The organism is Asticcacaulis sp. (assembly GCF_051956075.1).
Taxonomy (GTDB): Bacteria; Pseudomonadota; Alphaproteobacteria; order Caulobacterales; family Caulobacteraceae; genus Asticcacaulis.
The window spans coordinates 1-104,019 of sequence record NZ_JBQCGA010000056.1 but is presented as its reverse complement, the minus strand read 5'-3'; the positions used below and the strand labels follow the sequence as shown (position 1 = coordinate 104,019).

Annotated in this window: 100 protein-coding genes, 5 tRNA genes and 1 pseudogene; 70 read left to right on the top strand and 36 right to left on the bottom strand. The window is 63.0% G+C overall.

What is annotated here, in order from left to right:
• Positions 1–72: 72 nt before the first annotated feature.
• The 4 genes from ACTHLA_RS14910 to ACTHLA_RS14895 all read left to right on the top strand — a co-directional run bounded on the left by ACTHLA_RS14910 (position 73) and on the right by ACTHLA_RS14895 (position 3,051).
• Entirely contained in the window at positions 73–366 is a 294-nt protein-coding gene (locus ACTHLA_RS14910) for a DUF805 domain-containing protein (protein ID WP_440191029.1), read from the top strand.
• Positions 367–431: 65 nt separating this feature from the next.
• The gene (locus tag ACTHLA_RS14905) at positions 432–1,256 is read left to right on the top strand and encodes an RluA family pseudouridine synthase (RefSeq protein WP_440191017.1); all 825 of its coding nucleotides are present in this window, start codon (positions 432–434) and stop codon (positions 1,254–1,256) included.
• 91 nt (positions 1,257–1,347) lie between these two features.
• Positions 1,348–2,553, top strand: coding sequence for a VWA domain-containing protein (locus ACTHLA_RS14900; protein ID WP_440191014.1), 1,206 nt, complete (start codon positions 1,348–1,350; stop codon positions 2,551–2,553).
• Positions 2,554–2,637: 84 nt separating this feature from the next.
• A complete protein-coding gene (locus tag ACTHLA_RS14895; protein ID WP_440191011.1) occupies positions 2,638–3,051 on the top strand; it encodes a DUF805 domain-containing protein in 414 nt (137 codons plus the stop codon).
• A gap of 132 nt (positions 3,052–3,183) precedes the next feature.
• Here the strand turns inward: ACTHLA_RS14895 and lipB are convergent, their stop codons facing one another.
• On the bottom strand, positions 3,184–3,990 hold the full coding sequence (gene lipB / locus ACTHLA_RS14890) for a lipoyl(octanoyl) transferase LipB (RefSeq protein ID WP_440191008.1): 807 nt from the start codon (positions 3,988–3,990) through the stop codon (positions 3,184–3,186).
• A 113-nt stretch (positions 3,991–4,103) separates the two neighbouring features.
• Here lipB and ACTHLA_RS14885 point away from each other — a divergent pair, with 113 nt between their 5' ends.
• The 4 genes from ACTHLA_RS14885 (at position 4,104) to ACTHLA_RS14870 (ending at position 8,309) form a co-directional block, all read left to right on the top strand.
• Positions 4,104–4,361 (top strand): FliM/FliN family flagellar motor switch protein, encoded by a 258-nt coding sequence (locus tag ACTHLA_RS14885; protein ID WP_440191005.1) that lies wholly within the window; start codon positions 4,104–4,106, stop codon positions 4,359–4,361.
• Positions 4,362–4,460: 99 nt separating this feature from the next.
• Positions 4,461–4,545: transfer RNA gene (locus ACTHLA_RS14880), tRNA-Leu, on the top strand.
• A 43-nt stretch (positions 4,546–4,588) separates the two neighbouring features.
• A complete protein-coding gene (mgtE, locus tag ACTHLA_RS14875; protein ID WP_440191002.1) occupies positions 4,589–6,058 on the top strand; it encodes a magnesium transporter in 1,470 nt (489 codons plus the stop codon).
• Positions 6,059–6,194: 136 nt separating this feature from the next.
• Positions 6,195–8,309 carry a glycoside hydrolase family protein gene (locus tag ACTHLA_RS14870; RefSeq protein ID WP_440190999.1) on the top strand — a complete coding sequence of 705 codons (2,115 nt, stop codon included), beginning with the start codon at positions 6,195–6,197 and terminating at the stop codon, positions 8,307–8,309.
• A 9-nt stretch (positions 8,310–8,318) separates the two neighbouring features.
• Here the strand turns inward: ACTHLA_RS14870 and ACTHLA_RS14865 are convergent, their stop codons facing one another.
• The gene (locus tag ACTHLA_RS14865) at positions 8,319–10,151 is read right to left on the bottom strand and encodes a patatin-like phospholipase family protein (protein ID WP_440190996.1); all 1,833 of its coding nucleotides are present in this window, start codon (positions 10,149–10,151) and stop codon (positions 8,319–8,321) included.
• Positions 10,152–10,230: 79 nt separating this feature from the next.
• On the opposite strand from ACTHLA_RS14865, the gene ACTHLA_RS14860 reads away from it, so the two are divergent.
• Positions 10,231–10,626 carry a DUF1489 family protein gene (locus ACTHLA_RS14860; RefSeq protein WP_440190993.1) on the top strand — a complete coding sequence of 132 codons (396 nt, stop codon included), beginning with the start codon at positions 10,231–10,233 and terminating at the stop codon, positions 10,624–10,626.
• A gap of 4 nt (positions 10,627–10,630) precedes the next feature.
• Here the strand turns inward: ACTHLA_RS14860 and panC are convergent, their stop codons facing one another.
• Positions 10,631–11,491 (bottom strand): pantoate--beta-alanine ligase, encoded by an 861-nt coding sequence (panC, locus tag ACTHLA_RS14855; protein ID WP_440190990.1) that lies wholly within the window; start codon positions 11,489–11,491, stop codon positions 10,631–10,633.
• Positions 11,492–11,603: 112 nt separating this feature from the next.
• On the opposite strand from panC, the gene ACTHLA_RS14850 reads away from it, so the two are divergent.
• Positions 11,604–12,347 carry an SPOR domain-containing protein gene (locus ACTHLA_RS14850; RefSeq protein ID WP_440190987.1) on the top strand — a complete coding sequence of 248 codons (744 nt, stop codon included), beginning with the start codon at positions 11,604–11,606 and terminating at the stop codon, positions 12,345–12,347.
• Between the two features lie 120 nt (positions 12,348–12,467).
• Positions 12,468–14,138, top strand: coding sequence for a phosphatidylglycerol lysyltransferase domain-containing protein (locus ACTHLA_RS14845; protein ID WP_440190982.1), 1,671 nt, complete (start codon positions 12,468–12,470; stop codon positions 14,136–14,138).
• Here ACTHLA_RS14845 and sfsA read toward each other — a convergent pair.
• Positions 14,087–14,809, bottom strand: a complete 723-nt coding sequence (sfsA, locus tag ACTHLA_RS14840) for a DNA/RNA nuclease SfsA (protein WP_440190979.1) — start codon at positions 14,807–14,809, stop codon at positions 14,087–14,089. The two genes, ACTHLA_RS14845 and sfsA, sit on opposite strands and share 52 nt — an antisense overlap.
• A 20-nt stretch (positions 14,810–14,829) precedes the next feature.
• Here sfsA and ACTHLA_RS14835 point away from each other — a divergent pair, with 20 nt between their 5' ends.
• The 4 genes from ACTHLA_RS14835 to ACTHLA_RS14820 all read left to right on the top strand — a co-directional run bounded on the left by ACTHLA_RS14835 (position 14,830) and on the right by ACTHLA_RS14820 (position 16,635).
• On the top strand, positions 14,830–15,618 hold the full coding sequence (locus tag ACTHLA_RS14835) for a competence/damage-inducible protein A (RefSeq protein WP_440190976.1): 789 nt from the start codon (positions 14,830–14,832) through the stop codon (positions 15,616–15,618).
• Positions 15,619–15,681: 63 nt separating this feature from the next.
• Positions 15,682–15,766, top strand: a tRNA-Leu gene (locus ACTHLA_RS14830).
• Positions 15,767–15,878: 112 nt separating this feature from the next.
• On the top strand, positions 15,879–16,232 hold the full coding sequence (locus tag ACTHLA_RS14825) for a hypothetical protein (RefSeq protein WP_440190973.1): 354 nt from the start codon (positions 15,879–15,881) through the stop codon (positions 16,230–16,232).
• Positions 16,233–16,263: 31 nt separating this feature from the next.
• A complete protein-coding gene (locus ACTHLA_RS14820; protein ID WP_440190970.1) occupies positions 16,264–16,635 on the top strand; it encodes a hypothetical protein in 372 nt (123 codons plus the stop codon).
• Here the strand turns inward: ACTHLA_RS14820 and ACTHLA_RS14815 are convergent.
• Entirely contained in the window at positions 16,622–17,188 is a 567-nt protein-coding gene (locus ACTHLA_RS14815) for a hydrolase (protein WP_440190967.1), read from the bottom strand. The genes ACTHLA_RS14820 and ACTHLA_RS14815 overlap by 14 nt on opposite strands.
• Before the next feature lie 94 nt (positions 17,189–17,282).
• Here ACTHLA_RS14815 and ACTHLA_RS14810 point away from each other — a divergent pair, with 94 nt between their 5' ends.
• Complete coding sequence (locus ACTHLA_RS14810; RefSeq protein WP_440190964.1) at positions 17,283–17,900, top strand: TetR/AcrR family transcriptional regulator; 618 nt, start codon at positions 17,283–17,285, stop codon at positions 17,898–17,900.
• Here ACTHLA_RS14810 and ACTHLA_RS14805 read toward each other — a convergent pair.
• From ACTHLA_RS14805 to ACTHLA_RS14795, 3 genes are all read right to left on the bottom strand, one after another.
• On the bottom strand, positions 17,897–18,442 hold the full coding sequence (locus ACTHLA_RS14805; protein ID WP_440190961.1) for a superoxide dismutase family protein: 546 nt from the start codon (positions 18,440–18,442) through the stop codon (positions 17,897–17,899). The genes ACTHLA_RS14810 and ACTHLA_RS14805 overlap by 4 nt on opposite strands.
• Before the next feature lie 97 nt (positions 18,443–18,539).
• Entirely contained in the window at positions 18,540–20,723 is a 2,184-nt protein-coding gene (locus ACTHLA_RS14800; RefSeq protein ID WP_440190958.1) for a glycoside hydrolase family 3 C-terminal domain-containing protein, read from the bottom strand.
• Positions 20,724–20,802: 79 nt separating this feature from the next.
• Positions 20,803–21,132 (bottom strand): metalloregulator ArsR/SmtB family transcription factor, encoded by a 330-nt coding sequence (locus ACTHLA_RS14795; protein ID WP_440190955.1) that lies wholly within the window; start codon positions 21,130–21,132, stop codon positions 20,803–20,805.
• 139 nt (positions 21,133–21,271) lie between these two features.
• Here ACTHLA_RS14795 and ACTHLA_RS14790 point away from each other — a divergent pair, with 139 nt between their 5' ends.
• On the top strand, positions 21,272–22,246 hold the full coding sequence (locus ACTHLA_RS14790) for an acyl-CoA desaturase (protein ID WP_440190952.1): 975 nt from the start codon (positions 21,272–21,274) through the stop codon (positions 22,244–22,246).
• Here the strand turns inward: ACTHLA_RS14790 and ACTHLA_RS14785 are convergent.
• Positions 22,243–23,835 (bottom strand): FMN-binding glutamate synthase family protein, encoded by a 1,593-nt coding sequence (locus tag ACTHLA_RS14785; RefSeq protein WP_440190949.1) that lies wholly within the window; start codon positions 23,833–23,835, stop codon positions 22,243–22,245. The two genes, ACTHLA_RS14790 and ACTHLA_RS14785, sit on opposite strands and share 4 nt — an antisense overlap.
• 141 nt (positions 23,836–23,976) lie before the next feature.
• Here ACTHLA_RS14785 and ACTHLA_RS14780 point away from each other — a divergent pair, with 141 nt between their 5' ends.
• The 4 genes from ACTHLA_RS14780 (at position 23,977) to ACTHLA_RS14765 (ending at position 30,784) form a co-directional block, all read left to right on the top strand.
• Positions 23,977–25,929: a DUF885 domain-containing protein gene (locus ACTHLA_RS14780; RefSeq protein ID WP_440190946.1), complete on the top strand. Its 1,953-nt coding sequence runs from the start codon at positions 23,977–23,979 to the stop codon at positions 25,927–25,929.
• Between the two features lie 156 nt (positions 25,930–26,085).
• Positions 26,086–27,168: a recombinase RecA gene (recA, locus tag ACTHLA_RS14775; protein WP_440190943.1), complete on the top strand. Its 1,083-nt coding sequence runs from the start codon at positions 26,086–26,088 to the stop codon at positions 27,166–27,168.
• Positions 27,169–27,359: 191 nt separating this feature from the next.
• Positions 27,360–30,005 (top strand): alanine--tRNA ligase, encoded by a 2,646-nt coding sequence (gene alaS / locus ACTHLA_RS14770; protein WP_440190940.1) that lies wholly within the window; start codon positions 27,360–27,362, stop codon positions 30,003–30,005.
• Complete coding sequence (locus tag ACTHLA_RS14765; protein ID WP_440190937.1) at positions 30,005–30,784, top strand: glucose 1-dehydrogenase; 780 nt, start codon at positions 30,005–30,007, stop codon at positions 30,782–30,784. Before alaS ends, ACTHLA_RS14765 begins: the two co-directional genes overlap by 1 nt.
• Here ACTHLA_RS14765 and ACTHLA_RS14760 read toward each other — a convergent pair whose 3' ends face one another.
• The gene (locus tag ACTHLA_RS14760) at positions 30,785–31,705 is read right to left on the bottom strand and encodes an AEC family transporter (RefSeq protein ID WP_440190934.1); all 921 of its coding nucleotides are present in this window, start codon (positions 31,703–31,705) and stop codon (positions 30,785–30,787) included. It lies immediately after the preceding gene.
• 159 nt (positions 31,706–31,864) lie between these two features.
• Here ACTHLA_RS14760 and ACTHLA_RS14755 point away from each other — a divergent pair, with 159 nt between their 5' ends.
• Together ACTHLA_RS14755 and ACTHLA_RS14750 are read left to right on the top strand one after the other, a co-directional pair.
• Positions 31,865–33,202: a hypothetical protein gene (locus ACTHLA_RS14755; protein WP_440190931.1), complete on the top strand. Its 1,338-nt coding sequence runs from the start codon at positions 31,865–31,867 to the stop codon at positions 33,200–33,202.
• A gap of 88 nt (positions 33,203–33,290) precedes the next feature.
• A complete protein-coding gene (locus tag ACTHLA_RS14750; RefSeq protein WP_440190928.1) occupies positions 33,291–34,973 on the top strand; it encodes a carboxylesterase/lipase family protein in 1,683 nt (560 codons plus the stop codon).
• A gap of 361 nt (positions 34,974–35,334) precedes the next feature.
• On the opposite strand, the pseudogene ACTHLA_RS14745 reads toward ACTHLA_RS14750, so the two are convergent.
• Positions 35,335–35,601, bottom strand: a pseudogene (locus tag ACTHLA_RS14745) (DUF2939 domain-containing protein); the annotation flags it as partial.
• Positions 35,602–35,756: 155 nt separating this feature from the next.
• Between ACTHLA_RS14745 and ACTHLA_RS14740 the strand changes: the two are divergent.
• The 3 genes from ACTHLA_RS14740 (at position 35,757) to ACTHLA_RS14730 (ending at position 41,115) form a co-directional block, all read left to right on the top strand.
• Positions 35,757–36,182 carry an Lrp/AsnC family transcriptional regulator gene (locus tag ACTHLA_RS14740; protein WP_440190925.1) on the top strand — a complete coding sequence of 142 codons (426 nt, stop codon included), beginning with the start codon at positions 35,757–35,759 and terminating at the stop codon, positions 36,180–36,182.
• A gap of 165 nt (positions 36,183–36,347) precedes the next feature.
• Positions 36,348–38,621 carry a TonB-dependent receptor domain-containing protein gene (locus tag ACTHLA_RS14735; protein ID WP_440190922.1) on the top strand — a complete coding sequence of 758 codons (2,274 nt, stop codon included), beginning with the start codon at positions 36,348–36,350 and terminating at the stop codon, positions 38,619–38,621.
• 109 nt (positions 38,622–38,730) lie between these two features.
• Entirely contained in the window at positions 38,731–41,115 is a 2,385-nt protein-coding gene (locus ACTHLA_RS14730) for a membrane-bound PQQ-dependent dehydrogenase, glucose/quinate/shikimate family (protein ID WP_440190919.1), read from the top strand.
• Here ACTHLA_RS14730 and ACTHLA_RS14725 read toward each other — a convergent pair.
• Both ACTHLA_RS14725 and ACTHLA_RS14720 read right to left on the bottom strand, forming a co-directional pair.
• On the bottom strand, positions 41,106–42,254 hold the full coding sequence (locus ACTHLA_RS14725; RefSeq protein ID WP_440190916.1) for a pyridoxal phosphate-dependent aminotransferase: 1,149 nt from the start codon (positions 42,252–42,254) through the stop codon (positions 41,106–41,108). The genes ACTHLA_RS14730 and ACTHLA_RS14725 overlap by 10 nt on opposite strands.
• Positions 42,255–42,262: 8 nt before the next feature.
• Positions 42,263–43,168: a DMT family transporter gene (locus tag ACTHLA_RS14720; RefSeq protein WP_440190913.1), complete on the bottom strand. Its 906-nt coding sequence runs from the start codon at positions 43,166–43,168 to the stop codon at positions 42,263–42,265.
• Between the two features lie 198 nt (positions 43,169–43,366).
• Here ACTHLA_RS14720 and ACTHLA_RS14715 point away from each other — a divergent pair, with 198 nt between their 5' ends.
• The 5 genes from ACTHLA_RS14715 to ACTHLA_RS14695 all read left to right on the top strand — a co-directional run bounded on the left by ACTHLA_RS14715 (position 43,367) and on the right by ACTHLA_RS14695 (position 47,905).
• A complete protein-coding gene (locus ACTHLA_RS14715) occupies positions 43,367–45,037 on the top strand; it encodes an amino acid kinase family protein (RefSeq protein ID WP_440190910.1) in 1,671 nt (556 codons plus the stop codon).
• Positions 45,034–45,399 (top strand): MmcQ/YjbR family DNA-binding protein, encoded by a 366-nt coding sequence (locus tag ACTHLA_RS14710; RefSeq protein ID WP_440190907.1) that lies wholly within the window; start codon positions 45,034–45,036, stop codon positions 45,397–45,399. Before ACTHLA_RS14715 ends, ACTHLA_RS14710 begins: the two co-directional genes overlap by 4 nt.
• 37 nt (positions 45,400–45,436) lie before the next feature.
• Positions 45,437–46,351, top strand: a complete 915-nt coding sequence (locus tag ACTHLA_RS14705; RefSeq protein ID WP_440190904.1) for a class I SAM-dependent methyltransferase — start codon at positions 45,437–45,439, stop codon at positions 46,349–46,351.
• A 10-nt stretch (positions 46,352–46,361) separates the two neighbouring features.
• Entirely contained in the window at positions 46,362–47,198 is an 837-nt protein-coding gene (rlmJ, locus tag ACTHLA_RS14700) for a 23S rRNA (adenine(2030)-N(6))-methyltransferase RlmJ (RefSeq protein ID WP_440190901.1), read from the top strand.
• Between the two features lie 116 nt (positions 47,199–47,314).
• Positions 47,315–47,905: a hypothetical protein gene (locus tag ACTHLA_RS14695; protein WP_440190898.1), complete on the top strand. Its 591-nt coding sequence runs from the start codon at positions 47,315–47,317 to the stop codon at positions 47,903–47,905.
• On the opposite strand, the gene ACTHLA_RS14690 is transcribed toward ACTHLA_RS14695, so the two are convergent.
• Complete coding sequence (locus ACTHLA_RS14690) at positions 47,902–48,801, bottom strand: endonuclease/exonuclease/phosphatase family protein (protein WP_440190895.1); 900 nt, start codon at positions 48,799–48,801, stop codon at positions 47,902–47,904. The two genes, ACTHLA_RS14695 and ACTHLA_RS14690, sit on opposite strands and share 4 nt — an antisense overlap.
• A gap of 97 nt (positions 48,802–48,898) precedes the next feature.
• Here ACTHLA_RS14690 and ACTHLA_RS14685 point away from each other — a divergent pair, with 97 nt between their 5' ends.
• The 4 genes from ACTHLA_RS14685 (at position 48,899) to ACTHLA_RS14670 (ending at position 51,512) form a co-directional block, all read left to right on the top strand.
• Positions 48,899–49,378 (top strand): DUF4112 domain-containing protein, encoded by a 480-nt coding sequence (locus ACTHLA_RS14685; RefSeq protein ID WP_440190892.1) that lies wholly within the window; start codon positions 48,899–48,901, stop codon positions 49,376–49,378.
• 66 nt (positions 49,379–49,444) lie between these two features.
• The gene (locus tag ACTHLA_RS14680; protein WP_440190889.1) at positions 49,445–50,320 is read left to right on the top strand and encodes a DUF2793 domain-containing protein; all 876 of its coding nucleotides are present in this window, start codon (positions 49,445–49,447) and stop codon (positions 50,318–50,320) included.
• 2 nt (positions 50,321–50,322) lie between these two features.
• Complete coding sequence (locus tag ACTHLA_RS14675) at positions 50,323–51,051, top strand: lysozyme (protein WP_440190886.1); 729 nt, start codon at positions 50,323–50,325, stop codon at positions 51,049–51,051.
• Positions 51,051–51,512, top strand: a complete 462-nt coding sequence (locus ACTHLA_RS14670) for a hypothetical protein (RefSeq protein WP_440190883.1) — start codon at positions 51,051–51,053, stop codon at positions 51,510–51,512. The genes ACTHLA_RS14675 and ACTHLA_RS14670 overlap by 1 nt, the downstream gene beginning before the upstream one ends.
• Before the next feature lie 48 nt (positions 51,513–51,560).
• Here the strand turns inward: ACTHLA_RS14670 and ACTHLA_RS14665 are convergent.
• Positions 51,561–51,635: transfer RNA gene (locus tag ACTHLA_RS14665), tRNA-Thr, on the bottom strand.
• 106 nt (positions 51,636–51,741) lie between these two features.
• Between ACTHLA_RS14665 and ACTHLA_RS14660 the strand changes: the two genes are divergently transcribed.
• The 18 genes from ACTHLA_RS14660 (at position 51,742) to ACTHLA_RS14575 (ending at position 63,659) form a co-directional block, all read left to right on the top strand.
• Entirely contained in the window at positions 51,742–51,885 is a 144-nt protein-coding gene (locus tag ACTHLA_RS14660; RefSeq protein ID WP_440190880.1) for a hypothetical protein, read from the top strand.
• A 112-nt stretch (positions 51,886–51,997) separates the two neighbouring features.
• Complete coding sequence (gene murA / locus ACTHLA_RS14655) at positions 51,998–53,296, top strand: UDP-N-acetylglucosamine 1-carboxyvinyltransferase (protein ID WP_440190877.1); 1,299 nt, start codon at positions 51,998–52,000, stop codon at positions 53,294–53,296.
• Positions 53,297–53,749, top strand: coding sequence for a DUF2948 family protein (locus tag ACTHLA_RS14650; protein ID WP_440190874.1), 453 nt, complete (start codon positions 53,297–53,299; stop codon positions 53,747–53,749).
• Between the two features lie 3 nt (positions 53,750–53,752).
• On the top strand, positions 53,753–54,217 hold the full coding sequence (locus tag ACTHLA_RS14645; protein WP_440190871.1) for a UPF0262 family protein: 465 nt from the start codon (positions 53,753–53,755) through the stop codon (positions 54,215–54,217).
• A 258-nt stretch (positions 54,218–54,475) separates the two neighbouring features.
• Positions 54,476–55,000 carry a porin family protein gene (locus ACTHLA_RS14640; protein WP_440190868.1) on the top strand — a complete coding sequence of 175 codons (525 nt, stop codon included), beginning with the start codon at positions 54,476–54,478 and terminating at the stop codon, positions 54,998–55,000.
• A 178-nt stretch (positions 55,001–55,178) separates the two neighbouring features.
• Positions 55,179–55,400: a translation initiation factor IF-1 gene (gene infA, locus ACTHLA_RS14635; RefSeq protein WP_440190865.1), complete on the top strand. Its 222-nt coding sequence runs from the start codon at positions 55,179–55,181 to the stop codon at positions 55,398–55,400.
• A 4-nt stretch (positions 55,401–55,404) separates the two neighbouring features.
• Positions 55,405–55,995, top strand: coding sequence for a Maf family protein (locus tag ACTHLA_RS14630; protein ID WP_440190862.1), 591 nt, complete (start codon positions 55,405–55,407; stop codon positions 55,993–55,995).
• On the top strand, positions 55,992–56,978 hold the full coding sequence (locus ACTHLA_RS14625; protein WP_440190859.1) for a ribonuclease E/G: 987 nt from the start codon (positions 55,992–55,994) through the stop codon (positions 56,976–56,978). Before ACTHLA_RS14630 ends, ACTHLA_RS14625 begins: the two co-directional genes overlap by 4 nt.
• The gene (locus tag ACTHLA_RS14620) at positions 56,975–57,208 is read left to right on the top strand and encodes a DNA gyrase inhibitor YacG (protein WP_440190856.1); all 234 of its coding nucleotides are present in this window, start codon (positions 56,975–56,977) and stop codon (positions 57,206–57,208) included. Before ACTHLA_RS14625 ends, ACTHLA_RS14620 begins: the two co-directional genes overlap by 4 nt.
• A 103-nt stretch (positions 57,209–57,311) precedes the next feature.
• Positions 57,312–57,387: transfer RNA gene (locus ACTHLA_RS14615), tRNA-Phe, on the top strand.
• A 648-nt stretch (positions 57,388–58,035) separates the two neighbouring features.
• On the top strand, positions 58,036–58,926 hold the full coding sequence (locus ACTHLA_RS14610; protein ID WP_440190853.1) for a MotA/TolQ/ExbB proton channel family protein: 891 nt from the start codon (positions 58,036–58,038) through the stop codon (positions 58,924–58,926).
• Positions 58,927–58,931: 5 nt separating this feature from the next.
• Positions 58,932–59,375, top strand: coding sequence for a biopolymer transporter ExbD (locus ACTHLA_RS14605; RefSeq protein WP_440190850.1), 444 nt, complete (start codon positions 58,932–58,934; stop codon positions 59,373–59,375).
• Positions 59,376–59,449: 74 nt separating this feature from the next.
• Positions 59,450–60,091, top strand: a complete 642-nt coding sequence (locus tag ACTHLA_RS14600) for a TonB family protein (RefSeq protein ID WP_440190847.1) — start codon at positions 59,450–59,452, stop codon at positions 60,089–60,091.
• 251 nt (positions 60,092–60,342) lie between these two features.
• Positions 60,343–61,044 carry a hypothetical protein gene (locus tag ACTHLA_RS14595; protein WP_440190844.1) on the top strand — a complete coding sequence of 234 codons (702 nt, stop codon included), beginning with the start codon at positions 60,343–60,345 and terminating at the stop codon, positions 61,042–61,044.
• Between the two features lie 72 nt (positions 61,045–61,116).
• Entirely contained in the window at positions 61,117–61,428 is a 312-nt protein-coding gene (locus ACTHLA_RS14590) for a hypothetical protein (protein WP_440190842.1), read from the top strand.
• A 75-nt stretch (positions 61,429–61,503) separates the two neighbouring features.
• A tRNA-His gene (locus tag ACTHLA_RS14585) sits at positions 61,504–61,579 on the top strand.
• An 86-nt stretch (positions 61,580–61,665) separates the two neighbouring features.
• A complete protein-coding gene (locus ACTHLA_RS14580; protein ID WP_440190839.1) occupies positions 61,666–62,691 on the top strand; it encodes an NAD(P)/FAD-dependent oxidoreductase in 1,026 nt (341 codons plus the stop codon).
• 38 nt (positions 62,692–62,729) lie between these two features.
• A complete protein-coding gene (locus tag ACTHLA_RS14575; protein WP_440190836.1) occupies positions 62,730–63,659 on the top strand; it encodes a transglycosylase SLT domain-containing protein in 930 nt (309 codons plus the stop codon).
• On the opposite strand, the gene ACTHLA_RS14570 is transcribed toward ACTHLA_RS14575, so the two are convergent.
• The gene (locus ACTHLA_RS14570) at positions 63,633–65,441 is read right to left on the bottom strand and encodes an ATP-binding protein (protein ID WP_440190833.1); all 1,809 of its coding nucleotides are present in this window, start codon (positions 65,439–65,441) and stop codon (positions 63,633–63,635) included. The two genes, ACTHLA_RS14575 and ACTHLA_RS14570, sit on opposite strands and share 27 nt — an antisense overlap.
• A gap of 196 nt (positions 65,442–65,637) precedes the next feature.
• On the opposite strand from ACTHLA_RS14570, the gene ACTHLA_RS14565 reads away from it, so the two are divergent.
• The gene (locus ACTHLA_RS14565) at positions 65,638–66,789 is read left to right on the top strand and encodes a DUF2336 domain-containing protein (RefSeq protein WP_440190830.1); all 1,152 of its coding nucleotides are present in this window, start codon (positions 65,638–65,640) and stop codon (positions 66,787–66,789) included.
• A gap of 80 nt (positions 66,790–66,869) precedes the next feature.
• On the opposite strand, the gene ACTHLA_RS14560 is transcribed toward ACTHLA_RS14565, so the two are convergent.
• The 3 genes from ACTHLA_RS14560 to ACTHLA_RS14550 form a co-directional block, all read right to left on the bottom strand.
• Entirely contained in the window at positions 66,870–67,364 is a 495-nt protein-coding gene (locus ACTHLA_RS14560) for an Hpt domain-containing protein (protein WP_440190827.1), read from the bottom strand.
• A gap of 113 nt (positions 67,365–67,477) precedes the next feature.
• Positions 67,478–68,236, bottom strand: coding sequence for an NAD kinase (locus ACTHLA_RS14555; RefSeq protein WP_440190824.1), 759 nt, complete (start codon positions 68,234–68,236; stop codon positions 67,478–67,480).
• A gap of 86 nt (positions 68,237–68,322) precedes the next feature.
• Positions 68,323–69,114 (bottom strand): DUF2336 domain-containing protein, encoded by a 792-nt coding sequence (locus tag ACTHLA_RS14550; RefSeq protein ID WP_440190821.1) that lies wholly within the window; start codon positions 69,112–69,114, stop codon positions 68,323–68,325.
• A gap of 210 nt (positions 69,115–69,324) precedes the next feature.
• Here ACTHLA_RS14550 and ACTHLA_RS14545 point away from each other — a divergent pair, with 210 nt between their 5' ends.
• A complete protein-coding gene (locus tag ACTHLA_RS14545) occupies positions 69,325–70,674 on the top strand; it encodes a hypothetical protein (RefSeq protein WP_440190818.1) in 1,350 nt (449 codons plus the stop codon).
• A gap of 28 nt (positions 70,675–70,702) precedes the next feature.
• On the opposite strand, the gene ypfJ is transcribed toward ACTHLA_RS14545, so the two are convergent.
• A complete protein-coding gene (gene ypfJ, locus ACTHLA_RS14540; protein WP_440190815.1) occupies positions 70,703–71,569 on the bottom strand; it encodes a KPN_02809 family neutral zinc metallopeptidase in 867 nt (288 codons plus the stop codon).
• Between the two features lie 273 nt (positions 71,570–71,842).
• On the opposite strand from ypfJ, the gene ACTHLA_RS14535 reads away from it, so the two are divergent.
• Entirely contained in the window at positions 71,843–72,910 is a 1,068-nt protein-coding gene (locus tag ACTHLA_RS14535) for an efflux RND transporter periplasmic adaptor subunit (RefSeq protein ID WP_440190812.1), read from the top strand.
• Between the two features lie 4 nt (positions 72,911–72,914).
• Positions 72,915–76,475, top strand: a complete 3,561-nt coding sequence (locus tag ACTHLA_RS14530; RefSeq protein ID WP_440190809.1) for an efflux RND transporter permease subunit — start codon at positions 72,915–72,917, stop codon at positions 76,473–76,475.
• Between the two features lie 296 nt (positions 76,476–76,771).
• On the opposite strand, the gene ACTHLA_RS14525 is transcribed toward ACTHLA_RS14530, so the two are convergent.
• From ACTHLA_RS14525 to ACTHLA_RS14515, 3 genes are read right to left on the bottom strand one after another with little or no spacing between them, the layout of a single operon-like run.
• Positions 76,772–78,061: an HlyC/CorC family transporter gene (locus tag ACTHLA_RS14525; protein WP_440190807.1), complete on the bottom strand. Its 1,290-nt coding sequence runs from the start codon at positions 78,059–78,061 to the stop codon at positions 76,772–76,774.
• Positions 78,055–79,209 (bottom strand): 3-dehydroquinate synthase, encoded by a 1,155-nt coding sequence (gene aroB / locus ACTHLA_RS14520; protein WP_440190804.1) that lies wholly within the window; start codon positions 79,207–79,209, stop codon positions 78,055–78,057. Before aroB ends, ACTHLA_RS14525 begins: the two co-directional genes overlap by 7 nt.
• Positions 79,206–79,805: a shikimate kinase gene (locus tag ACTHLA_RS14515; RefSeq protein ID WP_440190801.1), complete on the bottom strand. Its 600-nt coding sequence runs from the start codon at positions 79,803–79,805 to the stop codon at positions 79,206–79,208. Before ACTHLA_RS14515 ends, aroB begins: the two co-directional genes overlap by 4 nt.
• 90 nt (positions 79,806–79,895) lie before the next feature.
• Between ACTHLA_RS14515 and ACTHLA_RS14510 the strand changes: the two genes are divergently transcribed.
• The 5 genes from ACTHLA_RS14510 (at position 79,896) to ACTHLA_RS14490 (ending at position 83,258) form a co-directional block, all read left to right on the top strand.
• The gene (locus tag ACTHLA_RS14510) at positions 79,896–80,852 is read left to right on the top strand and encodes a site-specific tyrosine recombinase XerD (RefSeq protein ID WP_440191026.1); all 957 of its coding nucleotides are present in this window, start codon (positions 79,896–79,898) and stop codon (positions 80,850–80,852) included.
• Positions 80,853–80,895: 43 nt separating this feature from the next.
• The gene (locus ACTHLA_RS14505) at positions 80,896–81,087 is read left to right on the top strand and encodes a type II toxin-antitoxin system VapB family antitoxin (protein WP_440190798.1); all 192 of its coding nucleotides are present in this window, start codon (positions 80,896–80,898) and stop codon (positions 81,085–81,087) included.
• A gap of 9 nt (positions 81,088–81,096) precedes the next feature.
• Positions 81,097–81,456 (top strand): type II toxin-antitoxin system VapC family toxin, encoded by a 360-nt coding sequence (locus ACTHLA_RS14500; RefSeq protein WP_440190795.1) that lies wholly within the window; start codon positions 81,097–81,099, stop codon positions 81,454–81,456.
• 90 nt (positions 81,457–81,546) lie between these two features.
• Complete coding sequence (locus ACTHLA_RS14495) at positions 81,547–82,500, top strand: acetyl-CoA carboxylase carboxyltransferase subunit alpha (RefSeq protein WP_440190793.1); 954 nt, start codon at positions 81,547–81,549, stop codon at positions 82,498–82,500.
• A 101-nt stretch (positions 82,501–82,601) separates the two neighbouring features.
• A complete protein-coding gene (locus ACTHLA_RS14490) occupies positions 82,602–83,258 on the top strand; it encodes a hypothetical protein (protein WP_440190790.1) in 657 nt (218 codons plus the stop codon).
• Here the strand turns inward: ACTHLA_RS14490 and ACTHLA_RS14485 are convergent.
• Both ACTHLA_RS14485 and tadA read right to left on the bottom strand, forming a co-directional pair.
• A complete protein-coding gene (locus ACTHLA_RS14485; protein ID WP_440190787.1) occupies positions 83,255–84,148 on the bottom strand; it encodes a mechanosensitive ion channel family protein in 894 nt (297 codons plus the stop codon). The two genes, ACTHLA_RS14490 and ACTHLA_RS14485, sit on opposite strands and share 4 nt — an antisense overlap.
• An 8-nt stretch (positions 84,149–84,156) precedes the next feature.
• The gene (gene tadA / locus ACTHLA_RS14480; RefSeq protein WP_440190784.1) at positions 84,157–84,663 is read right to left on the bottom strand and encodes a tRNA adenosine(34) deaminase TadA; all 507 of its coding nucleotides are present in this window, start codon (positions 84,661–84,663) and stop codon (positions 84,157–84,159) included.
• A 74-nt stretch (positions 84,664–84,737) separates the two neighbouring features.
• Here tadA and ACTHLA_RS14475 point away from each other — a divergent pair, with 74 nt between their 5' ends.
• From ACTHLA_RS14475 to ACTHLA_RS14465, 3 genes are all read left to right on the top strand, one after another.
• Complete coding sequence (locus tag ACTHLA_RS14475; RefSeq protein ID WP_440190781.1) at positions 84,738–86,582, top strand: pseudouridine synthase; 1,845 nt, start codon at positions 84,738–84,740, stop codon at positions 86,580–86,582.
• Positions 86,583–86,585: 3 nt separating this feature from the next.
• Positions 86,586–87,155, top strand: coding sequence for a 16S rRNA (guanine(966)-N(2))-methyltransferase RsmD (gene rsmD / locus ACTHLA_RS14470; RefSeq protein WP_440190778.1), 570 nt, complete (start codon positions 86,586–86,588; stop codon positions 87,153–87,155).
• A gap of 244 nt (positions 87,156–87,399) precedes the next feature.
• Positions 87,400–87,552: a hypothetical protein gene (locus tag ACTHLA_RS14465; RefSeq protein ID WP_440190775.1), complete on the top strand. Its 153-nt coding sequence runs from the start codon at positions 87,400–87,402 to the stop codon at positions 87,550–87,552.
• A gap of 70 nt (positions 87,553–87,622) precedes the next feature.
• On the opposite strand, the gene mutL is transcribed toward ACTHLA_RS14465, so the two are convergent.
• The 5 genes from mutL to ileS form a co-directional block, all read right to left on the bottom strand.
• A complete protein-coding gene (gene mutL, locus ACTHLA_RS14460; protein ID WP_440191023.1) occupies positions 87,623–89,476 on the bottom strand; it encodes a DNA mismatch repair endonuclease MutL in 1,854 nt (617 codons plus the stop codon).
• A 171-nt stretch (positions 89,477–89,647) separates the two neighbouring features.
• Positions 89,648–90,412, bottom strand: a complete 765-nt coding sequence (locus ACTHLA_RS14455; protein WP_440190773.1) for a methyltransferase — start codon at positions 90,410–90,412, stop codon at positions 89,648–89,650.
• Positions 90,413–90,492: 80 nt separating this feature from the next.
• On the bottom strand, positions 90,493–91,065 hold the full coding sequence (locus tag ACTHLA_RS14450; protein ID WP_440191020.1) for a DUF3035 domain-containing protein: 573 nt from the start codon (positions 91,063–91,065) through the stop codon (positions 90,493–90,495).
• Between the two features lie 78 nt (positions 91,066–91,143).
• The gene (gene lspA, locus ACTHLA_RS14445) at positions 91,144–91,689 is read right to left on the bottom strand and encodes a signal peptidase II (protein WP_440190771.1); all 546 of its coding nucleotides are present in this window, start codon (positions 91,687–91,689) and stop codon (positions 91,144–91,146) included.
• Complete coding sequence (ileS, locus tag ACTHLA_RS14440) at positions 91,679–94,654, bottom strand: isoleucine--tRNA ligase (RefSeq protein ID WP_440190768.1); 2,976 nt, start codon at positions 94,652–94,654, stop codon at positions 91,679–91,681. Before ileS ends, lspA begins: the two co-directional genes overlap by 11 nt.
• A 221-nt stretch (positions 94,655–94,875) precedes the next feature.
• On the opposite strand from ileS, the gene ACTHLA_RS14435 reads away from it, so the two are divergent.
• Both ACTHLA_RS14435 and ACTHLA_RS14430 read left to right on the top strand, forming a co-directional pair.
• Positions 94,876–95,493, top strand: a complete 618-nt coding sequence (locus ACTHLA_RS14435) for a GyrI-like domain-containing protein (protein ID WP_440190765.1) — start codon at positions 94,876–94,878, stop codon at positions 95,491–95,493.
• Positions 95,494–95,547: 54 nt separating this feature from the next.
• Entirely contained in the window at positions 95,548–97,887 is a 2,340-nt protein-coding gene (locus ACTHLA_RS14430; protein WP_440190762.1) for a glycosyl hydrolase 115 family protein, read from the top strand.
• Here the strand turns inward: ACTHLA_RS14430 and ribF are convergent.
• Positions 97,881–98,888, bottom strand: coding sequence for a riboflavin biosynthesis protein RibF (gene ribF, locus ACTHLA_RS14425; RefSeq protein ID WP_440190759.1), 1,008 nt, complete (start codon positions 98,886–98,888; stop codon positions 97,881–97,883). The two genes, ACTHLA_RS14430 and ribF, sit on opposite strands and share 7 nt — an antisense overlap.
• Positions 98,889–99,317 (bottom strand): MaoC family dehydratase, encoded by a 429-nt coding sequence (locus ACTHLA_RS14420; protein ID WP_440190756.1) that lies wholly within the window; start codon positions 99,315–99,317, stop codon positions 98,889–98,891.
• Positions 99,318–99,588: 271 nt separating this feature from the next.
• Here ACTHLA_RS14420 and ACTHLA_RS14415 point away from each other — a divergent pair, with 271 nt between their 5' ends.
• The 3 genes from ACTHLA_RS14415 to ACTHLA_RS14405 all read left to right on the top strand — a co-directional run bounded on the left by ACTHLA_RS14415 (position 99,589) and on the right by ACTHLA_RS14405 (position 101,527).
• Positions 99,589–99,975 carry a response regulator gene (locus tag ACTHLA_RS14415; protein ID WP_440190753.1) on the top strand — a complete coding sequence of 129 codons (387 nt, stop codon included), beginning with the start codon at positions 99,589–99,591 and terminating at the stop codon, positions 99,973–99,975.
• A gap of 35 nt (positions 99,976–100,010) precedes the next feature.
• Positions 100,011–100,946, top strand: a complete 936-nt coding sequence (locus ACTHLA_RS14410; RefSeq protein WP_440190746.1) for a protein phosphatase CheZ — start codon at positions 100,011–100,013, stop codon at positions 100,944–100,946.
• Between the two features lie 119 nt (positions 100,947–101,065).
• Complete coding sequence (locus ACTHLA_RS14405; protein WP_440190743.1) at positions 101,066–101,527, top strand: N-acetyltransferase family protein; 462 nt, start codon at positions 101,066–101,068, stop codon at positions 101,525–101,527.
• 3 nt (positions 101,528–101,530) lie between these two features.
• On the opposite strand, the gene ACTHLA_RS14400 is transcribed toward ACTHLA_RS14405, so the two are convergent.
• The 4 genes from ACTHLA_RS14400 to ACTHLA_RS14385 form a co-directional block, all read right to left on the bottom strand.
• Positions 101,531–102,403, bottom strand: a complete 873-nt coding sequence (locus ACTHLA_RS14400) for a TIGR01459 family HAD-type hydrolase (RefSeq protein ID WP_440190740.1) — start codon at positions 102,401–102,403, stop codon at positions 101,531–101,533.
• A 65-nt stretch (positions 102,404–102,468) separates the two neighbouring features.
• The gene (locus tag ACTHLA_RS14395; RefSeq protein WP_440190737.1) at positions 102,469–102,762 is read right to left on the bottom strand and encodes a type II toxin-antitoxin system RelE/ParE family toxin; all 294 of its coding nucleotides are present in this window, start codon (positions 102,760–102,762) and stop codon (positions 102,469–102,471) included.
• Position 102,763: 1 nt separating this feature from the next.
• The gene (locus tag ACTHLA_RS14390) at positions 102,764–102,943 is read right to left on the bottom strand and encodes an addiction module protein (protein WP_440190734.1); all 180 of its coding nucleotides are present in this window, start codon (positions 102,941–102,943) and stop codon (positions 102,764–102,766) included.
• 65 nt (positions 102,944–103,008) lie between these two features.
• Positions 103,009–104,019 (bottom strand): EAL domain-containing protein (locus tag ACTHLA_RS14385; RefSeq protein WP_440190731.1); only part of this gene is annotated, 1,011 nt, incomplete at its 5' end.

The window sequence follows — 104,019 nt, the reverse complement described above, 5'->3', positions numbered from 1 at the left end:
AGATCGGTATCTTGGTCCATGGCGGGTGTGGCCTTGGCTGTATTGGAAATGATTTAGGCTTCGACAACCAGAATCTATTCCAAAACAAAGCTTTACGCTACACCCGCTGCATCGTTTTGCCCCTACCGTGAATTAGATGGGTTAGTTGCAACAGCAAGTCATATATCTATACCTCCCATCAAATTCATTGTGACACTATTCTTTTTACTGCCTTCGCTTGCCGTTGGCGCTCGTCGATTGCATGACATTAACCGCACGGGTTGGTGGCTATTGCTGCTGTTGACCGGCTTTGGCGCTATTGGACTGATCGTGTTGCTGATCTGGCCTTCTCAGAAAGACGATGAAGCTATCGCGCAGGTTTTTTGAGTAGGAGAGTTCCTGTAAGAGAAGCGGCTTTTGACCTTTGCGCCGCCGCGCGCTAAAGGCCGCTCATGTCCAAGCATTCTCCGCAACATCTGAAGGCCATTGCGCGGCGTGGGCTGCGGCCCAAGCAGCAACCGAAATCGGTTCCGGCCTCGAAGCTGCCGCGTCAGATTTCGGCGGAGGACAAGGCGTGGGTAACCTCCATGATCGTCTGGCAGGACGATTTCGTCATGGGCTTCAACAAGCCGTCCAACCTGTCGTCGCAGGGCGGGCGTGGGCCGGACAGCCATAATCTCGACGACCTGATGTGGGCCTTCGTCAAGCCGAGCGGACGCCGACCGATGCTGATCCACCGGCTGGACCGCGATACCTCCGGCATCATTCTGGCGGCGAAAACCCATCCGGCGACCTCCTATCTGGGCAAGGCGATGATCCGTCGCGCCTTCGCCAAGACCTATCTGGCCATCGTCTCCAATCCGCATAATCTCCCGGATCGCGTGACAGTGGACGCGCCGCTGCGGCGCGAGGAGATCGGGCGCGAAGCCTGGTCGCGCGTCTGCGAGGCCGACCATCCCGACGCGCAGACCGCAACAACCCACTTTGAGGTGCTGAGCCGCACGGATGAGGCGGCACTGGTCCGCTGTCAGCCGGTCACCGGGCGCATGCACCAGATCCGCGTGCATCTGGCGCATCTGGGCGCGCCGATTGCGGGCGATGTCCGCTATGGCGGCGCGCTGTCCCTAAGCGGCGCGGCGGTTCCGCGTCTGATGCTGCATGCGAGAAGCCTGACCTTTCCGCATCCCGAGCACGGCAATGACATGACGCTCAGCGCGCCGGTTCCCGACGATATGCGGGAGACTTGCGCAAGGCTTGAACTGAAACTCCCCGATTAGGCGATCTCTGGAACGGCGGTTGCAATCCTGAAGCGTATGTCCCGTTTCCGCACAGCCTGCGGTTCGGGCGTCCACGATCAGGGATGCCGTCATGTCCATTCTGTCCGCTTTCAACCGTTTCCGTCGCGACCGTCGCGGCAATGTGCTGATGATTTTCGGTCTAAGCGTGTTCGCAATTGTCGGCGCCGCCGGGGCCGCGCTGGACATGTCCGATTTGCAGCGTATACGTATGCGGTTGCAGGACGCCGCCGATACGGCGGTGCTCAGAACCATGCCGCTGGACGGTTACAGCGACGCCCAGCGCCAGACCGCCGCTGACCGCGCCTTTGCCGATAATTTCGGCATGGACGGCGTGAAGATCGATAGCCAGAAGCTGACCCGCATATCGGACAGCAACGCCATCACCGAAACCTATGCGGTCAGCGCCACCACGCCCAGCACATTCGGCGCCCTGTTCGGCAAGGACGCCTATACGGTGCATGTCTCCTCAACGGCCAAGAAGGAGAACACTGTCTATCAGATCGCCCTGGTGCTGGATAATACCGGCTCGATGCAGCAGATGCAGAAGATGCAAAATCTGAAAATGGCGGTGAAAACGGCGCTCAATGGCTTGTTGACGTCAGGCAAGAACGTTTCCAACAGCCAGGTCGCCGTCGTGCCGTTCAGCGAATATGTCAAACTGGACTCGGCGACGCTCAACGGCATGGTTACAGCCGGTCAGGTCAAGGGGACAGGCGACTGCGTCTCGGATCGCGATCAGCCTTATGACGTCAGCAGCGACGCAGCCACGAAAGCGATTCCGGCTTCGGTCTATCAGCGCGTCGTCTGCGGATCGAAGCTGCAAAATCTCCTGACCGTACGAGGCCTGACGTCAAACATCGCCTCGGTTCAATCCTATGTCGATCAGATGCAGTGGACCGACACCACCAATATCACCATTGGAGTGCAGTGGGGTATGGAAGTTCTGTCGCAGGCGGCGCCGTTCGTCGCGACCGCGCCTTCCGGCGCCAAGAACGTCAAGAAGGTGATGATCGTCGTTACGGACGGCGACAATACGCAAAATCGCTTCAAGGATAGCGTCAGCGGTATCAATGCGCGCACCGCCAAGGCGTGCGAGAACGCCAAGGCGCTGGGCATTGACATCTATACGGTCAAGGTGATCGAGGGCAGCTCCAGCATGCTCGGCAAGTGCGCCTCGTCGCCGGATCAGTTTTACGATCTGAAGACCGCCAGCCAGCTCAATGCGGCGATGAGCGGCATCTTCGCTGATATCTACAAGACGCGCCTGACCAGCTAAGAGCGGCGAAGGGCGGCGAAAACCTGCTTTTCTAGTCTGTCCTTATGCTATAAGCCGGGCGATAATTTAGGAGATTCCGCGCCGATGAACCCCAAGATCGACTGGGCTGAACTGTTCTTTTCCTCGTCCGGGCGGACGGGGCAGGGGCCATCGACCCTGGCGGCGGCGGTTTTGTTGCTGATTCTGGCGCTTTATCAGTCGCTGATGGCTGGGCCGCTGCAATATCTGACCGGCTGGATCGTCTATCCGGCCCTGCTGTTCTGCGGCGCCTGCGTGCTGTCCAAGCGTTTGCACGATCGCGGGCGCTCCGGCTGGTGGGCGGCGATTATTCTGGCCGCCATTGTCATGGCCTGGCCGTCGCCGCATGGCTTTTTCGATTTTGTCGCCATGGCGGTGCTGATCTGGGCCGCCGTCGACCTGTGCGTCATGCCTGGCGAACGCGGCGACAACCGCTATGGGCCAAGCTTGTATAAGACGGCGACGCTACGCGCAGACTAAGGTTTGACCACGAAAAACACGAATAGACACGAAAGTTGTTTGCGAAAGACACACCTCTAAGCGAATGACCCGAATGAAGAAGCTTGGGCGTCGCAGAACTTTTCGTGTTTTTTTGTGTGTTTCGTGGTCAATCTATTCCACAACCACAACAGGCCCGAAAATCGTTTCAAAACTGGCCTTGAGCGCATAATCGACCTCGTCCATCGTCACCGGCAGGCCGAGATCGAGCAGGCTGGTGACGCCGTGCTCGGTTATGCCGCACGGCACAATGCCGCTGAAGTGCGTCAGGTCCGGCTCGACATTGAGGCTGACGCCGTGAAAGCTGACCCAGCGGCGCAACTTGACGCCGATGGCGGCGATCTTGTCTTCTTGATACTTGCGCTCAGGCGCCGCGCAGGCTCCTCGCAAAGGCTCGGGCGGCCAATCTTTTTCGTCCAAACTGGCGGCCTTGCCGCTTGCTGACGCAAGGACGTCATCAAGCGGAGAAGGCTCAAACCCCTTATCGCGGCGCTCGACCCAGACGCCGACGCGACCCTCGCGGATATGCCCCTCGACATTGAAGCGCCACAGAGTGTCGATGATCCAGCGCTCCAGCGCCTGCACGAAGGCGCGCACGTCCTTCCGGCGCGCATTTAAGTCCAGCATGACATAGACGACGCGCTGGCCGGGGCCGTGATAGGTGTATTGCCCACCGCGACCGGAGGCGAAGACCTCGAAACGGTCGGGCGCGATCAGGTCTTCGGGTTTGGCCGACACGCCCGCCGTGTAGAGCGGTGGATGCTCGATCAGCCAGATCAGTTCGCGCGCCTCGCCCTTGGCGATGGCCTCGGCGCGCGCCTCCATCCGCGCGACGGCGTCGGGATAGGCGACGAGGCCCGGCTCGACGCGCCATTCGGGTTTTTCCCCATCGTTGCGCAGAAAGTCGGGCCATTCGGGCATGGGGTTTAACGTCTCGGAAACCATGATCGCGGCATCTATCATAAAGTCTTAAAGGATCAGACCCTAATATAGGGCGTCCCGAAGGATTTGGGGCTTTTTCAGGTTTGAATCGCGTGTCCAATTCGCAGGTCGGGGCTGTTCCCGTCGAGATTTCCGTGCTTCTGGGGCGTTCGGTCCTGCCGATGCAGCAGCTTCTGCGCATGGGTCGCGGCGCTGTGATTCCACTCGATGCGCATGAGCATGACGAGGTGTGGATTCTGGCCAATAATCACCCGGTGGCGCGCGGCGAAATCCAGATCTTTGAAGAGAAGATCTCCATCGTGGTGACGCGCCCGGCCAATGTTTATGACTTTATGGCGCTGGGGCAGTAGGCGTCGCCTGCGGCTTTCCACCTGATTTTTTGAAATCTGCGATAAAAGGCTTCACAAAGCGCCAAAGTGTTGCTATCTGCGCGCCTCTCCGGATGACGTGCGGTCGTGGCGGAATTGGTAGACGCGCAGCGTTGAGGTCGCTGTGGGGCAACCCGTGGAAGTTCGAGTCTTCTCGACCGCACCATCCGAGTTTAGCGGCGGACGCCATAAGAGAAGGGGCCTGAGCGATGAGCCAGAAGACCGAAGCCCCTCTTGAGAATGACAATCTACGTGACGATGAAACCCTGACGCGCAGCGTTGACGCCGCCGCAGAGCTGACCACGCCCGAAGCCATTGAAGACTTCGCGCTGGGCGACGACTACGCGCTCAATCCCGAATATATTTCGCTGGTGATCGACGCCGCCGACCGCGGCGACGGGATGCGCTTGCGCGAGCTGCTCGACGCCCTGCACCCGGCGGACATTGCCGACCTGCTGGGCTTTTTATCGGAAGACTACCGCGAAGAGGTGATTCCATGGATTCCCGCCGATCACATCGCCGAGATTCTGACCGAGCTGGATGAGGACATCCGCGAGGAGGTCGTCGAGACCCTGCACCCGCAAGACCTGGCCGAGGTGTTGCAGGAACTGGATTCGGACGACGCCGCTGCGGTTTTTGAGGATCTTGAGGAAGATCAGCGCCTCGCCGTGCTGGCCGTTATGCCGGAGGCCGAGCGCGCCGCCATCGGCGCCTCCATGGCCTATGAGGAGGAGACGGCGGGCCGCCTGATGCAGCGTGAAGTCATGGCCGCGCCGTCCTTCTGGAGCGTCGGCCAGACCATCGACCGCATGCGCGAAGGCGGCGACGATCTGCCGGAGCTGTTCTTCGACATCTATGTGCTGGACCCCAGCCATAAGCCGCTGGGCGCCGTGCCGGTGTCGGTGCTGATGCGCGCGCGCCGTGAGATGGCCCTGACCCAGCTTATGGACCCGGTGACCGAGATCCGCGTCGATCAGGACCAGGAAGAGGTCGCCTATATCTTTGAAAAATATCACCTGATCTCGGCGCCGGTCGTTGATTCGTCTGGACGTCTGGTGGGCCAGGTGACGGTCGATGACATCGTCAACATCATTCAGGAAGAAAGCCAGGAAGACATGCTGGCCCTGGCCGGGGTGTCGGATTCCGGGCGCGACGCCTCAATCTTCGGGGTGGTGAAGTCGCGCTTCTGGTGGCTTTTGATCAATCTTGGCACGGCGGTGCTGGCCTCCAGCGTGATCGGCCTGTTTCAGGACGCCATCGCCAAGCTGGTTGCGCTGGCCGTGCTCAACCCGATCTGCGCCTCAATGGGCGGCAATGCCGGGACGCAGACCCTGACCGTGGCGGTGCGGGCGCTGGCGACGCGCGAACTGAACGCCGCCAATCTTCTGCGCACCGTCTGGCGCGAGATCGCTGCGGGGGTATTGAACGGGCTGGCTTTTGCGCTGGTCATGGGCGTCGTCACCATGCTGTGGTTCCACGATCCGAAAATGGCGCTGGTCATCGGTCTGGCCATGGTCATCAATCTGTTCGCGGCGGCGATGGCGGGCATATTGATCCCGCTGGGGCTGGACCGGCTGGGCTATGATCCGGCGGCCTCAGCGACCGTGTTCGTGACGACAGTGACCGATTGCGTCGGATTCTTCAGCTTCCTGGGGTTGGCCGTCATAATCCTGCTGTAAGCGCCGAAATACGCTTGTAAAATTGGGCTGGTATATGGTTTGCTGTCATTAACCTCATCAGCTCTGTCCTGCGTCATTTCGGGACAGGCAAAGCGGTGTTTTCCGCTGAGGTCAGGTCAGGGGTCAGGATTCGGGGATGAGAGCGCGTTTGAAGGTCTCCCGCGCGGGGGTCGAGCTCATCAAAAGTTTCGAGGGGCTGCGCCAGACGGCGACGCGCCTGCCGGATGGCCGCTGGACGCTGGGCTATGGCCATACTTTTTCTGCCCGCGAAGGCGCCCGCGTCACGCAGGAAGACGCCGACGCCCTGCTGCGTTTCGACCTGCTGCCGATCGTCGATGCGATCAATAATCTGGTGCTGGTCCCGCTGAATCAAAACCAGTTCGACGCGCTGGTCTCGTTCTGCTTCAATATCGGCGTTGAGAATTTCACCGCCTCGACTGTGCTGAAACGCATCAACGAAGGCAAGATGAATGAGGCGGCGCAGGCGATGGACGCCTGGCGCTCTGCGGAGTTCAACGGCCAGACCTATGTGCTGGCGCCGTTAATCCGCCGCCGCGCCGCCGAGAAAAACCTGTTTCAGACGCCTGAAAGCGTCGATCCGTCGATGGGACTGGCTATGCGGCCCGTCGAAGATGCGTCGGCGTCGCCGGTCTATGAGCCGCAGCCTGCTGCGCGGCAGGTGATCGACCTTAACGCTTCGGTCGCCGCCGAGATGGCGCGTCAGGAAGCGCAGCGCAAAGCCGAGCAGCTTCAGGCGGAGCAGCAGGCGCGTGAGGAAGCGGCGCATCAGGAAGCTTTGCGCCAGGAGGCGATCCGTCAGGCTGAGGCCTTGGCGGAAGCGCGCCGCGCCGAGGAAGCCCGGTTGCGCGAAGAGGCGCTGCGTCGTGAACGCGAACGCCTCGAAGCCGAACAACGCGCGCGTGAACAGGCTGAGCGCGAACGTCAGCAGCAAGAACGCCTGGAGCGTGAGCGTCTTGAGCGCGAAGCCGCTGCGCGCCTGGAGGCGGCGCGGCTGGACGCGGAGCGTCGTGAACGCGAGCGGCTTGAGGCGGCCAGAATCGAGGCTGCCAGAATCGAGGCGGCCAGAATCGAGGCGGCCAGACTGGAAACGGAACAACGCGAGCGTGAGCGCCAGGAAGCGATGCGACGCGAAGCCGAGCGTCTGATGGCGGAAAGGCTCGCGGCTGAAAAACTGGCCGCAGAACAACGCGGGCGCGAACAGGCTGAGCAGGAAGAGGCCGCCAGGCAGGAAGAGGCGCGTCGCGAAGCTGAACGCCTTGAGGCCGAACGCCGAGGCGCCGAGCGCCAGCAAGCCGAGCCCGCGAATGCGGAGAAGACGCCACAGGACGATGACGCCGAAAAGGCGCGTAAGGCGGAAGCGGCGGCGGCTTTGATGCGGCTCTATTCCCCCTATGGCGGGGGATCGCTGGGACGGCCTCTGACCGCGCCGAAGCCGATGGCGCCTTCGGTGGAGAGCTTCAGTCAGGCTGCGCCGCTGACGCCGGCGGCGTCGCAAACCGCGCCTATCGAGATTCGCGCTGAAGAGACGGCTGAGGTCAGCGAAACCGCGCAGACGGCTGAGGTTCAGCCAACGCAGGACGCCGAGGTCGCGCCGCCTGAAACACGGCTGGAGCCGGAGGCGCCGCCCGAACCCGCCGAACCCGTCTTCCAGACCGCCGCCACCATGCCGCCTCCGGTGATCACGGCGCTCAACCCTTATGCGCGTCCGCAGATGCCGCCGCCAGCGCCAGAACCAGCGGCTGCCCCTGACGTGGTCAAGGTGGCCCGTCCCGAGCCTGTGCGGCTGACGCCGGACTCGCCGCTGAACTGGCGCGAGCAGTTGCAACGCCCGCTGCCGCAAGATCATCAACCCGTCACGGCCCCTTCGGCGCCGGATCTGATGGCGGCGCGCGGCGCCAGTCATTTCGATGAAGACTACGGCGATGACGAAGGCTGGACGCTGGACGGCGGGCGCGTCGCGGTGTCGAACGAGGATGAGGCGCCCGAACACGCCAGCCTGTGGACGATGATCGTCTCGACCTTCTGGTGGATCATTATCAGCACCATCGGCCTCGGCTGTCTCGGCGTCGCCGCCGGCGCCTATTACAAGTCCAAGGATCTGACCGTGATCCGCAACGGCGCGTTTGGCGACTATATGACCTGGTCGATCGTCATGGCCGCCATCGGCATCTTGTGCGTATCAATCTCGGTCTGGCTGATCATGCGCCGTCTGGGCGGCCTGCGGGACTAGCCGCAGGGCTCAGCTACCGCCCTGATCGCGCTGACGCGGCGGCTCTGAGGCGGTTTCGACGTAGGAATCGTCCGGCGTGAAGGCGGGAATGTCAGGATGGATGCTGCGGCCCGTCTTGCGCAGGGTGGTGACCGGCGATTCCAGTTGCGCCAGCGTCGCCACCGTTGTCTGATAGCCGTTCTCGACCGCTTTGTCGTAAGCCTTCCAGTCGCGGATTTCCACGCCGTCGGGTTCAGGAATGATCAGCAGATCGGTGGCGGCGCGCGACACCGCCAGATCGGCGGCGGTAATGATGGTGGCTGAGCGCATCATGATCGAGACAATGGGCGGGCCGCGCCGCCAGTCGCCGTGCGCGAACCAGCTTGGCAGATGTTTGGGGACGGCGATGGATTTCGGATCGACGCCGCGCGCCCGCGTCACGTCGATGCCAATGACTGTGCCGAGATGTGTGTTGCGCATCATGGTGGCCGGGAAGGAGCGCATCACCGCGCCATCGACCAGCACCTGACCGTCATCGACGACGGGCGGCAGCACGCCGGGCAGCGAGATCGAGGCGCGCAGCGCCTTGCGCAGCGAGCCGGTCTTATGCACCTTGATCACGCCGGAGGTCAGGTTGGACGAGATGCAGAAAAACGGCAGATGGATGTCTTCAATCGCCTGATCGCCGAAATGCTTTTCCAGCCGCTGATCGACCTTGCGCCCGGACACCATAGAGACAAATGGAAAGGTGATGTCGTCGAGCGGCGAGGAGGTGACGAAGGCGTCGCACATCCGCCAGTCGATCTCGCTGTCGTCCCAGCCCAGCGCCAGCCCGGCGGCGATGATCGCACCCATGGACGAGCCGCACACGAAGTCGATGGGGATATGCGCTTCGCGCAGCGCCTGAATCGCGCCGATCTGCGAAAAGGCGCGCGCACCGCCGCCGGAAAACACCACGCCGACCGAATGGCCGCAGACGATGCGCGCGATCCGCGCCGCATCGGGCAGGGATTCGGTATGAATGTGGAACCAGCGCGTCGGCTTAATGACGTCCAGCCATGCGCGGGTGCGGCCCTTGATGTGCGCCTTCTTCTGGTTGGCCGGATAGGTCAGGATCAGGTCCGGGGCGCGATGCAGCAGCGATTTCTCCCAGGCCGTCGCGCGCGCGTCCGGTGGATGCGAAGCGTCGGCGACCAGAAAGACGTGATCGACCTGCCGCGCGCTGAGCAGGCGCCAGTGACTTTCGTGCGACTCGGCGACATGCAGGACGTAGTCGTTGTCCGCCTCGATCTGGCTGAAGGCTTCGGGGGTTGTGCCGTGAAAGGTCTTGTCGATGACGGCGACGCGATAGCCGAGTTCGCGGATCTGCGTCGCGACCGCCTCGATATAATTCAGGATCGGCGTCTCGCTCAGCGCGAAAAAGGCAAAGACATTCGGCGTGACATTGGGCGCTTCGCGACGGGCGCGCTCCATCATCTTGCGCGACAGGGCCATCAAAAGTTCCGGGCGCGAATCGAGCGCGTGCAGGAAATCGTCGCGCGGCATGGCCAGCAGGTCGGAATCGCGCAGGGCCATGACGCTTGACGTATGCTGCGTGCCTGCGATCAGCGACATTTCGCCGACCGGTTCGCCGGGCCGGATAATGCCGATAAGGGTCAGTTCTTCGTGGTCCTCATCGTGGCGGAAGACGCCGAGACGGCCTGAGCGCAGCAGGTAAAGATGGTCGGAATCGTCACCGGCGCCGAACAGCCGCGAACCGCCGGGCAGGGAGATAACGCTGGCGCTTTCGCCCAGCGCCGTGCCGAACAGACTTTCGAGCGCTTCCTGCAGCGACGGATTTTTATCAGGCGGCGTGAGACTCACAGTGCGCTTCCTCTCGTAATCGCTATATAGACCCAAGATCGAGACGACGAAAAGCCGCGTCTTTCAGGAGCCTGACTTCATGAGCGACATCCATCTGGTCAAACTGTGCGTCGGCGCTGATTCCGTCGAGGATTTGCTGCGCTGGGAAAAGGCGCGCGGCGAGGTGTCATGGATCCACACGCGCAATCGCCCTACGCGCGCCGGGGAATTGCTGGACGGCGGTTCGCTGTATTGGGTGATCAAGGGGGCGATCCTGTGCCGCCGTCGCATTGTGGCCATCGACTATAATGAGGCGGAGCAGCAGTGCATGATTGGACTAAGCACTGAACATTTCGCCACCGAAGCTCAGCCGCGCCGCCCGTTTCAGGGTTGGCGCTATCTCAAGGCCTCGGATGCGCCGCGCGATCTCGTCGAGGGAGAGAGCGACCTGCCGCCAGATATGGCGCGGGCGCTGAAAGAGGCGGGTGTGTGGTAGGCGCTTAAACCGCGATATTGTCGATCAGGCGCGTCTTGCCCAGCCAGAGCGCGGCCAGCAGGCGGCGTGGCCGGTTGGGACGAACATCGCTCAGCGTCTCGGCGTCGCGCAGGGCGATATAGTCGATCTGGCCGAAACCTGCGCCTTGCAGGAAGGCGCTGGCGTTCGCGATGGCCGCATCGGCGTCTTCGCCCGCCAGCAGGGCCGAGCGCACGCCTTGTAGCGCCTGATGCAGTTTCGGCGCGATGGCGCGTTCTTGCGGCGACAGGTAAGCGTTGCGCGACGACAGGGCCAGGCCGTCGGCTTCTCGAACGGTTGCAAGGCCGATAATGTCGATAGCCATATCGAAATCGCGGACCAGCGCGCGGATGACCGCCAGTTGCTGATAGTCCTTCTCGCCGAAGACGGCGATGTCGGGGCGGACCTGATTGAACAGCTTGGCGACGACGGTGGCGACGCCTGAGAAGAAGTGCGGGCGAAAATCGCTTTCCAGACCGAGCGCGGGGCCATTCATCTCGATGCGGCTGACAAAGCCTTCGGGATAAAGAACGTCCGGCGTCGGCAGATAGACGAGATCGCAGCCGACGCCTTCCAGAAGGGCGACGTCGCCCGCCTCATTGCGCGGATAACGGTCCAGATCCTCGGTCGGCGCGAACTGCAACGGATTGACGAAGATCGACACAACCACCTTGTCGGCCAGCGTTTTGGCATGGCGAACCAGATCGAGATGGCCTTCGTGCAGCGCGCCCATGGTCGGCACAAAGGCCAGTCTTGCGCCGTCTTTGCGCAGGTGCGCGACCTGACGCCTCAGTTCGATGAGCGTGCGCACACTGGCGATGCGCGGCAGATGGGCGGAATCGGGCATTCGCGGCTATCCGTATAAAAACCTATGTCATTATCCCCCAGACCGGGATAAAATTCGGACATTAACCATTCTCTCTAACCGCGATTTAAACGGCGGAGATTAGGATGGCCTTATGACCGATCTTGTCCGTCTTCGTAAAGTGGGGATTTTGTGCGCCGCCGCAAGTCTGGCGTTGGGCCTGAACGCCTGCGACAGCCGCAATCTCAGCGAAAGCTTCGCCGCCATCAAGGCGATCAGGGTCGACGACAGCGCCGACCCGAACGCCGATCGGGATCATAAGAAGCTTGACGCGCGCGATCTGAAGCTGGTCGTCGATACGGCCAAGGCGCTTACCGTCGATAAGGGCGGGCTGCTGGCTCAGAAGTCGGGTGACGGAAGCGCGCCGCGCAGACTGGCGATTGATGTCGTCGATCCGCTGAAAATGCCGCCGCCGGACGATGGCGGGCCGTTGCGCGTTTTGCCTGCCGACATTGCCGCCGCCGCGCGTCTGCAGCAGGCGGCGCATGATCTGCCAGACCTTCCCATTCAAATCGCGTCTGCTTCGGATACGCCGCCAGCACGGGTTCAGACTCAGGTGGTTCAGACTCAGGCGGTTCAGACTCAGGCGGTCCAGGCTGCGACGCGCCTTATCCAGATCGGCTCCTTTTCCAGCATCGGCGCCGCGCGGCAGGCTTGGGACAGCTTGCAGGAGCGCTATCCGGTCGCTTTGCGTTACAAGGCGCGTTTCCAGCCGATCACCACCGCCGACGGGCGCGCCATGGTGCGGCTCAAGGTCGGGCCGGTTCAGGATGCGCAGGCCGCGGCGCTATGCCAGGCGCTGAGCGTCCGCGATAGCTGGTGCGCCAGGGCCAGTTAGGTTTTGCGATAAAACCCTGCTTTCTCCGGTCTGTCTCTGTATAGTGCGAGTCGACTGACCGCATCGGGTCAGGCAGGGGAGCTGCGTATCGGCGTGACTCGTAACTTAAGCATCCGGCATATGCTGTTCGACTCCGCGACGCGGCTGATCCCGCAGATCTTCGGCGTGGTGATGTTCGCCGCCGGCGCGCTGCTGCTGATCTCGGTGTTGACGCCGATTGATCCGGCGGCCTTGCCCTATGTCAAGAAATGGCTGCCTTTGGGTCTTGTCGAATTTTCGCATGCCATCGGCGCGGCTATTGGCGTGCTGATGCTGTTTACGGCGCGCGGCCTGTGGGAGCGCATCGACACCGCCTGGTATATGGCCCTGTTCCTGCTGTGCCTTGGCGCGGTGGTGTCGGTGACGCGCGAACTGGCCCTGACCAACGCCGTTCTGCTGACCATCTGCGCCCTGTTGCTGATCCCCTGTAAGGATGCTTTCAACCGGCGTTCGCACCTCATGTCCCTGTCGGTCAACTGGGTGTGGATTGGACTCAGTCTCGGCACATTGGCGGGCGTGGTCTGGGTTGGCTTCTATATCTATCAGCATGTGCCCTATGCGCGGTCGATGTGGGTGAACTTCTCCTACCACGCCTCGGCGGCGCGGTTTCTGCGCGCCCTGGTGGTGATGGGGGTGACGGTCACGATCCTGATCCTCTACCGCCTGTTCGGCATCGCGCGCCAATTGCCGCCGGAACCGGACGAGGCCGATATGGAGCGGCTCAAACAGGTGGTGGCGGACGCTTCCAATCCCCAGGCCTGGCTGGCCTTTCTGCGCGACAAGCATATCCTGTGGAACGATGCGCAGAGCGCCTTTATCATGTATGGCGTCTCCGGCAACCAGTGGGTTGTGATGGGCGAGCCGGTCGGCGCGAAAGCGGAGACCGAGGCCCTGTGCTGGCGACTCAAGGAGATGGCTTCGCTGAGCAATGCGCGTCTGAGTTTTTACCAGGTCAGCCCGCGCCTTTTGCCGCTGATGATCGACCTCGGCCTTGTACCGTACAAGATCGGTGAGGAGGCGGTGGTCAATGTGCAGGGCTTCGATCTGGCGGGGAAGAAGGGCTATGGCCTGCGTCAGGTCGTGCGCCGCTTCGAAGCGGCGGCCGCCAGGTTTGAAGTGATCGCGCCGGAGGATCTGGCGGCGCATATGGCGCGGCTGCGCGAAGTCTCCGACGCCTGGCTCAAGGCCAAGTCAGGCAAAGAAAAAGGGTATTCTCTTGGCAGTTTTCAGGACGACTATATGCGCCTGACGCCGGTGGCCGTTCTGCGTATCGAGGGGCGGATCATGGCCTTCGCCAATCTGTGGCCGACCTCGGACCGGACTCTGCTGACCCTGGATTTGATGCGTTACGATCCGGCCTCGCCGCCCGGCGTGATGGATTATCTGTTCCTGCAACTGATCTTTTATGCGCGCGACAGCGGCTATCAGCATTTTTCTCTGGGCCTGGCGCCGTTGGCGGGGTTGCAGGCGCGGCCCTTATCGAGCGCGTGGCCCAAACTGGCCGCATTGATCTGGGAGATCGGCGGCGAATTCTATAATTTCGAGGGCCTGCGCGCCTATAAGGAAAAATTCCGCCCCGACTGGGAGCCGCGCTATTTCGCTGTGCCGGGGTTGGAGACGGCGCTGGTTCCTGCGCTGATGGCGGTGGCGGCGCTGGGGGGCAAGGCGCCGAAGATCGCGCCGTCTGGCGCTCAGGCGGCCTATGCCACGGAAACGCCGCGCGCAAAGGCGATGCCTGCGGGCGATACCTGAAAGCTTAACGCTAAAAATTCCACGCCCGCCAGGCGCGCGGCGTCAAAGGCGCGGCTAAAAGCGGGATCGCAATCGCGCGCAATATCGAAGGCGGCGACATCGTCACGCTGGATGCAGAAAACGACGACGGCGCGATGTCCGGCGTCGGCCATCTGCGCCAGTTCGCTCAGGTGCTTGGCGCCGCGCGCGGTCACGCAGTCAGGAAACTCGGCAAGGCCCGGCTGACGCGACAGATGGACGTTCTTGACTTCAATATAGGCATCTGGAAGGTCGGCATGGCCGCTGGCCAGCAGGTCGATGCGCGAGCCTGCGCCGTAGGCGACTTCCGGGCGCAAATGCGCATAGCCGGACAGGGGAGGGATCAAGCCCGCTTCAATTGCGTGCGCAATCATTCGGTTCGGCCATTGAGTATTGACGCCGACCCAAGGAGCGCCGAACGCCGCCTCTGCGCGCAGAGCCTCCAGCCGGTAGCCGAGCTTGCGCTTCGATCCGGGCAGGCGCGTGACAAGCGCAGGCGCACCCGGCGTCAAAAGGCCCAGCATCTTGCCGGGATTGGGGCAATGAGCGGTGATCCGCGCGCCGTCCGGCAATTCGATATCGGCGAAGAAACGCTTATAGCGCGCGATCAGACGCCCCTGTATAAGAGCGTCGAATGCGATGAGTTGATTCATGTGCGGAGCCTTTATTGCCAATGACGACAGCTAATCCCACCGCAGCGATTATTATTATCGGCGACGAAATTCTATCGGGACGCACGACGGACAGCAATACCAACACGCTGGCGCGTTTTCTGGCGTCGCTGGGAATCGACCTGCGCGAGGCGCGCGTGGTGCATGACGACGAAGCGCAGATTATCGCCACCGTCAACGCGGTTCGCGATTCTTATGATTATGTCTTCACCACGGGCGGCATCGGACCGACGCATGACGACATCACCGCCGATTGCATGGCCAAGGCGTTTGGCGTCGGCATCAGCGAGCATCCGGCGGCGCTGAAGGCGCTGGCCGACCGCGCGCTTAAAATGGGCTGGGAACTGAATGAGAACAGCCGCCGTATGGCGCGCATCCCTCATGGCGCCGAACTGATCAAAAATCCGGTGTCCGCCGCGCCGGGTTTCCAGATTGGCAATGTCTTCGTCATGGCGGGCGTGCCCAAGATTATGCAGGCCATGCTGGAAGACGTTGCGCCGCGCCTGCGTACAGGTCGGCAGACCGTGTCGCGCACATTGAAGCTGACCTATATTGGCGAAAGCTGGGCGGCGGACGCTTTGCGCGATGTGGCGCAACGCTTTCCGGAACTGTCGCTGGGCAGTTATCCTTTCGGCCTTTCCATAGATGGCGAATTCGGCACGCAACTGGTGGTGCGCGGTCTGGAGGCAGAGGCCGTGGACAAGGCGACCGCGGAACTGGAGGCGGCTCTGCAATCGGTTCTCAGCGAGGCGCAGGCGCGCAATCCGAAAGCCGCGCTGGAAGAAGTCTGAGGGTAAGCCGCGAAAACCCTCGACGCAGCGAACGCGCCTCATTATAAGACGCTTCGGATTTAAGCGGGCATGGCGGAATCGGTAGACGCAACGGACTTAAAATCCGTCGGGGTAACCCGTGCCGGTTCGAGTCCGGCTGCCCGCACCATATTTTCCTGCCAATGAGAGGACGAGAACGTAGTGAGAACGCGCGCTTGACTCTTATCCACAATTGGAACATAATGTGAACATTGCTGAGGGGCGACCCTGAGGAGGTTTACATGGGCCATATGGTTCCGCCGCAACTGAAGGATCTGCCGCGCGATCTGCATTTCGATGTGACGTGTCGCGAATGCGGAACGCGCTGGAGCGAGAGCGTGCGCCATCTGGTCGAGGCGCGGCGCATGGGGGCGGAATTCGCTGACCTGCTGGAATGGAAGCTGCGGTGCGATTGCGATGGTCTGGTGCGCGTGACATTTCCGGCGGAAGCCGGGTTGCCATTGCCCGAAGCGCCCGCGATCAGTTCGGCGCCGTTGGCCGTGATGCGGATGCCCTACCCTGTCAAGGCGGTGGTCAAGGCGCGCGGCGCCGGACCTGCGCCAGTGGCGCGCCCTCTGGCGGCGTTTCCACATTGAGTCTTTAGACGCTCAGCGCCACTCTGTCGGTATGACGCCTTGGAAATATTTGTATGTGCTGAGCGGCGTGCGCGCCTTTCGTCATCGCTGCTACATCGTGGCGGGGATCATTGAAGCTATGGCTCTGGCCATTGTCATTTGCGTGGTCAGTTGGTTTATCCAGATGCGGCCCGATGTGGCGGATGGCGTGGCGGGCTTTAGTGAGCGTCATGCCTTCGGATCGTTGGTGCGCTATCTGAGCCCTGGCGACGAGATGGTGATGAATGTGGCTGTCGCGGGGTTGATGCTGACCACGGCCCTGGTAGTGGTGATGCTGGGATGGCTCTGGCACCGGCGGCTGACGCACATTCTGCCGCCGCCGGAAGAGGTTGCGCTCGATCCGTCCGACGTCAGGCAAGTTTGAGATCGGTTGACGACACGACGCGGCTTATGCGGGGGAAGATAGACTTGACCGCCAATTGATGGAGTTCCGCCGAGGCGGTCGTGCAGGCGTCTTCAACGATCACGACGGCGTAATTGCGCTCCCAGGCGTCTCGCGCGGTCGATTCGACGCCAAAATTGGTGGCGATCCCCGCCAGAACCACGGTGGTGACGCCGCGTCGGCGCAGATGCAGGTCTAGGTCCGTGCCATAGAAGGCGCCCCAATTGCGCTTATGAACCACAATGTCGCCGGGTTGTTGCAGGCCGTCCACAAGGGCGAACCAGCTTTCGGGCAGACCGCCTTCCGGTAGAGGCATGGCAGCGTCAACCGGCGCCTTGAGCATGTCGGAATAGGCCTTATCCCAGCCGACATGCACAAGAACGACCGGCGCGCCAGCCTGTCGGAACTGGTCCGCCAGCGCCTTGCCCTTCGTCACGACATCCTCGGCGGTATGGGGCGCGCGTTCACCCGTGGCGATGCCGTTTTGCAGGTCAATCAAAATGAGAGCGGTGGTTTTGGGGTCAAGTGAAAGCATGGCGGCGCCTTTCGCGAAGAGTTTTTTGACAGGGCGTATTCGGTATGGCAATGATGCCAATATGAGGATGGCCTCATAAAAAGGATATATGAGGATGTCCTCACAAAAGTCAACCGCAGAGTCCGTCGAGATGCGCGCGCCGAAACGTGAGCGCGGTCGTCAGCGGGTCGCTAATCTGTTGGCCGCCGCCTCAAAAATCATCGCGGAGCGCGGCTACGACGCGGCGACCATGACGGCGATCGCGGTCGAGGCGGGCGCGTCGATCGGCTCGCTTTATCAATTCTTTCCGACCAAGGCGGCGTTGGCCGAGGTGCTGCTGGATCAATACGGCGCGCGATTGGGCGACAGGCTTAATGCGCTTCTGGCGCTTCAGACGGGACTGACGACTGCGAAGATGTCCGAAGGTCTGGTCGCGATGATGCTCGACCTGACGGCGGACCGCACGGCGGTGATGGCGATCCTCGATGCGCGTGACGCTGGCCCCGAAGCAGGCGAGGCGCGCCGTCAGTTGCGGGCGCGTCTTGAAGACGGTCTGGAGCGGCTCTTACGCATTGTGCGGCCAGACCTCAAAGGCGACGCGCTGGTGTCGCTGCGCCTGAGTCTGCTCTACATGCTCAAGGCCATACCGGCCATGGTGGGCGACGCGCCGCAACTGGCGACGCAGGTGCGCGACGATATGACGCGCGCACTGGCCTGTTATATTTCAGGCTAACCGGCGGCCAGAGCCGCGCAGCCGACGCGCACGCCCGCGCCGCCTATGGGTTGGGTCTTATAGTCGTCGGGCATGGCGTGGATCACGACGGCGGAACCATCATCGTCCATCAGATAAGGCTTATCGCCGGTCTTGGTCGCCGTGACGAGGTTGGAGAACAGTTCGACATTGGCTGTGCCGTCCGCCGCAACGTAAAGATTAGGCAGGTCGCCCGCATCATTATGGCCTGGGTCCAAAAACCCATGCGTCACCGGCGTCATCGCATGCACATGCCCGCCCGCCGAAGCGAATTTATCGTCGGTGCAGGCGCCCTTTTCATGGAAATGCATGCCGTGCCAGCCAGGAGCCAGTCCGTGCGCCTTGACTCGCAGGATGACGCCGTCCGGTCCCGGCGTCACGGTTACGGTTCCCAGATCCTGACCGTCCGGCGCCTTGATCTGTCCGGAATAGACCGTGGGCGTCGGTTCGGCCTCTTGAGCGATGGCTTGCATCGCATTCAGGGCGATGCCGGCGAAGACACACAGGGCGACGATGGAGCGCATGGCGATTCCTCAACGGGAAAAAGGCAGCGGGCTGACTGCACCCTTTCGGGCCAATGTGTCGTCGATGTGGCCAAAATATAAGGATGCGATAAGGAGCTTACCTGACCTCCAGAGTCGCGCTGAGTCGAATATCGGCGGAAGATGCGCCGACCATCAGCTTTACCGGTTCGGTCTCGACCACAAAGGCGTGGCTGTCGGCGTTCCAGTAAGCCAGTTGCGCGGCTTTAAGCGGTATGACGACCGTCTTCGTTTCCCCTGGCCCCAGGTGAATGCGCTCAAAGCCCTCAAGTTCCAGCGTGGGGCGAGACACCGCCGATTTCATGTGCCGCACATAGAGCTGCGGGGTGGCGTCGCCCGCCATCTGGCCGGTATTGGTCACATCCAGGCTGATCGTAATCGCGCCGTCTTTTGTCATATGCGGAGAGTCGAGGCGGATATGACTGTAGCGGAAGCTTGTGTAGCTCAGGCCATAGCCGAACGGATAAAGCGGTTTGCCCCAGTGGCCCCGGTCGAAGTACATGTAGGTGCGGCCGTGCCGGATGTCGTAATCCATCATCGGCGGCAATTGCGCCATTGAGGCGGGCCAGGTTTCGGTCAGATGACCGCCGGGGTTATAATCGCCGAACAGCACCGCGGCGATGGCGCTGCCTTCCTCCTGTGAAGAATGGGTCATATGCAATATGGCCGGAACGTGCGCCTGCGACCAGTCGATGGTGTAGGGGAAGCTCGACACCAGCACCATGACGGTGCGCGGATTGACGGCCAGAACCTGTTTGACCAGCCCTTCCTGCGCCAGAGACAGGGTTTCGCGGTCGCGGCCCTCGCGCCCGTCACCCGGATCGGCGCAGGGCTTGGTGCCGTCGGCGATCCAGTCGTGCGCCATATTCGGGCCGCAGGTCGGATCGTTGCCAACCACGGCGATGACCGCATCGGCGCCTTTCGCCGCCTCGACGGCTGCGTCGCCACTTTCTGCATAGATTACCTTGACGTCGGGACCGAGGGCGGCCTTGATCCCATCCAGCGGCGTGATGGCATAGGGCGGCAGGCCACCGTACCAGTCCCAATGCACGCTGTCCGCCAGTTGCCCGACCACGGCGACCGTCCTGAGCTTCGTCCGGTCCAACGGCAGAACATGGTCCGCATTCTTCAGCAGGGTGATGGATTCCAACGCGATCTGTTTCGCCACGGCCTTGTCCGCGTTCGTTGTCCACGGCTCCGGTCCGGTCCCGATCCGCGCATAGGGATTATGCTCTGGCGGGTCAAGCAGACCGAGTTTCAGCGTAACGCGGAACTTGCGGGCGAGGGCGGCGTCGATGTCGGCTTCGGTGACCAGACCGTCCTTGAGCGCGGCGCGCATCTCATCCTTGTAAACATCGAGATACTGATTGATCCCGGCCTTGAGCGTCGCCGCGACGGCGGCCTCCTGAGTCGGATAGCGCTTGTAAAGCTTGACGAGATTGGTGACCGCGCCGCCATCGGAGGAGATTACATCGGCGCCCCATTGGTCGATGACCAGGCTTTGCAGGATCGGATTGACCGCCATGGGCGTGCCGTTCCAGGCGTTATAGGACGCCATCAAAGCCCGCGCGCCGCCGTCTTCAAACGCCATGCGGAACGGGACGGAATAGTATTCGTAGAATTCGCGCTCATCGAAATTGGACGATGAACTGCCGCGCCCGTTCTCATTGGAATTGGCCAGGAAGTGTTTGAGCAACGCGCCCGCCTGCCAGTAATTCGGGTCGTCGCCTTGCAGCCCCTTCACATAGGCGCTCGCCATGGTTCCGTTCAGGAACGGATCTTCGCCATAGACTTCCTCGGAGCGGCCCCAGCGCGGATCGCGCATCAGGTCCGATTGCGGCCCCCACTGCATCAGGACCGGGTGATGATAGTCGGCGTTGGTCTGGGTGATGTAGCGCGCCTCGTAGCCCTGCACGGCGGCGGCCTTCTGCACCAGCCCCGGATCCCAGGTTTCGCCCATGCCGGGTGGTTGCGGGAATTGGGTGGTATGGATCGGCGGCAGCTTGCGTTGCTCATTGCCGCGCTGCACGACGCCGTGGATGCCCTCAGAAGACCCTAAGCTCGGCACGCCCAGGCGCGGTACAGCGGTGTTTGTGCTGAGCGCGTCTATCTTTTCGTCGATCGTCATCAGCGACAGAAGGTTCTGAATGCGCTGTGCGGCGGGCAGGTCGGGATTCTGAAACGGATAGGTTTGCGCGCTCGCAATCGGCGCAAGCGCGAGCAGCGCGCAGGCGAGCGCCGTGGTCAGATATAGGCCGCGCATAGATTAGTCTCCCTGTCGTCGTCTCGTTGCCCCCGGACGTGTGAGGGGCAGCTTTGCACGGAGTGCGGCGTGCGGCAAGTCAGGCGTCGTCGTCCGTCTCCGCACGACGCGCTATGTCTCGACTTTCCCGGCGCAGCGGCGCGCGCACAGGGCAGACTTCCTGAAGGTAGCCGTCGAGCATATTGGCGATATGTTCCTGGACGATACTGTAATGGATATATTTTCCCTTGCGTTCACTGGCGATCAGACCAGCGTTTTCCAGGATGCTCAGATGCTTGGACAGTGACGGCTTCGACATATCGAAGCGCTCCGCAATCTCTCCGGCGGTCAGGGACGCCTCAGAGAGATAGGCGAGAATGCGCAGTCGCGGTTCAGAGGCGAGGGCTTCAAAGGTTTTGACAACGCGCATTGGAAGTCCATTCGAGCGTTACAACATTTAGTCATTTAACGTATTGACGAAATGATCGTGCGGCGATAACGATTAGTCAGTTAACTAAATGTAGGGATGCTGATGCGGTTGGTCAAGTCGAACCGCAAGGGGGAAGCTTATGCGCGAATCTTTTGAAAATATACATCGGATCGAAGACATGCACGGCGCGAATCCGTGGCGGGGGAGCATCGTGTGGTCGCCGGCTAAATCTTTGTTTTTGCTGACTATGTATGGCGGAGCTATGGCGGGGTGCATAGCTTTTTTGCGCTGGGACGCGATTTTGCTGTTTGCAGCCAAGACCGCGACGGTGCTGTTGATCGGACATTCGGTCGGTATGCATCGGCGACTGATCCACAGAAGTTTCGACTGCCCCAAATGGCTCGAATACTGTCTGGTTTACGCTGGAACGCTTGTGGGCTTGGGCGGCCCGATCGCGATGATCCGTACGCACGATTTTCGCGACTGGGCGCAAAGACAGCCCCAGTGCCATGACTATTTCGCGCATCGCCAACCGCCGCTGATCGATGCAATCTGGCAGATGCACTGCGAACTGCGGCTACAGGCGCCGCCGTGCCTGACTATAGAGGCGGAAGTTGCTAACGATCCGTTTTACCGCTGGCTGGACCGCCATTGGATATTGGCGCACCTGCCATGGGCGGTCGCTTTCTTCGTTATCGGCGGTTGGGCGTGGGTACTGTGGGGCGTATGCGCTCAGGTCGCCGTGACGGTGACCGGACACTGGCTGATCGGCTATCTGGCCCATGCCGATGAGACGCGCAACTGGCAGGTGCGCGGCGCAGGCGTACAGGGGCGCAATGTCAGCTTCGCCGGAATGATCACGATGGGGGAGGCATGGCATAATAATCACCATGCCTTTCCGGGCTCTGCGCGCATTAGCCTTTACAGAGGGCAGAGTGATCCTGGCTATCGCTTTATTCGTGCGCTGGAAGGTTTGGGGCTGGCGTGGAACGTCCGCCTGCCGGAACATCTGCCGCACCGGCCGCAACTGCATTGGTCGGGTGGCCAAAGGCGGCTACGCGCCGATAGCGGTCCATGCCCTGTCCTGTTGCGGCTTCGCGGCAAGGCCGCCTAAAACTTCGGCGCGAAGCTGTGGGCGTCGGCGCGGTCCCATTCGCGCATCAGGCGTTCGTCCGCCGAGCCGCTGAGCAGGGCGCCTTGCGCCACGGCGGGATAGGCGGCGTCGCCGCGCACGATCTGGCCGACTGTATTGCGGATATGGACATGCCACGGTCGTAGCTGTTCCGGGTGCGTCAGGCCCGCCGCGCCGATCACCTGGGCGATGGCCCCCAGCGTATTGCGATGGAAGTTGGCCACGCGCGGCGCCTTGTCCTCAATGACGAGTGCGCGCTGGCGCCCCTTGTCCTGTGTGGTCACGCCGGTCGGGCATCGGTTGGTGTGGCAGGCGCGCGCCTGTACGCAGCCGAGACTGAACATGAAGGCGCGGGCTGCGTTCACGTAGTCGGCCCCAAGGGCGTGGATGCGACAGAAATCGAAGGCGGTGACTATCTTGCCGGACGCGCCGAGCTTGAGGTCGTCGCGCAGGCCCGCGCCCGTCAGGGCGTTGTGCATGAAACTGAGTCCCTCGACCAAAGGCAGACCCACATGGTCGGACAACTCCATCGGCGCCGCGCCGGTGCCGCCTTCGGCGCCGTCCACAACGATGAAGTCGGGAATGATTTCGGTTAGCAGCATGGCCTTGATCATGGCCAGCACCTCGAAGCGGTGTCCGACGCACAGTTTGAGACCGACCGGCTTGCCGCCGGACAGGTCGCGCAGGGTTTGCAGGAACTGCATCATCTCGACCGGCGTGGAGAAGGCCGAATGGCGCGCCGGCGACACGCAGTCCTCATCCATACCGATCAGGCGCGTGGCGGCGATTTCGGGCGTGATCTTGGCCTTGGGCAGGACGCCGCCATGACCGGGCTTGGCGCCTTGCGACAGTTTGATCTCGATCATCTTGACTTGCTCGGACTGGGCGGTCCTGGCGAACAGGTCCGGGTCGAAATGACCGTCCCTGGTGCGGCAGCCGAAATAGCCGCTGGCCACCTGCCAGATCAGATCGCCGCCGCCCTTGACGTGATAGGGGCTGATTGAGCCCTCGCCGGTGTCCTGAGCGAAGTCGCCCAGTTTCGCGCCGGTGCTGAGCGCTTCAATGGCGTGGCCGCCCAGAGCGCCGAAGCTCATGCCGGAAATGTTCAGAATGGAGCTGCGGTAAGGCTTGCGGCATTGAACGCCGCCGATGTCGATACGAAAATCCGCATTCTTGATTTCGACCGGCATGACGGAGTGCGAGATCCAGCCATACCCTATGCCGTCCGGGTTCAGCACGGTTCCGAACGGGCGAACATCCGATTCATTCTTGGCGCGTTGGTAGGCGACGGCGCGCTGGTCGCGCGAAAAAGGCAGGGGGTCGCGCTCGTCTTCGATGAAATACTGGCGGATTTCCGGGCGGATATATTCAAAAATATAGCGGAAATGGCCCATCAGCGGATAGTTGCGCAAGATGGCGTGATGCGGCTGGATCAGGTCATAAATCCCCAGCAGACACAGCGGCAGAAGCACGATCAAAGCCAGCCAGAAATCAGGATGAACCCACAGGCCGAGCGCGGCGAAGGCGAGGGTGAGGACTATGACCGATTGAAAGACGAAGAAACGCGACATGGAGCTACCTTGGCTGTTCAGGCGTCTGACTAACATGCGGTTCGCGCTCAGAACAGGCGCAGTTATCAGCTTGCAGTCGCGGCGGATTTAAGCCTAGTTTGCCGCCAAGTCACGCGTGCAACTACCGGAGCGCTGTTTTCAATGTTCGATCGTCGTCATCTTCTGGGCGCTCTGGCGTCAGTTCTGGGCCTCGGCGCCAGCGAGGCGCTGGGCGCCGTCAAACATAAAAAGAAAAAGACGACGACCCGTAAGCGTAAAACCACGCACCGCAAGACGACGCACAAAAAGGCCGTGCATCATGCGCCCGCGCCGCCGCCGAAACCCGTCATCCCGGACGAAACCGCGCCTTCGACGAAGACGGCGCTGACGGCGGCTTTTCACACGATTCTCAACGACCTGCTGACGCAGTCGCCGACCGCGGCGACCTCGTTTGGCATGGATAAGGGCGATTTCGCCTATCAGAAGGCGCGACTCGACGACCGCAGCGCGGCGGGGCTGGCGGCCAATGTGACGCGGCTGCAAAAGGCGGTCGTGCTGCTGGAAGGGCTGGACCGCAACGCCATGAACCTGTCCGACCGGGTCAATTACGACACGGTGCTGTGGGATCTGCAAACCCAGTTGGAGGGCGCCAAGGGGTTTCCGTTCGGCGATAACGGCACGGCGATCAATCTCGTCTTCTATGCGCCGACGCCCTATGTGGTCAGTCAGTTGTCGGGCTTCGGCTGCGTGATTCCCGACTTTCTCAACACCCAGCACACGATTGCTAACGAGACCGATGCGCAGGCCTATCTGAGCCGTCTTGACGCCTTCGCCGTCGCACTCGATCAGGAAACCGACCGTCTGCGTCAGGACGCGGCGCGCGGCGTGACTACGCCGGACTTCATTCTGAAAGCGGCGATTACGCAGCTCAGCGGCCTGCGTGATGCGCAGCCGGAGACGGCGACGCTGGTGACCTCGCTGGTCGCGCGCACGGCGTCGGCCAATATCGCGGGCGATTGGCAAACCCCAGCCGTCGCCAAGGTCGGCGGGCCGATCAAGGCGGCGCTGGACCGGCAGATCGGCGCGCTGAACGACCTGCTGGCCAAGGCGCGGCATGAGGCGGGCGTGCGTGAACTGCCGGGCGGCGATGACTACTATGTCTGGGCGGCCAAGTCGGGAACATCCACTCAGACCTCGCCGAAGGACATTCATGACCTCGGCCTGCAAAAGGTCAGCGACATCAATGCCGAATTGACCGCGCGCTTCAGAGCTTTGGGCAAGACGGGCGCGCCCGGGCCGCTCATGCACGCCCTCTATACCGATCCGGCGCAGCTCTATCCCAATACGGATGACGGCAAGGCGCAACTGATCCAGGACCTGAACGCCAAGGTCGATCAGGTCTATGCGCGCGTGCCGCAATATTTCGGCGTCGTACCGAAGACCAAGGTGACGATCCGGCGCGTGCCGCCCGCTATCGAGGCGGGCCAGCCCGGCGGCTATTATCAGCCTGCCGCGCTCGATGGCTCGCGCCCCGGCATCTATTATATCAATCTGCGCGATACGGCGGAGACGCCGAAATTCCTGCTTTCGACCCTGACCTATCACGAATCCGTGCCGGGCCATCATATGCAGATCTCCATCCAGCAGGAGGTCGACATGCCGCAATTGCGCAAGATCGCCAGCTTCAACGCCTATGTCGAGGGCTGGGCGCTCTATGCCGAGCAACTGGCGGGCGAGATGGGGCTGTACGATAACGACCCCTATGGCCGCATCGGCTATCTGCACGACGCCCTGCTGCGCGCGGTGCGACTGGTGGTCGATACCGGCACGCACCATCTCGGCTGGAGCCGCGAACAGGCGATCGCCTATATGCAGGATCAGTTGGGCGACGCCGAATCGGCCTGCGCGACCGAGATCGAGCGCTACTGCGCCTGGCCGGGACAGGCCCTGGGTTACATGGTCGGCAAGCTGACCTGGTTGTCGATCCGCGAGGCGATGAAGAAGAAGCAGGGCGCCGCCTTCGACATCAAAAAGTTCCACGATACGGGGCTGACGCATGGCTCCATGCCGCTGGATGTTCTGGAAGGTCTTTATGATGGACTTGGGTTGACGTAAGCGTTTGTAAAAGCGTTATTTTCAAAATTTGTTCTGCAAAAGTTCCAAGAACATCTTGCGAACACGGAACAAATGAAGTACGCCTTTTATGTCAGATCAGTTATCCACCAAAACCGACACCGGGGTGGGGGAATCGTGACATAGGAGGGTTTGGTTATGTCGCAGGCGGTATTGAAACTCGTGGGTAAGAACGAATCCGAAAAGCAACGCGCGCTCGAAGCGGCGCTGGCTCAGATCGACCGGGCGTTTGGCAAGGGCTCGGTGATGAAGCTCGGCTCGAATGGCAAGGTGCAGGAGATTGAATCAGTCTCGACCGGTTCTCTGGGGTTGGACATGGCGCTGGGCATCGGTGGATTGCCGAAGGGGCGCGTTATTGAAATCTATGGTCCGGAATCGTCAGGTAAGACGACCCTGGCCCTGCATACGGTAGCCGAAATCCAGAAGGCGGGCGGCACGGCGGCTTTTGTTGACGCCGAACATGCGCTCGATCCGACTTACGCCAACAAGCTGGGCGTCAATCTCGACGACCTGCTGGTGTCGCAGCCGGACAATGGCGAGCAGGCGCTGGAGATTACCGATACGCTGGTGCGTTCGGGCGCCGTGGACATCGTGGTGGTGGACTCGGTGGCGGCCTTGACGCCGCGCGCCGAAATCGAAGGCGATATGGGCGACAGCCTGCCCGGTCTTCAGGCGCGTTTGATGTCGCAGGCGTTGCGCAAGCTGACCGGCTCAATCTCGAAGTCGAAGTGCATCGTCATCTTCATCAACCAGATCCGCATGAAGATCGGCGTGATGTACGGCTCGCCGGAAACCACGACGGGCGGCAATGCGCTGAAATTCTACGCCAGCGTCCGTCTCGACATCCGCCGCACCGGCGCAATCAAGGTGCGCGACGAAAACATCGGCAACAGCGTCAAGGTCAAGGTGGTCAAGAACAAGATCGCCCCGCCGTTCCGCGAAGTCGAATTCGACATCCTGTTCGGCCAGGGCATTTCCAAGCTGGGCGAATTGATCGACCTTGGCGTGAAGGGCGGGATTGTCGAAAAGGCCGGTTCCTGGTTCTCGTACAATTCGACCCGCATCGGTCAGGGTCGCGACAATGCGCGCGAATTCCTCAAGGCCAATCCCGATCTGGCCAATGAAATCGAGATGGCGATCCGCAAGAAGTCGGGCGTCATTTCCGAAGACATGCTGGGAGCGCCGGAACATGACGCAAATGAAGGCGACGAGTCGCTCTGAGGTTTGGGCTGCGACGGCGGCGCCGAATCGCCAAACCCAGCCTGCCGTCATGGCTCAAAGACGCTCCGGCACGCCGGAGCGTCTTTTCTTTTCCGCATGTGCGGAAAGGTCTTTGCGCTGAGCTTTAACCGCCTCTATATACGGGCGATATTTGTCTTAACGCCCAGTTGGAGCGGTTTTCCGGTTAGCTCATGTCGTCCACGCCTTCCCTGAACCAGATCCGTCAGACCTTCCTCGATTACTTTGCGAAGCAGGGACACGAGGTCGTCGCATCGTCGGCGCTGGTGCCGCAGAACGATCCGACTCTGATGTTCACCAATGCGGGCATGGTGCAGTTCAAGAACGTCTTCACTGGCGCGGAGACGCGGCCCTACAAGCGCGCTACGACCTCGCAGAAGGTGGTGCGTGCGGGCGGTAAGCACAACGATCTCGATAATGTCGGCTATACGGCGCGTCACCACACCTTCTTTGAGATGCTCGGCAACTTCTCGTTCGGCGACTACTTCAAAGCCGAGGCGATCGAATTTGCCTGGAATCTGATCACCAAGGAGTATGGCATCGACCCCAAGCGCCTGATGGCGACCGTCTATGTCGATGACGACGAGGCTTTCGAACTGTGGAAGAAGATCGCCGGTCTGCCGGAATCGAAGATCGCCCGCATTGCGGGGTCGGACAATTTCTGGTCGATGGGCGACACCGGGCCGTGCGGCCCCTGCACCGAAATCTTCTTCGATCACGGCGAACACATCTGGGGCGGCCCTCCGGGCTCGCCGGAAGAAGATGGCGATCGTTTCGTCGAAATCTGGAATCTGGTCTTCATGCAATACGACCAGCAGCCAGATGGAACGCGCCTGAACCTGCCGCGCCCGTCAATCGACACGGGCATGGGGCTGGAACGGGTCGCGGCGGTGTTGCAAGGCGTACATAATAATTACGACATCGACCTGTTCCGCCATCTGATCGCCGCATCGGAAGCGGCGACCGGTGTGAAGGCCGAAGGCGAGGCCTTGCCGTCACATCGCGTCATCGCCGACCATCTGCGCTCGACCAGCTTCCTGATCGCCGACGGCGTGTCGCCGTCCAACGAAGGCCGCGGCTATGTGCTGCGCCGGATCATGCGCCGCGCCATGCGTCATGCCTATCTTCTGGGCGCTCAGGAGCCCTTGCTGCACCGTCTGGTCCCGGCGCTTGTTGCTGAAATGGGCGATCATTACGGCGAACTCAAACGCGCCAAGGCGACCATTGCTGACACGCTGCGTCAGGAGGAGGAGCGCTTCCGCCGCACCCTGGGCCGTGGCATGACCCTGCTCGACGAGGCGACGCGCGACCTGAAGGACGGCGATATGCTGGCGGGCGAGACGGCGTTCAAGCTGTACGACACCTATGGCTTCCCGCTCGATCTGACTCAGGACGCGGTGCGCGCCAAGGGGCTGAGCGTGGATGTCGCCGGGTTTGAAAGCGCGATGGAAGAACAGCGCAATCGCGCGCGCGAACACTGGACCGGCTCCGGCGAAAAGGCCGTGGCGGCGGAATGGTTCGCCATCCGTGACGCCGTTGGCGCATCGGAATTCGTTGGGTACGACCATCTCGACGCGCAGGGGCATGTGCAGGCGCTGGTGCTGGATGGCGAGAGCGTCGATGAGGCGCATGTCGGCGATGTGGTCGAGGCGATTTTTGAAAAGACCCCCTTCTATCCGGAAGGCGGCGGGCAGGCGGGCGACACCGGCACGGTGGACCTGCTGCACGGCAAGGCGCGCGTGCTGGACACCCATCGTCAGGCGGGCGAACTGATCGTGCATCGCATGGAGATCACCGAAGGCGCGCTGAAACTGGGCGACAAGGTCGAACTGCACGTCGATGCGCATAAGCGCGCCACCACGCGCGCCAACCATTCGGCGGCGCACCTGCTGCACGCCGCGCTCAAGCACGTTCTGGGCCCACATGTGGCGCAGAAGGGGCAGTTGGTGGACGCCGATCGGATGCGTTTCGACTTCAGCCACGGCGCGCCGCTGACCGACGACGAAATTTCGCGCATCGAGGCCGAGGTCAATGCCGTCGTACAGCAGAATACGGTCGCCTCGACCAAGATGATGACGCCGGACGCCGCCATCGCCGAGGGGGCGGTCGCCTTGTTCGGCGAAAAATACGGCGACGAGGTGCGCGTGCTGGCGCTGGGGAAGGCGCTGGACGGTCCCGGCAGCTTCTCGGTCGAACTGTGTGGCGGCACCCATGTGGCGCGCACCGGCGACATCGCCCTGTTCAAGATCGTCTCCGAAGGCGGCGTGGCGGCGGGCGTGCGCCGCATTGAAGCCCTGACCGGCGAGGCGGCGCGGCAGTTTCTGCTGGAACAGGCGGGCGTCGCGCGCGCCCTGGCCGACCAGTTCAAGACGCCGGTGTCAGAAGTCGCGGCGCGCGTCGAGGCGTTGATCGCGGAGCGCAAGAAGCTGGAAAAAGAGCTGTCCGAAGCCAAGCGCGCCCTGGCCGTTGGCGGCGGCGGGGCGGCGTCAGGACCGGAAGAGATCAACGGCGTCAAGGTGATGGCGCGCGTGCTCGACGGCGTTGGCGGCAAGGATCTGCGTCCTCTGGCCGAGGATTTCAAGAAGCAGATCGGCTCAGGCATTGTCGCCCTGGTCGGCAAGCTGGACGGCAAGGCGGCGGTGACGGTGGCGGTGACGCCGGACCTGACCGGTCGCTACAACGCCGCAGAACTGGCCAAGGCGGCGGTGATCGCCATGGGCGGCGCGGGCGCGGGCGGCAAGCCTGACTTCGCTCAGGGCGGCGCGCCGGACGATACCAGAGCCGAGGCCGGACTCGACGCGGTGAAGGCGCTGATCTGATGGCGCGCCTGGCCGGGAAGATCGTTCTGGTCACCGGCGGCGCCAGCGGCATCGGCGAAGCGATTGTGCGCGCCAGCCACAAGGAAGGCGCGCGTGTTGTGATCGCCGATATCCATCCGTCCGCCGGAACGAGGCTGGCCGATGAACTGGGTGAGCGCGCGCATTTTCTGCAACTGGACGTGGCTGAAGAGGCGTCGTGGATTACAGGTCTGGACGCCGTGATCGCAGAACACGGCCGTCTCGACGTGCTGGTCAATAATGCTGGCGTGACGGGCAATGCCGCAGACGGTCAGAACGATCCTGAACACACAACGCTCGACGAATGGCGGCGCGTGATGCGCGTCAATCTGGACGGGGTGTTTCTGGGGTGCAAGCACGGCATCCGCGTCATGCGTCCGACGGGCGGTTCGATCATCAATATGTCGTCGCGCTCAGGACTGGTCGGCGTGCCCCATCAGGCGGCCTATGCGGCCTCCAAAGCGGCGGTGCGCAACCACACCAAGAGCGTGGCGCTCTACTGCGCCGAGCAGGGGGTGAATATCCGTTGTAATTCGGTGCATCCGGCGGCCATCCTGACGCCGATGTGGGAGGCGATGCTGAAAGATGGCGCTGACGCCGAGGCCGTCGCCAGGGCCAGCCCGCTGCATCGTTTCGGGCGGCCCGACGAGGTGGCGGCCATTGTGATTCTGCTGGCGTCTGACGAGGCCACCTTCATTACCGGGTCCGAATTCAACATTGATGGCGGCATCCTGGCCGGTTCGGCGGGGGCGCCGAAATAATTACATCGCCAGCAACAAGGCCAGCGCCGACAGGGTGAACAGGCTGATCAGCGTGCTTTGCGCCACGGTTTTCGCCGCGCCTTCGCTCCAGACATCATACATGCGCGTCTGCACGAACACGCTGACGGCGGTCGGGGTCGCGCTCAGGAAGACACAGACGCGGAAGGTGAGCGGATCGACCCGCAGCCATGAAAGCGCTAACGCCACCAGTGCTGGGGCCAGTATAATTTTACCGACCATGGCGAAGATGCTGAGCCGGTCGGGCCGGATCAGGCGCGGCGCAGGCATAAGGCCCAGCATGCCGCCCAGCGCGACCAGCGCCACGGGCGGGCCGGACTTGCCCAGAAGGTCGAGCGCGTTGTCCAGAACCGGCGGGAAATGCAGGTTCAGGCTCATCAGCGCGACGCCCAGCGCGGCGCCGATAACCGTCGGATTTTTCGACGTATGAACAAGCGCTTCGCGGAAGGTATGGCCGGACGCCTTGGCCAGTCCTGCGCAGCCGATGCTGAAGAGCACGAGAAAGTCGGCGGCGACGACCAGAGGCCCCATCAGCATCACCTTCGGGCCGAACAGGCTGGCGACCACCGGCACGCCGAGGAAGGCCGAGTTGTTGACCAAAGACGCCATACCCGCCGCTATCGCGTGCGACCGGTCGCCGCCCAACAGACGTATGAGGACTACGGCGATCAGCGCCGCGACCAGCATGGCGGCGATATAGACGATCAGCACGCGCGCATGTCCGGCGTCGAGCGGCGGCAGGCGGGAAAAGCTGACCAGCAGCCAGCACGGAAAGGCCAGCCAGTAAAAATAGGCCGACAATCCGTTCAACCCGCTCTGATCGAGCCGTTTCAAACGGACCAGAAGCGCGCCGAGCGCGATGAAGCCGAAGAAGACGACGACGCGGGACAGGGTTTCCAACATGGGCTCTGCATGCGCTGAAACCCCTTGCTGCGCAAGCCCTATTGCGAATTCGCGCCGGGCGTGGCGCGGGCGGCGCGGCGTTTGCATCTTCGCGTCCGAAGACTGACGCGGCGTATCGTCCTGACACGCTGTTGATCAGGCGAACGGACCAGGGCCAGTATGTTTGAATTTGGACGCGAATTGCGGCGCATCTTCCGCCAGCACGATCGGATCGACGCCGACGCCAGCCTGTATGAGCTGATGAATCTGCAGATGCTGATTGCGCAGGGACGTCAGTTCGACATCGAAGGCGGGCGCGTCTCCACGCGCGACCGGTTTACGCCCTATATTCAGGCGGCGCTGATCTGGCGCGAATATGCGCGCCGCACCGGCGATCCGGTGGCGGTGCGGCGCGCGGCGGCCTCGGCGGAAAACGCCGGCAAGGCGGCGCAATCGGCGCAGGAGGCGGCTCTGGCCGCGTTGGAGCAGGCCTTGACCTGTCTTCTGAGCCACGATCTGTTCGAGACGGGCGACCTGCTGTCATCGGCGGAAGACCTGCTGGCGACGGGGCGCGCGGCGGTGCAGGAGGACGACGCCCTGCGCGCGCGCTACAACCGCGCCGAGGCGCAACTGGCCATGCGTCTGGCCGTGCGTCAGGGCATTGGCGAGGATCTCGAACTGGCCATGCTGGCCATGTCGCACATAGACCGGGCCGTGGAGCGCGCCGATCAGCGTGTGATCAGGACGCACGCCAGTGCGGACAAGATCGAGGCGGCGCTGGCGCGTCTGGACCGCGCCGACCTGCTGATGATGGTCGGCGTGGATCGCGGCGACGCCAGTCTGATGACGGCGGTGGTCCGGGATTTTGAGGCGCTGCGGGCGCGGCTCGATCCGGCTTACGAACCGGTCACCCATGCGCGCGTTACGCTGCGGCTGGCGCAGGCGCAGATCTGGGCCGGGGAAATCGAAGGACGTCCCGAAACGGTCAGCGAGGGGGTGGCGCTGCTGTCGCGCGAGGACGCCATTTTCGATTATGAACATGCGCCGCTGGACTGGGTCGCGCACCAGCAATTGCTGGCGTCGGGTTTGCAGATTTTGGCCGAATTGACTCTGGAGACGGAATTGCACGGCAAGGCGATGGCGGTTTACGATCTGGCGCTGAAACGGCCGCTGCAAAAGGGCCTGGCCTTACGCGCCCGGTTGCTGGAGGCGCGCGCCGCCTGTCGCACACGTCAGGCGGAAAGTCAGGGTAGTCTCAAGGCGCTGGATCACGCCGAAGCCGCGTTTAAGTCCGAACTGCGTTCGATCCGCGCGCATGACGATCCGGTCGCCTGGGCGGTGTTACAGTGGCAGTTGGCGCGTATCTATGTCGCGCGCGGCGAGATCAGCGGTTTCATGATGGAGCGCGCTGAGGCCGCCTACGCGCTGGAGGCGGCGCTCGATATTTTCCGCGAGCAGGGGCTGACGGCGATGACCGCCGCTGCGGCGGTTCTGCAAGACAGTGTTCGTGCGGCATGAGAGTCTGATAGCGCTAACAAACTTCTTGTCGAAGACGGCTTACGGGGATAGCCTGCCTGCATAATAAAAATATGCAGGGAAGATACGGATGCAGATGCGACGTCGCGAGATGCTGGCCTCTATCGCGGGCCTTGGTTTGGCGGCGTCGGCGCGCGCCGACGTTTTGCCGACCTCGACCTTGATCACAGGCCCGTTTGTCGAGGTCGAGACGGCTCAAGGCCGCCTGCGCGGCGGCCATGAGCGCGGCGCCGTCGCCTTCAAAGGCGTCCCCTATGCAGGTTCGGTCTCCGCCGCCAACCGCTTCAAGGCGCCGCCCCCTGCGCCGACATGGACCGGGGTGCGCGAGGCGCTGCGCCTGGGGCCGCCCGCGCCGCAGACGCCAGGCTCGACCTATGGCGAGCAGGAGCCCGATCGCAGCGAGGACTGTCTGGTTTTGAACCTCTGGACGCCTGCCGTGAACGACGGGCGCAAACGCCCGGTCATGGTCTATTTCCACGGCGGCGGTTATTCGACCGGGTCGGCGGGTTCAACGACGCAGGACGGCGCGCGGCTGGCGGCCTTGTACGATGTGGTGGTGGTCGCGCCCAATCACCGGCTGGGCCTGCTGGGCTTTTTATGGCTAGGCGATGCGCTGGGCGAGGACTACGCGACATCAGGCAATGCGTCGATGTTCGACATGATCGCGTCTCTGCAATGGGTGCGCGACAATATCGCGGCCTTTGGCGGCGATCCCGACAATGTCACGATTTTCGGCGAGTCCGGCGGCGGCGCCAAGGTCGGCACGCTGCTGGGCATGCCCGCTGCGAAGGGCCTGTTTCACAAGGCGGGCATCCAGAGCGGCGCGCAACTGCGTCGGATGCCGCGCGCGACGGCGGCGGAGACGACGCAGCGTCTGATGCGCGCGCTTGATCTGACCGATGCGCGGCGTCTGAACGAGGTTCCTGTCGAAACCCTGCTCAAGCTGCAATGGGACGGTGAGGCGGGACATGGTCCGCTGGCGCAGGCGACGCCGGGCTTTCGGGCGCCGCCTCAGCCGGATATGCCGGGCATATCGTTTTCGGAATCGACCCTGCCCGGCCATTTCGGCCCTGTGGTCGATGGCTGGGCCTTGCCCGTCGATCCGTTCGATCCGGTCGCCTGCGCAACCTGCGCCGAGGTTCCGCTGCTGATCGCCAGCAATAGAACCGAAGCGGCGTTTTTCTTCATGAACGATCCGGCGGCCTTCACCCTGGATGCGGCGGGACTGACGCAGAGGCTGCGGGAGAGTTTCGGCGCGCAGGCTGAGACAATTTTGACGACCTACCGCCAGCTCATGCCGCAGGCGACGCCATCGGAGTTGTTTCTGGCCATCATGACGGCGCGCACCATGGGGGTTGAGACTGTGGTTCTAGCTGATCGCAAGGCGGCGCAGGCTGCGCCGGTCTATCGCTATCGCTGGGATTATCCCTCCAACCTGCCCATTAAGGGCGCGTCGGGCGCGCGTCTGGGGGCCGGTCACGCCACCGATATCGGGCCGACCTTCGCCAATTTCGATGAAAAGGGACTGCATGGCGACGGGCCAGGCGTGAAGGCGGCGTCGCTGAATCTGAGCGCCATCTGGGCCAGTTTCGCCCATACAGGGCAACCGTCGGCGCCGGGCGTGGCGGTCTGGCCGCCTTATACGCCGGACCGGCGCGCCACCATGCTGGTCGATGCGCAATGCCAGCAGGTTGACGATCCCGACGCCGAGGCGCGCGAGATGTGGCTGCGCCTCGACCCCAATTGGGTCTAACCAGGGACGGGCTGGTTTCGGCGTCGGTTCCTGGCGTCGGCAGACCGATATGCACCAGACGCCAATGAGTTACGCCCTGCCGCTCGAAGGTGAAGGTGGTCGTCCCGCGCATCTCGTCCGTTATGGTCAGGCGCGTATGCTCCAGCGAGAAGAAGGCGACGTGCGGCGCAGGCGGCTTGCCGTCATAGCGCGCGGGATCGGAAGTATTGGCGTCCATGGCCATGCCATAGGTCAGGGCCAGCAGGGCGCGCGGCGTCAGATAGCTGTTGGCGTCGATGACGGGCGGCGCTGGCTTGGCCTGTTCGGGATGGATCATGTCGTTAAAGGCTTTGCCCACCGAATCGGCGACGTTTTTCAGGGCGTCGCCCGTCGCGCCGACCGGATCGTTGATGGCGTTGGGCGTAGGCGCGGGCACGCCCTGACCGCCCGCATCAAGTTGCAGACGCAGTCCGGCGCGCACGGCGTCATAATCGACGAGCTTAGACAGCGCCTCGACATCCTGGCTCTGGCATGAACTGCGGATGTCGTAAAAGGCGAGGGTCGGCGCGAAATAGAACAGGGCCGCAGCGCTTGCGGCGATTAAGATCAAAGCCAGTCCGAGCAGGCGCGACACGTCAAACTCCCCCATCTTCACGTCCGGTTAACCACGTTCTTAACAGATGGTTCGGCCTCTGTCGCCCCCTCAAAGCCATAGGGCTGTCTTGAAGCAGGCAGGTCTGTTATGTCAAAGGCGCACGATCCGGGACGCACATCATGACCACACGCACGACACAGGCGCCAGATTTGGACGCTCTTGACCGACGATTGCTGGCGGCGCTGCGCGAAGACGCGCGCCTGCCGGTGTCGCAACTGGCGCAGATGTTCGATATTCCGCGCGCCCAGGTCTATGCGCGGCTGGAGCGGCTGGAGAAGGACGGCGTGATCGCCGGTTATACCCTGCGTTTGGGGCAGGCCTTCACCAAGACGCGGGTGCGCGCCCACGTCATGATCAAGACCCTGCCGCGCCTGTGTCAGGAGGTCGAGGCGCGATTGGCGGAGATTCCCGAAGTGTCGGCGCTGTACGCCATCAGCGGCGAATGGGACATTATCGTGCTGGTGGAGGCCGCCGATACGGTTGAGCTTAACGACCTGATTAACCGCATCGGATTGGTGGAGGGCGTCGAGCGCACCACGACTTCTGTGATCCTGGCGGCGCGGTTGGAGAGATAGACTGACGCATCTAAGCCTGAAGGTCGGCGCAATGCGTTTCTTTTTCATACGACGCGACGGAATGCGCAATTGTATGCGTTTATCGCCTCACAACCGGATGTGACGTCGACGTTCAAATTCTTGTCCGGTCTATCGCATCTTTTTCTATCCGGGGTTTCATCTTTCATGATCACTACGATCTCTTCCAAGCTCTCGCGCCGACTGCGCGACGCGACCGGCCTGTGCAGTCTGATGCTGCTCGCCGCCGCCATGCCTGCCCTGGCGCAGGTGGCCCAGACTTCGCCTTCCGGCCAGAATCCTGCGCCGGACGCCAAGGCCGCCGACGCCAAAAAGGATACCGACGCGCCGACGACCGTCACCGTCGTCGGCCAGAAGCCGCCGGTGCAGAACCGGATCGACCGGCAGGTCTATGACAATACGCAGAACATCGACTCAACCTCGGGAACGGCCTCGGACGCTCTGAACAAGGTGCCCTCGGTGACGGTGGACGCCGACGGCAATGTGTCCCTGCGCGGAAATTCCAACGTCACTGTGTTGATGGACGGCAAGCCCTCGACCATGTTGCAGGGCGATAATCGTTCCGCCACGCTGCAATCCATGTCGTCGAACGACATCGACTCGATCGAGGTCATGACCAATCCAGGCGCGCAGTTCAGCGCCGAAGGCACGGGCGGCATCATCAATCTGGTGATGAAGAAGAACCGCAAGCCGGGCACGACGGGCGCCATCATCGCCAATGTGGGCTCGCAGGACCGCTATAACGGCGCCTTGTCGATTTCACGCAATTCCGGCAAGCTGACCCTGTCTAGCGGCCTGAATGTGCGCCACGACAACCGCAACTCCAATGTGACCTCGGTGCTGAACAAGCTGGATGCGACGACGGGCGACGTGGTCAGCGGCCAGACCCAGACCGGCGCCAGCCAGACCACCATGAACAATATCTCGGCCAATGGCGGGCTGAGCTACAATATCTCCGACGTCGATTCCATCGGCGCGCAACTGTCCTATTCGCGTCGTGAATTCGATAATAACGGCGTGTCGCGCTACGACCTGACCGGAAGCCTGCCCAGCGGAAGCCTCGGCAGCTATACGCGCACATCGGACGGCAAGGGGCCGCGCGAGGACAAGACGGTCGATCTGAACTGGAACCACACCGGCGATCAGCCGGGCGAGACGCTGAAAGCCGATCTGCGCGTCAGTTCGTCCAATGGCAAATCGACCTCAACCAATATCAACGCCTATGACGGCGGCGCAACGAAGGTGGATACGAAACTGTCGTCCAGCCGCGCCACGGACGGCGATTTCAGCGTCGATTACACGCGCAATGTCGGCGAGAACAGCTTCCTGACCGCCGGGACGGACATTCGCTACGATTCCAACCATTTCCTCAATGTCGCCACCGGTCCTGACGATGTGGGAGCTGCTGCGACGCTGAACGCCCTGTTGTCCAGCGAGTTCGCCTATACGCAGACGATCAGCGCAGCCTATGCGACCTATCAGACCAATCTGACGCCGAAATTGACCGTGCAGGGCGGCCTGCGCGTCGAGAATCAGGATCTGACCACGCGGCGCGTCGATGCGGGCGTCGATTCCAACCTGAACGAAACCAAGTTCAGCCCCAGCTTCTTCGCCGCCTATAGCCTGAGCGACAAGGGCAAGCTGCGCCTGTCCTATTCGCACCGGCTGCAACGCCCTAATCCGCAGGATCTGAACCCCTACGCCACCTATGTCGATGCGCAGAATGTCAGTCAGGGCAATCCTGACCTGAAACCGCAGGAAACGGACTCGGTCGAACTGGGCTATGAATACACCGGCGGCAAGATCAATTATCAGCTCCGCGGCTATTACCGCGAAGATTATCACACCATCACCGACTATTCGTACTTCCTCGGCGACGGCGTGCTTTTGACCACCAAACGCAATTTCGGACGCGGTAATTCCGGCGGCGTGGAGTTCAACTTCCAGGGCCAGTTGACGCCCAAGCTCAAGATGCAGGTGAACGGCAACTGGTCGCAGCAGGAGCTGGACACCGGGACGCTGGCGGGTAAACAGACCGGCTCATCCGTGCGCGGACACGCCAATATCAGCTATCAGGTCACCAAGGCTGACCAACTGCAACTGATGTATTTCACCTCCGGCAAGATGCTGACCGGGCAGGGTTATCGCGCGCCTTTCACGGGCGGCAACCTGTCGTATCGTCATAACATCAACAAGAAGATCGCCTTCGTGGCGTCGGTCAACGATCCATTCCGCACCGCCAAGTTCAAGACTGTCACCAACAACGGGACGGTCTATAGCGAGACGTCGCGTTCCCTGCAGTCGCCGACCTTCTATGTCGGTCTGACCTACCTGCTGGGCGGCGCCGGCGGCAATGCGGACGAAAACCAGTGGGGCGGGCGTCGCTGGGGCGGCGGTCATGGTCCCGGGGGGCCGATGTAAGCAACCTCTTACCGATAATTTATCTCAGCCGGGGCAATCGCCCCGGCTTTTTTGTGCTTCAAAGCCTAGGGATGAAGGATCAATTCCTTTTTTCGGCGGAGGACTCGTCATGGCTGGGCCGTTCTCGCCTGCGCGCGCAGGCTGGTATGCTTTTATCCTCGGTATCATATTCGCATTGATCGGCGTCGTGCTGACGATCGGCGGCGTCTGGCTGATCGCCGTCGGTGGGAACTGGTACTACGCCCTGGCGGGGATCGGGCTGATCGCTTCCGGCGGTTTAATGTGCGCCGGTCGCGCCCTGGGCGTATGGGTCTATCTCGGCGTTTTCGTCGTGACGGTCATCTGGGCGTTGCTGGAGGTCGGGCTGGATGGATGGGGCCTGCTCCCGCGGGTCTTCGCGCCGTTTGTCCTGCTCGTTCTGGCGGTTCCGGCTCTGAACTGGTTGCAGCCGCGCGCGCCGAAATTCCCGCTGCGCGGCTATGGCGAACTGGCGATTTTCGCGGTGCTGTTGTGCGCGGGCGTCTATCTGAACAGTCAGCATAAGGTGCTGGCGCATGTCCCAGACGCGCAGGGCGGCTTCGTTTATGACAGCCTGAACACCGGCGACAAAGCGGATTGGACCTCCTATGGCGGCGGACCGGCGCAACAGCGCTATTCCGACCTGACCCAGATCAACGCCTCCAATGTGGGCAAGCTGCAACGCGCCTGGGTCTTTCATACCGGCGAAATTCCGAAGCATTATGGCGCGGAGCTGACCCCGCTGAAAATCGGCGACCGGCTGTACGGCTGCACAGGCATGGATCAGGTCTTCGCACTCGACGCGCGCACCGGCAAACAGCTTTGGCGCTATAATCCCGGCGTCGATAAGGAGCATATTCCCTATACGGCGGCCTGTCGGGGCGTCAGCTATTATCAGGTTCCGGGCGCAGCGCCGGGGACGCAGTGCGCGGCGCGCATCTTTGTCGGCGCGCTGGACGGGCGCATCATCGCGGTCGATGCTGCGGACGGCAAGCCGTGCGCGGGCTTCGGTCAGAACGGTCAGGTCAGCATCACTGACGGCATGGGCAAGGTCATTCCCGGCATGGTCGCCATCACCTCGCCGCCGGTGATCGTGCAGGGCGTGGTCGTTACGGGCCATCAGGTGCTGGACGGCCAGTATCGCTGGGCGCCGTCGGGCGCGATCCACGGTTTCGACGCGGTGACAGGCCAGCTCAAATTCGTCTGGGACGTCATGCAGCCGAACCTGCCCGCTGTTCCGCCGCCGGGCACAGAGTTGACGCCGGGAACGCCGAATATGTGGACCACGGCGACCGGCGACGATCAGCTTGGCCTCGTCTATCTGCCCATGGGCAATTCGTCGGCCGACTATTATTCCAGCACGCGCCGTCCGCAGGAGAAGCAGGTGTCATCGGCGTTGGTGGCGCTCGATGTGCATACCGGCAAGCCGCGCTGGGTGTTCCAGACTGTGCATAATGACGTCTGGGATTACGATCTCGGCTCGCAGCCGACCCTGATCGACTATCCGACGGCAGGCGGCATGGTTCCGGCGGTGGTGCTGCCCTCCAAAACCGGCGAGATCTATATTCTCGACCGCCGCACCGGCAAACCGCTGACCCGCACCGGTCAGGTCAGGGCGCCGTCCGGTGGGGTCGAGCCGTCGGAGCGTGCGCCGTATCAGCCGGTGTCGGGTTTCGCCACGGTGCGCAAGCCCGACCTGAAAGAGACCGATATGTGGGGCATGTCGCCGATCGACCAGATGATCTGCCGCATCCAGTACCACATGTACAGCTATAAGGGCTTTTTCACGCCGCCGACCCTGGATCGCTATTTCATTGAATATCCGGGTTATAATGGCGGCTCCGACTGGGGCAGCGCAGCGGTCGATCCGCGGCGCGGGGTGCTGGTGGTCAACTATAACGACATGCCCAACGCCGCCAAGCTGATCACGCGGAAGGAGGCCGACAGGATGGGCATTTATGGCCACGGCGATCCGCGCAATACGGTCAGCCCCAAGGGCGAGGACAAGGGCGCGCAGGAGGGCGTTCCTTATGCCGATATCGTCAATGCGGGTTGGCGCATGCCGGGAACAGGGCTTCTGTGCAAGGAGCCGCCATATGGCGGCATCCGCGCCATCGACCTGAAGACGGGCCAGACCCTGTGGGATCGTCCGCTGGGCAAGGCGTTGCGCAACGGGCCGTTTGGCATCCCGTTCATGCTGCCCATCGACATTGGCACGCCGAACAATGGCGGCTCGGTGGTGACGGCGGGCGGTCTGATCTTTGTCGCTGCCGCGACTGACGACCTGATCCGCGCCATCGACATCAGGACCGGCAAGACGGTGTGGACCGACAAGCTGCCCGCTGGCGGGCAGGCGACGCCGATGGTCTATGAACAGGGCGGACGCGAATATCTGGTCATCATGGCGGGCGGCCATCACTTTATGGAAACCCCGGCAGGGGACTCGCTGATCGCCTACGCCTTGCCTCAAAGCTGATCGAGGCGCGGCTGGCGGGCAAACCAGTCCGTCAGCCGCCGGATCGCTTCGCGGATTTCCTCTGTCGAAACGGCGAAGCTGAAGCGGATGAAGCGATGTCCATCGACCGGGTCGAAGTCGCGCCCGGTGGCCGCCGCCACGCCGGTTTCCGCCAGCATGTTGTGACAGAAGGCGAGACTGTCTTCGGTCAGGTGGCCAATATCGGCGTAGATGTAAAAAGCGCCGTCGGGCGGGGCGATGCGGTTCAAACCCAGTGCAGGCAGGGCGTCGAGCAACAGGTAACGATTGCGGGCGTAGGTCGCGGCGTAGGCCTGAAGCTCCTCTGTCGCGTCCATCGCCACGACGGCGGCGTGCTGGCTGAGCGACGGCGGCGTCAGGAACAGGTTGCTCATCAGGGCGCGCGCCTTGTGGCGCAGGTCGTCGGGCGCAACCAGCCAGCCCAGTCGCCAGCCGACCATGCTGAAATATTTGGAGAAACCGTTGATCACTAAGGCGTCCGGCGCGAATTGCAGGATTGACGGCGTCGCGCCGATATAGCTGAGGCCGTGATAGATTTCATCCGATACGATGCGGATATGACGTTCGCGGCAGACCTCTGCGATGGCGCGCAGGTCGGCTTCGGGCAGGATTGTGCCCGTCGGATTGGCGGGACTGGCGATGATCACGCCTTCGGGCGCCGGATCGAGGGCGCGCAAGGCGTCGGCGGTGAGCTGGAAGCGCGCGTCCGCGCCGCACGCAATCTCAACCGGCGCCATGCCGAGCGCGCGTAAGGTGTTGCGGTAGGCGACATAGCCGGGCCGGGCCAGGGCGATGCGCGCGCCGGGCTTGAACGCTGCGGTCAAGGCTAGAACGAGGGCAGGCGATGCGCCGCAGGTCAGGATGAAGCGGTCCGGCGCGAGGTCGAGGCCGTAGGTTTCAGCATAGTGTCGCGACAGGCGCGCCTTGAGCGGGACGCTTTCCCAATAGCCCATAGGGTCGGAATCGAGCACCTGATGCGCGACCGCGATGGTGGCTTTCGGCGCGCCGGTCGAGGGCTGGCCGAACTCCATATGGATGACGGAGCGGCCTTCGTCCGCCATCCGGTAGGCGGCGCGGCTGATGTCGAGCGTCAGAAAGGGTTGAATATCGTCTTGGGGCATATTTGAAATCAATGTTGACGAAGGCGTTGCGCTTCGGCGAGGACAATGCCGCCGCCGACGAGGGCGATGGCGATCAGATGGAAGCCTTCCAGGTGGGCGTGAAGCAGAAAAATAGACTGCAAAATGCCGAAAATAGGCAGCAAATTGATAAAAAGTGCGGCGCGATTGGCCCCAATCAGCTCAATCCCACCCACCCAGGTCGCCGACGAGATCAGGGCGACGAAAATGGCGGCGTAGCCTGCGACCAGCCAGCCGGTGAGATCGGGCGCGGGCAGCGGATGCGAGGCCGCGCGCCAGATCAGAAATGGGACGCAGGTGACGGCGGCGGCCAGACACGGTATGGCCAGAAAGCTGCGCCAGTGCAGTGGCGGCTTCCATTTAAGACCGACCGAATAGCCCGCATAGATCACGACCGCCAGCAGCATCAGCGCGTCGCCCGCATTGAGGCGCAGGCGTAAAAGGCCGTCAGGATGGCCATGCGTGGCGGTGATGATGACGCCCGCCAGTGTAAGCGCGCCGCCGATCAGTTGCGCGGCTGTGGTTTTCAGGCGAAACAGCAGAAAATTACCGATGAAGATCACGAACGGGATCGCCGCTTGTTCGATCATCACATTGATAACGCTCGTCTTTGTCAGGGCTGTATAAAGCAGAATATTAAAGATGGCGAAGCCGGAGGCGCCAAAGGCGAATAGCTTGAGCCCATGCCGCCGGATCACCGGCCAGTCGCCTTTGAGCTGTTTCAATGACAGACTGATGATGACGACGGCGGCGATCCCCCAGCGCAGCGACGTCAGCAGGATCGGGTCGATATGGCCCGCGCCGATCTTGCCCGCCACGCTGTTGCCCGCCCAGATAAAGGCGGTCAGGGTCAGCAGGGCATAGGCTTTGAGAGACGAGGGTGCGGCGGTGGACATCGAATGATTGTGGCTGTGGTCAGAAAAGATACCCCACCACCACGCCCTGCGGGCGCGGTCCCCCTCCCCAGCGAGCTGGGGAGGCATGAGGACGGCTGTGTTTAGCGCGCCGGACGGTCAACAACAATTGCAGTTTTCGCTTGGCCTGAGGGCGAAACTCTTATAGCGACCTGCCTGAATGTCTTAACAGGTGGCCTTATGTCTGTGCTCGTCGTCAAGTTCGGTGGTTCGGTTCTGACTTCGGAAAGCGCCTTGCAGCGCGCCGTCGCCGAGATTTACCGCTATGTGCGCGACGCCCGCAAGGTGATCGCGGTCGTGTCGGCCTTCAAGGGGCAGACCGACCAGCTCATGCGGCTGGCCGGGTCGTACACCCAAGCCTCGACGTCGAGCGCGACGCCGCATCTGGTGGCGACGGGCGAGATGCGCGCGGCGACCTTGCTGGCCATGGCGTGTGAACGTTCGGGCATTGTGACGCGCTTTCGCTCGGCCTATGAGATCGGCCTGCTGGCCGAGGGCGAGCGGCTGAACGCCAACCCGACCGCGATCCGGGCTGAGGTTCTGACTCGCGATTTGCAAAGCATCGATCTGGTCGTCGTGCCGGGCTATGTCGCGGAAAACGCGGCGGGCGAACCGGTGCTGCTGGGGCGCGGCGGGTCGGACATGACGGCGGTCTATATCGCCCATGCGCTCGATATTCCGGTGCGGCTGATCAAGGATGTGGACGCCGTCTATGACAATGATCCGGCGCAGGTCGGCGATCTGGCCAAGCCGTATGAGGCGCTGGACTGGGACGAGGCGCTGAAAATCGCCTTTCCGGTCGTGCAGGGCAAGGCGATGCGCTATGCGGCCGATCAGGGCATGCAGGTCGAGGTCGCGGCGCTGGCCAAGGGGTATCGGACCATTCTGGGGGCGGCGAGCCAGGTGCGCACGGCGCCGGTCTTGAAGCGCAAGATTCGCCTGGCCGTCATGGGCGCTGGCGGAGTCGGGGCCAAGTTCCTCGAACGCTGTATGGAATGGAGCGACCTGATCGAGGTCGATCGCGTTCTGGTGCGCGACCCGGCCAGGCGCCGCGATCATCCTTTGGCGTCGCGTTTTACATCGGATGCGCGCGCCTTTGTGCGCGGCGATGTCGATGTCTTTGTCGATATCGGCACGGGCGTATCGCCGTCGGCGGAGCTGTTGGAAGGCTTTCTGAAGGCGGGCGTCAGCGTCACCTCGGCCAATAAACAGGCGGTGGCGGCGTCGGGCGACAAGCTTCGCGCGGCGGCCAGGGCGTCGGGCGCCATGCTGACCTATTCGGCCAGCGTCGGCGGTGGCGCGCCGATCATCGAGGCGCTGAAGCGGGCAGTGAAAGACCATAAGATCAAGGCCTTCTGCGGCGTTCTTAATGGCACGTCGAACTTCGTCATCGACCAGGTCGAGGCGGGCAAGACCTTCGACGCGGCGATGGATGAAGCGCGGCGCCTGGGCTTCGCCGAGCCGGATTCGACCGCCGATCTCGACGGCACCGATGTCGGCGCGAAACTCAAACTGCTGCGCGAAATCGCCTTTCCCGGCGAGACGCCCGTGCATATCGAGGTCGGGGCGATCACCGAAGAGTCGCTGGTGATCCCGGAAGGCAAGGGCCTGCGCTATGTCGCGCGCTGCTACCGCACCGAGCGTGGTTTAGAGGCGTCGATGAAGCTGGAGGCGCTGGACGCCGATCATTATCTGGTCGGCGCGCGCGGCGAGCAGAACCGCGCCATAATTGAACTGGAAAACGGCGATGTCTGGTATGTGACCGGCAAGGGCGCCGGCGCCTGGCCGACCACCGAGGCGCTGCTGGCCGACGTGTTGCAGATTGCGCGCGAGCATCCGTTAAGGCCGTGACCCCGGAGCGCGCCAACGCCTTCTGCGCCGGCTTGCCCGCCAGCACCCATGTCGTGCAGTGGGGCGGCGCGGACGTCTGGAAGGTCGGCGCGGCGGACAAGGCCAAGGTTTATGCGATCTGCGGTGAGCAGGATGGCCATTTTTCGGTCAGTTTCAAAGTCTCAGCGATGGGATTTGAGATTTTACGTGATTATCCCGATTGTCGTCCCGCGCCCTATCTGGCCTCACGCGGCATGAGCTGGATTCAATATTATCGCGGCGACCAGATGACGGATGACGAAGTGCTGGAGCTGATCCGGGAATCGCATCGACTGGTGGCGGAAGGGTTGCCGAAAAAGACGCGGGCGATACTGGGGCTATAGACGCAGCCACTTTGCGGGAATCGCGCTATGCAAGGTCGTGCAAACAACTTCAGCCATCTGCCCAGTCTGTGAGACGCACGGCGCACGCAGGCTTTACGACCTGCCAGAGGCCGATGGCGCGGCGCGTGCAGCGGCGCGTTGCCGGACTTGCGGTCTTGTCTATATGACGCCGCGTCTGAGCGAAGCCTTCCTCTCCGATTATTACGCGCAGGCTGAGGTTTACGCTTTTAGTTCCGGCGAAGGGAACGACTATGCTGCGGTTATCAGCGACCGTATGAAGCTCATTGAGCGCTTTTTGACGGCGTCGCCGCAGGCGCCGCGTTCAGGCATGGCGGTCGATTATGGCGCAGGCGCGGGCGCGAGCGTCATGGCCCTGTCGAAGTTAGGGTTTGACGCGATCGGCGTCGAGATCAGCGAACATGCGCGTCAGGTTGCTCATGACCTGTTCGGCATTGAGATGCATGACGGCGATCTCAGCCAGTTTCCGCCCGGATCACTGGCTCTTGTCACCCTGTTCGACGTGCTGGAGCATCTGACCTATCCGCGCGCCTTTGTAGATACGCTTCGCGACCGCCTGCAACCCGGCGGCGTGGCCATGATCGGCGTGCCGAATTTCGATTCGCTGGACCGCCTGCTCAGGGGCGCACGGTCGAAGACCATGATCTTTCCGGAACATATCAACTATTTCACACGGGCCAGTCTGAGACGGCTCTTGGCGGATGCGGGATTTACGGTGCGCTATGTCGGTTCGCCGCCGCCTTATGGCGTGACGATTTCGCTGGGACTCAGACGTGGTTTGTATCGCCTGTGGGGACGCAACAGACTGACGCGCGCCATGGCTGGTTTTCTGGCGAGCGTGAAGCGCCGCATCGTCTATCCGCTACCCAATGCTCTAGTTGAATATTCCGGTCTGTTCGGGCAAAGCCTGTTCATTGTGGCGCAGAAGATTTGAGCGAACGAACATGAACTACCGTCACGGCTATCACGCTGGCAATTTCGCTGATCTGGCCAAGCATGCGGCGACGCTGGCTTTGCTCAGGGCGATGCGCGAGGGCGGGCCGTTGCTGGTGGTCGATACCCATGCAGGCGCGGGCGCTTACGATCTGCGCGACGCGGAGTTTGCGCGCTCAAAGGAGGCTGAGGCGGGCGTGCAGACCCTTATGAAGGGGGACGCGCCGGACAGTCTGAAGCCTCTGGCCGACTATGTGCGGATCAGAAACGCGCGGGCGGGGTTTCGCGACCGGATCGGCCTCTATCCGGGCTCGCCCATGCTGGCGCTCGATCATCTGCGTCAGCAAGACGGCTGGCTGGGGTGCGAACTGCGCGCGGACGACGCCGAAGCCTTGCAGGCGCTGGTCGGGCGGCGCGGTCAGGTCGTGCGCAAGGACGGGTTTGCGACCGCCGTAGCGCAGGTTGAGGACGCGCGGCGGCTGCTGTTTCTGATCGACCCGCCGTTCGAGCGGCCTGACGACTATGATCGCATCACCTCCACCGTTCAGGCGATCATCAACGCCCGGCCTGATGCTGTGTTCCTGATCTGGCTGCCGCTCAAGGATCTGGAGACCTACGATTCCTGGCTGCGGCAGATGGAGCGCGAGGTGCTGGACGCGAGCGAGGCGCAGATGCTGACCGCCGAAGTCCGGCTGCGGCCTCTGTCGAATCCGATGAAGATGAATGGCTGCGTGCTGGCCTGCCTCAATGCGCCGCAGGGATTTGAGACGCAACTGGCGGCGATTGTCGCCGATGTGGCCGCGGCCCTGGGCGAAGATGGCGCAAGCGGGCGGCTGCGCGAGCTGTAGAGGGTGCGTCACATAGTCGTGAGGGCGATTCTCCGTATTGGAGTATCATCATCACCGTGTTATGCTGCGCCGCAATATGGTCAACCACCCCATTCATCGAGGCCGAGATGACGAGCATGACCGAGACCCCCTTCTATTTTGTGACCCCGCCCGCCATGCTGCCGGACGATGTCAAAAAGGCGTCCGAGCGCATGATGAACCTGTGGATGGGCGCCATGTCGCCGCTGTGGGCGCCGTTCTGGGCCGCCTCCAGCTTCGGCGTCGGCATGTGGGCGCTGGCGCGTAACGTCAAACCCGCCGAAGGCCTGATGGACGATATGAAGTCCGACGCCTGGCTGGGCCTGTTCAAGTCGTGGGGTCTGGAAGCGGGCGAATTGCACGAAAAAGCCGTCGAGGCGGTCGAGCAGGCGTCGCATGAGGCGCCAGCCGCGCCGGACGTCGCTGAAGCCGTCGCGGCGACGCAGGAGACGGTCAGCGAGTCCGTGGCCGAGGCGGCGGATGTGGCGGCGGAGGCGGCGCAGAGCCTGAGCGAAGCCGCGCCCGAGATCGCTAAATCAGCCTCGGTTGTGACTGAGGATGCGCCTGCGCCTGTTGAAGCGTTGACGGAGGCCGTTTCTGAGCCTGTCGTGAAGCCTGCGCCATCGGCGCAGCCCAAGCCGATCGCCCGCGCTGTATCGGCGCAACGCAAGCCGAAAACCAAGGCTTAAATACGACGCAAATCGAAAGCGATCGGACGATGGTCCGAACCGACGTCCGGCCCGATGCTTCGGTTCGACATGGACCAGTGCGCGCCGCTTAAAGCATTGTCGAGATTGAGCCTGAGCAGGGACGGCAGCGGCGACGGCCAGGTGCCGCGCAGGGCGGGCAGGGGCGTCAGATTATAATCATGCGCGACGGCCTTGAGCATCCAGGCGCTCAGATCGCTGTTGAAATCGCCGACCAGAACCACATCGCGCGCATCGCCGCCGTTCAGACGGTCGCAAAGACGCTCGAAAAAGCTGATATGGCGCGGTTTGAGGCGCGAGTCCGGGTGGTCGAAATGCGCGCCGATCAACCGTAGAGGCCCTTGCGGGGTTGCTATGGCGGCGACTCCGAAATGGCCGCCGGGCGCATCGACGGCGGGGAACGGGTAGCGTGAGAAGATGGCGACCTCGCCCTGATGACTGACGTAAGGAAGGCGCGCGGTCAGGCGCGGTTGCAAGCTTCTCCACAGCCTCGGCGTGGTTTCGACGGTGACAAGGATATCGGCCTGCTGCGCCAGCGCCCAGTCGGTCAGGCGTTCGGGCTGGGCGTTGCGGAAATAAAGGTTGGCAAAGACAATGCGCAGCGCCGGTCCTTCGGTTTTCGCCGCGCGTGGCGCGATCTGCGGCCAGGCGGCGACCAGCAGAAGGGCGCTGGCCGCAAGGGCGAGCGCGAAGGCCGCTTTCTGACGCAGCAGGCCCAGCGCGACCGTGATAATCAGGCCGACCATCAGGATCGGAACCGTGAAAATGTCGAGCATGTACAATGCGGTGACATGCGGGTCGCTCAGGCAGATCAGCGCTGCGATCATAAGGGCGGCGGCGGGGATCAGGCTTACAGGCGGCAGACGGCGAAGGGGCATGACGGCTCAAACTTGACACGCAGCAGGGGAAACCGCACTGTCGTGCGGTCCGGCTCGGAAGGACGCTCTGACACACGCTTTTGGGAGGCGCAAGGCGATGCGGGCGCGAACGCACGAGGACATTCTCAAAATCCATGACTCCGTCGATACGGTCAAACGCCTGTCCGATCGCATTATCGGCATCGGACCAATCAATCTGATCGGTCTGGACGGCATCCTGTCATGGATACCGATTCCCGGCGTCGATGTCGCCTATTCCGTGCTGGCGGGCGCCTTTATCCTCGTTCAGGGCGCGCGGGCGCGCTGCGATCTGACCACATTGATCGCCGCCGGACTGGCGCTGGCGACCGATGCGGGCCTGAGCTTCGGCGATACGGTGATCCCGATCCTCGGCTCGGCGGCGGACACCCTGTTTCAGGGGCATCTCTATGCCGCGCACATGATTCAGCGCAATATCGAGAAGACCCACTATGTCGAAGCCAGCGCCGCGCAGGCGCGTCAGGACGGCTCGCATGCGCAGAATGTCGCTGATATGCGCGCCATGAAGGGCAAGACGCGCGTGGTTTATCTCGGCTGAACAATCCCCGCCTTAAAAAGCGGGCGCAGACTGCATGGACAGTTTTGACGTCCATGAGGTCTTGTCGTGAGCGATGCAACGCCCCGTCTCGGTCTGTCTTTGATCGGCGACCACGCCCAGAAACAGCTTGTCATGAACGCCGCCCTGATGCGGCTGGAAAGCCTCGTACAGGCGCGCGTGATCAGCCGTGCGACCGCCGCCGAGCCGTCTTCGCCCGGTGACGGCGACGCCTATATCCTGCCCGCAAGTCCCACGGGCGCAACCTGGGGGAGTTTGAGCGCCGGGACGTTGGCGCGCGCCGAGAGCGGAACCTGGGAGGTGGTGGACATCCCCGAAGGCGCGCTGGTTCTGATCGGCGACGAAGGCCGGTTCGTATTGAAGATCGGCGGGGCCTGGGTCGCGTTCGAGACGGCGATCAAGGCGTTGTCCGACCTGACGGGGCTGGGGATCGGCGCAACGCCGGACAGCTATAATGTCATGATCGTGCGCGGCGCGGCGGCGCTTCTGACCGCGGGCGATGACGGCGATTTCAGCCTCAGTCTGAACAAGGCGGCCAGCGGCCACAGCGCGCAGATTCTGATGCAGGACGCTTATGTTACGCGGGCGGTCGTCGGCTTGCTGGGCGACGATACGCTCAGCTTCAAGGTGTCGCCGGACGGGGCGAGCTACGTCACCGCGCTGAGCATCGCGTCGGACGGTTCGGTGGCGACGCCCGCCGGGACGCTGATCGACGCAGGCGGACGGCTGGCCCTGCCGGTCTGCCTGGTGGCGGAGCTGCCGACCACGGGCGTGGCGGCGGGAACCTTGGCCTATGCCAGCGATGCGCGCGTGTTTGACGGCGCGGGCGCGCAGGAGACGGCGGGCGCAGGTTCGGGCGGGCTGGCGTGCTGGAGCGGATCGGACTGGCGGCTGGCCGGAACCAATGTGGCGGTGGCGGCATGAGGATGGTGCGGTTCGACGCGCTGCGGCACTGGTCCACCTGGCTGTGGAGCGCGGCTCTATTTGTGCTGGGGGCGGCCTTGATCCTGCCGGGCTGGCTGGTTCAGCTTCTGCCGGGCGTGCTGCCGGTTCTGCATGGCGCTGCGCATGAGCGGGCGGCGTTGATTCTGGGCGTGGCGGGGCTGGCGGCCAAGTTCGTGGCGCAGGACACGGTGCGCGAACGGCTCGGTCGGGTCAGGGCGTGGCTAAAACGCATGCAGGCGTCGGGCGGGGCGGTGAGGACGCAGGCTGCGGCGTCCGCAGCGCTGGCGGCGGCTCTGGCGCTGGCGATTCCGCTGATCGCGCACTGGGAGGGGCGGGCGAACGATCCCTATCTCGATATGGGGCGGATTCTCACCGTTTGTTTTGGCCATACGGGCGACGTGCAGGCGCGGCGCTATGAGGACGCCGAGTGCGCGGCGCTGCTGCGGAAGGACGCACTGGCGCATGCGCAGCCGGTGCTGGCCTGTTCGCCGCGGCTGGCCGGGCGGGTCGCCATGCTGGCGGCGTTTACGAGCTTTAATTTCAACACCGGCGCCTATTGCCGGTCGTCGATTCCGGCGCTGGTGGCGAAGGGCGAGGACCGCGCCGCCTGCGCGCAGCTATCGCGCTGGGTCTATGTCAAGGGGCGTCGCGTCGCGGGGCTGGCGCGCCGCCGCGCCGCCGAGCGCCAACTGTGCGAGCGGGGGCTGTGATGTGGAAGGATGCGGGCGCGCTGGCGCTGATCTTGATCGCGGCTTACGGCGCCGGTTACCTGACGCGGGCTCTTTCCGAACACGCGGCGGATCAGACGCGCGCGGCGACGGCGCAGGTTCAGGCCGCGGCGCAGGCCCAAAAGTCCGAAACCCGGTTGATTGTCGTTCACGATAAGGCCGCGCAGGCGGCGAAGGAGGCGCATGATGAGATCGCCAAAGCTGCGGCGGATCAGCCAGGTTGCGATGAGTCTGCTGTTATCGACGCCTGGCGCGGCGGGCTTGAGCGCGTGCGTCAGGCCGCCGACGCCCGTGATGGTTCCGCCGATGGCGCGGCAAGCCTGTCGGTCGCCGGATCCGGCGACGGTGCGGACGGTCGCGGATCTGGCGGACTTTTCGATCGCGCAGGAAGTCGCGCTGACGAGCTGCGAAGCCAAACGCAAAGCGCTGATCGAAGCGATTGACAAGAGGGGGAAGGGGGGGAGCCATGACCTTGTCGGTCTGGCTCCCCGTGGTGCCGCCGGGCAGGATTGAACTGCCGACCTCAGCCTTACCAAGGATGCGCTCTACCACTGAGCTACGGCGGCGAAGGCGTGCGTCATAGCCAAACTTTGTGCGAAGGCAAAGCGAAAAATGCCGGGACTTGCAATTATTCCCCGCATTTTTTAGGACGGATGCGAAGGATCACGTCGCATGTCGAAGAAAACCGAGCCCACGCAACCGAAAACCGCCGCCGAACAACGCGCCGAGCGTTTGCAGGCGGCGCTGCGCGACAATCTGCGCAGACGTAAGGCGTCTCAGACACAACAGCCCGACACGGATGACGCGCAAACCTGATCACGCAAATGCGAGCCGCACCCTTACGCAAAAGTCGTTGCACGGCGCACAAGGTCATGTAGAACCGCTCTTTCCGCTGTGGTGCGGATGAGTTGACGGAATTTCAGGTTTTATGGATCGCATCGCTATTGTGGGCGGCAGCCCTCTGTTCGGGGACATTCCCATTTCCGGCGCCAAGAATTCGGCCATCAAGCTGATGGCGGCGTCGCTGCTGACCTCCGAGCCGGTGCGCCTGACCAATATGCCGCGTCTGGCTGATACGCGCCTGCTGTCGCGCCTGTTGCAGCGTTTCGGCTGCGGCGTCAGCGAAAGCGACGGCGAGGGCGGGCAGGAGATGCGGCTGCATACGCCGGAAATCACCTCGGCCTTCGCGCCCTATGATCTGGTGCGCCAGATGCGCGCCTCGTTCAATGTGCTGGGGCCGCTTTTGGCGCGCACCGGCCACGCCAAGGTGTCTTTGCCCGGCGGCTGCACCAACGGCGCGCGTCCGGTCGATCTGCACCTGAAGGCGCTGGAGGCGCTGGGCGCCCATATCGACATGCACGAAGGCTATGTCTTCGCTCAGGCGCCGCGCGGCCTGAAGGGCGGCGAGATCGAATTCCCCTTCGTCAGCGTCGGCGCCACCGAACACGCCCTGATGGCGGCGGTGCTGGCGCACGGAACGACCGAAATGAAGAACTGCGCGCGCGAGCCGGAGATCGTCGATCTGGCGGAATGCCTGAACGCCATGGGCGCGCGCATTTCCGGCGCGGGAACCTCGACAATGGTGGTCGAAGGCGTCACCAGCTTGCACGGGACCGACTGGCCGGTGATTTGCGACCGCATCGAGGCGGGCACCTATGCGGTGGCCGGGGCGATGGCGGGCGGCGAGGTGCGGCTGACCAAGGTGCGCCCGGACCTGATCGCCATCCTGCTCGACAAGCTGGAGGCGGCGGGCTGCGAGGTGCATCGCGGCTTCGACACCGTGACCATCACGCGCAAGGACGGCCAGCGTCTCAAGCCGGTCGATGTGACCACCGACGTCTATCCGGGGTTCGCCACCGATTTGCAGGCGCAGTTCATGGCGCTGATGACGCTGGCGGACGGCGAATCGACGATACGCGAGACGATTTTTGAAAACCGCTTCATGCACGTCCCGGAACTGGGGCGTCTGGGCGCCGATATTTCGGTCAGCGGCGGCGAAGCCGTGGTGCGCGGCGTCACCGAGCTGCGCGGCGCGCAGGTGATGGCCACCGATCTGCGCGCTTCGGCCTGCCTGGTGATTGCGGGGCTGGCGGCGCGCGGCGAAACCGTCGTCAACCGCGTCTATCACCTCGACCGCGGCTTTGAGAATCTTGAGGGCAAGCTGTCGGCCTGCGGCGCAAATGTGCGGCGCCTCAAGGGCGACTCGTCGATCCCGGAAGAGGAATAGATGTTCGGCTGGGGCAAACCGTCAAAGCCTCTGCGTCTGATCGCGGAGACGCCGGAGGACGTGGCCGCCGTCGCGGCGCTGGTTCAGGACGCCGCCTTGCGCGCGGGCGATCTGAGCTATGACGCCGAGGCGCGGCATTTTACGATGACGATGAACCGCTTCTGCCACGAGGCCGCGTCAGGACGGGCTTTGCGCGCGCCGTCGGTTCTGCGCGTCGCCTCTGTGCTGCGGGTGCAGGCGCGCGGCTTTGATCCCAAGGCTTCGGCGGCGCCGCTTTGCCTGCTCGACCTGGCGGTTGAGGCGCTGGAAGCGCCCGCCGTCGCCCTGACATTGCGCTTCGCGGGCGAGGGGGCTAAGGATGTGCGCATCGAAGCCGAATGCGTCGATCTGACCCTGCTCGACCTGGCCGCGCCGCGTCGCGCGCGGTCGGCGCCCAATCATCAGACGGACTAAGCCATGCGTCTCGCCAGCATCGATATCGACGAAAACAGCCTCGCGGCGCCGTCCGACCAGATCGAACACGAACGCAAGGTGGCGATCTTCGACCTGATCGAAAAGAACAGCTTTACCCCCGAAGGGGCGGCGGAGGCTGGCGCGGAGGGGCCTTTCGATCTGCGACTGGCGCTGGAGGATAACCGGCTGGTGTTCGATATCAGCGGCTCCGGCTATGTGCGCAAGATTCTGCTGTCGCTGACGCCGTTCAAGATGATGCTGCGCGATTATCGCATGATCTGCGAAAGCTATTATGACGCGCTGAAGAACGCCACGCCCGCCCAGATCGAGTCGATCGACATGGGCCGACGCGGCGTCCATAATGAAGGCGCCGAACTGCTGACCGAACGCCTCAAGGGCAAGATCGACATTGATCATGAGACGTCGCGCCGCCTGTTCACGCTCATCAATGCGCTGGTGCGGAACTGATCGGCAATAATTGCCTATCCTTATGATTTTCTTACATTTTTGTAAGGCTTAGCCGTTCATGTCGGGTTCATCTACATGGCCCGATTCCGGCGGAAAGCAGACCTTTGGCCGCACTTGCGGCGCAAACCTGTCCTTTTCGCCGCAATCGGGCGCAAATACCTAAAAACGACCTCGGAAAGGCCCCACGAAGGCCGGGGCGCGTCTCCATATTTTCCTCAGGCGACGAAACGATCGCCGTAACGAACTATGGAGCACATTATGAAGAAGATCCTCATCATCGCCGCGGCGGGCGTCGCCGCGTCTCTGGCTTTGACCGGCGTGGCTTCCGCTCAGGAAGTCGGCCATGTCTATGGCTCGCTGGGCTATCAGAACAGCAATAACGACAAGACCAATTCCAATCTCGGTAGCGTCGATGCGCGCGTCGGCACGAAGCTGAACCGTTATTTCGGCGTTGAGGGCGAAGCCGCCTTCGGCACGAACCACGACGACACCGCCGCCGGTCGCTACAAGCTGACCAACAAGTGGGGCGCCTATGGCGTCGGTTATCTGCCGGTGTCGCAGAATTTCGACCTGATTGGCCGCGTCGGCGTTTCCGACACCGATATGAAGGCTCCGCCCGCCGCCGGCAAGCTGGAGCAGGGCACGGCGCTCGATTACGGCGTCGGCGCCCAGTACCACCTCAATTCGGACTATGCGCTGCGCGCCGATGTGACCAAGTCCGACTTCAATGGCGATAAGGGGTCTTCGACCACCACTTCGCTGAACCTTGTCAAGAAGTTCTGATTCCCCCCACGTCAGAAAGCTTGATGACAACGCCTCCCGCCTAGCGCGGGGGGCGTTTTCGCATTGTTCCCGGCCATTAGGGCTTTTCTCCGGAAGGCTTTAGGTATAAAGGGGCGCACCTGTCCTGTACACCCGCGCCCTGAGTCTGCCATGACCGGGCCGTCCATCGAGAGGCCGAATGGCTAAAGAAGAACTGCTGGAATTTCCGGGAACCGTTGTCGAACTGCTGCCCAACGCCACGTTTCGCGTGAAGCTTGAGGACAGCGGCCACGAGATCATTGCCCATACGGCGGGCAAGCTGCGCAAGAACCGCATCCGTGTGCTGGCCGGAGACCGTATTCTGGTGGAAATGACGCCTTACGATCTGACCAAGGGCCGCATCACCTACCGCTTCCGGTAACAGCGTGGTCAAGGACGTGCGCGCCGCGCCCTTTATTCTGGCCAGCGCCAGCCCGAGGCGGCGCGATCTGCTGGCCCTGATCGGGCTAACGCCCGACCTTATCGCCGCCGCCGATCTCGACGAATCCCCTTTGCCGAAAGAAACGCCTGCACGGCTGGCCGAGAGGCTGGCCGTCGATAAGGCGCGCTGCGTGGCCGCGTCGCACGCGGGCGGCGTGGTGCTGGCCGCCGATACGGTGGTGGCCATGGGCCGCCGCGTTCTGGATAAGGCGCATCATGATCAGGATGTGCGCCTGTGCCTTGAGAGGATGTCCGGGCGCGGCCACCGCGTCTATACCGGCGTTGCGGTGGTTGCGCCGGACGGACGGCTGTCGTCGCGACTGGTCGAGACGCGCATCAGTTTCAAACGTCTGAGCGCCGCCGACATCGACGCCTATATCGCCAGCGGCGAGGGCGTCGGCAAGGCGGGCGGCTATGCGATTCAGGGGCTGGCGGGCGCCTTCGTCACCCATCTGGTTGGTTCTTATACGGGCGTGATGGGGCTGCCGCTCTACGAGACGCGCTGCCTGCTCGAAGGCGCGGGGCTGCGGGCGTGATCCAGCTCGTCTATGAGAGCCGGTTCGGGCTGGCGCGCGGCGCGCTGCTGCTCGACGGACGACCGTTTTGCTATCAGGAGGGTCTGGAGAACGATCCGGCGCTCGATCGTCTCGGCGTCGTCTCGCTGGCGCGGCTGACGGCCAAGGCGGGCGGTATGGCGTTTCTGACTCTGGCCGACGGCGCCGAAGCGATTCTGGACGCGCCGCAGGAGATATTGGCGAAATTGCCGGAAGGCGCCGCTGTCGAGATCGAGATCGTCGCCGAGGCGCGCGCGGGCAAGCGGGCGCGGGCGCGGTTGCTGAAAGAAGGGCAGGGGGCGTTGCGCCGTCTGTCGCCTGTCGCGTCTTTACGCGAGCGCCTGCTGGCTCTGGCGGGCGGCGCGGTCGCCGAACTGGACGATCCTGATGTGCTCGACGCCGCTGAGGCCGAGGCCTTGTCGCCCTCCGGCCCGATGTCGGGCGGCGGCCATCTGAGCCTTGAGCGCACGCGCGCCCTGATCGCCTGCGACGTCGATGCGGGCGCTGGCGAGAGCGTTCTGACGCCGCGCGCTTTCGCGAAGGCGTGCAATGAGCGGGCGATGGCCGAGGTCGCGCGCCGTCTGCGTCTGAGCGGGCTGGCCGGGCTGGTGGTGGTCGATCTGATCGGCAAGCGTCATGACGGCGCGCGCCTGACGGGCCTCCTGCGCGCCGCCTTTGGCGATGAGCCGGTCCAGATCGGCGCGCTGGGTAAGTTCGGGACTTTGGAATTTGTCCGTCCGTGGGCGGCGACGCCTTTGATGGACCGGCGCGACGATCCGCTGCGTCACGCGCATTTGCTGCTGCGCGAGGCGGCGCGCCGCGCGGAGCCTGGCAGGTTTCTGACCTTGCGCGCGCCTGCGACGATATTAGATAGGGTGCGAACGCAACTGGCCGGATCGCTTGATCCGCTGGCGGCAGTGATGCGGCTGGAGAGCGCCGCGCAGACGGAGGTGATGCTGACATGACGGTTCGGAAATGCGCGCGCTGCCGCCAACCTTATGAAGACGCGCCCGAAATCGGCGTCAATGCCGCGAAATCCTATGCGCCCTTCTGCTCCAAACGCTGCGCCGACGTCGATCTGGTCCACTGGCTCAAGGGCGAGTATGTCATCGACGGCGCGGGCGGGCTGGCGATTGACGAGGATGACGGCGGCGCCGATGCGCCTGCCCATGAAGCGGATGGGGATAGGTTCTGATTTTTTCAGAAATTGCGCTGGTCGGGGCTGGACAAGGCAAAAACCCTCGCCTATAGACCTGCCTCCGCAACGGCGCTGGCGAAAAGCGCGCTGATCGCGACAGGCCTGGATAGCTCAGTTGGTAGAGCAGCGGATTGAAAATCCGCGTGTCGCTGGTTCGATTCCGGCTCCAGGCACCACCTTTTCCTTATATGAAGTCGGCATGAAGGCCAGCGGCCTGGGTATCGCCGTGCGTGATTCTCCATCCTTGGCGCGCGAAAATTGAACGCCATGCCGCTCAACATATGGGAGCGGTAACATTGTTCGCGATAGCCTTCAGGTTGTGCGGTGAGCCGAGCTGCTCGCCTTCTGAGCGTCACAGGGCAGTTTTGATGATTTTTTTTCATTTGAGCCGCTTAAAAATTTTTACCGTCGGCTGAAGATTAACTATCGGACATGTTTGAAGTTTTGACGCAATATATATGTAGGGTCGTAGAGGTTGCGATCACGCGTCATGAAAAAGTCTGTAACAGACGTCTTGACGTTTAAGGCTTTGCCGGATCATTTAGGCCCAAACCGATTTGTGCGTGGAATGCCTCTGCGAACAAATGGGTCGCCTTGTGGTTCATGTCGGACCATCGGGCAGGGTTTGCGCCTCTGGCGCGCGATACGGACGTAGATCTGTGCGCGGGCTGTCAGGCGCGAGGGGTCCGCTGACGGGACGATCGACCGAAAAGGGCGTCGTTGCGGTGGCGGGTCTGTGGTTTTAACATGGGGTAAACGCTTCCCCCCTTTAGTCCTTGGTCGGCCCTTAGCAGGGAATGTCCATAATCAGGAATTGGCGAAAAATGCTCGAACACAAGAAACACAACAAGTTTGCTGCTCTGCTTGGCGCCGCGGCGCTCATCATGAGCACCCCCGCCCTGGCCGTTGCGGCCACGGCGACCGCTCCGGACGCCACGTCGGCGGCCGCTGCGTCGGCGCCTGCGGCTGACGCTGCTGCGACCTCGACCGACGATTCGTCGGCCTCGACCGCCGCCCTGCCCAAGAAGGTTGACGTCGATTTCGTGTCGATGTTCTCCGGCGCGACCTGGACCGTGAAGATCGTCATGACCCTGCTGGCCGTCTGCTCGGTCATCTCCTGGGTTCTGCTGGTCATGAAGATGATGGACTTCGGTTCGCTGAACCGCGTCACCACGCAGTTCCTCGAAGCTTATCGCGGCGCCCGCTCGATTGCGGACATCAACCGCATCGCCACCTCGGATGAATTCGCGGGCAACCCGCTGGCCGATATGGCCGCCGTCGCCACCGAAGAAGTGCAACTGTCCAAGCAAGCCGGTCTGTCGGTTTCGGGCGAACACCGCGACGCCACCCTGCACCGCGCCGAAGCTTCGGTCGCCGCCGTTCAGGCCGGTCTGGCCAAGCGCCTGTCGGGCGGTCTGTCCTTCCTGGCCTCGGTCGGTTCGACCGGTCCGTTCGTCGGTCTGTTCGGTACGGTTTACGGCATCATGTACTCCTTCATCGGCATCTCCAACTCGGGTACGACCAACCTGGCCGTCGTCGCTCCGGGTATCGCCGAAGCGCTGATGGCGACCGGCCTCGGCCTGATCGCCGCTATCCCGGCCGTCGTGATGTACAACCTCTTCAACACCGGCATCACCAACTACGGCACGCGCTCTGAGCAGTTTGTGTCCGAACTGATGAACTCTCTGTCGCGTCAACTCGACAAAGGGGCGTAAGCGATATGGGAGCCAAGCTATCAGGTGGTGGCGGCTCGAAGTTTCACGTCGAAGCCAATTCGGACATTAACGTAACTCCGTTCGTCGACGTTATGCTGGTTCTACTGATCATCTTCATGGTGGCGGCGCCGCTCGCCACTGTGTCGGTGGAGGTAAAACTTCCGAAAGCCACGGCTAAACCGCAGCCAAACCCGCAAAAGCCGGTGTACATCTCGCTCAAAAAAGACGGGAGCCTGTACATCAGCAATAGCGAAACCTCGATTGACCAGCTTGGGGACGACCTCAAGAAGGCGATCGGTCAGCGCGACCCGGAGCAGGAACGCATCTTCATTCGTTGTGACAGGCTAACCCGTTACGCCGACTTCATGCAGGTCATGAACAAGTTGCAGGATTCCGGCTTCTACAGCGTGGCGCTCGTCGGTGAAGACGCGAATAACAAAGGGTCTTAGATTCGATGGAAGAAACACCCCATAGAAAACGGGACCCTATTCTTGATCCGCCTGAGAAGAAGAATGCAGCTTCTTTGTGGGTCGGGATTGGCGTCGCCGCCGTTATACACTTAGGCGTGGGTTACTATTTCTGGAACGCTAAGTTCAAGGAAAAGGAAATCAAGTTCAAGGACGAGAAGGTGAAGGTCGATCTGGTGGCTCCGCCGCCTCCGCCGCCTCCGCCTCCGCCTCCGCCGCCTCCGCCGCCGAAAGCGCCGCCGCCCCCCGTGGTGCAGCCGCGTGAAACGCCGCCGGTGCCGAACGTTACGCCGCCGCCGCCGATCCCGGTGCCGCCTGTTCCCAAGGAACAGCACCAGGACTACAAGGCGCCGCCGGCTGAAATGAACCAGAACGTGCCGCCTCCTCCGGCGCCCGCAGGCCCCCACTATGTGGAAGGCCAGTGGAGCTATCCGAACGGCAACCAACTGGCGGACCTTTATCCGGAGCGCGCTCTGGATAACGAAGTCGAAGGCACGGTCACGATCGACTGCGCCATCAATTCTTCGGGCAAGGTCACGTCGTGCGACATCGTCAGCGAAAGCCCCAAGGGCTATGGCTTCGGCGCCGCGACGGTCAAGGCGTTCATTCGCTACGCTCACGTTGACCCGAAATCGGTCGGCGGTCAGCTACGCGATGGCGACCGCAAGAAGTTCACCTATAAGTGGGTGCTCGGCTAAGCGGTTATGCAAACCGAACAGGAAAACGCCCCGGAGCGATCCGGGGCGTTTTTTTGTTGGCGCTACGGCAACCTGTGATCACAGAAATGGGATTTTCCATGAAGGCGTGATTTTGATACGGTAATAAGATAACAACAAGAAACGACAGTTGCGCACTCTTGATGCAGGTTCCGTGACCCGCGCGCGCCGTCACATCCGCGACCCGCCGCCGGTCCGCCTTCTGCGTAGCCTTAACCACAAAGGAGACGCTTATGATTGATGTTATCCGCAACGACCACATTCCGCTCTACGACCGGGGCCAGCCGCAGGGCCTGTCGAAGTCGCTGTACTGGGGCATTGGCCTGGCCGTCCTGCTGCACGTGCTGCTGGTCTGGTATCTGATCCACCAAAGCTTCAGCGGTCCTGCGCCGGAGCCCGCGCCGCCGCCGCAACCGTCCATCGGGCTGACGCTGGAAACCTTGCCGCCGCCTCCGCCGCAAACGACGCATCCTGTCCCGCCGCGCATCGTCCCGCACGAGACGCCGCTGACCCCGCCGCCAACCGTGGCGACCACGCCGATCGCTCCGGTCAAACCCGTGGCGCAGACCGCATCCAGCGTCGCGCCGGTGATCGACAACACGCCAGTGACCAGCGCCAGCGCCTCGGCCAGCAGCAGCGGCCCTGTCTATGTGACGCCGCACTGGACGCGCTTCCCCGACAGCAACGCCCTGGCCAGCTATTACCCGCCGCGCGCCCTCGATAATGAGGTCGAAGGCAGCAGCATGGTCGAATGCACAGTCATGGATGACAAGGGCCGCGTGGCCTGCGTCGCCGTCAGCGAAACACCGAAGGGCTATGGCTTTGGGGCCGCTACAGCGCGCATGGTGCAGGAACGCGGTCGCGTTGACACCCATCAGGGCGAAGTGCGCGTCGGCTCGAAACTGCGCACCACAGTCAAGTGGACGCTGGGCTAGTCTTTGGGGTGAAGTCTATCAGGGCTTCGCCCCGATACCAAACGTCCGAATTCAGAAGAAAGGAGAGGTATCATGCGTACAGTCATCTCTATGACGCTGGCGTTGGCAGCCTTGGCGACGCCCGCGCTGGCCGACGATATGAGCGGCTTCGCGGCGCGCCATCCGGTGATCAAAGAAGACGTCGCCAGGGTGAAACTGGATTGCGTGGTGCGCGCAGATGGCGGTCTCAAGGATTGCCGCATCGTCAGCGCCAACCCTGCCGGACGCGCGGAGGCCTTTAAGGTCGTCCACCGTTTTGAAACCGAAGTTCATCTACAGCCAGGTCAGGCGAAACCCGGCGCGCACAAACGCCTCACCTATGTCTGGACAAAGGACGCGACCTAAAATCACAGTTTTCTGCCGGAAAAGGCTTGATTGCCCGCGCCGCCCATATTAGAGGATGCGGCCTTGCGATGATGTGCCGCCTTAGCTCACTTGGTAGAGCGCCAGATTGTGGCTCTGGAGGTAGCCGGTTCGAAACCTGCAGGCGGTACCATCGCAAGTTCGCCCGACACTGAAAAAAGCGCACCCGGCACGGAATGCCGCATGGCGTTTTGGTTTTGAAGCGGCTAACACGCGCCTATGGCGTCTTCTTCCCCAAAATCAGTTCTCATCATTGGCGGCGGCATTGTCGGCCTGACCTGCGCCGTGGTCCTGCGTGACAGCGGCCATAAGGTTACGGTCATCGCCGCGGAGTCTTCGGAACACACGGCGTCCGGCGTGGCAGCGGGCATGATCGCTCCGGCGCTGGAGGCGATGAACGAAGCCGATACCGCCATGGCGTTTCAACGATTGAAAGCGGCGCAAACCGTCTGGCGGACCTTGCAGGCGGCCTGGCCGCAGGCTGCGCGTGACGCCGTTGTCGCGACCCTGGCGCAGGAGTCGGACTATATTGGATCGCCGGAAGCGCTTGAACGGCTGGCGAAGACGGGCGCGCCTCTGACGCCTGCGGGCGAGGGGCGTATGCGGGTGCGCGGCGACGGACTGGTCGAGGCGGCGGCGACACTGAACGCGCTGCAAGCGCATCTGCTGGCGCTCGGCGGCGAGGTGATTTGCGACCGCGTCGAGCGTGTGAGCGGCGATGACGTCATGCTTGCGGACGGAACGCGACGGAACGCCGAATTTGTCATCATCGCCGCCGGTTATGGCGCGCGCGCCTTCGCCGGTCAGGTTCCGTCTCTGGCTTGTTTGACTCCCATCAAAGGCCATCTGCTGGACGTTCCCGGCGTGGCGGGACGCGGCGTGCTGCGCGCCGCCAGCGGTTACTGGGCGCGCTACGCCGAGTCCGCCAAGTTCGGCGCCACCATGGAGGCGGGCCGCGACGACGCCGGGATTGACGCCGATATCGTCGCCGACCTCAAGGCCCGCGCGCAGGCCCTGACGCCGGACGTGGATCTGAGCAAGGCTCAGGCGCGCGTCGGCGTGCGCGCCGCCACGCCCGACGGCTGGCCGCTGATCGGTCGCGATGCGGCATCCGGCGTGTTGGTGGCGACCGGCATGCGCCGCAACGGCTATGTGTTCGCGCCTCTGGCGGCGCAGATCCTGCTGGATCTGATCGAGGGGCGCGCGACGGATAGGGATTACGATCCCAATCGCTTCGCGCATTAAGACGATTTTAACCGTAAGATCGGCAAAATTTGCCGATTATGTCGATCCTGCCCGGAACCTCATCTGACGCCAGCGCCCTGACCCAGGGCGCGCAGACGCTCGCCAATGGCGTGGTCGGTGCGATTCAGCGCGCGGCCAGGGCCACGGGCGTCGATTTCGGCTATCTGGTCAAGACGGCGCAGCGCGAGAGCGCGCTCAATCCCAATGCCCGCGCGCGCACCTCGTCGGCGGCGGGGTTGTTTCAGTTTATCGAGCAGACCTGGCTCGGCATGCTCAAGACCAATGGCGCGCGCCATGGCTACGGCGCCTATGCCGACCAGATCGTCAAGGGGCGCGACGGACGCTATCACGTCAGCGACCCGAACGCGCGTCAGGCTGTGCTGGCCCTGCGTTACAATCCCGACGCCAATGCGACCATGGCGGCGGAGATGACGGCGGGACATGCCGCTTACCTGCGCGGACGCATCGGACGCGACCCGACGCAGGGCGAACTCTACGCCGCGCATTTTCTCGGCCCGGACGGCGCCGCCGACCTGATTCACGCCAACGCTGTGCGACCGCAGGCCAGCGCGGCCAGCCTGTTTCCGCAGGCGGCGCGCGCCAACCACAACATCTTCTACAGCCACGGCCACGCCCTGTCGGTCAGCGACGTCATGGCCAATCTGACGCGCACGGCGGGCGACGCAAAGGTGTCTGCGACGCCGGACGCGCCGGAAGCGCCGGACGTGGACGCCGATCCACGCCTGATCGCCAGCCTGACGCGCCTCAGCAATGAGCAGATGCTGTTGTCTTTGGTGTTTGGCGGGAACAACGGCTTTGGCGGCAGCGGGTTCGGCCAAGGCGTTTTTGGTCAGGGAAGCGCGCCCGGCGACATGCTGCTGAATGCGCAACTGATGTCCGCCTTCGGTCCGGCGAGCGCAGATGAGGATAAGGACGCCGGTTCAGGCCTTGCCGGTCTGCTGGGCTGAGGCCTGCATCAGGGCGCGGCTGAGGCTTTCCGGCGATTGCGGCAGGATCAGCGGCGTGATCCCCAGGGCCTGCAAGGCTTCGGCTTGGTCTCCGGCGGGCAGCAGGGCCAGAATGCGCGCCGAGGCGGGTTGGCTGGCTTGCAGGGCGGCGACAAAGGTCGCCAGACGCGCGCAGCCTTCATCGCTGTCCAGATCGTCGAAGCGTCCGGCGCTGATCACACAGGCGTCGATCTCGGCCTTCTTCGCCAGCGACAGGCCGCGTTCGCGCGTCGTCGCGCTCAGGCACTTGTGCCCAAGCCGCTCCAGCATGTCGCGCAATTCAAGCGCAGGCAGGCTGTCGCCAGCGATCAGCAGCACGCGCAGGGACGGCGCTGCGATAGGTTCGTCTTTGACGTCAAGGGTTTGCGTCGGCGCGGAGGCTTGCGAGTCGAACGGCAGGTCGAGCCAGAATTTCGAGCCGACGTCGCGCGTGCTTTCAGCGCCCGCGCGTCCGCCCATCAGTTCAGCCAGCGCGCGCGACAGGGACAGGCCCAGTCCTGCGCCGGATGTGCCCGCCGAGGTGCGCGCGATGCGGATGTGCGGGCGGAAGGCCTGCGCCAGTTCGCCGGGACTGAGGCCGGGGCCGGAATCGACGACCTCAATCCGCAGAAGACCATCGGGCAGGGCCAGCGCCTTCAGCTCGACGCGGCCCTGCGCCGTATAGAGCAGCGCGTTGGACAGAAGGTGCGCCAGCACCTGCTCGACGCGGTGTTCGTCGCCCAGAGCCGCGCCATGAGCGGGCAGGGCGTCGAGATTGCAACTCAGACTTAGACCCTTGCCTTGCGCCAGACCGGAGAACTGCGCGCACAGACGGCGGCAGACCGTGGCGATGTCCAGAGGCGCCGTATCCAGTTCGATGCGGCCCGCCGCCGCCGTGTCATTGTCCAGCGTGGTGGTCAGCATGGTTTGCAAGTGGGCGATTTCGCCCAGCGCGGTGTCGATATATTGCCGCGGCGCCGGGGCGCGCGTCAGGTGGGTGAGGCCGTGCAGCAGGTTCTGCTCGACGCCGCGCAGCCCGGTCTGGATTTCGCGCGACAGGGTCTCCATCAGGGCGATGCGCGCCTGTCCCTGCGCCTGCGCCTCTGCGCGGGCGGCTTCGCGCTCACGCGCCAGACCGAGGCGCGCATGTTCGAGCAGATAATGCTCCTGCATGTGACGATTCAGCGTGAAGGCCATGGCGAAGGTCAGGGCCAGGCCGCCCGACATGATCTGCAGGAGCTGCGCGTCATGCGGAACCAGGGTCAGGGCCAGCAAGGGGGCGGCGGCGGCCAGAGCGCCGAACACCAGCAGTCCGATCAGTATCGGCGCCGAAAAGAAGATGACGCCTGCGGCGGCGCCCGCGCACAGCATCAGCAGCATATCGGGCCGCGCGCCGTAAATGGCGGCGCTCAGGCAGACGCCGATATGGATCATCACCCACAGGCCGCTGGCGGCGAAATGCCTGAGAAGGCGCTGGCGCAGATTGTCGCGATCGCTTTCCTCCGACGCGGGCTCCAGCCGCTGGGTCTGGCGGCGCAGGGCCAGAAAGGCCGCCCAGCCGATCGTAAAGGCCGCCAGCCACAGGGCGAGCATCCAGTCCGGCAGGTTCACATGCCCGGCCCATAGCAATAACGGCAGACCGATGCCGAAAAAGCCGCCGGCGTAGAGGGCCAGGCGCGTCTGCGCCTTCAGGCCATAATCGAGCGCAACCTCGTCACGGGACAGGGGCTTTGGAGCGGCGGCGGCGGACAGGGGGGCGTTCATGTGCGCGACCTTACGCCGCAAGCGTTGCTTTCCGGTTACCCACAGGCGCGGCGATTGTAAGGAGGCGATAAAAATACGATGCGGAACTGGGGCGGAAAAAGGTTAATTTTACCGTCATATGTGCATGGATAAAGGATTCGTTAGCTATCCGGCGCGAGACTCGCGGCAACTTGCATCCTACGGGAGATTCGCTGTTATGAACGCGCTTTTCACCCCCCAGCGCATGGCGCTGACCGAGAGCGACATCGAGCGTCTGGTGCGCAGCGATAACGCCGACGATCGCGCGGTCGCCACGCACAAGGTTTGTCGCCTGATGGAGCGCCGCGCGCTCAGCGAGAGCGAACGCGCAGCGGCGCAGGACATTGTCCGCATGCTGGCGCAGGACGCCGCCGAACTGGTGCGCCGCGCTCTGGCCGTGACCTTGCGCGCTTCGGATCTGTTGCCGCACGATGTCGCCCTGAAGCTGGCTCAGGACGCGGTCAGCGTCGCCGCGCCGGTGATCAGCCATTCGCCATTGTTCAGCGACGCCGATCTGACCGAGATCGTCCGCTCCGGCGGACCGGCGCGTCAGATCGCCGTGGCCCGGCGCGACAGCCTGTCGGAAACCGTCACCTCGGCCCTGGCCGAAGTCGCGGTCGAAGAGGCGGTGGTCATTGCCTGCGCCAACGACAATGCGCGCTTTTCCGAAAGCGGCATGGGCCGCGTTCTGGATCGTTTCGGGGAGTCCGAAGTCGTCCACAGCGTGCTGATTCACCGCGCCAGCCTGCCGGTGTCGGTGTCGGAGCGTCTGATCCATATCGTCTCCGGCGCTCTGCGCGAGCAACTGGTGGCGCAACACGCCATCAGCCCGGAAACGGCGCTGGAGATCGCCACGGCGACCCAGGAGCGCGCCACGCTCGATCTGGCCGATCAGACCGGGCGCCATCGCGACCCGGAGGCGCTGGCCAAACATCTGGCCGCCAATGGCCGCCTGAACGCCTCGCTGCTGCTGCGCGCCCTGGTGCGGGGCCATATGAGCTTCTTCGAACATGGTCTGGCCGAGCTGTCGGGCGTGCCGCATGCGCGCACCTGGTTGATGGTGCATGACGCCGGGGCGCTGGGGCTGCGTGCGATTTATGACCGCGCCGGACTGCCCGCGCGCCTGTTTCCGACCTTCCGCATCGCGGTTGACGCCTGGCGCGCTCTGACATCCGAAGCGGGCGACATGGATTCCGGCCGGTTTCAGACCCTGCTGATCGAGCGCTTCCTGACCCAGGCGCCCTACGCGCCGCGCGAAGACCTGATCTATCTGTACGAACGGCTGGATCGCCGCCTGAGCGCGCAGTCGCCCTTGCCGAAGGCCGCGTAAGGCGCGGACGAGGCGTCATCAGAAACGAAAAAGCCGCCCGGTCCGGGCGGCTTTTTTTTATCTCAGCATAGTGGTGACGGTCAGCTATCCATGCCGATTTTTCCCAGATGCTCCTTAACGCGGGCCTCCAGCGTCTCGGAGAGAATTTTGCCGACCGGGTGGCCTTCGTCCTTGATCTGGTCGCGGACGATGGCGCGGATGGCGTCGAGATGCGCCTCCACCAGCATGCGCGGGGCCTGCAGGCGCTTTTCCGGCTCGTCCAGCATCTTGCACAGCGAACCGGCCATGCGGCTGATCAGCGGATAGCCGTAGGTGGTGCCGAGCCCCTTGAGGTCATGCGCGCGGTAAAAAAGCTGATCGCTGTTGGCGGCGTTCAGGCCCTCGGCCTTGATCTGCGCCTGCACGTCCTCCAGCTTCTTGATTTCCTCCAGCAGCCAGTCGCCGAACTGGCTGGACAGGTCGGCCAGAGCGGCTTCGGCCTTGGCGATGGCCTCCTTGTCGATCGCGCCCAGCCGTCCGCCGACCTTGGCGCGCAGCGTGTTGGGAACCTGAATGATCTGGGCCTTTTCCGACATGGGAACTCCTGAAAAGCCGAATTTCGCAAGGGCAACTGCGCATCAAAGTAAACGGCGGGCGTTTAAGAAGCGCTAATGCGCCGACATTTTCCTTGCCGCCTTCGCGGCCAGCGTCAGGAGGCGAACTGTTCGGCCAGTACGCGCTCGTCATAGCCGTTGCCGGCGTCGAACAGCAGGGTGGCCTTGAGGTCTTCGGCCTCGGCGATATCGACGCTGATCACGTCGCGCACGTCGAACGTGTCGGCGGCGGCGCCGATCGGGCGCTTATCAGCCTCCAGGGTCTCGAAACGCACCTCAGCGGTGTGCGGCAGGATGGCGCCGCGCCAGCGCCGGGGACGGAAGGCGCTGATCGGCGTCAGGGCCAGCGCCTTGGCGGTCAGGGGGATGATCGGTCCGTGCGCGGACAGATTATAAGCGGTCGACCCGGCGGGGGTCGCCACCATGGCGCCGTCGCACATCAACTCGTCAAGCCGCACCTTGCCGTCGATCAGAATGCGCAGCTTGGCGCCCTGGTGCGATTGACGCAGCAGAGAGACCTCATTGAAGGCCAGCGCCTTGTGCGTTTCGCCGGAGCGCGTGCGCGCGGTCATGCCCAGTGGGCTGATCAGCGTGCTTTCGCTTTTGAGGATGCGCCCGATCAGGTCATCTTCGGCGTAGTCGTTGAGCAGAAAACCGACGCTGCCGCGATTCATGCCAAAGATCGGAATGCGATCTTGCAGGTATTTATGCACGGTTTGCAGCAGGAAGCCGTCGCCGCCCAGCGCCACGACGACATCGGGTTTGTCCGACGCGCCGTATTTCGCCTTCAGGCGTTCGCAGGCGGCCCTGGCTTCGGGGCGGTCGGAGGCGGTGAAGTCGAGACGTAGGGACATGATCGGGATCGCGGTGGCGGGTGCGCCTATCTGAGAGCCCTATCTAAGAGCATTGCCTGCGCATGGCCAAGCAAAAATCGGCCTTGTCAGACCAATGCGCTTTTCAGGCGCGTCAGAGCCGCAGAGGGCGTAAGGTCGAAAATCGACAGGATCAGCGCTTTCAGGGCGTCCGGCAGGGGCGGTTGCCCGCCATGAACGGCCTGCCAGTGCGCAAGGATGCGGCGAAAGGCGGCGCGGTCGAAGCCGAGCGCGCAGGCCAGCAGGGCCAGCGGCGCGACCGAACCGCTGTGCAGGCGGCGCCACAGGCTTTCGGCGTCGAGATCGAGGCGCCGCGCCGCCTCGCGCGTGAAGCCGCCCGTCGATCCGGCGCGCAGACGTGACAGCAAGCGCAGATTCATCTGCGACAGGGGTTCGCCGATGTCGAGACGCACCTGCGCCGCCTTGAGGCGCGGATGGGCGAGGACGGCGGCGCGCAGGTCGGAATCGCCGAGCGCGCGCGTCGCCAGAAAGGCTTCGTCCTCGGCGTCGAACTCGATTGTGGGGTTGCCGAGCAGGGCCAGCAGCACACTGGCGCGCTGGGTGCGCAGCAACGCCTTGACCACGCGCCAGTCCAGACCGGCGCGGCCTGCGATCAGGCGATGATGTGCTTCGCCGGTCGCCATGATCAGGGCCAGCAGGGCCTGCGGCGTCAGGGCGGGCAGGCGGGCCTGCAGCAAAGGCGCGGCGATCTCGGCAGGCATCTGGCCGAGTCGCACAATCAGATCCTGTTCCGTGACCGGCAGTGCGCCAGCAGCGTCCGGCCCCGGCGCGCGCGACGGCGCTTCCGGCGTTACGGGCGTCGGGGCGAGGTCCGGTTGCAGATGCGCGGGCAGGGCCAAGGCGGCGTTATCCCCGGTGAAGTCGGCTGACGAATCAGCGTTGAGCGAATCAAGTGTAGCAAATGTGGCGGCGAGCGCGTGAACACTTGCTTAAAGCGGCGTCTGTCGCATTTTTCGACGCATGAGCGAAAAATCGTCCCTGTGTTAATCTTGTCTCAATCGACCGCTTACTAAGGTTCAGACTGGTAAGAGTATCTCGGAAGGGCCGGCATGTCCGACATCGACCCCGAACGCCAGACTGCGAACGGCCGGAACGCGTCAGCGACCGCGCGCGAGAAGCTGGCGATTGAGCACGACCGGGCGGTGGAAATCGTCGAGCGTCTGCGCGAGACTCATGTCGACATCACCGGGCACGCCTTCCTGCTGCGATTGGACACGCTGATTGTGCGTCTGGGCGCGAAATGGGACGTCAAGCGCGAACTCGTCTTCGAACATCTGAAAACCGCCTTTGAGCGAGACTATCAGGAGCCCAACTGGTGCATCCCGATCAATGACGACGCCTGGATGGGACTGTTGCCTGAGATTGGATCGCGCAAGGGCGCGATGGTCATGACGCAGATCTGGCGCGACATCTGCGGTTTCTTTGTCGGCGATATGTCCGCGCTGGAGACGCCGTTGTTTGAGGTTCTGGTCGAGGATGTTGACACCTTTTCTCTGGAAAAGATTGATCTGAAAACCTTTTTTGACGCCGCTCATGAAGACGAGGCGCCGGTCAAGGCGCGTAGTCGCGGGTTTCAAAGTGAAGATGGCCGCAGTCCCGGCGAGGCGCCGCAGGCGACGGCGATTCAACGTCCGATGATCGTGGCGGCGTCAGTGACCTATGGCGGCCGCTCGCTGAAGGTGGCCAGTTCGGCGGAGCCTTTGTTCGAGATGAAGAAGATGGTCATGATCGGCCATCGCCTTGAATCCCTGGTCATGGACGAGATGGACAACGCCCTGCTGGACCGCAAGGCGCTGGCCAATCTCGACTGGGGCCTGCGTGAAATGGCCGACATTATCAATATTGATCAGGGCCTGAAGCTGCTGCGGCTGAAAAGCCCGGAGCAGCGCAAGATGGTCATGCTGGTTCCGGCGGCCTTTTCGACCTTCGCTTCGGCGCGGGCGCGGCAGAAGATCACCTCGGAAGTCGCGCGCGCAGCGGCGGAAATGGGACTGAAAGTGCTGTTTGAAGTGCGCGGACTGGATGGCGTGCCGCCGCATCGCATTCTGGAAATCGTGTCGCTGATCAAGCCGTTCTGCATGACGGTGGTCGGTTCGGTCAGCCCCGATCGCAAGGCGATCGCGGCCCTGACCAAGTGCGGCCTGTCCGGGGTCTGTCTGGAATATGACGGCGTCAAACGCGAGGAGGACGCCCTGCGCGATTTTCTGTCCACGCTGAGTCAGGCGGCCAAGAGCGCCGCTGGCGCCTGCATGATGCAGGGCTTTGACAATTATCGTCAGATGGCGGTGGCGCGGCTGGCCGGAGTCACCCACGCCAGCATCAAGACGGCGGCGCTGATGGCGCCGCGACCGCACGCCGAACCGGCGCATGACGCCGAAATGGAAGCGCGCGAAGCTTAGATTGAGCCGCTGCTAAATTGAACCGCTGCTAAATTGAGCCGCTGAACGTATCGCAATCGGCAGGACTCCCCTTGGCGAAACCGGCCTTGAACCAGTGTTCGCGCTGCGCAGAGGTTCCGTGCGTGAAGCTGTCGGGGACTACGCGGCCTTGCGTCTCCTTTTGCAGCGTATCATCGCCGACCGCCGCCGCCGCGCCCAAAGCCTCGTCAATATCGTCCGCCTCCAGCCAGTGCTTCTGATCGTCGGAACGTCTGGCCCACACGCCCGCATAACAGTCGGCCTGAAGCTCCAGCCGCACGGACAGCCTGTTGGCGGCGGTCTTGCTCAGGCCCTGCTCCTGTTCGTGAACGGCGTCGGAAACGCCGAGCAGCTTCTGGGTGTGATGGCCTTCTTCATGGGCGATCACATAGGCGCGGGCGAAGTCGCCGCGGGCGCCCAATTGCTGTTCGAGCGTGGTGAAGAAGTCGAGATCGAGGTAGATCTTCTCGTCTTCCGGGCAGTAGAACGGCCCCATGGCCGACTGGCCGTAACCGCAGCCGGTCTGCGTGCCCTGCGAATAGAGCACGATAGCGGACGGGCGATAGGTCTTGCCCTCGGACGCGAAGATCGACGACCAGATGTCGTCGGTTGAGGTGTGGACGATGTCGGCGAAGCGGCAGGTCTCGTCGTCCGCAGGGCAGGATGAGGCCGCCACCGGACCTGAGCCTGCGGCCTCGGTCCCCGCGTCGCCGCCTGTTGCGGACAGCAACTGCCTCGGATCGACATGGAAGACGAAGGACAGCAGCAGAACGACGATGATGACGCCGAGGCTCCCGCCGCCGACAATATGCGGCGCTCCGATGCCGCCGCCGCGGCGATCCTCAACGCCGCTCTCGCGTCCATCCTGCCAGCGCATGAAGCCCTCCCGATAGGTCCGCAACGACTATCCGCTACGCTGGCGCGTATTTCAAGCGCGCAGAGAATATGATTGCTGACAGTTTTAGTCGCGGGTTAAGACCATGTGTGGCAAAACAGGCGACACAGTTCCAGCGTACAAGATGTAGGAATTTTAATGTTAGGTTTCGTTGACTCGTCGCGGAGCCGCCAGCATCATGTCCGCTAACATCAGGCTGACAGCTCAGTTATAAAAAATCAGGATCGACACGACGTGCATAATTCGGGGCAGAAGATGAGGCTGAAGCCGGTATGGCTGACGGCGGGCGTGATGCTGGCCGTCATGGCGGGCGTGCAGGGATGCGCCAAGAAGGCGAATGGCGACAATTCGGCGGCGTCGCATGCGGCGACCGTCAATTACGCTGTCGTGCAACAGGTCAGCGCGCCGGTGCATATCACCGGCTCCGGCTCGATCAGCGCCTGGCAGGAGGTGCCGGTCGGCGCCGAAACCGGCGGCCTGACCGCCGTGGCGCTGCTGGCCGATGAAGGCCAGACCGTGACGCAGGGCCAGCCCCTGCTGAAGATGAATGACGTGCTTTTGCAGGCGCAGCTCAAACAGGCCAGCGCCAATTACGATCAGGCCAACAAGGCCTATCAGCGCGCCGAAACTCTGTACAAGCAGGGCTATCTGTCCGCGGCGGGCCTCGATCAGGCGCAGGCCTCGATGCTGACGACCCAGGCGGCGCTTGAGACGGCGCAGACGCAGTTGTCGCTGGCGACGGTGCGCGCGCCGGTCGCGGGCGTGGTCACCTCGCGCAAGGCGGTGCTGGGTCAGATCGTGCAGCAGGGCGCGGAACTGTTCCGCATCGTGCGCGACGCGCGCATCGAACTGAACATGCAGGTGGTCGAATCCGATCTGCACGCCATCAAGCCGGGCATGAGCGCGGTTGTGACCAGCGAATCGACGGGCCCTGTCAATGGAACGGTGCGCATTGTCACGCCGGAGGTCGATCCCGACACGCGGCTCGGCATGGCGCGCATTTCGGTGCCGTGGGCGTCGGGTCTTCGACCGGGCATGTTCGCGCAAGGCAGCATCGACGCCGGTCTGCAAAGCGTGATGGAGGTTCCGCAGACCGCCATCGTCTATTCGGAAAACAAACCCGCCGTCTATTATATCTCTGCGGACAACAAGGTGCATCTGCGCAAGGTGACGCTGGGCGACCATGTCGGCAATAATGTCGTGCTGAAGGACGCCGTCGCGCCGGGCGACCGCGTCGTGACCACGGGCGCAGGCTTCCTGAACGACGGCGATACGGTCAAGCCGGTCGCGGCGGCGTCGGGCAGCGAAACGGCTGGAGGCTAGGCGCATGGCGACCCCAGAAGGCGTCGAACGCGCCAGCAGCTTCCAGATTTCGTCCTGGTCGATCCGCAATCCGATTCCGACGGTTGTTTTCTTCCTGGTGATGACCATCGCCGGGATCATGGGCTTTCAGTCTCTGCGCGTGAACAACTGGCCCGACATCGACTTTCCGATCGTCGTGGTCACGGTCGTGCGCTCCGGCGCCGCGCCGGAAGAATTGCAGAACCAGGTCACGCGCATTGTCGAAGATTCGGTGGCCGGTCTGTCGGGCGTGCGCCACACCCAGTCCTATGTCAATGAAGGCGCCTCGACCACGGTGATCACCTTCCAGCTCGACACCGATCTGGAAAAGGACACCAACGACGTGCGCAATGCCGTGGCGGGCATTCGCGGCAACCTGCCCAATGACATTCAGGATCCGATCGTCTCGCGCGTCGAGAACGCGCAGGGGCAGGCGCTTCTGAGCTACATCATCCGCGCCGACAATATGGACCCGGAGCAACTGTCCTGGTACGTCGATAACGACATCGGCAAGAAGGTGCATGCGGTCAAGGGTGTGTCGAGCATCAACCGTGACGGCGGCGTCGATCGTGAAATCCGCGTCGAGCTGGATCCCGGCAAGCTGGCGGCGCTGGGCGTGACCGCCGCCGATATTTCCAGCCAGTTGCGCTCGTTCAACGTCAACATGCCGGGCGGCACCTTCAATACCGGCGACTCGCAGCAGAACATCCGCACCATGGGCAACGCCAACAGCGTCGCTGATCTGGCGGACAAGCGCATCACCCTGTCGAATGGCACGAGCGTGCGTCTGGGCGACGTCGCCACGGTCACCGACACCTGGTCGCGGCCAACGGCGCGTGCGCGTTACAACGGCAACGAAGTGGTCGGCTTCAGCGTCGAACGCACGCGCGGCACCTCCGAGGTGCGCGTGGCGGGCGAGGTGCGCAAGGTGATCGCCCAGCTCAAGAAGGACGACCCGCATATCCAGATCGAGCAGGTCGCTTCGTCGGTCGATGACGTGCAACGCAGCTATGACAGTTCGATGGAATCGCTGGTCATCGGCGCTCTGCTGGCCGTGGCCGTGGTCTTCCTGTTCCTGCGCGACTGGCGCGCCACGCTGATCTCGGCGGTGGCCATGCCGATGTCGCTGCTGCCGACCTTCTTCGTCATGGACGCGCTGAACCAGTCGCTGAACGTGGTGACGCTGCTGGCCCTGTCGCTGACCATCGGCATCCTGGTCGATGACGCCATTGTGGAGATCGAGAACATCGTCCGCCATATGCGCGAGGGCAAGAAGCCGTATCCCGCCGCTATCGAGGCCGCCGACGAAATCGGTCTGGCGGTTGTCGCTACGACCGCGACCCTGATTGCGGTGTTCGCCCCGACCGGCTTCATGCCGGGCATTGTCGGGCAGTTCTTCAAGAGCTTCGCCATCGCCTCCTGCGTCAGCGTCTTCTTCTCGCTGGTGGTGGCGCGGACCCTGACTCCGCTGATGGGCGCCTATCTGCTGCGCGATCAGGGGCATCACGAAGACAAGCCGTTCTGGATGGACGGTTATCAGAAACTGCTGCACTGGTGTCTGGGCGGCCATCTGAAATGGCGCGGCTTCATCATCTTCCATGGCGTCGTCCTGGCCTGCATCTTCTTCGCCATGGCGTCGAAGCAGGACAGCGTGGCGCACGCCATGCCGCAACTGATCGGGATGGCGGTCGCGCTGGGCGGCGCGATCGTGCTGGGCCTGATCTTTTCGAAGAATTACGTCAAGGTGCGCTGGCTGCTGCTGGAGATCGGCCTCCTGTTGTTTCTGATGTTCTTCGGACCGGGCTGGGGCCTGATTATGGGCGGCCTGTTCAAGGCTGGCAAATTGCACCTGCCCGAAGCGGCGGCGGCCAAGATGCAGGCCCAGATGGCCGCGCAGGAAGCTGCGGCCAGCGCGCATGGCGGTCATGTGATGGCGGCGCAGGCCATGATGACGACCGGCGGGATTGTGATGCTGATCGGCGTCGCCGTGTTGCTGCTGTTCATCTTCATGACGGTGAAGTTCAAGACCTCGTTCCTGAGCGCGCGCTGGGCGGTGATCATTTTCGGTGTATCTTTCTTCATCGGTTCGATCGCGCTGATGGTGACCATCCCGCAGGAATCCATTCCGGCTTCGGACAATTCGATGTCGGTCATGAGCCTGTCCCTGCCGCCGGGCGCGACGCTTGAGGAGACCGACGCGGTGGTGAAGCGTATCGAGCATGACCTGCATACCCACAGCGAAGTCGTTTCCGACTACGCTTCGGAAAAGGTCGGTTCGGCGACGATCATCGCCAATCTGAAACCGAAAAAGGAGCGCAAGCTCAGCCAGGCCGAGTTCGAGCAGGAATTCTCCAAGACGCTCAAGACCTATCCGGGCGTGCGCGCCTCCTTCGGTCAGCAGGGCGGCGGCGGCACCGGCGTGGCCTATATCCTGGCCTCGGACAATGGCGACCTGCTCAACCAGACCTCGGCGGAGCTGCAACGCGAAATGGCGGGCCTGCCTGAACTGGCCAATGTGCAGTCGGCGGATAATCTGACCCAACCGGAAATCCAGATCACACCCAAGGCGGATCAGGCGGCCCTGATGGGCGTTTCGACCATGGCCATCTCCTCGGCGGCGCGCGTCGCCACGGTCGGGGATATTGACCAGGTGCTTGCCAAGTTCAATCAGGGCGACCGCCAGATCCCGATCCGCGTCCTGCTGCCTTATTCGGCGCGCGAGAACATCAACAACCTGACCAATCTGCAGGTGCCGACCAAGTACGGAACCTCGGTGCCGCTGTCGGCGGTGGCGGACATCTCCTATGGCGCCGGTCCGATCCAGATCAACCGCATCGACCGCACGCGCGTGGCGACGGTGTCGGCGGACCTGAACGGCGTGCCGCAGGGCACGGCGGACGCCGCGGTGGCCAAGCTGCCGATCATGCAGAAGGTCAATAAGGGCGAAATCCCCGGCGTTCACACCATCGTCAATCCGAACACCGAGGACTTCAATGAGATGGTGCCCAACTTCATTATCGCCATCGCGACCGGCATCGGCCTGATGTATGTGGTGCTGGTGCTTCTGTTCGGCTCCTTCTCACATCCGTTCACGGTTCTGATGGCTTTGCCCGTCTCCTATGGCGGCGCCTTTGTCGGCCTGATCATGTTCCATATGTCGATCTCGATGCCGTCGCTGATCGGCCTGATCATGTTGACCGGCATCGCGGCCAAGAACTCAATCCTGCTGGTCGAATACGCGATGGTGGCGATGAAGAGCGGTATGACGCGGCTCGACGCCCTGATGCAGGCGGCGCGCAAACGCGCGCGACCGATCGTCATGACCACGGTGGCGATGGGCGCCGGGATGATCCCGGTCGCGGTCGGCAATGACAGCTTCCGTCAGCCCATGGCCATCGCCGTGATCGGCGGGCTGATCACCTCGACCCTGCTGTCGTTGCTGTTCATCCCGGTCATGTACACGATCGTTGACCAGATCTCGAACTTCTTCGGCAAGATGATCGCCCCGGCCTTCCATGCTCAGGGCAAGGAAGAGCCGGCGGAGTAGGGGAGCGTACAACCTGTTAAAAAGCCCTCCGGTTTGGCGCCGGAGGGCTTTTTTTGATAATGACCGCCAAGCTATCTGCAAGCCTCGTAAAGGAGGTTTATCCACAGATTACACAGATATTCCGGGCTTATGACACGCTACCGCTATCGTTGGTGGATGTGGCTTTGTTAAAGGCGCTTTGCGCCTCTCATCGAGCATGATTATGGCGCGAACCGCGACGGGCAATCGCCATGAAATCTGTGTCATCTGCGTAATCTGTGGATAAACCTTCTTACCGTCGCCTCTTTGAAGCGGCCTCAGTCCTCGTCATGGACCTTTGGCACCACGGTGATCTTGATCGCGGTGATCTGGTTGCGTTGTTTGCGTAAAATCTGGAACTTGCGGTCGTAGAAGATGAAGGTCTGGCCGGGTTCCGGTATGGTGCGCGCCTCATGGATGACCAGCCCCGCCACGGTGACGGCGTGGTCGTCGGGCAACTCCCAGTCCAGATAGCGGTTGAGGTCGCGGATCGGCAGGTCGCCATCGACATGCACCGAGCCGTCGCTCTGGCGGCGGATGGCGTTCAACACGGCGTCGTGCTCGTCGTCGATCTCGCCGACAATCTCCTCAAGGATATCCTCCAGCGTGACGAGGCCCTGAAGCGCGCCATATTCATCGACCACCAGGGCGAAGTGCATCTTCTTTTTCAGGAAGGCCGCCAACTGGTCCTTGAGATTGGTGGTGTCGGGGATGAACCACGGTTCGCGCAGCACCGCCGCGACATCGACCTTATCGGTCTGGCCGCCGGCGCGGGTGATCGCCGCCATCAGGTCGCGCGCATGCAGCACGCCGATAATGTTCTCGGTATTGTCGCGATAAAGCGGAATACGGGTATGGCTGAAATTCAGCGCCGCTTCGATAATGTCGGCGGTCGACAGATCGGCGTCGATCATGTCGATCGACTTGCGATGCACCATGATCTGGCTGACGTCGAGATCGGCCAGGTCCAGCACGCCGCGGAACATGTTGCGGTCCTCGCTTTTGACCGCGCCTTCGTCATGGTGATATTCGACCGCGCCCCTGATTTCCTCGTGCGCGGCCAGAACATCGACCTCCATCGACAGCCTGACGCCGAACAGGCCCAGCGTACCGCGCACGAACCACTGCACGGCGGTGATGATCGGCCCCAGCGACACCACGGCCCAGAGAACCGGGCGCGACAGAAAACGCGCCACGTCGTCGGGCCTCATGATGGCCAGCGTCTTGGGCAGCACCTCGCCAAACACCAGCACCAGAGTGGTCATCAGACCGGTCGAGATCGCCGCGCCCCACGGTCCCGGTATCACCCGGTCGATGGAGACGGTGGCGACGGCGGAAGCGCCGATATTCAGCACGTTTTGCAACAGCAGGATCGCGCCGATCATTTTTTCCTGATTCGACAGCAGGCGGTTGACGCGGCGCGCGGCGCGGTCGCCTTCGCGTTCAAGCTGGTGCATGCGCCCGCGTGACGCCGCCGTCAGGGAGGTTTCCCCCGCGCTGAACAGGGCGGAAATGGCGAGAATCACCAAAAGGATGGGAATCAAGGTGGCGAAGGTGGCGATCAGCATTGTGCGTCCTCGCTAAGGATCGCGCCGTCCAGCACGAGAAAATCCAGAATGGCGGCGCGGTCCACCTTCTTCGCCACGAAGGCGCGACCAATGCCGCCGACCAGAACAAAGGTCAGGTGGCCGTCCTCGGCCTTCTTGTCATGGCCCATATGTTCGATGAGGCGGCAGGCGTCGAACGGCGCGTTGCGACCGTCCTGCCAGCGAATATCGCTCATCTTCGTCGGCAGACCGGCGTGATGGATCGCCTTGACGGCGCGCGCCTCGTCGGCTTCCGTGCATTCGCCGCTCAGGGCGCTGTAGCGGAAGGCCTGGCACATGCCGATGGCGACGGCTTCGCCATGCAGCAGCGCGTCTCCGAAGCCGACCTCGGCCTCCAGAGCGTGGCCGAAGGTGTGGCCGAGATTAAGCAGGGCGCGCACCCCGCCTTCGCGTTCGTCCTGCGCCACGATCTCGGCCTTCATCTCGACGCTGCGCGCGATTGCGTATTGCAGCGCCTCCGGCTCCAGGGCCAGCACCTTGTCGTCATGGGCTTCCAGCCAGTCGAAAAAGGCGCGGTCGCCCAAGAGGCCGTACTTGATGATCTCGGCGTAACCGCAGCGGATTTCCCGCGCGGGCAGGGTCGTCAGCGCGTCGAGATCGCACAGCACCAGGCGCGGCTGCCAGAAGGCGCCAATCAGATTTTTGCCGCGCTCATGGTCGATGGCGGTCTTGCCGCCGACCGACGAATCGACCTGGGCCAACACCGTGGTCGGGATCTGGATGAAGTCGATGCCGCGCATATAGATGGCGCAGGCAAAGCCCGTCAGGTCGCCGATCACGCCGCCGCCCAGCGCGATCACCACGTCCCTGCGGTCGAGGCCGCCATCGATCATGGCGTCGATGACGAATTTCAGACCTTCAAACGATTTTGACGTCTCGCCTGCCGGGACGGTGATCAGATGCGTCTTGTGACCGGCGGCCTCGAACTGTTTGAGAATCGCGTCGGCGTGCAGCGGGCCGACGTTGCTGTCGGTGACCATGACCACGCGCTTGTTGCGCAGGAACGGTCCGACCCAGCGTTCGGCTTCGCGCAGCAGGCCGTGGCCGACGACCACGTCATACGGTTTGAAGCCTTCGCCGGAGACGGGAATGCGGCGGGGGTCGATCATAGCTGTGAGGTCCGTTGCAGATAGGCGTAAAGCGCGTCGAGCACCTGATCGAGCGCGCGGTTGTGCGAATGATCGCCGGTGTCGACGACAATGTCCGCCTGTTCGTAGAAGGGATAACGCTTCGCGACATGCTCTTTCAGCACGTCCATCGGGTCGCGGTCCTTGAGCAGCGGGCGGTGCGGGCGATTGGCGACGCGGCGCGCCAGCACCCTCAGATCGGTGCGCAGCCAGATCGTGACGGCGCGGTCCTTGAGATTCAGGCGCGTCTTTTCATGCGTCATGGCCCCGCCGCCGGTGGCGAGAATCTGCGTCGGACCATCGAGCAGGCGCGCAATCACGCGCTGTTCGCCATCGCGGAAATAGGCCTCGCCGTGCTGGGCGAAGATGTCGGGTATGCTCTGGCCCGCCGCGCGCTCGATTTCTTCGTCGGCGTCGGTAAAGGGCAGGTGGAAATGCTCGGCCAGGCGACGACCGATCGTGGTCTTGCCGACCCCCATCAGGCCGACCAGGGCGACGGTTTTGGGCAGGGCGAAGACGGGGCGCGTCGGTAAGGGCCGCGACGCCGAGTCCGGCGCCGGATCAGGGGAGGCGGTCATGGGCGGCGCGCAAGGCTCCGCAAAGGCGGGAAAACGGTTTTCATATCGGGACTTTACACGATGTTAGGGCGGCAAGACCAGTATGCGCGTATGAAATTCGACCCGGTCGGCCAATTCCTGCAAATGCTCAGCGTCGAGCGCAACGCCGCGCGCCTGACTCTGGACGCCTATGGCCGCGATCTGGCGGATGTCTGCGAGACGCTGGGTGTGGACGCGCCGGGGCTGTTGCGGCTTGGCGAGGCCGACATTGCGAAGTATTTTGAGACGCTTGAAGCGCGCGGTCTGGCGTCGTCGTCGCTGTTGCGTCGGCGGTCGGCGATCCGGCAATTCTACCGCTTCTGCCTGAGCGAAAACCTGATTGAGGCCGATCCGAGCCGCAAGACCGCCGCCGCGCGTAAAGGTCGCTCGCTGCCGAAAATCCTGTCGCGCGCCGAGATCGAGGCGTTGATCCGCGCGGCGGATGGACCCGCGCTCAAGGAGCAAAGCGTTAGCGCAAACAAAAAACCCGCGCATCAGGCTATCCGCCTCGAATGCCTGATCGAAATGGCCTATGCGTCGGGGATGCGGATTTCGGAACTGGTCGGCCTGCGCCTCGACGCCGTGGCGCGCGATCCGGCCTATCTGATCGTCAAGGGCAAGGGCGGCGTCGAACGGCTGGTCCCGCTCAATCTGTCGGCGCGCGCGGCGATCAAGGCCTATCTCGACATCCGCCCGCATTTCCTGCCGCGCGGCGATAAAGCGAATCCCCACCTGTTCGCTTCACGCGGCAAGGAGGGCCATCTGACCCGCCGCCGCGTCGGGCAGTTGCTGGACGAGGCGGCGCTGAATGCGGGCATCGACCCGGCGCGCGTCAGCCCGCACGTCCTGCGCCACGCCTTCGCCACCCATCTGCTGGAAGGCGGCGCTGACTTGCGCGTTGTGCAGACCCTGCTGGGCCACGCCGACATCTCGACCACGCAGATCTACACCCATGTCGCAGGCGAGCGCCTGCGCGAGGTCGTGGAGAGTCATCATCCGCTGGCGAAACGCGCGCACGAGGCGCATTGAAAACTGCATCACTTGATGCTATTTTTGATGCAGGAGGCGTTCCATGCGCACAACCTTGACACTTGATGATGATCTACTGGACGAAGCCGCCGCGCTGACCGGCGTGACGGAGCGCGCGGCCCTGATGCGCGAAGCGTTAAAGGCGCTGATCGAACGCGAAAGCGCGCGGCGACTGGCGCGTCTGGGGGGGACTGAGCCGGACCTGGTCGCGCCGCCGCGTCGGACGTTCGGCTGATCTTTCCCCATGATTCTGGCCGACACGTCGATCTGGATCGCGCATTTGCGTAACGGACAGAGCGAACTGGCCCTGCGGCTGGAGCGCGGTCAGATTCTCGCCCATCCTTTTGTGCTGGGGGAACTGATGCTCGGCGGCCTGGCGCGGCGCAGCCCCGTACCGCATCTTCTGCGCAATCTTCCGCAAGCGGTCTGCGCCAGTCACGACGAGGTGCTGAGCCTCATTGAGAGCGCGAATCTGTCGGGCTGCGGAGTCGGCTGGGTCGATGCGCACCTGCTGGCGGCTTGCCGTCTGACGCCGGACGCCCTCTTGTGGACTCTGGACCGGAAACTGCACGAACTGGCGCACGGACTGGGTATGGTTTTGTAGAAAAAATCGCATTAAGGGGCAAGGGCTTGCTGTTATGCGCCTTCTCCCTTAAATGTGCGCGACTTGAATAAGGCTGTTCGGACAGGTTGAATGCGTCACTATCTGGAATTTGAGCGTCCCATTGCGGACCTGGAAGCCAAGATCGAAGAGCTGTCGGCCCTGTCCGAATCGGGCGGCGCCAAGCTCGACAAGGAACTGGACGCGCTGCGCCAGCGCACCGAGGTGCTGCGGCGCGAAACCTATTCCGTGCTGGAGCCGTGGCAGAAGACGCAGGTGGCGCGCCACCCGGAACGCCCGCATCTGGTCGATTATATCAACGGTCTGATCGAGGATTTCGTCGAACTGCGCGGCGACCGCAAGTTCGGCGACGATCAGGCGATCGTCGGCGGCCTTGGCCGGTTCCGCGGCCAGCCGGTGGTGATCATGGGCCACGAAAAGGGCCACGACACCAATAGCCGCCTCAAGCACAATTTTGGCATGGCGCGCCCGGAAGGCTATCGCAAATCGGTGCGCCTGATGGAGATGGCCGAGCAGTTCGGCCTACCGGTGCTGAGTTTCGTCGATACGGCGGGCGCCTATCCGGGCCTGGGCGCCGAGGAGCGCGGTCAGGCCGAGGCCATCGCACGTTCCACGGAAAAATGCCTGACCTTACGCGCGCCCATGGTGGCGACCATAACGGGCGAGGGCGGCTCCGGCGGAGCCATCGCCATCGCGGCCGCCAATCGCGTGCTGATTCTCGAACATTCGATCTACAGCGTGATCTCGCCCGAAGGCGCCGCCTCGATCCTGTGGAAGGACGGCGCGCGCGCCAAGGAAGCCGCCGACCGCATGAAGATCACGGCGCCGGACCTGCTGAAGATGGGCATTGTCGATCGCATCGTCGAAGAACCGGCGGGCGGCGCCCATTCCGACAAGGAAGCGATGATCCATATGCTGGGCGGCGTGCTGGAAGAAGAACTGCGCGCGCTCAGCTTCATGACGCCGGACCAACTGGTCGCGCAACGCGCCGAGCGCTTCTACGAGATCGGCCGCAAAGGGTTTTAACCCTTTTATCCTCCGTTGATCATTTCACACCATGATCCGCCTTGTTCCCAATGCGGCGAAAGCTACCCTTTGCCCGCACTCAACATGGAGAGGGTTATATCATGCGTCATCTGGCCTATACTGCCGCGATAGCTGCGGCCTTGTTCATCGGCGGGCAGGCGCAGGCCGCCGACCACGTTTTCGCCGGGGCGCGCGTCTCGACCCTGGGCGTCGGCGGCGAATTCGGCGTCGATCTTACCTCGCACTGGACGGTGCGCGCGCTCGTCAACGGCTATGACTGGGACTACAACACAACCAGCGACGATATCCGCTATGACGGCAAACTGAAACTGGCCTCATGGGGCGGGCAGATTGATTATCGCTTCGTCGCCGACGGCCCGCTCTATGTGACGGCGGGGCTCTACAGCAACGACAATAAGATTCACGCCACGGCGCGGCCGACCTCAACCACCGACATCGGCGGCATACCGTTTACGCCCGATCAGATCGGCACCCTGACGGCGCGCGGCAAGTTCAGCGATACGGCCCCCTATCTGGGCCTCGGCGCGCGCTGGCCGATCGGGCCGATGCAAATCAATCTGGAGGCGGGCGCCTATTTCCAGGGCAAGTCCCGCGTGACCCTGACCTCGGACGGAACCTACGCTAACAACCCGACCTATCAGGATGCCCTGAACCAGGAGCGCAAGGATTTGCAGAGCGATATGGACAGCTTCAAGACCTATCCGGTCGTCGCCCTTGGCTTGCGCTACGCATTTTAAATCTTTGGCGAAGCAGGCGCTGGCGGTTCCTTGCGCACCTCGACCTGATGCGGGAACGGGATATTGATCCCGTGTTTGTCGAACTCGGCCTTGATGTCCATGATCAGGGCCGAGCGGGCCACGAGGGCGCGCGTCGGCAGCACCCACATCAACACTTTGGCGTTGATGCTGCTGTCGGCGAAGTCGGTGAAACCGACCAGAGGCTCCGGCGCCTCCAGCCGATCAGGCTGGCGGTCGGCGACCTCCTTGAGCAGTCTGGCGACGAAGGGCAGGTCGCTGTCGTAATCGACCCCGATGATCAGCTCGATCTTCATCGAGGCGTTGTTGGTGATGTTGATGATCTCGTTGGAGAACACCTTGGTGTTCGGCACGAAGACCCGCACGCTGTCAGTATTATTGATCTCGGTGGCGAACACGCCGAGCCGATGCACCGTGCCCTGCACCTCGCCGACGCGGATGATGTCGCCGATACGATAGGGCTTGTTGAGCAGGATCATCAGACCCGCCGCGACATTGCTCAACGTGCCTTGCAGCGCCAGGCCAATAGCCAGAGACGCGGCGCCCAGCACGGTCAGCAGAGAGGCGGTCTGCACGCCCAGACGGTTCAGACAGGCGACCAGACCCACCACCAGCACGATCCAGCGCACGATCTGCGAGAAGAATTCCAGCAGCGTCCGGTCGCCGTCCTTATGCACCAGCCGCCGCGCCGCGCGCTTAACCGCGTTCGACGCCATGTTGGAGATCAGCATGGTGATCAGCAGGATCAGCGCCGCCCAGCCGATATTGGCGAAGAAGTCAGGCTTTTCCGCCAGATGCCGCCAGTACTGCTGCGCCTGCTGGTTCAGCGTATCGAGAAAACTCTGCACGGGGCCGAAGTCGAAGTGTTGCATGCGACTATTTAGACCCTATCCGGCGCGGTATTTGAACCCTTTTTCCGGCGCGCCCGGAAAAAGTTCCTGAGCAGGTCAGCGCTGTCTTCGGCCAGCACGCCGGAGGCGACCTCCGGTCGCCAGTGGCAGGTGGGCTGCGCGAAGAATTGCGGTCCATGTGCTATGGCGCCGCCCTTGGCGTCGTCGGCGCCATAGATGAGGCGACCGATCCGCGCATGGCTGATGGCGCCTGCGCACATGGCGCACGGCTCCAGCGTCACATAGAGCCAGAGCCCGGTCAGGCGGTAATTGCCGAGCTGTCGTCCGGCGGCGCGCAGGGCCAGAATCTCGGCATGGGCGCACGGATCATGCCGCGCGATCGGCGAATTTCTTTGCGCTGTTACAATGGTTTTACTTGACGGATCGAAGATTAGAGCGCCAATCGGCGCTTCACCGGCCAGGGCCGCTTCGCGCGCCTGGTCCAACGCCGCCTGCATCAGGGCGTCATCGTCTGGAAACCTGTCCGTTAGGGCCATGTTTCCAAAAGACGTTTCCGGCGCGCGGCGTCAAGCAAAAAGGCGATTGCCGTAATTTAGAAAGAGTCATCGACGTGACCCAAGACAGTAACGCTGGAGAGCGTGACGAAGCCGAAACCCCGCGCGAGCCGACGGCGCAGGAGCTTAAAGCGCAGCAGGACGCGCAGGACATGGCGGACGGTCACCTCTACATTCCGCAGGCAATGCGCGAGGCGCGTGACGCCGCGGGCAAGCCGGATCGCAAAAAAGCCGACGGCAAAAAACTGGGGGCTAAGAAGCCCGACGCCAAGGACGCCAAGCCTTCCGAACGCATCGCCAAGGTGCTGGCGCGCGCAGGCCTTGCGTCGCGCCGCGAGGTCGAGCGGCTGATCGGGCTGGGCAAGATCGCGGTCAATGGCCGCATTCTCGACACGCCCGCCGTGCTGGTCAAGGCGACGGACGTGATTACGGTTGATGGTCAGGTGATCGGCAAGGCCGAGCCGACGCGCCTGTGGCGTTATCATAAGCCGGTCGGTCTGGTGACCACGCATCGCGATCCCGAAGGCCGTTCGACCGTGTTCGACAAACTGCCCGCCGGTCTGCCGCGCGTGATCAGCGTCGGACGGCTCGATCTCAATTCTGAAGGGCTGCTGCTGCTGACCAATGACGGCGAACTGGCGCGCGCGCTGGAAAAGCCGTCTTCGGGCTGGGTGCGGCGTTATCGCGCCCGCGCCCTGGGCCATACGACGCAGGCGCGCCTCGACCGCCTCAAGGACGGCACGACCGTCGATGGCGTGATCTATGGCCCGATGGAGGCCTCGCTCGACAAGGTGGCGGAAAAGGCCGACGGGCGCGCCAATGTCTGGCTGACCGTCTCGATCACCGAAGGCAAGAATCGCGAAGTCCGCAAGGTGCTGGAATCGATTGGACTTAAGGTCAATCGCCTGATCCGTCTGGCGTATGGGCCGTTCCAACTCGGCAATCTGGAGCCCGGCGATGTCGAAGAGGTCGGGCCGCGCGTCATCCGCGAGCTGCTGGGAGATGTGATCGAGTTACGCAATCTGCCGCCGGAAGGCGCATCGCAGACCCGGACGCCGGGGCGTTCTTCGCGTGACGCCACCGGCGCGGACGGCAAGCCGGTTGGGCGTCGCGCGGGCGGCGACCGCTTTGGCGCCGGCAAGGACGATGAGGCCCGCAGGCCGACCAAGTCGCGCCGCGCCTTCGAAGACCGCCGCGAATTTAAAGATCGTGACTTCGATGAGCGTCCGCGCTTTGAAGGCGACGGCGAAAGCCGCGACCGCCGCCCGCAGCGCGAATTCAAGCCGCGCGAATTCAAACCGCGCGGCGATTTTGGCGACCGACCGCAGGGTGAGCGCAAATGGACGCCCCGTCCTGAGCGTAGCGAAGGACAAAACAGGTCGCGCCCGGAGCGCAGCGAAGGACAGGGCTGGAAACGTCCAGAGCGCAGCGAAGTCGGGGAGCGCGCTTACAAGCCGCGCAAGACTTTCGGCGATAAACCCGCAGGCGCGCGCCCCGAACGCGGTTTTAAACCGCGCCGTGACCTCGACGAGTCCGGCGCCTATGAACGCGCCAAGGCCGAGTTCGGCCCCGGCGCGAAAAAGCCCTATAAGCCGCGCGGCGAAGGCAAGCCACGCGCTGAGAATGGGGAGCGTAATTGGACGCCCCGCCCGGCGCGCAGCGAAGGGCAGGGCTGGAAACGTCCAGAGCGTAGCGAAGGACAAGGCAGGAATCGCCCGGAGCGCAGCGACGGGAAGTGGACGCCGCGTCCGGAAAACCGCGAGCGGACGCGCGCGCCCAAGGGCGAGGGCGGCGAGCGGTCTTTTGGCGCCAAGAAGCCATTTGGCGGCAAACCGGGAGGCACGCCCGGCGGCAGGCCGTTTGCGGGCAAGCCCTCCGGTCCGCGCAAGCCGCGAGGCTAGGCCATGCGCATCGTCGGCGGCGATTTCAAGGGACGCGCCCTGACGGCGCCGGACGGGCGTACTACGCGCCCGACCTCCGACCGCGCGCGTGAGGCCATCTTCAATGTGCTGGCGCACGCCGACTGGGCGCCAGCCCTGGAGGGCGCGCGGGTCATGGATATTTTCGCCGGATCGGGCGCGCTGGGCTTCGAAGCCATGTCGCGCGGCGCCGCCTTCTGTCTGTTTGTCGAGACCGATGATGAAGCGCGCGGCGCGATCCGCGACAATGTCGAAACCTTCGGCCTGTTCGGCAATACGCGCGTCCACCGCCGCGACGCCACGCAACTGGGGCAACGCCCCGGCGGGCCGTCCGAAGCCTTCGATCTGGTGTTTCTGGACCCGCCCTACCATAAGGGATTGGGCGAGAAGGCGCTGACGGCCTTGAGCGACGGCGACTGGCTGTCCGAAAACGCGGCCATCGTGTTTGAGCACGCCAGTGACGAAGATATTTTTATCACGGATGCGTGGGAAATATGCAACGCCAAAACCTATGGCGCGGCGCGCGTTTCTTTCCTGAAGCAAAAAAAATCCTAATTTCAACCTTCTGATTTTATTGATATTTTATTATTTCTTTATCGCATAAGTGGCATATTTGGCGCACTCATCAAAATTATATATTGACGGTTTTCCGATCTTGTCCACAGTATGTCCTTAACAAGGCGTAAACGGCGCGCGGCCAGTCATAAGGCACAAAAATTGCTGTTCGTCCTGGGATCGTGGAGGAGGTCTTTTTTGAGACAATCTCCCCGTAACGACCTTAAAAATTAGGGGTGATGTGATGGATTTTCAAACCGTAGAGGCTGTCAAGACGCGCGCGCCGAAGCGCCGCTCCGACGCGCTGAAGCTGCTCCTTCTGGCCGGTCTGAGCGTTCAGGCCTGGGGTATGTTGATGGGGGTCAGCCTCATCGTTCTCAATCTGACGCAACGCTGATCCGCACACGCCTGCTACCTTTTGGTGGCGGGTTTTTTTGTTATCGACTCAGGGCTGATGGGCGGCGGGTTCAGCGCCGTCCGAACAGTCTTTCTATGTCCTTGAGCTTTAACTCGACATAGGTCGGGCGACCATGGTTGCACTGGCCGGAATGCGGCGTAGCCTCCATCTGGCGCAACAGGGCGTTCATCTCCTCGGCATTAAGGCGTCGGCCTGAGCGGACGCTGTGCCGACAGGCGTGATCGCCGCAGATTTCCGCCATCCGCTCTTTCAGCGCCAGCAGTTCGCCGTGTTCGCTGAGATCGTCGGCCAGATCGCGCACCAGCCCGGCGATGTCGCAATCGCCGAGCAGGGCGGGGATTTCGCGCACCAGCACGCTGGACGGGCCGAAGGCTTCGAGAGTCAGGCCCATCTCGGCCAGATCCTTGGCCCGCGCCATCAGGCGGGCGACCTCATCGCGCTCCAGATCGACAATATCGGGGATCAGCAGGGCCTGGCTCTGCACATGCCCCTCCGCCATCGCTGTCTTCATCTCCTCATAGACGAGCCGCTCGTGCGCGGCGTGCTGATCGACGATGACCAGGCCATCAATGGTTTGCGCGATGATATAGGTTTCGTGTAGTTGCGCGCGCGCCGCACCGAGCGGGAAGGCCTCGGTCTGCGCCGGTTCGACGACGGCGCTTTCCGGCTCAGCTTCGGCTACGCCATAGAACGGCTCTGGATAGTCGGCGATCGGCGCCTCGACGCGTGCGGTCGGCGAAAAGGGCGATGCTTCCGGCGTCAGGTACGGCCTGACGGCGGCGATGTGCGCAGGCGAGGGCCGGTTCAGGTTCAGCAGCGGCTGCACCATGGTTTGCGGGCGGAAGCTGGACAGGGTGGTCTGCGCCACGGTGGTGGCGGCGCGATGGCCCGCCGAGGCCAGGGCGTGTTTGAGCGCGCCGATGATCAGGCCGCGCACCAGATTGGGATCACGGAAGCGCACCTCGGCCTTAGCGGGATGGACGTTAACGTCGAGATCCTGCGGGTCGATCTCAAGAAACAGCGCCGCCAGCGGATGCCGGTCGCGCGCCAGAAAATCGGCGTAGGCTGCGCGCAAGGCCCCGGCCAGCAATTTATCGCGCACCGGACGGTTGTTGACGAACAGATATTGGTGCGCCGCATTGCCGCGCGAAAAGGTCGGCAGACCCGCATAGCCTGACAGGCGCACGCCTTCGCGCTGCTGGTCGATCAGCAGGGCGTTGTCGCCGAAATCAGCGCCGAGCAGGGCGGCCAGGCGACGCAGGCGGCCCTCGAATCCGGCGGCTTCGGCATAGAGTTTCAGCGTCTTCTTGCCGTCCAGCTCCAGCTCGAAGCCGACATGTTCATGCGCCATGGCCTGCCGCCGCACTTCTTCGGTGATGGCCATGTTCTCGGCGCGCTCGGACTTCATGAACTTCAGCCGGGCGGGGGTGGCGTAGAACAGGTCGGACAGCTCGACGCGCGCGCCATGCTCCAGCCCGAAGGCGGCGGGACGCAGGGGCGAAACACGTCCCGCGTCCACCTCAATGGCCAGCGCCTCGCCGCCTCTGACGCGCGAAACGATGTTCAGGCGCGCCACCGAACCCATCGACGGCAGGGCCTCGCCGCGAAACCCAAGCGTCTGGATATGCAGCAGATCCCACGAACCGTCGGCCTGCGGTTTCAGCTTGGAAGTCGCGTGGCGCTCTATGGCCAGTTGCAGATCGTCCGGCCCCATGCCGGAGCCATTGTCCTCGATCAGGATGCGCGACAAACCGCCCTGTGACGCTGAAATCGCAATGCGCGTCGCGCCCGCGTCGATGGCGTTCTCGACCAGTTCCTTAATGGCTGAGGCGGGACGCTCGACCACCTCGCCGGCGGCGATGCGGTTGATGGTGTCCTGAGGGAGACGCTGAATAATCGACATCACGTCTAAATAGCCGGAGTCGGAGGATGAGAGAAGGATCGACCACGGAAAACACGGAAAACACGGACATTCGAGAATAACATCTGCAAGCGACCGCTCTTGCGCATCATTATGTCATCCATGCCGCATGAAGCCGGATCTGGATTTCCGTGCTTTCCGTGGTTAAAAATCCTATTCCGGCTTTTTGAACACGAGGGCGAACCGGTCGGTATGGCCGCGGATCGCCGGGTCGAACACCTTGAGCGTGTGATCGTCCGCCGGATTGGCCAGGGCGTCCGAATCGGCGAGCAGTTCAAAACCCGCCGCCTTGAAATCGTCGAGGACGACCTGCTTGTCGATCCGATGCAGGCTGGAGGTTTGCGTCGTTCCGGCGCCGCGCGCCGTGGCGTGATCGACCACGATGACCAGACCGCCGGGCTTCAGCGTGGCGTTCAGCGCCTTGTCCATCGCAACGCCATTGGCGCCAGGTTCATTATAGGTGTCGTGATAGATCGTCCCGATAAAGATGGCGTCATAGGGCTTCGCCGGGACAGGCACCTTATCGAAATCGCTTTGCACAAGGTGGATATTGGGCCGCGCCTGCGCCATGGCTGCGCGCGCCGGACCTTGCTTGAAGGCGTTGTCCCACTGGGCCGGATTTTGCGAATCGACCGAACCGCCGCACACCGCCGCCGACAGCAGCATGCTGGAATAACCGCCGCCTGCGCCGAGATCGAGGACATGGTCGCCGGGCTTGATCCAGCTTAACAGAAAACGATCCTCGCTCTCGCGCACAGGGTCGAGCGCGGTCTGGTTGTCGGGCCGGTCGGGCCGGGCCAGAGCCGCCGCCAACCTCGTATCGACGGAGGCGCCGGGCGCGCAGGCGTCCTGCGCGTGGGCGAGGAGGGGCGATGCGAGCAGGGTGAGGGCAAGAGCGGATGAGAGCAGGATTTTCATAGCATGCCTCCGGCAAGGAAAAAGGGCGTTCGCATGGAACGCCCTTCTACAGAATTCGCCAAATGAATTTCGCGTAAGATTTAAAGACCCGGCAGTTTGAACTTACGTTCCGCCGGTCTCTGTTCGATGATGATCGGCTGATCGCCGACCAGCGCCTTCAGGCGGGCCTCTTCGGCCTGCGCGTCCACGGGCGTCGAAGCGTCGCTGCCGACAGAGGCGGCGTCGGTCGCCTGATTGGCCTTGGGCTTATGCCAGAACATCACCTTGTCGGCGAAGGACGGCTCCTTATAGGCCAGATCGCCGAATTGATCATCGACGACATAGCGCGCCAAAGGATCGGCCTTGTCGGCGCCCGCCTTTTCGACCAGCAGCTTTTCGCCTTCGGAGCGGTTGACCGCGTCGCGCTGGCCCAGAAGGGCCTGACGCGCCTGGCTTTCCGGCTGCAATTCCTGCGGGCGCGGCTCGCCCGGATTGGGCGGACGCAGCGCATAGTCGGGCGGCACCACCAGCGGCGCCTTGGTCACGACGCGAAATTCGTCCGGCACGACCTTGTTGAGGCCCAGGGCGTTCTTGGTCGAGCTGCAGCCCGCCAGTCCGAGGACGCCTATCCCCGCCAGCAACATTACGCCCGTCGCGACCTTCACCGATTTCATCATCTGCTCCAAATTGCCTGCCGGAAACCCGCCAGCAGGGGAAGTGATACTGTGTTTAACGCCGCCTGCCAAGCGTCCTTAACCGGCGTCAGGTTGCGACGCCTGATCCTTGTCGGCGCGCATGAAATGCCAGATCAGCAAGGCGACGCCAATGGTGATGCCGCTGTCGGCGATATTGAAGACCCACGGGAAAACGTGCGTCCTGGAAAAGTCCAGAAAATCGACGACAAAGCCCAGCCGCGCCCTGTCCAGTCCGTTGCCGATGGCGCCGCCGATGATCAGGGCCAGGGCCGCGACCAGCAGGGGCTGGCTTTTACTGCGCACATAGCCGATCAGAAACAGGGCGACGGCGAACTGGAACGTCACCAGCAGCCAGCGCCCCGCGCCCTCGGAACCGAACAAGCCGAAGCTGATGCCGATATTCTGCACATAGGTGAAGGAAAAGAAGGGCAAAATCGTGACGCTGTCACCCGGTTGCTGAAATCCGAGGCCGTGCAGCACCCAGAGCTTCGACGCCTGATCCAGAACAAGGACCAGCGCAGCCAGAGCCAGCGCGCGCAGGCCCGCCGTCGTGGTGGGCGCGCGCATATAGGCAGCGATCATCTCGGATAGCTTAGAGGACATGGCGTTGATCCCATGCCGCGACCGCTTCGGCGTCGCGCAAACTCAGGTCCGGGTAGCGCGGGTCTGAGCCGACTTCAGGCAGGATGCGCCATGAACGCTGGCATTTGCGGCCTTCGGCGCGGGCGAATTCGACGGCGACGTCCTTGATCTCCGGCAGGCGGAAGGCGTCATCCGGACCGGCATGCGCGATCAGGCTCGCCTGTGAAGTGCGGAAGACTTCGGCGGCGTCAATATCGATAAAGGCGGCCAGCAGGTTTTCGTCGGTGATGTAGACCTTCGGCGCGGCCTCCAGCGCCGAGCCGATCACCTTGTCCCGACGTTTTTCCTCCAGCGCTGCGGTCACGACCGACAACACCTGTTCGATGCGGCCCCAGCGGATCGCCTCCAGCCCATTATGCCACTCTGCCGGAACGTCCGGCAGGGTGCGGAACAGGTTGGCGGGCTGGTCGGGCCAGCGCGAGGCGTGCGCTTCTTCGCAGGTAAAGGTCATGATCGGCGCCAGCCACAGGGTCAGGCGCTCGAACAGGATGTTCAGCACGGTGCGGCAGGCGCGGCGGCGGATGGCCGACGGCATGTCGCAATAGAGGCTGTCCTTGCGCACGTCGAAATAGAGCGCCGACAGGGTCTGCGAGCAGAAATCCGACACCGGGCGAATCACATCGGCGAAGTCGTAGCGGTCATAGGCGTCGCGCACATGCTGATCGAGGCGGTGAACCTCGTGCAGGATATAGCGCTCCAGCGACGGCATGTGATCGTAATCGACGGCTTCGGCGTCCGTGTACCCCTTGAGCGCGCCGAGCAGGTAGCGCACCGTATTGCGCAGCTTGCGGTAGGCGTCCACCGTGGTTTGCAGGATCTGCTTGCCGATGCGCAGGTCTTCGGAATAGTCGGACAGGGCGACCCACAGGCGCAGGATCTCGACGCCCGATTCCTTGGCTACGTCCTGCGGGGCGACGACATTGCCCTTGGACTTGGACATCTTCTCGCCCTGCTCGTCGAGCACGAAGCCGTGGGTCAGCACGGCGTCATAGGGCGCGCGCCCGCGCGTGCCACAGGATTCCAGCAGGGAGGACTGGAACCAGCCGCGATGCTGATCCGAGCCTTCGAGATAGAGGTCGGCGGGCCATTTCGAATCGCCGCGGCCTTCCAGCGTAAAGGCGTGGGTGCAGCCCGAATCGAACCAGACGTCGAGAATGTCGGTGACCTTCTCGAAATCGTCGGGATTGTAGCCATTGCCGAGGAAGTCCGAATCCGGGCGCGTGAACCAGGCGTCGGCCCCGCCTTCGCGGATATAGTCGATGATGCGCTTGTTGACGGCCTCATCCTGCAAGGGTTTGCCCGTTAGCTTGTCAACATACATGGCCAGCGGCGTGCCCCAGTTGCGCTGACGGCTGATCAGCCAGTCCGGGCGCGTCTCAACCATCGAGCGGATGCGGTTCTTGCCCGCCGCCGGATAGAAGGCGGTGGCGTCGATGGCGTTGAGGGCGCGGCTGCGCAGACTGTCGTCGCCAACATGATCACCATCCATGCGGATAAACCACTGGGGCGTGTTGCGGAAGATCACCGGGGCCTTGGAGCGCCACGAATGCGGGTATGAGTGTTCAACCCGACCGCGCGCCAGCAGGTTCCCCGCCTCGATCAATTTCTCCATCACAAGCTTGTTGGCGTCGCCGAACTTGCCCGCCTTTTTACCCTCGGTCTCCATGACCTTGAGACCGCCGAACAGCGGCACATGCGGGTAATAGGCCCCGTCGGGATCGACCGTATCGGGGATCGAATCGAGCGAACGACCCGATTTCAGCCAGACGAGATAGTCGTCGGCGCCGTGACCGGGCGCGGTATGGACAAAGCCTGTACCGGCGTCGTCGGTGACATGATCGCCCTCCAGCATGGGGACGTCGAAGCCGTAGCCGTCATCCAGCGCGGCGAGGGGGTGTTGTAATTCGAGGCGCTCCGAGTAAGCGGCATTTGAATTCAAATGCACATCGCTCACGAATTCCCAAGAAGTAATCTTGGCAGCTTCTTGCACACTGCTCGCGAGATTTTTAGCTAAGATAAAGCGATCACCGGGTTTAGCCCAAGGCTCAAAGCCCAATGTTGAGGCATCTTGCATTTCGGTAACTTTATAAAGTCCATATGAAATGCTTGGATTAAAGGAGACGGCTCTATTGGCTGGAATAGTCCAAGGTGTCGTAGTCCAAATTAGCACCGAGGCACCTACAAATGGATGCTGAGACGGCGGAGCGCCAGGTGAAACTCCAGCGCCACTTCGATACACTGTTGTTACCGGAAACTTCACCCAGATCGTCGGCGAGACATGCGGGTGGTATTCGACCTCGGCGTCGGCAAGCGCCGTGCGCTCGACCGGCGACCACATGACCGGCTTGGAGCCGCGATAGAGCTGGCCCGACATGAGGAATTTGTGGAACTCCGCCGTCACCTTGGCTTCGGTGTCGAAATCCATGGTCGCATAGCGATGCTCCCAATCGCCCAGCACGCCGAGGCGCTTGAACTGCTCGCGCTGCGCGTCGATCCAGCCCGTCGCATAGTCGCGGCAGGCCTTGCGGAATTCGGCGGCAGGCACCTCGTCCTTCTTGCGGCCCTTGGCGCGGAACTGCTCCTCGATCTTCCATTCGATCGGCAGGCCGTGGCAGTCCCAGCCGGGCACGTAATCGACATCATAGCCCATCAGGAACTTCGAGCGCACCACGAAGTCCTTGAGGATCTTGTTCAGCGCGTGGCCGATATGGATGTCGCCGTTCGCATAAGGCGGGCCGTCGTGCAGCACGAACAAAGGCGCGTTCGCCGCCTGACGGCTCTTGCGCACGCTATGATAGAGATCGGCCTCGTCCCATTTTTTCAGCATTTCCGGCTCGGCCTTGGGCAGGCCGGCGCGCATCGGGAAATCGGTTTCGGGCAGAAAGACGGTGTCGCGGTAATCGCGGGTGTTTTCGGTATCGGACATGGATTAAGCGTCTGCGTGTTTTTAAGGACAGGGGCGGCGTGGATCATCCCGGCGCGTCGGCTTAGGCAGCGCGCGCCGGGCGTCAAATTCGTATCGCGGACCCGTTTATCAGCATGGAGGCAGGCTTTATCAGAGGCTCCCGCGCTTGCCTAGCTTAATGTGCTGCTGACGCCGATTGTCGCGCAGGGCGGTAGGCTTCTATCAGCAAAGGGAGCCGCGTTATGGCGAAAATCGACTTCAAGACTGAATATAAGAGCCTTTATCACGCCAGCGCCAGAGAGTTCGCGCTGATCGAGGTTCCGGCTTTGAATTATCTGATGGTGGACGGCGAGGGCGATCCGAACACGGCGCCCGCCTACGCCGCCGCCGTCGAAGCCCTATACGCCCTGTCGTACACGCTGAAATTCATGAGCAGGAACGCCTTTGGCCGCGACTACGTGGTCGGGCCGCTGGAGGGGCTGTGGTGGGCGAAGAACATGACGGCGTTTACGCGCCGCGACAAGGCCGCCAGGTCGTGGACCCTGATGATCCTGCAACCGGACTGGATCACGCCCGAGCATGTGCGCGCCGCCAAGGGCGAGGTGCTGATGAAAAAGGGCCTGCCGGGGCTGGAGAAGGCGCGGCTGGAGACGCTTGAGGAGGGGCTGTGCGCGCAGATTTTGCACGTCGGTTCCTATGACGACGAAGGCCCGACTCTGCAACGGCTGCACGAAGACTGGCTGCCCGCGCAGGGTCTGAAACCGGCGGGCCGACACCACGAAATCTATCTGAGCGACCCACGCAAGGTCGCGCCGGAAAAATGTAAGACCCTTCTGCGCCAGCCTGTCAGACCCATTTGACTCTCCTACAGCCGCGATGTAGTCGTTTTCGATCAAAAATGATCGGAAGCCGTCATGCGTCACGCTCTGCTCGTCCTGATGCTCTGCCTGTTGCCGGGGCTGGCGCAGGCCGCGGACTGGATCGGCGATCAGCCGCAACCCGGCGGCATGGCGCTGGTCGGGGCCAGCATCGTTTACGATCCGAACGACGCCCCCGTAGTGGGAATCGCCGCGCATGATCTGTCGGAAGATATGGGCCGCGTCACCGGCCATGCTGCGCCACTGAACACAGACGAAGCGCAGCAAATCTGGATCGGAGTCAAGGGCCACAGCAAACTGATCGACGGGTTGGGCGACAAGCTCGACCTGTCGAAGCTGAACGCCTGCTGGGAATGTTACGTCATCGCCGTGGTCGATCATCCCAAACCGGGCGTCGCTCAGGCGCTCGTCATTGCGGGGTCCGACCGGCGCGGCGCGGCCTATGGCGCCTATGAGGTGTCGCGCAGCATCGGCGTCTCGCCCTGGGTGTGGTGGGCCGATGTGACGCCTGAGCATCGCGACGCCCTCTATGTCACGGCGGGCCTGCGGCGTTTCGGGCCGCCGAGCGTGCAGTATCGCGGCCTGTTCATCAATGACGAGGACTGGGGGCTGGAGCCGTGGGCGGCCAAGACCTTCGATCCGGCCTACGGCAATATCGGCCCCAAAACCTATGCGCGCGTCTTCGACCTGATGCTGCGCCTGCGCGCCAATACGCTGTGGCCCGCCATGCATAAGGTGTCCAAGGCGTTCAACCTCGATCCGGCCAATGCGGCCCTGGCCGACCGCTATGCTATTCTTATGGGCTCGTCGCATGCCGAGCCGATGCTGAGGAACAATGTCGGCGAATGGACGGACGACCCGGAAAATTACAATTACGCCACGCACCCGGATGAGGTGCGCGACTATTGGCGCGAGCGGCTGAAAACCAACGGCCGTTACGAGAACATCTACACGTTGGGCATGCGCGGCATTCACGATTCGGCCATGGTCGGCGCGAAGACGACCGAGGAAAAGCGCGCCCTGCTGAACCGGATCCTGCACGATCAGCGGCAATTGCTGGCCGAGGAGGTCGGGCCGCCGGAAACCCTGCCGCAAGTCTTCGTGCCCTATAAGGAGGTGCTGGACGTTTACCGCACCGGCCTCAACCTGCCGGACGATGTGACCATCATGTGGCCGGACGATAATTTCGGCTATATCCGCCAGTTTCCCGATGCGAAGGAGCGCCAGCGCTCGGGCGGTTCCGGCGTCTATTATCACCTTGAATATCTGGGCGGCCCGGTCAGCTATATCTGGCTGTCCACCACGCCGCCCGCCCTGATCGGCGAAGAGATGGGCCGGGCCTGGGATCACGGCGCGCGTCGTATGTGGATCTTCAATGTCGGCGACATCAAGCCCGCCGAGATCGACATGAGTTACGCCTTCGATCTGGCGTGGAATGTCGGTGCGACGCGTAAACTGACGCAAAAGCAATGGTTGACGCAGTTTGCGAGCAATACCTTTGGGGCCGAACACGCGGCGCGCATCGGCGATGTGCTGGACCGCTATTACCAACTGAATTTCGAGCGCCGCCCCGAACAGTTGCAATGGTACTGGGGGAAGGGCGCTGCGCCCGTGGCCAGCCCGCTCGACGCCGTGGCGATCGACGCGCGCGTGGCTGCCTTCGATGCGCTGCGCCGCGACGCCGATGCGGCGTCCACGCACAGCGATGCTTATTTCGAGCTGGTCGGCTATCCGGTCGCGGCCAGCGCCCTGGCCAATCGCCGCTATTTCGCGCTGGAATGTCTGGAAACCGGCAAGCCGTGCAAGGTCTCCGGCGAAGCCGCCGCCCATGTCGCCGACGACGCGATCACGGCCTTGGACGCGCGTTATAATCGCCTGCAGGACGGCAAATGGGCAGGGCTGATCAATGAGGAGCCGGCGGATAAACAATGGTCGTTCCGCACCGCGCCGCCGCCGTGGCCGGGGACGAAACAGGCGCTCAACCCCGCGCCGGTCGAGACGGTGACGCTTCTGCCTTTTCCGCCCGTGAAAGGCTGGACACGTATCGAAGGCATGGGGCGCTTAGATTACGTGCTGCGCGCCGACTCGGTGGCGCCGCTGACGGTCAAGGGCGATGCGCGCGGCCGCCTGCGCATCGCTATCCTGCCGATCTTCCCGGCGGACGACGCCAAGGCCTGGCGCCTGAGCGTGTCGGTCAATAACGGCCCGGCGCAGATTCTGACCTATGCGCGCGACGATCTGGACAAGGGCTGGGAGGCGGGCGTTATGGCCAACCGGCTGGTTCAGGACGCAGGCGTCATCGACAGTCCTGCCAGCATCCGCATCGTTCCGCTCGATCCGGGCGTTATTCTTGAGGGCGTGGAGGTCGTTCAGTGATGGCGGAACCAGGCGCGCGCCTGCGCCGCATCTTCGGCGATGGCGGCCTTGAGCGCGTCCAGCCCGTCGAACTTGGCCTCCGGGCGCAGGAAGGCCAGCACTTGCGTCTCCGTCATCTGGCCGTAAATTTCCTCACTGAAGTCGAACAGATAGACTTCCAGCAATTCGACATCGCCGCCGACGCTGGGCCGCACGCCGATATTGCTGACGCCGTCGATCAGTCGCCCGTCGGCCAGTTTCGTGCGCGTGACATAGATGCCGTAACGAGGGCGCAGGTAAGCGCCCAGATCAATATTGAGCGTGGGGAAATCAAGCGTCCGACCCAACTTGGCGCCGTGCCGCACAACGCCCAGATAGGCCTGCGGGCGACCGAGAATGGCCGTAGCAGTAGCGATGTCGCCAAGCTGCAACGCTTCGCGCACCGCTGAGGACGACAGTTTGCGTCCGGCGGCGTCGCTCTGGCAGGCGGCGATCTCAGTGGTGAAGCCAAAACGCGCGCCAAAGGCTTCGAGATCGGCGGCGTGGCCTGCGCCTTTCGCGCCAAACTGGAAGTCGAAACCGGCGCTGACATGGCTCAGCATCAGGTGATCGCGCAAAATCAGCCGCGCAAACGCTTCCGGCGACAGGGCGGCCATGTTCGCATCGAAATGCAGCACATAGGCGACATCGACGCCCAGGGCTTCAAAAGCGCGCATCTGCTGTGACAGGCGCATCAGCCGGAACGGCGGGCCATCCGGGCGAAAATAGCTTTGCGGATGCGGATCGAAACAGATGACGGCGGCGGGACGACCGGCGGCTCTGGCGCGGCGCACCGCCGTCTCGATGACATGCTTATGGCCAAGATGTACGCCGTCGAAGCTGCCGATCGCCGCGCAGGCCCCGGTCAGCATGGCGTGATCCGAGGTGCGCACGCTGCGTAAATCGTCGCTGATGGTAATATGCACGATGCGCAGCCTTTGCGGGCGCAGGGCGGGCGGCAGGTGGGCGAGCGAAACGGGCACTTAGGTTTTAGGTCTCTTGGGCGCGATGACGACGGCGGTTCCGTCCAACATGGTCTTGCCGCGCACCTTGACAAGGGTGGTCAGCGTGACGTGACCGCTTTTTTCGTCGATGCCGGTGATCGTAACGATCACCTCGGCCTCGTCGCCGGGGCGGACGGCGCGCTTGAAGTTCAGGCTCTGCGACACATAGATGGCGCCGCGTCCGGGCAGATCGCCCGCCAGGGTCGCCGATATATAGGCGCCCAGTAGCATGCCGTGCGCGATGCGTCCGCGAAACGGCGACGCTTTGGCGAAGTCCTCATCGACATGGACGGGATTATGGTCGGTCGAGACGTCGGCGAAGGCGCGAATCGCTTCGTCGCTGACGGCGAAGACGCGCGTCGCGGTCTGCTCCAGCGATAATTCGTCAAGATAATAGCTCTGGCTCATGGGTCTGCTCTAATTGAGCGCCGCAAGCCTGCCAAGCAATTTTACTATTCGGGCCTGCGTCTTAATGTGCCGATTTGGCGCAAAAAAGTTCGCCGCTCAGGCGCATTTTGGGAAAAGTTCATGGTTAATGGAGGTTATATCATTGAATTTATATAATAAAATTCAATATCGCTCTTAACCTGAATTTAGCGTGTTCGCCGCATACTGGCCCTGTCTTGAAAGAAGGGCCTGCCTCTTGCGGGTTCACTTAGAATAAGTGGGGCGTTACAACATGGCCATCGATATGTCCATGCCGGTGCTGGTGGTTGACGATTATAAGACCATGCTCCGGATCATTTCCAACCTGCTCAAGCAGTTGGGCTTTGAGAACGTCGAGGAGGCTTCGGACGGCACCGAGGCGCTCGACAAGATGAAAAAGGGCTCCTACGGCCTGGTCATCTCCGACTGGAACCTGGAGCCGATGACGGGCTACGAGCTGCTGCTCAAGGTCCGCGCCGACGATGTTCTGCGTCGCACGCCGTTCATCATGGTCACCGCCGAGAGCAAGACCGAGAACGTCATCGCCGCCAAGAAAGCTGGCGTTAACAATTACATTGTTAAGCCTTTTAATGCGGCGACTCTGAAGCAGAAGATCACCGCCGTTCTGGGTGAATTCTAAGTCCCTGTCTGACTTTACTTTTTCGTAGGTTTACTATGGCTCTGCCGGCAGAAAAAAGGGACGAACGCGACGGAATCGATTTCGATTCGGTTCCGGTTGGCGAACTCGAACCCAAGCTGATCAATCTGATGCAGCAGTCCGAAGCGCTGGTCGCGCTGATGCGCGGCTTCTTCCAGAAGCTGGACAAGCGCCGCTCGGACGAGTTCCGCATCATTGCGGGCTATATCGCCAAGGCCAAGGAAGAGATCCGCGAAATGCGTCCGCACGACATTTCGCAGGAACGCATTCCGACCGCGGGCGCCGAACTGGAAGCCATCACCCGCGACACCGAAGCGGCGACCCACACCATTATGAATTCGGCGGAAGCCATTATGGGCGCCGACATCAGCGATCCCAAGGCCTACAAGGCCATGGTCGATGATGAGGTCATGAAGATTTTCGAGGCCTGCTCGTTCCAGGACATCACCGGCCAGCGCGTGTCGAAGGTGGTCGGCGTCCTCAAACAGATCGAGGAGCGCGTCGGGCGTCTGGCCAGCACGCTGGGCGTTGACGACGCCGATCCGAGCGAGGTTTCGGCGGAAGAAAAGCGCCGCCGTGACCTGCTGCTGAACGGTCCCGCCATCGGCGGCCCGGAAACCAAGCAGGACGCCATCGACGCCATGTTCGACGAAGCGCCCGCCATGGACAGCCCGGTCAAACCGGACGCTCTGGCGAACAAGGCGCCGGAAGCCCCGGCGGCCAAGGTCGAGGCGCCCAAACCTGCGCCGCAAACAGAGATCAAGCCTGAGGTCAAGACTGCGCCCCAGCCCCAGCCTGCACCCAGGGCCGAAGCCAAGCCCGCGCCGACGCCCGCGCCTGCGGCGGAAGAGGCGGGCAATTCTCAGGACGATATCGACGCCCTGTTCGACATGTCGCCCGAAGACCTGAACAAGACGAATTCTCAGGACGATATCGACGCCCTGTTCGACTAAGACTTTAAGACAGATACGACATCCACAACCCCGTCAGAGGGTTAGGAAAGATTTGTGATGGTGAGCGGGACGCGATGGCCGGGAGGCTTTCGCGTCCTTTCGCGTTAACGGGAATGAGGATGATGGTCGGGACGAGGGTGCGCGACATCCACAGCGGAGACTACGCCGATTGGCGGACGCTGTGGGACGGCTACAACGCCTTTTATGGCCGCAGCGGCGCCAAGGCCTTGCCGGAAGCGGTGACGCGGACCCTGTGGCGCCGACTGAATGCGCCGGACGCGCCGGTCCGCGCTTTGGTCGCGACCGATGGCGAAACCCTGTGCGGGCTGGCCCATCGGGTGTTTCACCTCAGCACCTCGGCGGCGGGCGAGGTCTGTTATGTGCAGGATCTCTATGTCGCCGACGGTGCGCGGCGCGGCGGCGTCGGTCGGGCGCTGATGACCGCCGCTTATGAAGCGGCGCGGGCGCGCGGCTGCGGGCGCGTCTATTGGCATACGCAGGAGACGAATCGCGTGGCGCGCCGTCTTTACGACCAGATCGCGCGCCGCACCGGCTTTATCGTCTATCGCAAGGAGTGGTGAGGCTCACCAGCGCAGGGCGTCGGCGACATATCTGGCTTCGGCGGTCTGCACGTCGAGCAGGGCTTTCAGACGCAGCGGATCGAGCTTTCCGGTCTCGTCCGTAGCTTCGAGCGCGTGAATACCGGCGGCGATGAACAGAAGATCCAGCCCCTGACCATTGGCGCCCAGCACGTCGGTAGGCAGGCCGTCACCGACCGCGAGGATGCGGCGTTTGTCATGCGGTTTGCCGGTCAGACGCTCACAGGCGGCGTAGCACAGATCGTAGATCGGCGCATAGGGCTTGCCCGCCATGATGACCGGGCCGCCCAGGCTGGCGTAGAGATCGGCCAGAGACCCGGCGCACAGAATGATCTTGTCGCCGCGTTGCACCACCTTGTCGGGATTGGCGCAGATCATCACCAGTTTGCGCTCGGCGGCGCGGCTGAGAGCATGGGTATATTGCTCCAGCGTGTCGTTCTCGTCGTCGAACAGGCCGGTGCAGGAGATGAAGGCGGCCTCTTCCGGGCGCGTGGTCAGAGCGATGTCGATGCCGTCATAGATGACATTGTCGCGCTCCGGGCCGAGCTTCCAGGCCGGCCCTTCGGCGGCGAATTTGCGCAAATATGCGCGCGTGGCGTCGCCGGAGGAAATGACCTCGGAAAAGCCGTCGTCATGGATGCCGAGCGAAGCCAGTTGTTCGATCAGGCTGTCGCGCGGACGCGGCGAGTTGGAGATCAGGATGACCGGGCCGCGCGTCTCCCTGAAGCGCCGGATCGCGTCATATGCGGGCGGGAAATGCTGGCGGCCATTATGCAAAACGCCCCAGATGTCGCAGAACAGGGCGTCGTAACGATCGGCGACGCCGGACAGTCCGGTTAGAAGTTCGGGATGGGGCATGCAAAACTCGCGCGCGGAAGATGGGATGCGGGCTGTTTAGCGGCTATAGTTGCGCTGGGAAAGGCCTATAAACGCTTTTGCCAGACGCTTGGATTGCGACTGGAATGAAAGCAGGCGAGGACGTGAATATCACCGCCATGTTCGCGAAAATAGATGACATAAGGAAATCGCGCCAAACGCGCACGCCGTATGGAAGAAATCGCTTGCGGATAACGCATAGGGTGCGCGGCTATGCCTTGTATCCGATCATCGAGAGTCTCCACAAAGCGCTGACCTAATCCCGGCATTTCCTTTTCATACCAGGTCTGCGCATCCATGACGTCCTGACGCGCCGCCAGCGTAAAAATTATGCCGGTCATATCAGCGCTTAGTCAGGTCGGCCTTCAACTGAGACCATGCGACGCCGTGCAAGAGATCGTCGTCAAGCGTCTGAAGACGACGTTCGAGCTCGGCGCGATGCGAGTCAGGAACTCCGAAAGTCTCATCGTCCAGACTGTCCCACAGATCACCGATCAGCTCCAGCTTTTCGACGGCGCTCATGCGTGTGATCTCATCTGGCGACAGTCTTCCCATAAAACCAGATTACCCCTAAACCAGTATGATAGCTAGGCGCGTCGGCGCATCTGCGGCAGGGTGGATTTGATAAAGCCCGCGGGCGGGTCGGTTTCGGCCAGCACCTGCTCCTTGATGGCGCGCGGTTCGCCGAACAGGTGGCCCTGGGCATAGCCGATGTCGATTTCGAGAATATCGACGACCTGTTTTTCGCTTTCGACCTTTTCGGCGATGACCTCAATGCCGTAGCGCGCCAGCAGACCGGCGTAATCGCCCGCATGAATATCCTTGAGGAATTTCAGCGCGGGCTTGCCCTCGACGTCGAGCAACTGCTCCAGCAGCAGAGAGGCGCCGATCTTGACATAGCGCACGTCGGAACGGTGCAGATCCTGTAGGTCGAAGTCGATGCTGACCACCTTGTCGATGGAGAAGCGGAAGCCGAGGTCGGCCAGCTTGGCCATGTTGCTGGCCGCGACCGGGCCGCGGTCCTCGAAGGCGGCCTGGCCGACCTCGAAGATCAGCGCGCCGGAGAGGTCCTGGTTGTCGGCCAGGAACTCCAGGAACTGCGGGAAGAAGCTCTCGTCGGCCAGGCTGGCCAGCGAGATGTTGCAGAAGATGCCGACCTTGCGGTCCTGCCGCGCCAGGCGCCGGACGATCTGCACGCAGCGGAACAGCAGCAGGTTGTCGATGGCGGCGACCAGGCCCTCCGGTTCGGCCACGGCCAGGTATTCGGCCGGCATCATCACCCGGCCGGTCTCATCGCGCAGACGGGAGAAGCTCTCGTAGAACACCGTCCGCCGCTGCGGCAGGCTCACCACCGGCTGCAGGTAGAGGTCGACCCGGTTGTCGGCCAGCGCCTCGCGCACCGTCTGCAACAGCGCCGACTCCGGCCGCCCGAAGCTGCGGCCGCCGTGGGCGACGGCCTGGGGCGGGGCGGCGGCGCGGGCGTCCATGTCCTCGCCCATGCGCGCCACCAGGTCCTCGAGCATGCGCAGCTCGGAGGTGAGCGCCTCGGTGGCCACCGCGGTCTCCTCCTGCAGGGTCTCGGACAAGCCCTTGAGCTC

What these genes read in the sequence shown, in the direction of transcription:
- ACTHLA_RS14670 (WP_440190883.1), top strand. Translation starts at nt 51,051, where the DNA reads ATGTGGAAGGATGCGGGCGCGCTGGCGCTGATCTTGATCGCGGCTTAC.
- ACTHLA_RS14905 (WP_440191017.1), top strand. Translation starts at nt 432, where the DNA reads ATGTCCAAGCATTCTCCGCAACATCTGAAGGCCATTGCGCGGCGTGGG.
- ACTHLA_RS14535 (WP_440190812.1), top strand. Translation starts at nt 71,843, where the DNA reads ATGAGGCTGAAGCCGGTATGGCTGACGGCGGGCGTGATGCTGGCCGTC.
- lspA (WP_440190771.1), bottom strand. Translation starts at nt 91,689, where the DNA reads ATGTCCTCTAAGCTATCCGAGATGATCGCTGCCTATATGCGCGCGCCC.
- ACTHLA_RS14825 (WP_440190973.1), top strand. Translation starts at nt 15,879, where the DNA reads ATGGGCCATATGGTTCCGCCGCAACTGAAGGATCTGCCGCGCGATCTG.
- ACTHLA_RS14610 (WP_440190853.1), top strand. Translation starts at nt 58,036, where the DNA reads ATGCTCGAACACAAGAAACACAACAAGTTTGCTGCTCTGCTTGGCGCC.
- ACTHLA_RS14415 (WP_440190753.1), top strand. Translation starts at nt 99,589, where the DNA reads ATGGCCATCGATATGTCCATGCCGGTGCTGGTGGTTGACGATTATAAG.
- ACTHLA_RS14790 (WP_440190952.1), top strand. Translation starts at nt 21,272, where the DNA reads ATGCGCGAATCTTTTGAAAATATACATCGGATCGAAGACATGCACGGC.
- rlmJ (WP_440190901.1), top strand. Translation starts at nt 46,362, where the DNA reads ATGAACTACCGTCACGGCTATCACGCTGGCAATTTCGCTGATCTGGCC.
- ACTHLA_RS14760 (WP_440190934.1), bottom strand. Translation starts at nt 31,705, where the DNA reads ATGTTGGAAACCCTGTCCCGCGTCGTCGTCTTCTTCGGCTTCATCGCG.
- ACTHLA_RS14485 (WP_440190787.1), bottom strand. Translation starts at nt 84,148, where the DNA reads ATGCAACACTTCGACTTCGGCCCCGTGCAGAGTTTTCTCGATACGCTG.
- ACTHLA_RS14465 (WP_440190775.1), top strand. Translation starts at nt 87,400, where the DNA reads ATGGATTTTCAAACCGTAGAGGCTGTCAAGACGCGCGCGCCGAAGCGC.
- ACTHLA_RS14850 (WP_440190987.1), top strand. Translation starts at nt 11,604, where the DNA reads ATGACCGATCTTGTCCGTCTTCGTAAAGTGGGGATTTTGTGCGCCGCC.
- ACTHLA_RS14730 (WP_440190919.1), top strand. Translation starts at nt 38,731, where the DNA reads ATGGCTGGGCCGTTCTCGCCTGCGCGCGCAGGCTGGTATGCTTTTATC.
- ACTHLA_RS14810 (WP_440190964.1), top strand. Translation starts at nt 17,283, where the DNA reads ATGTCCTCACAAAAGTCAACCGCAGAGTCCGTCGAGATGCGCGCGCCG.
- ACTHLA_RS14690 (WP_440190895.1), bottom strand. Translation starts at nt 48,801, where the DNA reads ATGCCCCTTCGCCGTCTGCCGCCTGTAAGCCTGATCCCCGCCGCCGCC.
- sfsA (WP_440190979.1), bottom strand. Translation starts at nt 14,809, where the DNA reads ATGAATCAACTCATCGCATTCGACGCTCTTATACAGGGGCGTCTGATC.
- ACTHLA_RS14820 (WP_440190970.1), top strand. Translation starts at nt 16,264, where the DNA reads ATGACGCCTTGGAAATATTTGTATGTGCTGAGCGGCGTGCGCGCCTTT.
- ACTHLA_RS14835 (WP_440190976.1), top strand. Translation starts at nt 14,830, where the DNA reads ATGACGACAGCTAATCCCACCGCAGCGATTATTATTATCGGCGACGAA.
- ACTHLA_RS14870 (WP_440190999.1), top strand. Translation starts at nt 6,195, where the DNA reads ATGAGAGCGCGTTTGAAGGTCTCCCGCGCGGGGGTCGAGCTCATCAAA.
- ACTHLA_RS14455 (WP_440190773.1), bottom strand. Translation starts at nt 90,412, where the DNA reads ATGAAAATCCTGCTCTCATCCGCTCTTGCCCTCACCCTGCTCGCATCG.
- ACTHLA_RS14525 (WP_440190807.1), bottom strand. Translation starts at nt 78,061, where the DNA reads ATGCTGATCGCCACCTTCGCCACCTTGATTCCCATCCTTTTGGTGATT.
- ACTHLA_RS14715 (WP_440190910.1), top strand. Translation starts at nt 43,367, where the DNA reads ATGTCTGTGCTCGTCGTCAAGTTCGGTGGTTCGGTTCTGACTTCGGAA.
- ACTHLA_RS14720 (WP_440190913.1), bottom strand. Translation starts at nt 43,168, where the DNA reads ATGTCCACCGCCGCACCCTCGTCTCTCAAAGCCTATGCCCTGCTGACC.
- ACTHLA_RS14575 (WP_440190836.1), top strand. Translation starts at nt 62,730, where the DNA reads ATGTCGATCCTGCCCGGAACCTCATCTGACGCCAGCGCCCTGACCCAG.
- ACTHLA_RS14595 (WP_440190844.1), top strand. Translation starts at nt 60,343, where the DNA reads ATGATTGATGTTATCCGCAACGACCACATTCCGCTCTACGACCGGGGC.
- ACTHLA_RS14685 (WP_440190892.1), top strand. Translation starts at nt 48,899, where the DNA reads ATGCGGGCGCGAACGCACGAGGACATTCTCAAAATCCATGACTCCGTC.
- ACTHLA_RS14405 (WP_440190743.1), top strand. Translation starts at nt 101,066, where the DNA reads ATGATGGTCGGGACGAGGGTGCGCGACATCCACAGCGGAGACTACGCC.
- ACTHLA_RS14590 (WP_440190842.1), top strand. Translation starts at nt 61,117, where the DNA reads ATGCGTACAGTCATCTCTATGACGCTGGCGTTGGCAGCCTTGGCGACG.
- mgtE (WP_440191002.1), top strand. Translation starts at nt 4,589, where the DNA reads ATGAGCCAGAAGACCGAAGCCCCTCTTGAGAATGACAATCTACGTGAC.
- lipB (WP_440191008.1), bottom strand. Translation starts at nt 3,990, where the DNA reads ATGCCCGAATGGCCCGACTTTCTGCGCAACGATGGGGAAAAACCCGAA.
- ACTHLA_RS14815 (WP_440190967.1), bottom strand. Translation starts at nt 17,188, where the DNA reads ATGCTTTCACTTGACCCCAAAACCACCGCTCTCATTTTGATTGACCTG.
- ACTHLA_RS14800 (WP_440190958.1), bottom strand. Translation starts at nt 20,723, where the DNA reads ATGCGCGGCCTATATCTGACCACGGCGCTCGCCTGCGCGCTGCTCGCG.
- ACTHLA_RS14545 (WP_440190818.1), top strand. Translation starts at nt 69,325, where the DNA reads ATGTCCGACATCGACCCCGAACGCCAGACTGCGAACGGCCGGAACGCG.
- ACTHLA_RS14515 (WP_440190801.1), bottom strand. Translation starts at nt 79,805, where the DNA reads ATGACCGCCTCCCCTGATCCGGCGCCGGACTCGGCGTCGCGGCCCTTA.
- ACTHLA_RS14750 (WP_440190928.1), top strand. Translation starts at nt 33,291, where the DNA reads ATGCAGATGCGACGTCGCGAGATGCTGGCCTCTATCGCGGGCCTTGGT.
- ACTHLA_RS14430 (WP_440190762.1), top strand. Translation starts at nt 95,548, where the DNA reads ATGCGTCACGCTCTGCTCGTCCTGATGCTCTGCCTGTTGCCGGGGCTG.
- ACTHLA_RS14555 (WP_440190824.1), bottom strand. Translation starts at nt 68,236, where the DNA reads ATGTCCCTACGTCTCGACTTCACCGCCTCCGACCGCCCCGAAGCCAGG.
- ACTHLA_RS14645 (WP_440190871.1), top strand. Translation starts at nt 53,753, where the DNA reads ATGCGTCTCGCCAGCATCGATATCGACGAAAACAGCCTCGCGGCGCCG.
- ACTHLA_RS14450 (WP_440191020.1), bottom strand. Translation starts at nt 91,065, where the DNA reads ATGAAATCGGTGAAGGTCGCGACGGGCGTAATGTTGCTGGCGGGGATA.
- ACTHLA_RS14725 (WP_440190916.1), bottom strand. Translation starts at nt 42,254, where the DNA reads ATGCCCCAAGACGATATTCAACCCTTTCTGACGCTCGACATCAGCCGC.
- ACTHLA_RS14895 (WP_440191011.1), top strand. Translation starts at nt 2,638, where the DNA reads ATGAACCCCAAGATCGACTGGGCTGAACTGTTCTTTTCCTCGTCCGGG.
- ACTHLA_RS14510 (WP_440191026.1), top strand. Translation starts at nt 79,896, where the DNA reads ATGAAATTCGACCCGGTCGGCCAATTCCTGCAAATGCTCAGCGTCGAG.
- ACTHLA_RS14640 (WP_440190868.1), top strand. Translation starts at nt 54,476, where the DNA reads ATGAAGAAGATCCTCATCATCGCCGCGGCGGGCGTCGCCGCGTCTCTG.
- alaS (WP_440190940.1), top strand. Translation starts at nt 27,360, where the DNA reads ATGTCGTCCACGCCTTCCCTGAACCAGATCCGTCAGACCTTCCTCGAT.
- ACTHLA_RS14860 (WP_440190993.1), top strand. Translation starts at nt 10,231, where the DNA reads ATGAGCGACATCCATCTGGTCAAACTGTGCGTCGGCGCTGATTCCGTC.
- ACTHLA_RS14570 (WP_440190833.1), bottom strand. Translation starts at nt 65,441, where the DNA reads ATGAACGCCCCCCTGTCCGCCGCCGCCGCTCCAAAGCCCCTGTCCCGT.
- ACTHLA_RS14785 (WP_440190949.1), bottom strand. Translation starts at nt 23,835, where the DNA reads ATGTCGCGTTTCTTCGTCTTTCAATCGGTCATAGTCCTCACCCTCGCC.
- ileS (WP_440190768.1), bottom strand. Translation starts at nt 94,654, where the DNA reads ATGTCCGATACCGAAAACACCCGCGATTACCGCGACACCGTCTTTCTG.
- ACTHLA_RS14410 (WP_440190746.1), top strand. Translation starts at nt 100,011, where the DNA reads ATGGCTCTGCCGGCAGAAAAAAGGGACGAACGCGACGGAATCGATTTC.
- ACTHLA_RS14805 (WP_440190961.1), bottom strand. Translation starts at nt 18,442, where the DNA reads ATGCGCTCCATCGTCGCCCTGTGTGTCTTCGCCGGCATCGCCCTGAAT.
- ACTHLA_RS14395 (WP_440190737.1), bottom strand. Translation starts at nt 102,762, where the DNA reads ATGACCGGCATAATTTTTACGCTGGCGGCGCGTCAGGACGTCATGGAT.
- mutL (WP_440191023.1), bottom strand. Translation starts at nt 89,476, where the DNA reads ATGTCGATTATTCAGCGTCTCCCTCAGGACACCATCAACCGCATCGCC.
- ACTHLA_RS14795 (WP_440190955.1), bottom strand. Translation starts at nt 21,132, where the DNA reads ATGCGCGTTGTCAAAACCTTTGAAGCCCTCGCCTCTGAACCGCGACTG.
- infA (WP_440190865.1), top strand. Translation starts at nt 55,179, where the DNA reads ATGGCTAAAGAAGAACTGCTGGAATTTCCGGGAACCGTTGTCGAACTG.
- ACTHLA_RS14660 (WP_440190880.1), top strand. Translation starts at nt 51,742, where the DNA reads ATGTCGAAGAAAACCGAGCCCACGCAACCGAAAACCGCCGCCGAACAA.
- ACTHLA_RS14580 (WP_440190839.1), top strand. Translation starts at nt 61,666, where the DNA reads ATGGCGTCTTCTTCCCCAAAATCAGTTCTCATCATTGGCGGCGGCATT.
- ACTHLA_RS14755 (WP_440190931.1), top strand. Translation starts at nt 31,865, where the DNA reads ATGTTTGAATTTGGACGCGAATTGCGGCGCATCTTCCGCCAGCACGAT.
- ACTHLA_RS14620 (WP_440190856.1), top strand. Translation starts at nt 56,975, where the DNA reads ATGACGGTTCGGAAATGCGCGCGCTGCCGCCAACCTTATGAAGACGCG.
- ACTHLA_RS14695 (WP_440190898.1), top strand. Translation starts at nt 47,315, where the DNA reads ATGACCGAGACCCCCTTCTATTTTGTGACCCCGCCCGCCATGCTGCCG.
- recA (WP_440190943.1), top strand. Translation starts at nt 26,086, where the DNA reads ATGTCGCAGGCGGTATTGAAACTCGTGGGTAAGAACGAATCCGAAAAG.
- ACTHLA_RS14675 (WP_440190886.1), top strand. Translation starts at nt 50,323, where the DNA reads ATGGTGCGGTTCGACGCGCTGCGGCACTGGTCCACCTGGCTGTGGAGC.
- ACTHLA_RS14735 (WP_440190922.1), top strand. Translation starts at nt 36,348, where the DNA reads ATGATCACTACGATCTCTTCCAAGCTCTCGCGCCGACTGCGCGACGCG.
- ACTHLA_RS14420 (WP_440190756.1), bottom strand. Translation starts at nt 99,317, where the DNA reads ATGAGCCAGAGCTATTATCTTGACGAATTATCGCTGGAGCAGACCGCG.
- aroB (WP_440190804.1), bottom strand. Translation starts at nt 79,209, where the DNA reads ATGATCGACCCCCGCCGCATTCCCGTCTCCGGCGAAGGCTTCAAACCG.
- ACTHLA_RS14435 (WP_440190765.1), top strand. Translation starts at nt 94,876, where the DNA reads ATGGCGAAAATCGACTTCAAGACTGAATATAAGAGCCTTTATCACGCC.
- panC (WP_440190990.1), bottom strand. Translation starts at nt 11,491, where the DNA reads ATGCCCGATTCCGCCCATCTGCCGCGCATCGCCAGTGTGCGCACGCTC.
- ACTHLA_RS14505 (WP_440190798.1), top strand. Translation starts at nt 80,896, where the DNA reads ATGCGCACAACCTTGACACTTGATGATGATCTACTGGACGAAGCCGCC.
- ACTHLA_RS14560 (WP_440190827.1), bottom strand. Translation starts at nt 67,364, where the DNA reads ATGTCGGAAAAGGCCCAGATCATTCAGGTTCCCAACACGCTGCGCGCC.
- tadA (WP_440190784.1), bottom strand. Translation starts at nt 84,663, where the DNA reads ATGGCCCTAACGGACAGGTTTCCAGACGATGACGCCCTGATGCAGGCG.
- murA (WP_440190877.1), top strand. Translation starts at nt 51,998, where the DNA reads ATGGATCGCATCGCTATTGTGGGCGGCAGCCCTCTGTTCGGGGACATT.
- ACTHLA_RS14650 (WP_440190874.1), top strand. Translation starts at nt 53,297, where the DNA reads ATGTTCGGCTGGGGCAAACCGTCAAAGCCTCTGCGTCTGATCGCGGAG.
- ACTHLA_RS14900 (WP_440191014.1), top strand. Translation starts at nt 1,348, where the DNA reads ATGTCCATTCTGTCCGCTTTCAACCGTTTCCGTCGCGACCGTCGCGGC.
- ACTHLA_RS14400 (WP_440190740.1), bottom strand. Translation starts at nt 102,403, where the DNA reads ATGCCCCATCCCGAACTTCTAACCGGACTGTCCGGCGTCGCCGATCGT.
- ACTHLA_RS14565 (WP_440190830.1), top strand. Translation starts at nt 65,638, where the DNA reads ATGAACGCGCTTTTCACCCCCCAGCGCATGGCGCTGACCGAGAGCGAC.
- ACTHLA_RS14765 (WP_440190937.1), top strand. Translation starts at nt 30,005, where the DNA reads ATGGCGCGCCTGGCCGGGAAGATCGTTCTGGTCACCGGCGGCGCCAGC.
- ypfJ (WP_440190815.1), bottom strand. Translation starts at nt 71,569, where the DNA reads ATGCGCTGGCAGGATGGACGCGAGAGCGGCGTTGAGGATCGCCGCGGC.
- rsmD (WP_440190778.1), top strand. Translation starts at nt 86,586, where the DNA reads ATGCGCATCGTCGGCGGCGATTTCAAGGGACGCGCCCTGACGGCGCCG.
- ACTHLA_RS14500 (WP_440190795.1), top strand. Translation starts at nt 81,097, where the DNA reads ATGATTCTGGCCGACACGTCGATCTGGATCGCGCATTTGCGTAACGGA.
- ACTHLA_RS14530 (WP_440190809.1), top strand. Translation starts at nt 72,915, where the DNA reads ATGGCGACCCCAGAAGGCGTCGAACGCGCCAGCAGCTTCCAGATTTCG.
- ACTHLA_RS14605 (WP_440190850.1), top strand. Translation starts at nt 58,932, where the DNA reads ATGGGAGCCAAGCTATCAGGTGGTGGCGGCTCGAAGTTTCACGTCGAA.
- ACTHLA_RS14495 (WP_440190793.1), top strand. Translation starts at nt 81,547, where the DNA reads ATGCGTCACTATCTGGAATTTGAGCGTCCCATTGCGGACCTGGAAGCC.
- ACTHLA_RS14390 (WP_440190734.1), bottom strand. Translation starts at nt 102,943, where the DNA reads ATGAGCGCCGTCGAAAAGCTGGAGCTGATCGGTGATCTGTGGGACAGT.
- ACTHLA_RS14490 (WP_440190790.1), top strand. Translation starts at nt 82,602, where the DNA reads ATGCGTCATCTGGCCTATACTGCCGCGATAGCTGCGGCCTTGTTCATC.
- ACTHLA_RS14780 (WP_440190946.1), top strand. Translation starts at nt 23,977, where the DNA reads ATGTTCGATCGTCGTCATCTTCTGGGCGCTCTGGCGTCAGTTCTGGGC.
- ACTHLA_RS14845 (WP_440190982.1), top strand. Translation starts at nt 12,468, where the DNA reads ATGCTGTTCGACTCCGCGACGCGGCTGATCCCGCAGATCTTCGGCGTG.